Origin of the sequence: Hydrogenophaga sp. H7 (assembly GCF_002025745.1) — a bacterium.
Classification (GTDB): Bacteria; Pseudomonadota; Gammaproteobacteria; order Burkholderiales; family Burkholderiaceae_C; genus Hydrogenophaga; species Hydrogenophaga pseudoflava.
Genome location: NZ_MCIC01000018.1, coordinates 278,063 through 384,218, shown reverse-complemented (window position 1 = coordinate 384,218; position 106,156 = coordinate 278,063). Strand labels below are relative to the sequence as shown.

The window sequence follows — 106,156 nt, the reverse complement described above, 5'->3', positions numbered from 1 at the left end:
GAGAAGAAGAACAAGCCCGAGCTGGCCGCCAAGCTGGGCAAGCTCTGCGACATCTTCGTGCACGACGCCTTCGGCACCGCGCACCGCGCCGAAGGCACGACCTACGGCATCGCCGAGACGGCACCCATCGCCTGCGCCGGCCCGCTGCTGGCGGCCGAGATGGATGCGATTTCCAAAGCGCTGGCCAACCCGAAGCGCCCGCTGGTCGCCATCGTCGCCGGCTCCAAGGTCTCGACCAAGCTGACCATCCTGCAGGCCCTGGCCAAGAACGTCGACGGCCTGATCGTCGGCGGCGGCATCGCCAACACCTTCATGCTGGCCGCGGGTCTGAAGATCGGCAAGAGCCTGGCCGAGCCCGATCTGCTGGGCGAAGCCACGGCGGTGATCGAAGCCATGAAGGCGCGCGGTGCCGAGGTGCCGATCCCCGAGGACGTGGTCTGCGCCAAGGCCTTCGCCGCGGATGCACCCGCGACGGTCAAAGCCGCCACCGAGGTGGCCGACGACGACCTGATCCTGGACATCGGCCCCAAGACCGCGGCCAGGCTGGCCGAGAAGCTCAAGGCCGCCGGCACCATCGTCTGGAACGGCCCGGTGGGCGTGTTCGAGTTCGCCGCCTTCGAGAACGGCACGAAAGAAATCGCCAAGGCGATCGCCGAATCGAGTGCCTTCAGCATCGCCGGCGGTGGCGACACGCTGGCCGCCATTGCCAAGTACGGCATCGAGAAGGACGTGGGCTACATCTCCACCGGCGGCGGCGCCTTCCTCGAAGTGCTGGAAGGCAAGACGCTGCCGGCGTTCGAGATCCTGGCAAAGCGCGCTGAACCCTGAGTTTTTCAATCCCACGGAGACAACCCCATGGCCCTCATTTCCCTTCGCCAGCTGCTCGACCACGCGGCTGAAAACAGCTACGGCCTGCCGGCCTTCAACGTCAACAACATGGAGCAGGTGCAGGCCATCATGCAGGCGGCCGACCAGGTGAACAGCCCGGTCATCCTGCAGGGCTCGGCCGGTGCGCGCTCCTACGCGGGCGAGCCTTTTCTGCGCCACCTGATCGCCGCCGCGATCGAGATGTACCCGCACATCCCCGTCTGCATGCACCAGGACCACGGCGCCACGCCGGGCGTGTGCTTCCGCTCCATCCAGTCGGGCTTCAGCTCGGTGATGATGGACGGCAGCCTGCTGGCCGATGGCAAGACGCCCGCGAGCTACGAGTACAACGTCAACACCACCAAGCAGGTGGTGGACCTGGCCCACGCCTGCGGCGTGTCGGTGGAGGGCGAGCTGGGTTGCCTGGGTTCGCTGGAAACCGGCAAGGCCGGCGAGGAAGACGGCCACGGCGCCGAGGGCGAACTGGACCACTCCATGCTGCTGACCGACCCCGACGAGGCGGCCGACTTCGTGAGCAAGACCCAGGTGGACGCGCTGGCCATTGCCATCGGCACCAGCCACGGCGCCTACAAGTTCACCAGCAAGCCCAGCGGCAAGGTGCTGCGCATCGACCGCGTGAAGGAAATCCACCAGCGCATTCCCAACGTGCACCTGGTGATGCACGGCTCGTCCAGCGTGCCGGAAGACTGGCTGGCCATCATCAACCAGTACGGCGGCGACATGGGCACCACCTACGGCGTGCCGGTGGAAGAGATCGTCGAAGGCATCAGGAACGGCGTGCGCAAGGTCAACATCGACACCGACCTGCGCATGGCCAGCACCGGCGCTATTCGGCGTCACCTGGCCGAAGACAAGAAGAACTTCGACCCGCGCAAGTTCTACAAGGAAGCCACCAAGGCCATGCAGGCGATCTGCGCGGCGCGCTACGAAGCCTTCGGTGCCGCCGGCATGGCCAGCAAGATCACGAAGGTGCACAGCCTCGAAGCCATGCAGAAGCGCTACGACAAGGGCGAGCTGGCGGCGAAGGTGGCCTGAGCGCTTCCAGAAAGGGCGCCATGGTGCGGGTCGAGCTGCCCGCGAGACAGGATTCGGCGCAGGGCCTGCGTTAGATTGCGGGGATGAACCGACCCCTGCACGCCGACCCCTCCGTCATCGATTCGCGCCAGGCCGCCTGGCGGCTGCTGGTGGCGCTGGGCCTGGTGGTGCTGGGCAACAGCAGCATGTACGTGGTGTCGGTGGTGCTGCCCACGGTGCAGACCGAGTTCGGCATCGACCGCGCCAGCGCCTCGCTGCCCTACACCTTCATGATGGTGTGTCTGGGCATTGGCGGCATCTGGACCGGCCGCATGGCCGACCGGCACGGCCTGATGAAGGTGCTCTGGGTGGGCGCGCTGGCGGTGGCGGGCGGCTTTCTCTGGGCTGCGCAGTCCGGCAGCATCTGGACCTTCGGTCTCGCGCACGGCCTGCTCGGCCTGCTGGGCGGTGCCTCCACCTTCGCGCCGCTGCTGGCCGACACCTCGCAGTGGTGGAACCGGCGCCGCGGCATCGCGGTGGCGATCTGCGCCAGCGGCAACTACATCGCCGGCGCGCTCTGGCCGCCGCTGGTGCAGCACGGCATCGAGACCATCGGCTGGCGCCCCACGTACACGATCATGGGTCTGGTCTGCGGCCTGGGCATGCTCGCGCTCTCGGGCCTGATGCGGCAGCGGCCACCGCTGGCGCTGCCGCAGCCCGTGGCCGCTGCGGGCGCCGCGCCAGCCGCCGACCGCAGCCGCCCCTTCGGCCTGAGCCCGTCCAGCGCGCAGTGGCTGCTGTGCGTGGCGGGCGTGGGCTGCTGTGTGGCGATGTCGATGCCGCAGGTGCACATCGTGGCCTACTGCACCGACCTCGGTTACGGCGCCGCGCGCGGCGCCGAGATGCTCTCGCTGATGCTGGCCAGCGGCATCGTCAGCCGCCTCGTCTCGGGCTTCATCTGCGACCGCATCGGCGGCATCCGCACCCTGCTGCTGGGCTCGGCGCTGCAGGGCGTGGCGCTGCTGCTGTTCCTGCCCTTCGACGGCATGGTGCCGCTGTACGTGGTGTCGGCCCTGTTCGGCCTGTTCCAGGGCGGCATCGTGCCGTCCTACGCGATCATCATCCGCGAGCACTTCGCGCTGCAGGAGGTGGGCGCGCGGGTTGGCGCGGTGATCATGGCCACCCTGATCGGCATGGCGCTGGGCGGCTGGCTCTCGGGCTGGATCTTCGACATGACCGGCAGCTACGACGCCGCCTTCATCAACGGCATCGCCTGGAACCTGCTGAACCTGGCCATCGCCGGCTGGCTGTACCGGCGGATGCGATCCGGCGCCGCTCAGCGCACCCAGGCCGGGAAGTAGCCCAGGGCGTCCTGCACGGTGCTGTCGTGAGCCGGAATCACGACCAGATCCGGGTCGGCCAGCATCAGCGCGCGGACCTTGTCCAGGCTGGCCTGGGTCCGCGGGGCGTCCCCGTCGACCAGCTTTCCCGCCACCCAGAACTTGGGTTCACCCTGCCGCAAGGCCGCCAGGGTCCAGGCCGCGTCCCCGATGAAGAAATACCGCCGGCCGGAATCGGTGGTGACGAAGAGGCCCAGCGAGCCCGGGGTGTGACCGGGCATCGGGACCAGCACCACGGAGCCGTCCTGGTAGAGGTCGAGGCTTTCGGGATAGCCCATGAACGGCACGGGCTGGAAGGCCAGATCCTCCCACCGGATGGTGTCCGCATCGACCTGTGAGGCCCAGGTGCCTCCGGGGCCGGTGCTCGGAGCGCGCAACCGGGGTCGCTCTGCCGCGGCAATCCCGATCCGCGCTTCCGGGAAGTCCTGCACGCCGCCGGCGTGGTCCCAGTGGCTGTGGCTCAGGATCACGCGCTGCAGCGGCGGCATGCCGGCCCTGTCCAGCTGCGTGCGCGCGCTCACCACCGGTTTGTCGTAGGTGAAGAAGGGCCGCCACCACAGCGGCATGCCCTGCTGGTACTGGGCATCGATCTGCTCGCCCAGGCCGGTGTCGAACAGCAGGTAGTCGTCGTGGTGCTTGACCAGGAACGCCGAGAAGTTGGAGTTCACCTGCCGGGTGATGTCCCCGCCCGGCACCAGCAGCGCCTGCGGCACGGCCACCTGCGAGGTCTTGATGATGGCGAAGCCGACCTTCGGCGGTGCGGCGGGGAAACGGTCTGGGCCTGCAGCGTGGCCGACATGACGACCGGCAGGAGGAGCGTGCACAAGTGCAGAAAGGATCGGAGCATTTTTCGTGGCCTGATGGATGGATCGGCCGAGCGTAAAGTCTGGTCCATGCTCCAATGTCAAGCGCCCGTTTCAAGGGTTTCAGCGCCTGCGCCACCATGAACATCAGCCAGTTCGCCCAGGCGGCCGGGGTGTCCACCGACACCGTCCGCTACTACGAGAAGCAAGGCCTCATCAACGCGCCACGGCGCCAGGCCAACCGCTACCGGAGCTACACCGACGCCGATGTCGCGGCGGTGCGGTTTGTGCGGGGCGCGCAGGCGCTGGGGTTCTCACTGGCAGAGATCCGGGCCATCCTGCCGCAGGTGGCCAAGGGTTCCTTCGGCCGCGCCGAGATCGAGCAACAGCTCCAGGCCAAGATGGCGCAGATCGACGCGCACATGGCGCAGCTCAGGACCTTGAAGAAGGAGCTGAAAGCCACCTTTGACGCGCTGCGGTGCGCGCCCACGCAGCCGGTGTCGACCGCGCAGGCCACGGCGCCCGACAGCGGCAGCGGAGCGGGCGCCGCGGTGGTGCGGCGCACCTTCTCCAGGCGCGCCACGCAGGGCTGAATTCAGCGGCGGAGCGTGGGGGCTTGGAATTCAGCGCCGGGCCGTCCCAAGCTGAATTCGCGCCCCCTCGGGGGGCAGCGACCCGCGCAGCGGCGGAGCGTGGGGGCTCGGAATCCAGCGCCGGGCCGCCCCAAGCTGAATTCGCGCCCCCTCGGGGGGCAGCGACCCGCGCAGCGGCGGAGCGTGGGGGTTCGTTTTATTTGCTGCTGACGTATTCCGCCACGGCCGCCATCTCCAGCTCCGTCATCTTCTCCACCACCGCGTGCATCACCGCGTTGTCGTTGGTGCGCTCGCGCTTGTTGAAGGACTTGAGCTGTGTGTGGATGTAGCCCGGGATCTGGCCCGCCAGGCGGGGCAGGTTGGCAGCGCCCTCGGCGTTGGTGCCGTGGCAGCTCACGCAGGCCGGCACGCCGCTGAACTTGTTGCCGTTGTGGAAGATGTAGCGGCCCATGGCGGCGAGCTGCGGGTCTTTGGCTTCTTCGCGCGGGAGCACGAACTTCTCGTAGTACTTGCCCAACGCCACCATCTCGTCCGGTGTGAGCTTGCTGACCATCTCCACCATGGCCGTGCTCTTGCGCGCGCCGCTCTTGAAAGCGGTGAGCTGCTTGGTGATGTATTCGGCGTGCTGCCCGGCCAGGCGCGGAAACACCTCGCTGGTCGACTCGCCCTGCGCGCCATGGCACAGGAAGCAGGAGCCGCCCGCGATCTTCTTGGCCCGCGCCTCGTCGGCCTGGGCCCAGGCGGTGGTGCCGGCCAGCGCCAAGAGGGCGAGCAGGGTGAGTCGGTGGGCCTTCATTGCATAACCTCTGACTGATATTTGTTTGCGAAAAAAAGCGCCCCGATGAGACACCGGGGCGCTGCGGGAGTCCGTCAGGCCAGGGTGTCGGCCCAGATGTTGCGCGCCCACGCGTGCGCGTAGCGGCCTTCGAGTTCGCTCGCGGCGGACGACACGCCGCCCGAGCCCGGCACGGCCAGCATGGTCTTCTTCTCGGCGTCGTAGCGGTGCACGCTGGCCACGTGCACCACGTCCTCGTCGGTCACGAAGCTGTAGCAGGTGTTGGCGTAGATCGGCAGCTGCGGCGGCTCCTTGCCCTGCAGCAGCGAGACCACGGCCGCGGCGCAGGTCTTGCCATGCTGGTTGGCCATATGGCCCGACTTGGGCATGCCCGGGGCGATCTGGATCGCGTCGCCCAGCACATGGATGTTCTTCTTCGCCTTCGACTCGAAGGTCAGGAAGTCCACCTCGCACCAGCGGTTGTTGGCGGTGGCCAGACCGGTGCGCACGGCGATGTCACCGGCGCGCATGTTGGGCACCACGTTGGCCACCGCGGCCTTGAAGTCGTCGTTGAACTCGAACTTCAGGGTGTTGGTGGAGGCGTCGACCTCGACCACCTTGTGCTTGGGGCGGTACTCGATGATGCCCTTGTAGTGCTCGTCCCAGGCCTTCATGAACAGGCCCTTCTTGGACTGGATGTCGTCGTTGGCGTCGAAGATCACGACCTTGCTCTTGGGCTTGGCCTTCTTGAAGTAGTTGGCCACCATGCAGGCGCGCTCGTAGGGGCCGGGCGGGCAGCGGTACGGGGCGAGCGGGATCGACAGCGCGTACACGCCGCCGTCGGGCATGGCCTCGAGCTGCTTGCGCAGCGCCACCGTCTGCGGGCCGGCCTTCCAGGCGTGCAGCACCTTGTCCTGCGCGCCGGGCTTGGTCATGCCGGCCACCGTGTCCCACATGAAGTCGATGCCGGGCGAGAGGATCAGGCGGTCGTAGGGCAGCTCGCCGCCGGCCGCCAGCTTGACCACGCGCTTCTCGGCGTCGATGCTGGTGACCATGTCGCGAACGATCTTCACGCCGTGGCGCTTGGTGAGGTTGTCATAGGGGGTGGTGACATCGGCGATGGTCTTGCTGCCCTGGATCACCAGGTTGGAGATGGGGCAGGAGACGAAGGCCGCGTTGGGCTCCACCAGGGTCACGTCGATGCCGTGGTCGGAGAACATGCGCACGTACTTGGCGGCGGTGGCGCCGCCGTAGCCGCCACCGACCACCACCACCTTGGGGCCGTAGCCGCCACCCGAGGCGCAGCCCGCGAGACCGCCGACACCCGCGAGGACCGAACCGGCGCCCAGGGTCTGAACAAATTGACGACGTTGCATGGTGGGCTCCTTATTTCTTCTGGGCGGCAAAGTAGGCGGCGAGGTCCTTGAGCTGTTCGTCGGAATAGCCCTTGGACAGCTGGTGCATGATGGTCGCGGGCTTGCGGCCGCTCTTGAAGTCCATCAGCTTCTGGTAGAGCTCGTCCTTGTCCTTGCCGGCCAGCGGCTCGTTGCCCTGCAGCGCACGGCCCTCGGTGCCATGGCAGTTGGCGCAGGCCGCAGCCCAGACGCGCACCTGGTTCACCTGGGCTTGCGCCCCCACGGCGGCGGCACACAGGGCGCCGGCCGTCAGCCACTTCATCGTCTTGACCATCGTTGTCTCCACTGGGGTTGGAAAGAGGTTCAAAAACTGTAGCAGAGCCCCCGGGTTTGCAGGCCAAGCATCAGTGATTTCGCATATTTAGATGATTGATGCTAGCACTCGCGAAAATCCAGCCTGAACGGTGAAAACCCTAGAGAAATCAAGGCGGATTTGACGGAGTTTGTCAGCCCATCGTCAGTCCGGTGGCGATGGGTGGGGTGGACCAGGGCCACGCGGGCCGCCTTCTGTCAGCGATCCGAAGGAATCCGGGTTTACACTAATCTGTATATAGGCAATCAATCATATAGTTGATTGATTGAAATCAAATTCTTCCGGAGACAGACCAGGTGGACAGCATGCAGTCGGTGTTCGAGTCGGTGGCGCGCTACTTCAGCGTGCTCGGCGAGCCCACGCGCCTGCGCATCCTCCATGCCCTGTGCCAGGAAGAGAAGTGTGTCAACGGACTGATCCGCGAAACCGGGCTGGCCCAGGCCAACGCCTCGCGCCACCTGGGCCTGATGTACCAGGCCGGCCTGCTGTCGCGCCGCCGCGAGGGCACGCAGGTGTTCTACCGCGTGGCCGACCCGCTCTACATCGAACTCTGCCGCACGGTCTCGACGCAGATGCTGGCCCGCGCCGACGCCGAGTTGTCCCTGCCCGGACAGGGCGCCGTTGCGGCGCCCCGCCCATTCCCCGCCAACGAAAAGGAACCCACCAGTGTCTAAAGACCTGAACGACGTGATCGGGCGCGTGCTGCCTGCGCCCGAGAATTTCCTGAGTGCCGAGAAGCTGGAACAGGCGCGCAAGGCCCGCCGCCGCTTCATGGGCAATGCCCTGGCCATGGGCGCCGGCGTCGCGGCCTCGGTCGGTGCGGCCAGCCGCGCGATGGCGGCCGGTGCGGAGGGCGAGGACGCCATCCTCAAGCTGCCCGAGCACAGCACGGGCCTGGGCCAGCCGGTGGCCATGGACCCGGGCTACGGCCAGCCCAGCAAGTGGGAAACCAACCTGCGCCGCCGCCAGAGCCCGGGCCTGACCCGCGTCGACCAGGCCTCGGTGAGCTTCACGCCGCTGCAGGGCCTGTTCGGCATCATCACGCCCAGCGGCCTGCACTTCGAGCGCCACCACCAGGGCTGGTGGGACATCGACCCGTCCAAGCACCGCCTGATGGTCAACGGCCTGGTCAAGCGTCAGCGCGTGTTCACCATGGACGACCTGATGCGCCTGCCCAGCGTCTCGCGCATCCACTTCATCGAATGTGGCGCCAACACGGCGACCGAATGGGGCAACGTGGCGGTGCCCACCGTGCAGTACACGCACGGCATGGTCAGCTGCTCGGAGTTCACCGGCGTGCTGCTGTCGACACTGCTGGAGATGTGCGGCATCGACAAGAAGAAGGCGAAATACGTGCTGGCCGAAGGCGCCGACGGTTCGTCCATGACGCGCACCATCGACATCGAGCGCGCCATGGACGACTGCATCGTGGCCTGGGGCATGAACGGCGAGATGCTGCGGCCCGAGAACGGCTACCCGCTGCGCCTGGTGGTGCCGGGCATCCAGGGCGTGAGCTGGGTGAAGTATCTGCGCCGCATCGAGGTGGGCGACCAGAAGTGGGCGACCAAGGACGAGGCGGTGCACTACATCGACCACATGCCCGATGGCACGCACCGCCAGTACACCGGCATCCAGGAGTGCAAGTCGGTCATCACCACGCCCTCGGCCGGCCAGACGCTGCTGGACAAGGGCTACTACAACGTCACCGGCCTGGCCTGGTCGGGCCGCGGAACGATCAAGCGAGTGGATGTGAGCGTGGACGGCGGCCGCAACTGGCGCACCGCGCGCATCGAAGGCCCGGTGCTGCCCAAGGCGCTGACGCGCTTCAACATCGACTGGGTGTGGGATGGCAAGCCCGCCATCCTGCAGGCCCGCGCCATCGACAGCACGGGCTATGTGCAGCCCAAGATCAACCAGCTGCGCGCGGTGCGCGGCACACGGTCGGTCTACCACCAGAACGCGATCCAGAGCTGGCTGGTCGGTGAAAACGGCGAAGTCTCCAACGTGCAGGTGTACTAAATGAAACCCACCCCCGTCGCTTATTCACTTCGTGTAAACGCATCCCCCCTCAAGGGGGCAAAGCCTGTCGCTCGGCAAAGCCGGTTCGACGGCTTTCTTGGCCTGTCTCGCGGCGTCGCTGCGCTCGCCTTGGGTCTGGCTTCGGCCTTTGCGTTTGCGCAGGACAAGCCCTGGGCGACCATGGGTCGCGACGCCACGCCGGCCGAGGTCAAGGCCTGGGACATCGACGTGCGCCCCGACTTCAAGGGCCTGCCGGCCGGTGCCGGCAGCGTGTCCCTGGGCGAGACCGTATGGGAGTCGCGCTGCGCCTCCTGCCACGGTGCCTTCGGCGAATCCAACGAGGTGTTCACGCCCATCATCGGTGGCACCACCAAGAAGGACATCGAGACCGGGCGTGTGGCCGCGCTGGTGGAGGGTGCCAAGAGCACCGCACCGCAGAAGACCACCATCATGAAGGTGGCCACGCTCTCCACGCTGTGGGACTACATCAACCGGGCGATGCCCTGGAACAACCCCAAGACGCTCAAGCCCGACGAGGTCTACGGCGTCACGGCCTACCTGCTGAGCCTGGCCGAAGTGGTGCCGCCCGACTTCACATTGAGCGACAAGAACATCGCCGAGGTGCAGCAGCGCATGCCCAACCGCAACGGCATGGTGTTCCACGAGCCACTGTGGAAGGTCAATGGCAAGGGCGACGTGAAGAACGTGGCCTGCATGAAGGACTGCGCGGTGGACCCCAAGGTGCATTCCTTCCTGCCCGACTTCGCGCGCGACGCGCACGGCAACATCCAGCAGCAGAACCGCGTGATCGGTCCGGTGCGTGGCGCCGACACCACCCAGCCCGCGCCCAAGGGGCTGATCGGTGCTGCCGCGGCCGCCACCGTGGCACCCGCCGCGCCGGCGGCCGGCAAGGGCACGAACGTCAGCAGCCTGCTGGCGGCCAACGCCTGCACCGCCTGCCACGGCGTGAAGAACAAGATCGTCGGCCCCGGCTTCAACGAGATCGCCGCCAAGCACAAGGGCCGGGCCGATGCCGAGGCCTACCTGGTGGGCAAGATCAAGTCCGGTGGTTCGGGGGTGTGGGGCGCGGTGCCCATGCCGCCCCAGCCCCAGATCAAGGACGACGACGCCAAGGCCATCGCGCAGTGGATCGCCGCCGGTGCGAAGTGAGTCAATGACAAGCCAGATTGAATATTCGGATTTACTCGTAAACCCCATTCTTCCCATCACAAGGAGCCACTACCCTATGACCATGCACCTTTCCCGAATCGTCGTGTCGGCGGCCGCGCTGCTGTCGTGTGCCGGCGCCTTTGCGGTCGACGCCGCCGCCGCCAAGGCCCTGGCCACCAAGAGCGCCTGCCTGGCCTGCCACGCGGTCGACAAGAAGCTGGTTGGCCCTGCCTACAAGGAAGTGGCCGCCAAGCACAAGGGCCAGGCCGACGCCGTGGCCGTGGTGGCCGCGCGCATCAAGTCCGGCGGTTCGGGTCTGTACGGCGCGGTGCCCATGCCGCCCCAGCCCGCCCTGAAGGACGACGAGCTGAAACTGCTTGCCGAGTGGGTGCTGGCCGGCGCTCCCGACAAATAATCTCCCATCCCTCTTTTCACCAGGAGTTCAAGATGAACCAATCCCGTCGCACCGCCCTCAAGTCCACCGGCGCGTTCGCCACGCTGGTCTCGCTGGGCATCGTCACCCAGAGCCAGGCCCAGGCCGCCGTCGACCAGGCCAGCTTCCAGGTCAAGACGCTGGAAGACGCACTCAAGGCCATCGGTGGCACGCCCGCCACCAGCGACCAGGTGTCGGTGGTGTCGCCCGACATCGCCGAGAACGGCGCCGTGGTGCCCGTGGGCGCCACCAGCAAGCTGCCCAACACCACCGAGATGTACCTGATCGTCGAGAAGAACCCGACCCCGCTGTCGTGCGGCTTCATGATCCCGGCCGGCACCGCCGCCGACGTGCAGACCCGCCTGAAGATGGGCCAGAGCACCAACGTGATCGCCGTGGTCAAGGCCGACGGCAAGCTCTTCTCGGCCACCAAGGAAACCAAGGTGACCCTGGGTGGCTGCGGCGGCTGACCGGCCCCGAACCTCCCGAACCTTCCCCCATTTCATTGAATTGACAGGAGTCCATCATGGCTGATCCGATGCGCATCCGTGCCGCCCTCGCCGGCGACGAAACCACCGTTCGCGTGCTGATGTCCCACCCCATGGAACCCGGTACCCGCAAAGACGCGGCCGGCGCCCTCATTCCCGCCCACTTCATCAAGGACCTGGAAGCCACCCACAACGGCAAGACCGTGCTCAAGGCCATGTTCAGCGGCTCGGTGTCGCAGAACCCCTTCCTGTCCTTCAAGTTCAAGGGCGCGGCCAAGGGCGACAAGGTCGTGGTGAAGTGGGTCGACAACAAGGGCGATTCGCGCACCGACGAAGCGGCGATCGCCTGACACCCCCGCCGCGCTTCGCGCGACCCCCTCCAGGGGGCGTCACCTGCGGCCCGGCGGAGCCGGTTCCGCGGTGACCGCTTGCAGCACGCCGCTGCCACTGCCTTCCACAACAACAGGAGATGACCCATGAAATTCGACGCTCGCCACGCTGCCCTTCTGATGGGTGGCGTTTTCGCGCTGGGTGCGGTGCATGCCCAGGGCAACGCCGCGCTGGACGGCATCAACAAATACCGCGAGATGCTGCAGGACGGCAACCCGGCCGAACTTTTCGAGATGAAGGGTGAGGAACTGTGGAAGCAGAAGCGCGGGCCGAAGAACGCCTCGCTGGAGCAATGCGACCTGGGCAAGGGCCCCGGTGTGCTCAAGGGCGCCTTCACCGAGCTGCCGCGCTACTTCAAGGACACCGGCAAGGTCATGGACCTGGAGACGCGTCTGATCCACTGCATGGTCACGCTGCAGGGTCTCAGCGAGGCCGAGCTGTACAAGGCCGCGCCTTCGATCGGAAAAGGCGAGGGCGCCAACCTGGTGGCCATCACCACCTATGTGGCGACCCAGTCCAAGGGCGAGCGGTTCAATCTGTCGCAAACGCATGCCCAGGAAAAGACCATGTACGAGGTGGGCAAGCGCCTGTTCTTCCAGCGCGGCGGCCCGCACGACTTTGCCTGCTCGTCCTGCCACGGCGTCGACGGTGGCCGCATCCGCCTGCAGGAGCTGCCCAACCTGACCAAGAACCCGGGCGACGGTGTGGGGGTGGCCGCCTGGCCGGCCTACCGCGTGTCGAACTCGCAGATGTGGACCATGCAGAAGCGCCTGAACGACTGCTACCGCCAGCAGCGCTTCCCCGAGCCCAAGTTCGGCAGCGACGCCACCATCGCGCTGCAGGTGTACATGGGTGTGAACGCCAAGGGCGCCGAGTCCATCGTGCCGGCCATCAAGCGCTGATCCGCAGGAGACGACCCATGAAAAAGACCTTTGCCATCGCCCTGTTCCCCCTGACCGTCCTGGCGCTGGGCGCCTGTTCCACCGGCGGTGCCGGTGCCGACTACGACCAGGTGCACGCCAGTGTCGTGAAAGCCTCGTTCCAGCCCAACGGCATCGCCACGCTGGACTACCTCAAGCAGGACGAAGCCAACCGCCTGTGCAGCGCCGCCGACGTGGCTGGCAAGCCGCTGGACGAGAAGACCGCCAAGGCCATTGAGGCCGACGCGCTCAAGACCATCAAGATGCCCAGCGACGGCAAGTTCATCGGAGACTGGAAGGAGGGCGAGAAGATCGCCCAGAGCGGCCGCGGCCTGACCTGGACCGACAAGGCCACCGACGTCAACGGCGGCAACTGCTACAACTGCCACCAGATGGACAAGAAGGAAATCTCCTTCGGCAACCTCGGCCCCAGCCTCTACAACTACGGCAAGCTGCGGGGCGTGAGCGATCCGGATGCGCCGGCCTCCAAGGCCATCGTGGAATACACCTGGGGCAAGCTGTGGAACTCGCGCGCCTACAACGCGTGTTCGCAGATGCCGCGCGCCGGCCACAAGGGCATCCTGAGCGAGAAGAACCTCAAGGACGTGATGGCCCTGCTGCTGGACCCCAAGTCGCCGGTCAACCAGTGACCGGCCGGGCCCGCGCCGGTGCAAGCCGGCGCGGGCCCTCCGGCCAAAAAAATTTGACTCAAATATCAGTGTGCAATTGAGAAGGAATGTTTATGAGCTTCAGCCGTCGTGAATTCATGCAGGTGCTGGCCGTCGCCAGTGCGGGCGGCATGGCCCTGAACCACAAGGACGTGCTGGCCGCCAAGCCTGGCGCGGGACAGGCGCTGTACGACCTGCCGAAGTTCGGCAACGTCAGCTTCCTGCACTTCACCGACTGCCATGCGCAGCTCATGCCCATCCACTTCCGCGAGCCCAACGTGAACCTGGGCGTGGCCGACGCCGTGGGCCGGCCGCCGCACATCGTGGGCGAGGCGCTGCTCAAGCACTTCAAGATCCGCCCCGGCACCGCCGAGGCGCACGCCTTCACCTACCTCAACTTCGAGAAGGCCGCGAAGACCTACGGCAAGGTCGGCGGTTTCGCGCACCTGGCCACCCTGGTCAAGATGCTCAAGGCCAGCCGTCCGCACGCCATGCTGCTCGATGGCGGCGACACCTGGCAGGGCAGTGCCACCGCGCTGTGGACCAATGGCCAGGACATGGTCGACGCCTGCAAGCTGCTGGGCGTGAACGCCATGTGCCCGCACTGGGAGTTCACCCTGGGCGAGCAGCGCGTCAAGGAGATCATCGAGAAGGACTTCGCCGGCCAGCTGGACTTCCTGGCGCAGAACGTCAAGACCAACGACTTCGGCGACCCGGTGTTCAAGCCCTACGTCATCAAGGAAATGAACGGCGTGCCCGTCGCCGTGATCGGCCAGGCGTTCCCCTACACCCCGATCGCCAACCCGCGCTACATGGTGCCCAACTGGGAGTTCGGCATCCAGGACGAGAACATGCAGAAGATGGTCGACGAGGTGCGCGCCAAGGGGGCGCAGGCCGTGGTCGTCATCTCGCACAACGGCATGGACGTGGACATCAAGATGGCCTCGCGCGTGACCGGCATCGACGCCATCCTGGGCGGCCACACGCACGACGGCATGCCCGCACCGCTGGTGGTCAAGAACGCCAAGGGCCAGACCCTGGTGACCAACGCCGGCTCCAACAGCAAGTTCCTCGGTGTGCTCGATTTCGACGTGCGCGGCGGCAAGGTGCAGGACTTCCGCTACAAGCTGCTGCCCGTGTTCGCCAACCTGCTGCCGGCCGACAAAGAGATGCAGGCCTACATCGACAAGGTGCGCGCGCCCTACAAGGCCAAGCTCGACGAGACGCTGGCGGTGTCCGAAGGTCTGCTCTACCGCCGTGGCAACTTCAACGGCTCATGGGACCAGCTCATCGTGGACGCGCTGATGGAAGTCAAGGGCGCCGACATGGCGTTTTCGCCGGGCTTCCGCTGGGGCACCACCATCCTGCCGGGCCAGAGCATCACACGCGAACTGATGATGGACCAGGTGGCCATCACCTACCCGACCAGCACGCTGACCGAGATGAGCGGCGAGACCATCAAGACGGTGCTGGAAGACGTCTGCGACAACCTGTTCAACCCCGACCCGTACTACCAGCAGGGCGGCGACATGGTGCGCGTGGGCGGTCTGGCCTACACCTGCGACCCGAACGCCGGGGCGGGCAAACGCATCAGCAACATGGTGCTGAACGGCAAGCCCATCGAGGCCAGCAAGACCTACAAGGTCGCCGGCTGGGCGCCGGTGGCCGAAGGGGCCAAGGGCGAGCCGATCTGGGACGTGATGGAGGCCTACTTCAAGAACCACAAGACCATCGCACCGCGCAAGATCAACACGCCCAAGCTGGTGGGCATGCAGGGCAACCCGGGCATGGTGGTCTGAGGTTCAGTCGCGTGATTCCAGCGCGCGGTTCAGGCGCAGCGCGCCCAGGGTGCAGGCCGCGCCCGAGAGCAGGTACAGGCTGACGAAGGCCAGCCCGAAGTGGGCCGACAGGCCCAGCGCCACCAGCGGCGCAAAGGCGGCGCCGAACAGCCAGGCCAGGTCGGACGTGAGCGCCGCACCGGTGTAGCGGAAGCGCGGCGCGAAGTTGGCCGTGACCGTGCCCGAGGCCTGGCCGTAGGACAGGCCCAGCAGCACGAAGCCTATCAGGATGAACAGGTCCTGGCCCACTTCGCCCCCGTTGAGCAGCATCGGCGCGAAGCCGCTGAACACGCCGATCAGCACCGCCAGGCTGCCCAGGGTCGTGCGGCGGCCGTAGCGGTCGGCCAGCCAGCCCGAGGCGACGATGGCGCCCGCGCACAGAAACGCGCCCACGATCTGCACCACCAGGAAACCAGTCACCGGCTGACCGGCGTAGATGTGGATCCACGACAGCGGGAACACCGTGACGATGTGGAAGAGGGCGTAGCTGGCCAGCGCGGCGAAGGCGCCGATGAACACGTTGTGGCCCTGCGAGCCCAGCAGTTCACGGGTGGACACGGGCTCGAACTCCTGCCGGTTCAGCAGGCCTTCCTCCTCATGCGCGCTCACCAGCTGCAGGCGGGCGAACAGCGCGACCACGTTGATGGCGAAGGCCACGAAGAAGGGGTAGCGCCAGCCCCAGCTGAGGAAGTCCTCCTGCGACAGGCTGCTGGTGAGGTAGGCGAACAGGCCGGCGGCCAGCACGAAGCCCAGCGGCGCACCGAGCTGGCCGAGCATGGCGTACCAGCCGCGCCGGCCGGCGGGTGCGTTCAGCGCCAGCAGCGAGGGCAGGCCGTCCCATGAGCCGCCCAGCGCCAGGCCCTGGCCCAGACGCAGCACGGTCAGCAGCACGATGGCGGCGGCGCCCAGGCTGGCGTGGCCCGGCAGGAAGGCCATGCCGGCGGTGCAGGTGCCCAGCACGAAGAGGGCGAGGGTGAGCTTGGTGGCGCGGCCCCAGCGGCGCTGCACCGCCATCGACAGCACCGTGCCGATGGGGCGGGTGACGAAGGCCAGCGCGAAGATGCCGAAGGCGAACAGGGTGCCGTCCAGCCGGCTCAGGTGCGGGAAGAACACCGCCGGGAACACCAGCACCGAGGCGATGCCGAAGACAAAAAAGTCGAAGTATTCCGAGGTCCGTCCGATCACCACGCCGACGGCGATGTCGCCCGGGCTGGTGTGTTCGTGGGTCGGGGCGGCGGCGGGCTGGCGGGGCGCGGCGCCGGGCTTTTCAAGGGTGTGGCTGGGCATGTGGGGACTCCGGAGGGCCGGTTTTGAGCGACCCCTATATCGTGACTCGAAGTCCGGCGCATTGACATAGGACAAAACGTCCAATCGAAAACGCTGCGGAAAGCCGATACATTCCCGCCGGTTCCGCAACTGGGGTTTTCCCGGTTCGGCTGGTCGAGAACTTGTCCTGCTCCACATGCGCCCTACCACACCGCTCCGCCTCGCCGCCTTGCCCCTGCTCGCCAGCCTGCTGACGGGCTGCAGCAAGCTGGTCGTGCTCAACCCCGCCGGCGACGTGGCGGCCCAGCAGGGCGACCTGGTCGTGATCGCCACCGTGCTGATGCTGCTGATCATCGTGCCGGTGATCGCGCTCACCCTGTGGTTCGCCTGGCGCTACCGCCAGGGCAGCCGGCACGCCGAGACCGACTACGCGCCCGACTGGCACCACTCGACCAAGCTGGAGCTGGTGATCTGGGCCGCGCCGCTGGTGATCATCATCGCGCTGGGGGCCATCACCTGGATCACCACCCACAAGCTCGACCCCTACCGCCCGCTGGACCGCATCTCCGAGCAGAAGGCCCTGCCCGAGAACGTGAAGCCGCTGGAGGTGCAGGTGGTGTCGCTGGACTGGAAGTGGCTGTTCGTGCTGCCCGAGCAGGGCATCGCCACCGTCAACGAGCTGGCCGCGCCGGTGGACCGCCCGATCCGCTTCACGCTGACCTCCAGCACCACCATGAACGCGTTCTACGTGCCCGACCTGGCCGGCATGATCTACACCATGCCCGGCATGCAGACCGAGCTGAACGCGGTGATCAACCAGCCCGGCGTGTTCCGCGGCATGTCCTCGCACTACAGCGGCGCCGGCTTCTCGGGCATGAACTTCCGCTTCCACGGCCTGAGCGAACAGGACTTCGAGCAGTGGGTGGCCAGGGCCAAGGCCGAGGGCCAGCCGCTGACCCGCCAGGCCTACCTGGCGCTCGCCAAGCCCAGCGAGCGCCACCCGGTGGAGCGCTTCTCGTCGGTCGAGGACGGCCTGTTCGACCGCGTGGTGGGCCTCTGCGTGGAAGAGGGCAAGACCTGCATGCACCAGGTGATGGCGCTCGACGCCTCGCGCAACCGCGCCCACCGCAGCGCCCGCGCCCTCGAAGCCGCCGCCGCGCAGGAGATCTGCTCCGCCGACGACACGCTGCCCACGTTCACCGCCCGCCCCTGAGCACCCACCGACCCGTTCACCCAAGACACCGCCATGTCCGCTGATCCTTCTTCCGTTACCAACCACTGGCTGCTGGGGCGCCTGACCTGGGACTCGATCCCGATGGCGCACGAGCCCATCCTGCTGTGGACCTTCGTGGCCGTGGTGCTCGGCGGCCTGGGCGTGCTCGTCCTGCTGACGAAATTCCGCCTGTGGGGCCCACTGTGGCGCGACTGGTTCTGCAGCATCGACCACAAGAAGATCGGCATCATGTACATGATCCTGGGCCTGGTGATGCTGCTGCGCGGCTTCGCCGACGCGATCATGATGCGCCTGCACCAGGCCATGGCCTTCGGCGACAACCTGGGCTACCTGCCGCCGCACCACTACGACCAGATCTTCACCGCCCACGGCGTGATCATGATCTTCTTCGTGGCCATGCCGCTGGTCACCGGGCTGATGAACTACCTGGTGCCGCTGCAGATCGGCGCGCGCGACGTCGCCTTCCCGTTCCTCAACAACTTCAGCTTCTGGATGACCACCGCCGGCGCGGTGCTGGTGATGGTCTCGCTGTTCCTGGGCGAGTTCTCCACCTCGGGCTGGCTGGCGCTGTCCAACCTCGGCGCGCAGAACCCCGGCGTGGGGCTGGACTACTACATCTGGTCGCTGCAGATCGCCGGGGTGGGCACCACGCTCTCGGGCATCAACCTGCTGGTGACCATCGTGAAGATGCGCGCACCGGGCATGGGCCTGATGCGCATGCCGGTCTTCACCTGGACCGCGCTGTGCACCAACGCGCTGATCGTCGCGTCCTTCCCCATCCTCACCGCCGCGCTGGTGCTGATGAGCCTGGACCGCTACGTCGGCACCAACTTCTTCACCAACGAGCTGGGTGGCAACCCCATGCTCTACGTGAACCTGATCTGGATCTGGGGCCACCCCGAGGTCTACATCCTGATCCTGCCGGTGTTCGGCGTCTTCTCCGAGGTGGTCGCCACCTTCAGCGGCAAGCGCCTGTTCGGCTACACGTCGATGGTCTACGCCACGGTCTGCATCACCATCCTGTCCTACCTGGTGTGGCTGCACCACTTCTTCACCATGGGCTCGGGCGCCAGCGTGAACTCGTTCTTCGGGATCACCACCATGATCATCTCGATCCCCACGGGCGCGAAGATCTTCAACTGGCTGTTCACCATGTACCGCGGCCGCATCCGCTTCGAGGTGCCGATGCTGTGGACCGTGGGCTTCATGGTGACCTTCGTCGTCGGCGGCATGACCGGCGTGCTGCTGGCCGTGCCCTCGGCCGACTTCGTGCTGCACAACTCGCTGTTCCTGATCGCGCACTTCCACAACGTGATCATCGGCGGCGTGGTGTTCGGCCTGTTCGCCGGCATGGTGTACTGGTTCCCCAAGGCCTTCGGCTTCCGGCTCGACGACTTCTGGGGCCGCGTGTCCTTCTGGTTCTGGCTGGCCGGCTACTGGTTCGCCTTCACGCCGCTGTACGTGCTGGGCCTGATGGGCGTGACGCGCCGCGTCAGCCACTTCGAGGACCCGTCGCTGCAGATCTGGTTCCAGATCGCCCTGTTCGGCGCCGTGCTGGTGGCCATCGGCATCGCCAGCTTCCTGGTCTGCATCGCCGTCAGCTTCTTCCGGCGCGAGCAGCTGCGCGACCACACCGGCGACCCGTGGAATGGCCGCACGCTGGAGTGGGCCACCTCGTCGCCCCCGCCCCAGTACAACTTCGCCTTCACCCCGGTGGTGCACGACATCGACGCCTGGGCCGACATGAAGAAGCACGGCTACCAGCGCCCGCTGTCCGGCTTCAAGGCCATCCACATGCCGCTGAACACCGGTGCCGGTGTGGTGCTGTCGGCGCTCTCGCTGGTCTGGGGTTTCTCGCTGATCTGGCACATGTGGCCGCTGGCCATCGCCTCGTTCGCGGCCATCGTGCTCGCGGCCATCGTGCACACCTTCAACTACCAGCGCGACTACCACATCCCCGCGTCCGAAGTGACCGCCACCGAACACGCACGCACCCAACTGCTGGCCCGCCATGTCTGACATCGCCCTCACCCCCGGCGCCACGCGCGCCTACCACCTCGACCGCGAGCCGCACCCCGAGAACGGCACCGCGCTGGGCTTCTGGCTCTACCTGATGAGCGACTGCCTCATCTTCGCGGCGCTGTTCGCGACCTACGGCGTGCTCGGCCGCAGCTATGCGGGCGGCCCCGGTGGCGCCGAGCTGTTCGACCTCAAGCTGGTGGCGATCAACACCGCCTTCCTGCTGCTCTCGTCCATCACCTTCGGTTTTGCCATGCTGCAGAAGCAGCAGGGCAAGAAGGGGGGCACGCTGGGCTGGCTGGCCGTCACCGGCGTGTTCGGCCTGTGCTTCCTGGGTGTGGAGCTCTACGAGTTCGCGCACCTTATCCACGTGGGCGCCACGCCGCAGAGCAGCGCCGCCATGTCGGCCTTCTTCACGCTGGTCGGTACCCACGGCCTGCACGTCACCTTCGGCTCGATCTGGCTGGTGGTGCTGATGATCCAGATCGCCCAGCGCGGCCTGACGCGCGAGAACAAGCGCCGCCTGATGTGCCTCTCGATGTTCTGGCACTTCCTGGACGTGGTCTGGATCGGCGTCTTCACCTTTGTCTACCTGATGGGAGTGCTGTGATGAGCGCACACGACACCGCAATCCGCCACGACGGTCATCACGGTGACGACCACCACGACCATGACGAAGATGGCGCCCCGCACAGCAGCTTCTCGGGCTACATGGTGGGCTTCGTGCTCTCCATCGTCCTCACCGCCATCCCGTTCTGGCTGGTCATGGCCGGCGTCATCACCCACCGGCCCACGGCCGTGCTGGTGCTCGGGGCCTTCGCCGTTGCGCAGATTCTGGTGCACATGGTGTGTTTCCTGCACATGAACGGCAAGGTCGAAGGCGGCTGGACCCTGCTGTCCACCATCTTCACCGTGGTCTTCGTGGCGATCGCCATCGCTGGCACGCTCTGGGTCATGTTCCACATGAACGAGAACATGATGCCGGCGCACGGTGGCCACGCGGTCCACCCGCCCGCCGCGCCGCACAGCACCCCATGACGCCGCGACGCGCCCTGCTGTGGGGAGCGGGCGCGCTGCTGTGCGGGCTGTTCCTGGCGCTGGGCGCCTGGCAGGTCCAGCGCCTGGCCTGGAAGAACGATCTCGTGGCCCGCGTGGCGGCACGCGCACACGCCGAGCCGGCGGCCGCACCCGGCGCCGACACCTGGCCGGCGCTGCAGGCCGACCCTACCGCCGAGGAGTACCGGCGCGTGCGCCTCAGCGGCGAGTTCCTGCATGACGCCGAACAGCTGGTGCAGGCCGTCACCGAGCGCGGCGCAGGCTTCTGGGTGATGGCGCCGCTGCGCACGGCCGACGGCTCCCTGGTCTGGGTCAACCGCGGCTTCGTGCCCTCGGCTTCCCGGTGGCAGGCCACGTGCGAGGCCGCCCGCTGCACCGGCCCGGCGACCGTCACCGGCCTGCTCCGGCGCTCCGAACCCGGCGGCGGCTTCCTGCGCCGCAACGACCCGGCCGCCGGGCGCTGGTTCTCGCGCGACGTGCAGGCGCTGTCTGCGGCCGCGGGGTTGCCGCCCGCCGCGGTGGCGCCGTTCTTTGTCGACGCCGGTGCCGACACGCCCTGCGCCACGCCCGACGGGCCCGTGGGTGGGCTCACCGTGCTGCGCTTTTCCAACAACCACCTGGTCTACGCGCTGACCTGGTTCGCGCTCGCCGCGATGACCGCAGCCGCCACGGTCTTTGTGGCGCGGGACGGTGCGCGGCGGCGGCTTCCCGGACAATCCGGAGCCTCCTCCTGATGTGTCTGGTCGGCACCGCAAGCCCCATGGTGAATGTCGCTTCCCCGTCGCACGCCGCCGTCGGTCCGGACCAGGCGGCGGGCCTGAAGAACCTGCAGCAGCTGATCCAGCTGCGCTGGATGGCGCTGTTCGGCCAGATCGCGACGGTGGCGGTGGTGGCCCACGGCATGGACATCCCGATCCCCGAGCACATCATGTACGCGGTGCTGGCGGGTCTCGGTGCGTTCAACCTGCTCTCGCTGCTGCGCTGCCGCACCGCGCTGCCCGTGACCGCCACCGAGCTGCTGCTCACCCTGCTGGTGGATGTGGGGGCGCTCACCGCCTTGCTCTACCTCAGCGGCGGCACCACCAATCCCTTCGTGTTCCTGTTCCTGCTGCAGGTCATCCTGGGCGCGGTGCTGCTGCCGGTCTGGGCCACCTGGATCATGGTGGCCGTGACCACGCTGTGCTTCGCGGGGCTGGCCCTGTGGGCGCGGCCGTTGCCCCTGCCGCTGGACCACGACCAGGGTCTGGCCAGTCCGTACACCCAGGGCATGCTGATCTGCTTCGTGCTCAACGCCGTGCTGCTGGTGGTCTTCATCTCGCGCATCGTGGACAACCTGCGCGAGCGCGACACCCGCCTGGCCCTGCTGCGCCAGCGCGCGGCCGAGGAGGAGCACGTGGTGCGCATGGGCCTGCTGGCCTCGGGCGCGGCGCACGAGCTGGGCACGCCGCTGTCCACCCTGGCGGTGATCCTGGGCGACTGGCAGCACCTGCCGCACTTCAGCTCCGAGCCCGAGCTGGCCGACGACGTGGCCGAGATGCAGGCCCAGGTGGCGCGCTGCAAGGCCATCGTCAGCGGCATCCTGCTCTCGGCCGGCGAGGCGCGTGGCGAATCCTCCAGCGAGACCACGGTCTGCGCCTTCCTCGACAGCGTGGTCAACGCCTGGTGCGAGCGGCGCAACTGCAGCGGCTTCCACTACCACAACGCCTTCGGCGACGACCTGCCCATGGTGGCCGACTCGGCCATCCAGCAGATGATCGGCAACGTGCTGGACAACGCGGCCGATGCCTCGCCGCAGGCGGTGTGGTTCGAGGCCCGCCGCGAGGACGACGCACTGGTGCTCACCGTCTGGGACCAGGGCCCAGGCTTTGCGCCCCAGCTGCTGCCGCAGATCGGCAAGCCCTACCAGAGCACCAAAGGCCATCCCGGCGGTGGGCTGGGCCTGTTTCTGGTATTCAACGTGGCACGCACGCTGGGCGGCAACGTGGTGGTGGGCAACCTGCCCGAGGGCGGGGCGCAGGTCCGCATCACGCTGCCGCTGGCCGCCATCACCCTGGCCGAGGACGCGCCCCATGGCATCTGACGACACCGTTTCCCCGCAGCGCCTGCTCATCGTCGAGGACGACGCGGCCTTCGCGCGCACGCTCGCGCGCTCCTTCGAGCGCCGCGGCTACGAGGTGCGCGTGGCCGCCAGCCTCGACCAGCTCAGCACGGTGCTGGCCGGCGGCTACGCGCCGACGCGTGCGGTGGTGGATCTCAAGCTTCAGGGCGAGGCCTCGGGTCTGGCCTGCGTGCGCGCGCTGGTGGCGCACGACGACCGCATGCTCATCGTGGTGCTGACCGGCTTCGCCAGCATTGCCACCGCGGTGGAGGCCATCAAGCTCGGTGCCTGCCACTACCTGGCCAAGCCCTCCAACACCGACGACATCGAGGCTGCGTTCGGCCGCTCAGAAGGCACGACCGAGGTCGCGCTGACCAGCCGGCCCAGCTCGATCAAGACCCTGGAGTGGGAGCGCATCCACCAGGTGCTCGCCGAAACCGGCTTCAACATTTCCGAGACCGCGCGCCGCCTGGGCATGCACCGCCGCACGCTGGCGCGCAAGCTCGACAAGCAGCAGGTGAAGTGAGGGGCGGGCGCCGCCCTTCAGCGCTTCGCTTCCGCCAATCGCCGGATCTCCTCGGGCGTGCCGTTCCAGACCTCGAAGAAGCCCTCGCTCTGCTTGACCTGCATCCAGGTCGACCACTTGGTGCGCGCCAGCGACGGGTCGGTGACGGCCAGGTCCTTCTGCTCCACGCCCAGGGCCAGCGTGCCGCCGCGCTGGTAGCCCGGTTGCGCCTGGGCCTGCTTGACCATCGCCTGCACCTGCTTCAGCTCGGCCTGGGTGGCCGGCGGCAGGCTGTAGACCAGCCAGCGGCGGCCCGGGCCGGGCGCGTCCAGGCCCAGTGTGGCGCTGGTGGCGCTGGTCATGGCCAGCGGCAGCTTGCGGTCCACCGGCGCAAACGCACCCTCGACCCTGGGCTTGAGCTGAATGTGCAGCAGCGGCACCGCACCCGGCGGCGGCACCACGCGCGCGTCCACCTGCAACGCAACCATGAACTGCGCCGGGTCGGCCTCCAGCAACTGACCGGACAGCTGGGCCAGCCGGGGCAGGGAGGTGAGGGGAATGCCGCCGCAGGCCGCCAGCGCGGCGGCGGAGGCGAGCAGCAGGCTGCGGCGCAGCAGGAGGGAAGTGGGGTGTGACATGGGCTTGACTTTCATTGTTGATCGGTAAAAAATTATCATAAAACAATAAAAAGTAGTCAAACTCTTCTGAACGAAAGCGACCCATGAACACGGCTGAATTCCATCCCGTTTCCCTGTCCGCGCAGCGCGTGCGCCGCATCAGCCGCTGGATGGTGGCGGCCTGCTGGGCGCTGCTGGTCACCCTGCCATTGGCCCTGATGGTCTACTGGGCCACGGCCAGCGAGGCCCAGCTGGCAGGTCACGCCAACCTGCCAGTGCAGGCCATTGCCGCGCCGCTGGCGCTGTGGCAGCGCATCGCGGGGGCCGCGGTCATGGCGCTGCCGCTGGGCCTGCTGCTGGCGGGGGTGTGGCAGGCGCGGCGCTGCTTCGGCATGTTTGCGCAGGGCCAGGTGTTCACGCTGCAGGCCACCGCGCTGCTCGGCCGCTTTGCGGGCTGGGTGGCCTGGGCGGCGCTGGCGTCCATGCTGGCAGGCAGCGCCACCTCGGTGCTGCTGACCCTGAACAACCCGCCCGGCCAGCGCCACCTCTCGGTGGGCATCGGCTCGGACCTGGTGTTCACGCTGTTCTTCGCCGGCCTGGTGTGGCTGATGGCCGCGGTGATCGCCCAGGGGCAGACGCTGGCCGAAGAGAACGAGGGTTTCGTCTGATGCCCATCACAGTGCAGCTGGACGTGATGCTGGCGAGGCGCAAGGTCAAGTCGCGCGACCTGGCCGAATTCGTCGGCATCACCGAGGCCAACATGTCCCTGCTCAAGCAGGGCAAGGTCAAGGGCGTGCGCTTCGAGACGCTGGAGAAGATCTGCGAGTACCTGCAGTGCCAGCCGGGCGATCTGCTGGTGTACGCACCCGACGGCGACCCGCCGCCGGGCTGAGGGCCGTCAGAAGCGCAGGCCCAGGCTCAACGAGTAGCCGTTGACGCTGGCACCGCCGCTGTCGAGGTAGTTCATGTAGTCCACGCTCAGAGACAGGTTGCTGGTGGGCATCAGGCGCAGGCCGCCGCCGTAGGACAGCTTCTTGTCTTCGCCCGAACCCAGGCCCTGGAAGCTGAGCTTGGTGCGCGCCATGCCGACGCGGCCGAACAGTTCGACCGGGCCGAGGCCGATCTTGGGCGCCACGTACAGGCCGTAGAGCTGGTCGATCTTGCCGCTGTAGCGGGTGCCGGTGTTGCTGTTGGTGTAGGCGCTGCTGCCGGAGTTGACGGCGCCGATGGCTTCAAGCGCCAGGCCGTCGGTGAGCTGCAGGCCCACCAAGCCCCGGATCATGGCCGGGTTGGAACTGGCGCGCAGGCCGATGACGGGCACCGACAGCTTCATGGACAGGGCGGAATAGCCCAGCTCGCCGTACACGCTCTGGGCCATGGCCGCAGGGGTGGTGGCTGCCGCCAGCAGGGCAACCAGTGCCAAAGGTTTGAGTGTCATGTCCGCTCCGCTGATAAATGAATGTTTGTGAATTTCATTCTAGGAGCTTGGTTCCGTTTGTCGAGGGTGCGGATTCCATAATCCGTGCCTAATGCACACACTCGAACAACTGCGGCGCGGCGACCTGGCCGGCGCCACCCGCCTGGACCTCTCCTGCGGCCTGGACGAACTGCCCGCCGAGGTGCTCGGTCTGGCCGAATCGCTGGAGGTGCTCAACCTCAGCGGCAACCGCCTGACCACACTGCCCGCGTGGTTGCCGCGGCTGCAGCGACTCAAGGTCATCTTCGCCTCGGACAACCCCTTCACCACATTGCCCGAGGTGCTGGGCGACTGCCCGGCGCTGGAGATGGTGGGCTTCAAGGCCTGCCGCATCGCCCGGGTGCCCGCCGCCGCGCTGCCGCCGGCCCTGCGCTGGCTGATCCTCACCGACAACGCCATCGACACCCTGCCCGACGCGGTGGGCGAGCGGCCGCGGATGCAGAAGCTCATGCTCGCCGGCAACCGGCTGCAGGCCCTGCCCGAGGGGCTGGCCGGCGCGCAGCGGCTGGAACTGCTGCGCATCTCGGCCAACCGCTTCCAGCGGCTGCCCGACTGGCTGCTCCGCCTGCCGCGCCTGTCGTGGCTGGCACTGGCCGGCAACCCGCTGGGCTGGGCGGTGCCGCCGCTGCAGCTGCCGGTGGTGGACTGGGGCGACATCCGGCCAGGCGAGGCCCTGGGCGAGGGCGCGTCGGGCCGGGCCGTGCGCGCCACCGTCACCGGGTGGCCCGGTGAACTGGCGCTCAAGCTGTTCAAGGGCGCAGTCACCAGCGACGGCCTGCCCGAACACGAAATGGCCGCCGGCGGCACCGCCGGGGCACACCCAGCGCTGTGCACGCCCGTGGCCCGGTTGCAGGGCCATCCCGACGGCGTGCAGGGCATGCTGCTGCCGCTGATCCCGCCCGGGCATGTGCTGCTGGCGGGGCCGCCCAGCCTGGCCAGCTGCACGCGCGACGTCTACCCCGACGGCTGGCGCCTGGCCCCCGGGCCGGCGCTGCGCCTGCTGCGCGGCATCGCCGATGCGGTGACCCACCTGCACGGGCACGGCGTGGTGCACGGCGACCTCTACGCCCACAACATCCTGTGGCACCCGGCCACCGGCGACGCGCTGCTCAGCGACTTCGGCGCCGCGGCCCTGCTGCCGGCCGACCAGCCCGTGCTGGCCCGTGCGCTGCAGGCGCTGGAAGTGCGCGCCTTCGGTTGCCTGCTGGAGGAACTGGGGGATCGCCTGGATGTCACACCGGACGATCCGGTGCGTGCCATGATGACCGGCCTGGCCGCGTCCTGCCTGGACACCGACCCCGGCGCCCGACCCTCGATGGCCGAGGTGTCCCGCCAACTTTTCAAGGAGGTTTCATGCTCGTGCTGATCCTGGGTTTGCTGTTGTTTCTCGGCGTGCATTCGGTCGCCATCGTGTCGCCCGCCGGGCGCGACCGCCTGGTGGCGCAGATGGGCGAGGGCGCCTGGAAGGGCCTGTATTCGCTGGTCTCGGCCGTGGGCCTGGGCCTGATCGTCTGGGGCTACGGCCTGGCGCGCGAGAACCCGGTGCTGGTCTACAGCCTGCCGGGCGGCATGCGCCACCTGGCGGCGCTGGTGCTGCTGCCGGTGTTCGTGCTGCTGCTGGCGGCCTACCTGCCCGGGCGCATCCAGCGCGCCACCAAGCACCCCATGCTGCTGGCCGTCAAGCTCTGGGCGCTGGGCCATCTGCTGGCGCAATCGGTCACCGGCGGCAGCCTGGCCGATGTGCTGCTGTTTGGCGGCTTCCTGCTCTGGGCCGCGGCCGATCGCGTCTCGCTCAAGCGCCGGGCCCAGGCCGGCACGCTGCGCACCGTGCCCGCGCTGCCCGTCAGCGGCGCCAACGACCTGATCGCGGTGGTCGGCGGCTTGGCGCTCTATGGTTTGACGGTGATGTGGGCGCACGCCGCCCTGTTTGGCGTTCGCCCGTTCGGAGGATGACGAGATGACCCCCCTGCGCCGCTTCGCGTCTTCCCCCCTGGAAGGGGGGACAGCACCTGTGGCCCGGCTGAGCCGGTTCCACGGTGCTTGCTGGATGGGAACCTTGCTGTTCGCTTCGGTTCCTGTGTTTGCCGCCTCGCCCTCGGTCGAGGTGGTGGCCAACGGCCTGCAGAACCCCTGGGGCCTGGCCTTCATCGGCGACGGCCGCATGCTGGTCACCGAGCGCCCGGGCCGCATGCGCATCGTCGAGCCCGACGGCCACATCGGCGCGCCGCTGGCCGGTGTGCCCAAGGTCGACGCGGGCGGCCAGGGCGGCCTGCTGGATGTGGTGGCTGACAGCCAGTTCGAGCGCAACCGCACGGTCTACTTCTGCTTCTCCGAACCCGGTGCCGGCGGCAACTCCACCGCGCTGGCATCGGCCCGGCTGTCGGACGACGCCACGAGGCTGGAAGACGTGAAGGTGGTCTTCAGCCAGAAACCGAAGTTCGCCAGCCGGGTGCACTTCGGCTGCCGCATCGCCGAGGCCAAGGACCACACCCTGTTCCTCACGCTGGGCGACCGCTTCCAGCGCATGGACGACGCGCAGACCCTGGACAACCACCACGGCAAGGTGGTGCGCCTGCGCAAGGACGGCAGCGCGCCGCCCGACAACCCCTTCACCACCAAGCCGGGTGCTTTGCCCGAGATCTGGAGCTATGGCCACCGCAACCTGCAGGGCGCGGCCATCGGGCCGGACGGCCGGCTGTGGACCAGCGAACACGGCCCGCAGGGTGGCGACGAGATCAACCGCCCCGAGGCCGGGAAGAACTACGGCTGGCCGGTGATCACCTACGGCGAGAACTACGGCGGCGGCGCCATCGGCGATGGCCTCAGCAGCAAGGACGGCATGGAACAGCCGCTGCACTACTGGGTGCCCTCGATCGCGCCGTCCGGCATGGCTTGGGTCACCAGCGAGCGCTACGGCAAGGACTGGAAGGGCAGCATGCTGGTGGGCTCGCTCAAGTTTCGTCACCTGGTGCGGCTGAAGTTCAACGGCACCAAGCTGGTGAAGGAAGAGAAGCTGCTGCCCGACCTCAACCAGCGGGTGCGCGACGTGCGCCAGGGGCCGGACGGCCTCATCTACCTGCTCACCGACCACGTCCGGGGCCAGTTGCTGCGCCTGCAGCCCAAGTGAGGGCGCTCGACGGGGCGCTCCACCGGTGCCGGTGCTCAGCGCCCTACGCGTACCCCACCCAGCCCCGGAAGCTCAGCCCCGCGTAGAACAGCGCGACCCGCTGGAACCCGGCCTCCCGCAGGCGCGCCTCGTCCTCTTCCGGCGAGAGGATCGCCAGTTGCGATTGCATCGCCTGCTGGGAGGTCCCTGCGCTGGCGGCCGGCGTTCCAGCGAAGGCCAGGTGCCGCGACAGCCAGAGGGAGCGCTCGGGCTCGGCGGACGGGATGCTGATGTGCACCACGACAAAGGGGGCTCCGGCCCTGAGGCGCTGGCGGACCGCGCGCAGCGTCGCCAGCTTCTGCGCATGCGGGATGAAGTGGAAGACGAGCAGCGATGTCGCGCCGTCGAACGGCCCCGGCGGGGCCGCATCGATGCGGCCCTCGTGGAGGGCCACCCGGCCCTGGTGCGGCCGGACGGTCTGCTCGGCGAGCGCCAGCATGTCCCTCGATGGGTCGACGCCGTCGAAGCGCCAGGTGGACTGTTCGCGGGCCAGCGCGTCGATTTCCATGCCGCCGCCGGCGCCGAGCACGAGGATGCGCGCGTCGGAAGGCGCCTGCTCGGCGAGCAGCAGCCCCACCATGCGGTGCAGGCTGGCAAAGCCCGGTACCTGCTTTGGTGGCCCGTCCAGGTAAGGGTGGCTTGCTGTTGATGTTGCGGTGGTGGTCATGCGGTGGTGGTCTTCTTCATGAATCATCAAAAGACACTTGATCGTACATGATCAAATATCAGTTGATGTTTCATGATGGGAAAAGCGGATGAACAAGGACACACGCCTGTCCGACGTGCTGCATGTGCTGCTGCACCTGGGGCACGCAAAGGAGCCCATCACATCCGAGGTGCTGGCTCGGAGCATGGGGACCAACCCCGCCGTGTTCCGGCGGACCATGGCGGGTCTGCGCGCGGCGGGCCACGTCAGCGCCGAGAAGGGCCACGGCGGGGGGTGGCTGCTGGCCAGACCCCTGCACGAGATCTCCCTGCTCGACGTCTACGTCGCCCTGGGCCGGCCCACCCTGTTTGCCTTCGGCAACCGGGAGCGTGACCCGGCCTGCCAAGTGCAGGCGCGCGTCAACGCGGTGCTGGCGGACAGCATGGCGCAGGCCGAAGCGCTGTTTGTTCAGCGCTTTGCGGAGGTCTCTCTGGCCGAGCTCGCACCGAAGGCACTGTCGAAGGCCGCCAAGCCCTGCTGACCGGCGGGTGGCCTCATGCGGAGGGTCGCGCCACGCTCTCCAGATAGGCGCGGCACATCACCACGAGCTGGCGGCGCAGCTTGCGCGCTTCGGTGGGCCGCAGGTTGCGCTCGAAGGCGTTTCGCACCGCGCCGAACACGACGGTGACCAGCGTCAGGTTCACGTTCCTGAGGTCGGTGAACGTTGCATCGCTCGCGCTGGCGAGCATCGCCGAGGTGGCCGCGTTCGCCCGACTGGCGAAGGCATCGATCATCGCCTGGTTGTCCAGCTCGGCGACGGAGCGGTAGAGCGCACGGGTCACGTCCGCACGCTCCATCTTCGCGCGCCAGTAGGTGTCGATCCGCGCCTCCTTGTGCGGGAAGTACTGGTACATCGTGCCGACAGACACACCCGCCCGCTCGGCCACCTTGGTGGTGGTCAGGCGGTGCATGCCGTCCGCCACCAGAAGCTGAATGGTGGCCTCAAAAATCGCGTCCAGCGTGAACGCCGACCGGGCCTGGCGCGGCGTCCTTCTTGGGTTCAGCGAGCGTGCAGCGTTGGAAGCCAATGGTGCCAGAGACGACGACCGCGGTCGCGCCGCCGCCGCGCTGAGCATCCGCAACGAGCACGGCAGGCGGGACATCCTGGTGAACAACGCCGGCATCTTCGACCCGACCGATGGCCCGCCGGGCAAGGCCTCGATGAGCGCCGTGCGCCGGGTGTTCGAGACCAACTTCTTCGGTGCCCTGGCGGTGACGCAGGCGATGCTGCCGCTGTTCTTCGTCAAGACCGATCTGACCGGCTACGGCACCATGACCCCGGCCGAAGGCGCGAAGCTGCCGGTGCAGCACGCCCTGGCGGGTGAAGACAACGGGGTGTTCGTCGAGCCGGGGGGGCAGCACACCCTGGTAGTGCCCGACCCGGCCGGAGCACCGTTCAGCGTGCCGGATCGGTTCCGGGTCGGTGGCTCAGAGGTCTTTGGCCAGACGCAGGCCGTTGAACTGCCAGCGCGCCTCGGTCGGGAAGAAGTTGCGGTAGCTGGCGCGGATGTGCTCGCGCGGTGTGGCGCACGACCCGCCGCGCAGCACCATCTGGTTGATCATGAACTTGCCGTTGTATTCGCCCACCGCGCCGGCCCAGGGGCGGTAGCCGGGGTAGGGCAGGTAGGCGCTGGCGGTCCATTCCCACACGTCGCCGCCCATCTGCTGCAGACCCGGTTCGTTGTCCGCGCTGCGCGCGATCGGCACCGGGTGCAGGGCACCGCTGTCCTGGAAGTTGCCGCCGTCGGCCCAGCGCCCACCCATGCGGCGGGCGGCGTGTTCCCACTCGGCTTCGGTGGGCAGCCGGACCGGTGCGCCCTGCTGCGCTGCGCTCCAGCGCGCGTAGGCGTCGGCCTCGAACCAGCTGATGTGGACCACGGGCGCGTGCTGGTCGATGGGCACGCGGCCGTGCAGGGTGAAGGCGGTCCAGCCACCTCGCTGCTCGGAGTCGATGCCTGCGTCCTCGTTCTTGTGCCAGTAGAGCGGTGCGTTGATGCGCTGGGCGCGCAGCCAGTCCCAGCCGGCGGCCATCCACCAGCGCGGGTCGCTGTAGCCGCTGTCGTCCATGAAGGCCTGCCACTCGCCCTGCGTCACCAGCCGGTTTGCCAGCGCAAACGGACGCAGCAGCACGGCGTGGCGCGGGCTTTCGTTGTCGAAGGCGAAGCCCTCGCCGCCGTGGCCGATCTCGCCGACGCCGCCCTCGAACGCGCACCAGCGCAGGGGCTGCGGCGCCACCGAGGCCGGTGGCCGTGGCGGGTGGTAGACCGGGTCGGTCGGGTTGCACGAGAGCAGGTGCTTGATGTCGGTGAGCAGCAGCTCCTGGTGCTGCTGTTCGTGCTGCAGGCCCAGCTCGACCAGCGTGGCCAGCTCGGGCGCCAGGCCTAGCGCGAACAGCTTGTCGATGCGAGCGTCGACCTGCGCGCGGTAGGCGCGCACCTCGGCCATGCCCGGCCGCGTGATGAGGCCACGCTGGGGCCGCGGGTGCTGGTCGCCCACGCCCTGGTAGTAGCTGTTGAACAGCACGCGGTAGGCCGGGTCGAAGGGCTGGAAGCCGGGCTCGGCGCGTTCGAGGATGAAGGTCTCGAAGAACCAGGTGGTGTGCGCCAGATGCCACTTGGTGGGGCTGGCGTCGGGCATTGACTGCACCTGGCAGTCGGCCTCGGACAGCGGCGCGGCCAGCGCCAGGGACTGGTCGCGCACGGCACGGAAGCGGCGCTGCAGCGCCGACAGCGGGGTGGGGGCCGACGGTGCGTGTGCGCTCATGAGATCACCGCGTCATCCAGCGTCGCGCGCCCAGGCTGGCGGCGTCGACGATGGCCACCAGCAGCAGCATCGCGCCCAGCACGGTGGCGGTCTTGGGCATGTGGAACAGGCCCATGTGAAAGGCCAGCAGCTGGCCCAGGCCGCCCGCGCCGACCACGCCCAGCACGGCCGCGGCGCGGATGTTGTTCTCCCAGCGGTAGAGCGTGTAGCTCATCAGCTGGGGCAGCACCTGCGGCAGCGTGGCGTAGAGGAACACGCGGCCGTGGCCCACGCCCTGGGCACGCAGCGCCTCGGCCGGGCCGGGCGGCGCGTTCTCCACCGCCTCGGCGAACAGGCGGCCGAGCACGCCCGTCGTGTGCAGCGCCAGCGCCAGCGTGCCGGCCAGCGGGCCGAGGCCGGCCGAGATCAGCAGCAGCGCGGCCCAGACCAGCTCGGGCACGCTGCGCAGCGCGTTGAGCAGCAGGCGTGTGGGGGCGCGGGCCCGCGCCGCGTCGCCCGTGTGCAGCCGCGCGGCCGGCAGGGCCAGCGCGAGCCCGGCGATGGCGGCCAGCAGCGTGCCCACGGCCGACATGGCCAGCGTTTCCCAGGCGGCGACGGCGACCTTGTGCAGGAAGGCCGGCGAGGTGTCGGGTGGAAAGAACTCGCCCACGAAGCGGCCCATGCTGGTCACCGCCTCGGCCGAGAAGAACTGCGCCCACTGCAGGTCCAGCGACCAGAAGCTGGCGACCACCAGCACCAGCAGGCCGACCGTGAACCAACAGGCCTTGCAGCGCGCGTCGAACAGCGGCGGCGGCAGGCGGTAGACCTCGTTGGCGGCGCGGGGCTGCTTCATCCGAGCACCTTTCTGAGCCACGCACTGACCCGGTCGGCGAGGGCGACCAGGGTCATGAACACCAGCAGCATGGTCGCGACCTCGCCGCCGTTGAACATCTTCATCGAGTTGTCCATCTGCTGGCCCAGGCCGCCCGCGCCCACAAAGCCCAGGATGACCGAGGAGCGGATCGCGCACTCCCAGCGGTAGACGGTGTAGCTCGTCAGCTCGGCCGCGCTGGTGGGCAGCAGGCCGTAGAAGAAGGCCTGCAGGCGGCCCGCGCCGTTGCGCAGCAGGGCCTCGGTGGCGTGGGTCTCGCCGCTTTCCAGGATTTCGCCGTAGACCTTGCCCAGCATGCCGCCGTAGGTGAGCGCAATCGCCAGCACGCCGGCCGTGGGGCCGAGCCCGACCACGCGCACGAACACCAGCGCCCAAACCAGTTCCGGGATGCTGCGCAGCACGATCAGCAGCCAGCGCGCGAACTGGCGCAGCCAGAACGGCCCGTGCGCCATGCGGCCTGACAGCGCGGACACCGAGAGCACCCGTGTCGACAGCAGCGCCAGCGGCACCGCGATCAGCAGTGCCAGCGCCACGCCCGCGGTGGCCATGGCCACGGTGCGCCAGGTCTCCTTCAGCACCATGGTGAGGAACTCGGCCGAGTGCGCGGGCGGGAAGAAGCTGGCGATGAACTGGCCACTGACCCGCAGGCTCTGTTCTTCGAACATCACCCAGGGCCGGAACTCGGTGGCCACCAGCAGCGGCCACAGCAGCACCAGGCCGGTGCCGGTCCAGAACAGCCGTGGCAGCCAGGCCGGGTCACGGGCGGGCGCGGTGCGCGCGGGCAGGGCGGCGGTGGTCATGGCATCACCGGCAGTGCATGACCACGGGTTGCGGCGCCACAGACGCCACGTCTTCCAGCGAAGGCGCCGGGCCGGTCAGCTCGTGCTCGTGCTGCGCGTACAGCGCGGCCAGGCGCTCGCGGCCCACCTGCGCGGCCGGCAGGTCGAAGGCGATGGCGCCGTCGCGCAGGCCGACGATGCGCGGGAAATGCGCCAGCGCGACGTCCACCTGGTGCAGCGTGGCGACCAGGGTCGCGCCGCGCTCGCGCGCGGCCGTCAGTAGCGTGTCGATGGCCTGGCTGGCGCGGGTCGGGTCCAGGGCGGACAGCGGCTCGTCGATCAGCCAGAGCGAAGCGGGCGAGAGCAGCGCACGCGCCAAGCCCACGCGCTGGCGCTCGCCGCCCGAGAGTCGGTCGACGCGCTCGAACAGCTTGTCCGCCAGGTCGAAGCGGTCCAGTGCCTCGAACGCGGCGGGAATGTCCGCCGGGTAGAACAGCGAACGCAGGCTCTGCCAGGTGCCCATGGCTGGCAGGCGGCCGGCCAGCACGGCGGTGACCACGCGCTGGCGCGGCGGCAGCGGTGGCACCTGCGGCGCCAGGAACAGGCGCCCGCGCAGGCGCTGCAGCTCGGCGCGCGGCAGCTGCCAGGGCGACTGGCCGTCCAGCTGCAGCCCGCCGGCGCCGGGCGGCAGCGCGCAGGCCAGCAGCTGCAGCAGCGTGGTCTTGCCAGCGCCGCTGGGTCCGATCACCGCCACGTGCTCGCCGGCCGCCACCTGCAGTTCCAGCCCGCGCAAGGCGGGCGGGGTGCCGGGGCGGGCGGCCGGGTGCCGCGCCGTGGCGGCGTGCAGGGCGACTTTCAAGCGTTCACCCCTGCGCGGTCACAGCAGATCGGCGCTGCGCGCGGCGGCCTCGATGCCCTTGTAGTTCTCGGCCTTGGTCGGCACGAACTTGGTGGCGCGCTGCAGTTCCAGAATCTCTTTGCCCTCGGGCGTGGCCTTGCTCAGCGACAGGAAGGCGTCGGCCAGCTTCTGGCGCAGCGCGGCCGGCATGTCGGCGTGCACCGTCCAGTTGTAGTCGTAGTAGGGCGGGGTGGTGAAGAAGACTTTGACCTTCTCGGTGTCGACCTTCTTGTCGGCCACGAACTTGTCCCACACCGAGATGTTCAGCGCACCGGCCTGCACCTTGCCCGAGGCCACGGCGGCAATCGTCGCGTCGTGCGCGCCGCTGAAGGCCACGCGCCTGAAATCCTTCTCGGGGTTCAGGCCGGCCTGCAGCAGGAAGCTGCGCGGCATCAGGTGGCCGCTGGTGGAGCTTTGCGAACCGAAGGACACGTCCTTGCCCTTGAGGTCGGCCAGGGCCTTGATGGCGGGGTCGCTGGTGATGAAGACCGACTTGAATTTCTCGTCTTCCTCGCGCTGCACCAGCGGGATCACCTTGCCGCCGGAGCGCACGCTGGCCTGCACGAAGGTGAAGCCGCCGAACCAGGCCAGGTCGACCTTCTTGTTCACCAGCGCCTCCACGGACGCGGCGTAGTCGGTCACGGGCGTGAACTCGACCTTCATGCCGAGCTTGGCTTCGAGGTACTTCATCAGCGGCGCGGCCTTGCGCGCCAGCTCGGTGGGCGACTCGTCGGGGATCGCGGTGACGCGGAACACGGTCTGCTGCGCGTGGGCCAGCGGGGCGAGGGCGGTGGTGGCGAGCACGGCGCAGGTCAAGAGTGCGCGGCGGGTGCGGGAGGTGTTGCGGTTCATGGGGTATCCGGTGAAGGGGGATAGGGGGAGGTATTAGAACCCGGCGCCAGAGGGTTTGCACCGCTGCGGGGGCGGTTTATAAAGCGGGCCATGCCCGAGTTCGTGCAGATCCACAAGAACAACGACGCGGCCCTGCGCGCCGAGCTGGTCGCGGGCCTGCTGGCCGAGCCGCCGCGCGCGGCGCCCAAGTTTTTCTATGACGCGCTGGGTTCGCGCCTGTTCGACGCCATCACCGAACTGGCCGAGTACTACCCCACCCGGACCGAGGCGGCCATCTTCGCGGCCCACGGCGCCGCCATGGCGCAGCGGGTGCCCCCGCACGCGGTGCTGGTCGACCTGGGGGCGGGCAATTGCGCCAAGGCCGCGCGCCTGTTTCCGGTGCTTCGGCCGGGGGGCTACGTGGCGGTGGACATTTCGGTGGACTACCTGCGGGACGCCATGGGCGAGCTGCAGCAGCGGCATCGTCATGTGCCCATGCTGGGCCTGGGCATGGATTTCTCGGCGCGCCTGGCGCTGCCGCCGGCCGCGGCCGACTGGCTGGAGCGGCACGACCTGGCGGCGGCGCCGCGCTGCGTGTTCTACCCCGGCTCCAGCATCGGCAACTTCGACCCCGGCGAATCGCTGGCCCTGCTGCGCCAGGCGCACGCGCTGTGCGCGGCCGGTGGTGCGGGCGGCGGCATCCTGATCGGTGTGGACCGGGTGAAGGACAAGGCGGTGCTGGAACCCGCCTACGACGATGCGCTGGGCGTCACGGCGGCGTTCAACCGCAACCTGCTGCTGAACGTCAACGCCTTGCTGGGCAGCGACTTTGCGCCCGCGCGCTGGCGCCACGTGGCCTTCTACGACGAGGCCGCCTCGCGCATCGAGATGCACCTGGCTTCGGACGGCGCACAGACCGTGCGCTGGCCCGGCGGCGAGCGCCGCTTTGCCGACGGCGAGCGCCTGCACACCGAAGACTCCCACAAGTGGACGCCCGAGGCCTTCGAGGCCCTGCTGCGCGAGGCCGGCTTCGGCCCCGCCACGCACTGGACCGACGGGCGCGGCTGGTTCAGCGTGTTCTGGGCACCCGCTTGAAAGCTCGGACGGCCGTTGGATGCGGGTGGGTTCAGCGCCCGAGCGTGGGTGAGGCCCATTGCTCCTGCTGACGTTTGTCGCTTGCGGCCTCGGCCTCGATGGAATCCTGCGGCAACTGTTTGAGACATTCCTCGTAGGCGGCAGGGTCCAGCTTCACCGCCACCGCCTGCTCGGCCACCACCTGAGGTGTTCGGCCGTCCCACACGAAGCGGTTGCCATGCTGTGGCGGGTCGGGTTCGCAGTCGTTCTTGTAGAGCGGCGGGGTTTCGGCGGTCCAGGGGGCGAAGACGATGGTCTTCTCGAATACCAGGGGCAGGCCGGTGGGCGTGGGCGGCAGCGGTGGCATCTGCCGCACGGCCGCGCGGGCGCGCTGCTCCACCGAGGGTGAGGTGGACCAGATTGTGTCCAGCCGCGCCAGCTGGCCATCGGGCGCGATCTCGATGCGAAAGCGCACTGCGCCCTGGTCGGGGCCCTCGTGCGCGGTGCCCATCAGGCTGCGCAGGTGCTGGCCCCAGTGGTGCCGGTAGCGCTTGGCGTTCTTGAGGGTGTAGGTGGCGGCCTGGGCCCATTCCTGGGCGGTTGGCGCTGGTGGGGCGTCCATGAAAGCCCTGCCTGGCTGCGAGGTGGGGACCGGCGCCGGGCGGGCGGGGGGCGTCGGACCTGCCGGTGGTTTGGCGGGCGGCGCAACCGGAGGGGCTGGTGCGGTACGGGGCGGTTCGGCGGGTGGGACCACCACCGCGGTGATGACCACGGGCTGGTCAGGCACCGCCGGCGGCCGCGTCTTGAAGGCGGGCAGCAGCACGCCGAGCGCGATCAGGTGCAGCGTCAACGATCCGGCCACTGCCCAGCGCAGGCCCATGGGCCTGCGGGTGATCTCGGGCGGCGGATGCGTTGGCAATGAATGGCTTTCCGTGGATACAATCTAACGAACTTTGGATTGTATATATGAATGAACGTGATCTGAAGTCCGAGTTGTACGAGCAGATGGCCCGCATCGGGCAGGCCCTGGCCAGCCCCAAGCGGCTGGAGTTGCTGGAGATGCTGGCGCAGGGCGAGAAGCCAGTGGAGGGGCTCGCGCGGCAACTGGGCATCGACATGCGGTTGACGAGCGCCCACCTCAAGGTCCTGCGCGAGGCCCGGCTGGTGGAAGGCCGGCGCGACGGGAAGTTCATGGTGTACCGGCTCACCGGGGCAGACGTGGCGGTGCTGGGCGTACAGCTGCGTGCGGTGGCCGAAGCCCATCTGCTGGAGTTCCAGAGTGCGTTCGCCCGCTTGGTGGCCTCGCCCGCCCAACTGGCCCCGACCGACCGCAAGACCCTGATGACCCAGGCACGGCGCGGTGAGGTGGTGGTGATCGACGTGCGGCCGGCCAGCGAATACGCCAGCGCCCACCTGCCTCATGCGCGCAGCGTTCCGCTGGACGAGTTGCGCCAGCGCCTGGCCGCATTGCCCCGGGACCGGGAGATCGTGGCGTACTGCCGCGGGCCGTTCTGTCTGATGTCGGACGAGGCGGTCAAGATCCTCCAGGCCGAGGGTTTTCAGGCTCGAAAGATCCTGGACGGGGTCAGCGAATGGCGGGCGGCCGGTCTGGCCGTGGCGGCCTGAAACAGGAGGTGATCATGGCGCTGGAAACCTGGGTGATGGCTCACGAGCCGCTGCTTCGCGTGGGGTTCTTCGTCGGTGTGTTCATGCTGGTGGCGTTGTGGGAACTGGTGTCCCCCCGGCGCGCGCTCAGCTTGACGCGCCGGCAGCGCTGGAGCGCCAACCTCGGCATGGTCCTGCTCAACACGGTGCTGGTGCGGGTGCTGTTTCCCACCGCGGCGGTCGGCATGGCAGCCCTGGGCGCCGAGAGAGGCTGGGGGTTGTTGAACAACTTTGCCGTGCCGTTCTGGCTGGCGGTGCCGCTGGCCGTGGTGGCGATGGATTTCGTCATCTGGCTCCAGCACGTGATGGTGCATGCCGTGCCCGCGCTGTGGCGCCTGCACCGGGTGCACCACGCCGACCTGGACTACGACCTCACCACCGGCACGCGCTTCCACCCCCTGGAGATCGTGCTGTCCATGGGCATCAAGTTCGCCAGCATCGCACTGCTGGGTGCGCCGGTGCTGGCCGTGGTGGTTTTCGAGGTGCTGCTGAGCGCCTGCGCCATGTTCAACCACGGCAACATCCGCCTGCCCGAGCGGGTGGACCGCGTGCTGCGCTGGTTCATGGTGACGCCCGACATGCACCGGGTGCACCACTCGGTGGAAGACGACGAGACCAACAGCAACTTCGGCTTCAATCTGGCCTGGTGGGACCGGCTGTTTGGCACCTACCGCGAGCGGCCGCGTGCGGGGCAGCAGGGCATGCGCATCGGCATACGCGACCACCGTGACCCGCACGAAGTGGCGCGCCTGCCAGGCATGCTGGCCTTGCCATTCCGGAGCGCGGTGGATGGCTACACCATCAACCGCCGACGCTGGAGCGACGCGCCCGACCCGGCCCCTTGAAACACCGCGCTAAAGCGCCGCGCTGCGGAACCCGGCCACGATGTCGTTGCGTTCGGGCGTGAAGTAGTTGCGGTACTGGGGGTGGCGCATGCGCGGCACGGTGAAGGCACTGGCGCCTTTGAGCACCGGCCGGCCGTCGAACCAGGGCTGCGAGTAGTCCACGTAGGGGTGGGGCGTGAAACCGGGGAAAGGCGCGAAAGGGCTGGCGGTCCATTCCCAGACCTCGCCCCATCGGAAGCCGGGCTGCTGCGACGCCAGCTCCCACTCGGCCTCGGTCGGCAGCCGCCGCCCGGCCCAGGCACACCAGGCCTGCGCTTCGAAGGCGCTGAGATGGCGGGCCGGGGCGGACAGGTCCAGCGCCTCCCATTGGCCAAAGCGCTGCTGTTCCCAGCCCTGTGGTGTCTCGCGCAGGTGGCGCGGTGCCTGCCGTTCGCCCAAAAGGCGCCAGATCCAGCCCGGCGCGCTCCAGAAGCGGCGCTGCGCGTACGAGCCGTTTTCGACAAAGGGCAGGAACTGCGCCCAGCTCACCGGCTGCGCGTCGATTTCGAAAGCGCCGACGGGCACCGGGTGTGCGCCGAGCTCGTTGTCGAAGGCGAAGCCCGGGCCGCTGCGGCCCAGCGTCCAGGTGGTGGCATCGACGCCCAGCGAACGGGTGCGGTGCGCAGCGCGACCGGCCTGCGGCAGCCGGACCCCGGGATCGAAGCCCAGCGTCTGCGCCATGTGCATCGCGGCCTCGGCGTGCATGTCTTCGTGGAACAGCGCGAGCCGGAAGAAATAGAGACCGTCGTCGTCTTCGGGCGCTTCGTCCAGCAGTGCCAGCGTGTCGGCCAGGCTGGCCAGGAGGTCGGCGCGCACGGTCTCGGCATCGGGCAGCGGCAGGTGCCAGCGGCGGTCGTGCGGCACCTCGCTGGAGTTGTAGAGCGCGTCCGCGTCGACGCCCCGGGTGGCCTGGCGTGCGGGTGAGCGTGGTGCCTTCGGGTCGGCCGCCACGCCCAGGTGGCGCTGGGGGTAGCGCGCCAGCCACCAGTCCGCGAACCAGCCGATGTGGCCCAGCTCCCAGAGGGGCGGGTTGAGCTCGGGCGTGCAGGGCACGCGCAGCCCGGGGCCGAGCGCAGCGAGGTAGGCGTCGAACAGCGCCAGGCTGCGTTTGCGCGCGTCCTGCAGTGCCTGCGCCAGCACAGCCTTGCCGCCACAGCGCAGGGATTCTGCTTCGGACACAATCGCTGAGCTCTGTGGTTCCGTCATGAAAAAACCCTCCCTGTGTCTCGTGACGCCTGCGCTGGCCGATGCCAACAACGGCAACTGGCAGACCGCGCACCGCTGGGCGCGTTTGCTTGCGGGCCATTATGAGGTTCGCGTGGTGAAAGCGTGGCCCGATGACCGCATGGCCGACAACGGTACCGACCTGCTGCTGGCGCTGCACGCGCGGCGCTCGGCCGACAGCGTGGCCGCTTGGGCCCAGGCCCATCCCGACCGGCCGCTGGTGCTCGCGCTCACCGGCACCGACCTCTACCGCGACATCCGGACCGACGCCAGCGCGCAGCGCTCGCTGGTGCTGGCGCACCGCCTCATCGTGCTGCAGGAGCGGGCACCGCTGGCCCTGCCCGAGGCCCACCGCGGCAAGTGCCATGTGGTGTTCCAGTCGAGCACGCGCCGCCAGACCCTGGTCAAGACGCGCCAGCATCTGCGCGTGGTGGTGGTGGGACACCTGCGCGAGGAAAAATCGCCGCAGACCGTGTTCGAGGCCGCGCGGCTGCTGGCGCCCGACGAAGGCATCCTGATCGACCACATCGGCGACGCACTCGACCCTGCACTGGGTGATCTGGCGCGCGCCACGGCCACGGCCTGCCCGCACTACCGCTGGCTCGGCGGCCTGCCGCACGAGGCCACGCGCCGCCGCATCCAGCGCGCCCACCTGCTGGTGCACCCCAGCCGCATGGAAGGTGGCGCCCACGTGATCATGGAAGCCGCGCTCAGCGGCACGCCGGTGCTGGCCTCGCAGATGGATGGCAACCTGGGCATGCTGGGGCCGGACTACGGCGGCTACTTTCCGGTGGGCGATGCGGCGGCGCTGGTGGCGCGGCTGCGCGAATGCCGCAAGGACATCGCGGGGGCCGGCGATGCCCTGGCCGCCCTGCAAGCACAATGCTCGGCCAGAGCGCCGCTGTTCGAGCCGGCCGCCGAACGGGCCGCCCTGCTGCGGGCACTGGCCGGGCCGCGCTGAAACCGGCCGGCCTGGCCCGCTGGATCGATTTGTCCCAACCCACGGAGACCCCGAATGAACGCCCCGTCCACGCCCGCCCACACCCAGCCCCGCCTGACCAGCCTCTCGCACGGCGGCGGCTGCGGCTGCAAGATCGCGCCCGGCGTGCTCAGTGAAATCCTCAAGGGCACCAGCGCCATGCCCATTCCGAAAGAGCTGCTGGTGGGCATCGAGACCGCGGACGACGCCGCCGTCTACCAGCTCAACGACGAGCAGGCGCTGATCGCCACCACCGATTTCTTCATGCCCATCGTCGACGACCCGTTCGACTTCGGCCGCATCGCCGCCACCAACGCCATCAGCGACGTCTACGCTATGGGCGGCACGCCCATCATGGCGCTGGCCCTGGTGGGCATGCCGATCAGCGTGCTCTCCACCGAGACCATCGGCAAGATCCTCGAAGGCGGGCGCGCCGTCTGCGCTGCGGCGGGCATTCCCATCGCGGGCGGCCACACCATCGACTCGGTCGAACCGATCTACGGCCTGGTCGCACTCGGCCTGGTGCACCCCAAACGCGTCAAGCGCAACGCCGACGCCCGGGTGGGTGATCGCCTGGTGCTGGGCAAGCCGCTGGGTGTGGGCGTGCTCTCGGCTGCGCTGAAGAAGGACGCGCTCAGCGCCGACGGTTACGCGCAGATGATCGCCAACACGACGAAGCTCAACACGCCGGGCCCCGACCTGGCCGCCATCGACGGTGTGCACGCACTGACCGACGTGACTGGCTTCGGCCTGGCCGGCCACGCGCTGGAAATGGCGCGCGGCTCGGACACCACGGTGACGCTCGACATGGCCCGCGTGCCGCTGATCGGCGGTGTGCGCGACCTGGCGGCGCAGGGCATGGTGACCGGGGCCAGCGGCCGCAACTGGGCCGCCTACGGCAGCGAGGTGCGGCTGGCCGAGTCGCTGCAGCCGGTCGACCAGGCCCTGCTGACCGACCCGCAGACCAGCGGCGGCCTGCTGGTGGCCTGTTCGCCCGACGCGGTGGACGAGGTGCTGGCGGTGTTCCACCGGCACGGCTTCGGCGCCTCGGCGGAAGTGGGCGAGATCGTGGCCGCGCAGTCCGACGGCGTGCGCCTGCGCGTGCGCTGACCCGTTCGGCGAGCTTTCCAACCCAGCGGTGTACCTGATGAAACCTCCACGCATTCTCGTTTTCGACATCTTCGGCACCGTGGTCGACTGGCACGGCTCCATCGTGCGCGAGCTGGGCCAGCGCTTTCCGCAGGTCGACGCCGACGCCTTCGCGCTCGCCTGGCGCGCGGGCTACCAGCCGGCGATGGAGGCGGTGCGCTCGGGCGGGCGTGGCTTCGTCAAGCTCGATGTGCTGCACCGCGAAATCCTCGACGGCCTGCTGCCGCGCTTCGGTCTGGCGCACCTGGGCGAGGCCGAACGCGCCGACCTCAACCGCGTCTGGCACCGGCTCGCCGCCTGGCCCGACAGCGTGGCCGGGCTCACGCGCCTGAAGTCGCGCTTCACCATCTGCAGCCTGTCCAACGGCAACCTGGGCCTGCTCACCGACATGGCCAAGGCGGCCGGCCTGCCCTGGGACTGCGTGCTCAGCGCCGAGGTGTTCCGCGCCTACAAGCCCGACCCGCGCGTCTACCTCGGCGCGGCCGACGTGTTCGACGCCGCACCCGGCGAGGTGATGATGGTCGCTGCCCACCACGAGGACCTGGCCGCGGCGCGCGACTGCGGCCTGATGACCGCCTACATCGAGCGCCCGCTGGAGTTCGGCGCGGCGCACATCAAGGACGTGTCACCGGTCGCGGCCAACACCCTGCACGCGAGAGACCTGCTGCACCTGGCCGACCAGATGGGTTGCTGACCGGCGCCGGGTCCGTTCAGGACGGCGACACGGACGCCTTGATCTGCCGGATGGTTGACACGTCGCCCAGGAACACCTGGAGCACGTCCTTCTCTTCGGGCGTCAGGTCCTTGCTCTCCAGCAGCTTCAAGCGCCGGACGACCAGCTCCAGCGCCTCGGCCAGGTGACCGATCTGGCGGCCGTAGCTGCCCACCCGGGCCAGCGCCGCCTGCTCGACCGCCGGGTTGGACGAGGCGCCGAGGTTCACGTTGAACAGGTGGAACTGCCAGTTGGGCAGGATGGGCTGGGTCAGGCTGGTCGGTGCCAGCTGCCAGGTGAGGGGCACGGTGACTTGCTGCGGCATGGTGGGCTCCCGGTGTGGGCCGCCGGACGGCGGTGCAGGGACCATACAAGAGCCGTGCCAGTGCGCGTGTGACGCATCCTCTTGACGGGGGTCAAAGCGGACGCTGGGCAGGCGCCTAGAGTGGAAATTCCCACCCCACCGGAGACATCTCCATGAACAGCCCGCACACCACCCTCAAGGCCCTGGTTGCACTGCTTCTGCTGGCCTGCGCCAGCATCGCCGCCGCCCAGCCGAAGCTCACCAACGGCGTCCTCACCGACGAGAAAGGCATGAGTCTCTACGTCTGGGACAACGAACTGACCGCACCGGGAAAGATCCTGTGCACCGGGCCCTGCACCATCACCTGGCCACCGATGCTGGCCAAGGAAGGCGCCAAGGCCTTCGACGACTTCACCCTGATGACCCGCGACGACGGCACCCTGCAGTGGGCCTACAAGGGCCGGCCGCTGTACCACTCGGCCAACGACAAGCAGCCGGGTGACCACAGGGGCGACGGCTTCCGCGGCATCTGGCACCTGGTCAAGCCCTGAGGGCGATCACCCGCCGACCGGCGTGCACAGCTCCACCAGAATGCCGTCCGGGCAACGCACATAGGACACCACCTGCCCCCAGGGCTTCTGCGACGGCGGCGCCATCTCGCGCGCGCCGGCCGCCACGGCCCGGGCGTGCGCGTCCGGCACATCGTCCGTGACCAGCGCGATCTCGAAGCCCAGCGGCTGGGCCGAGGTGTCGGCGTGCACGTGGCCACCGGCGAAGTTCATGTCGCCCAGCTCGTGCGCGGCGAAGGCCAGCGTGGTCTCGCCGGTGTCGAGCTCGCCATAGGTGCCGCTCTCGTGCAGGAAGCGGCGTTTCAGGCCGAAGGCCTGCTCGAAGAAGGCCAAGGAGGCCGCGACGTCGGGGACGTAGGTGATGGTGTAGCCGAGTTTCATCTCGTGTCCTTCGCGTGATCAGGCCGCCATGGCCCACCCGATGGTGGCACACCCCGCCACCACCGCCCACGGCGGCCATTTCCATTTCATCAGTGCCAGCAGCGCCACTGCCGCCAGCAGCGCGTCGCCCACCCCGCGGATGCCGCTGGTGATCACCGGGTTCCACAGCGCGGCCAGCAGCAGGCCGACCACGGCGGCGTTGATGCCCATGAGCGCGGCGCGCACGCGGGGCTGGGCGCGCAGGCGTTCCCAGAATGGCAGCGCACCCACCACCAGCAGGAAGGCCGGCGCGAAGATGGCCGCCAGCGCCAGCAGTCCGCCGGCCCAGCCGGAGGGGTCGCTCTGCATGCTGGCACCCAGGAAGGCCGCGAAGGTGAACAGCGGGCCGGGCACGGCCTGCGCCGCGCCGTAGCCGGCGAGGAAGGCGTCGTTGTTCACCCATCCGGTGGGCACCACACTGGCCTGCAGCAGCGGCAGCACCACATGGCCGCCGCCGAACACCAGCGCACCCGCGCGGTAAAAGGCGTCGACCACGGCCAGGGCCTGCGAGGGCAGGGCTGCGGCCAGCAGCGGCAGGCCCACCAGCAGCGCGGCGAACAGCAGCAGCCACAGCGCGCCCGCCCGCCGGCCGACGGGCACGGGCAAGGGCTCGTGGGCGGTGTCGGATGGCGGACGCATCGCCGCGAGGCCGATGACAGCCGCGACGCCGATGACCAGCAGCTGCAAGGCCGTGCCGGGCCAGGCGATGAGGACCGCGGCGGCACCCAGCATGAGCGCGCGGCGCGGTGTGTCCGGGCAGAGGCTGCGCGCCATGCCCCAGACGGCCTGCGCCACCACGGCGACCGCCACCACCTTCAGGCCGTGCAGCAGGCCCGCGCCCGCGCCGCTTTGCAGCGCGTCGCCCGCCTGTGCCACGCCCAGCGCCAGCCCGATCAGGGCCAGGGCCGAGGGCAGGGTGAAGCCGGCCCAGGCGGCGAAGGCGCCTGCGTAGCCGGCGCGCGAGAGGCCCAGCGCCAGGCCCACCTGGCTGCTGGCCGGGCCGGGCAGGAACTGGCAGAGCGCGACCAGGTCGGCGTAGGCGGCCTCGCTGAGCCAGCGGCGGCGTTCGACGAACTCGTGGCGGAAGTAGCCCAGGTGCGCCACCGGGCCGCCGAAGCTGGTGAGCCCGAGCCGCAGGAAGATCAGGAAGACCTGCCAGGCACTGCGGTCGGGTGTGGTGTTCATGTCGTGGGCAGGGTGTATCGGGCCATGAAGGCGCGGTCGATGTGGTCTTTCCAGCGCCACACCCAGCCGCCCTCGGCGTGCAGCGGCCCCCAGCTGGCGATGGCGTGACCGGCGCCGCAGGAGATCAGGTTCAGAGTGTTCGCGGGCGGGTGGTGCGGCTTGAGCGGCTGGCCTTCGTGGGCCGCGAGCAGGTTGTCCGCCAGCGGCGGGCCGGCGCGCACCGCGTAGACACCGTTCCTGGGGTGCGGCCGGTCGGTGCGGGCGCACACGTCGCCCGTGGCGAACACCTCGGGGTGGCTGGTGCTCTGCTGGAACTCATTGACCAGCACATGCCCCGATTCGCTGAGCGCCAAACCGCTGCCCTGCAGCCAGGGCGGCGCGTGGGCGCCGATGGCGAGGATGGGCACGTCGCAGGCCAGCTCGGAGCCGCTGCCCAGCTTCACCACGCCCGGCGCCAGGCCGACGCAGGTGTCGCGCAGCACGGTGATGTTCAGCCGCCTGAGCCGGCGCAGCACGCGCGCCTGCAGGCCGGCGGGGTAGCTGGCAGCCGGCTCCACGCCGCCGGTGATGAGGGTGAAGCGGGCGCCCGCCGCACCGTGCGTGCGCAGGCACTGCTCGGCCGCGAACAGCAGTTCCAGCCCGGCCGCGCCCGCGCCGATCACCGCGACCGACAGCGCGCGTTCCTGCGCCTGTTCCACCACCTGGGGCCAGAGCGAGGCGAAGACCTCGATCGGTCGCACGATCAGCGCGTTGTCCGCCGCGCCGGGCATGTCTTCTTCGAGCCGCTGGCGGTCGATCACCGGGCCGGTGTCGATGGACAGCAGGTGGTAGGGCAGGTCGGGCGGCAGGATCTCGTCCTGCGAGCGGCTCTTGCCGGCCGGGCTCAGGCGCGCCCGTCGGCCGGCCGCGTCGATGCCGCTGCAGCGCGCACGCACCCACTTGGCCCCCGCGGCGCGGATCAGCGGCTCCAGCGGAATCTGGCAGTCGGTCTCGCTGTAGTGGCCCGCCACCAGGCCCGGCACCATGCCGCTGTAGGTCTGGTACGGGTAGGGCGTGACGACCGTGATGTCCAGATCGGCCGGCCGCTGCTGCGCCAGGCGCGACAGGACATGGACATGGGCGTGTCCGCCGCCGAGCAGCAGCAGCTTCTTGATTCCGTGGTGCATGGGCCCCGATGTTACGGGGTGTGACATCAGGGGCCGGTGGTGGTGGTCCAGCGCAGGTCGGCCACCCAGCCGCTGCTGCGGCTGGCGGTGTTGTCGCTGTCGGCGCCGATCAGCACGGTGGCGACCCTGGGCAGCTCGCCGCGCGGCGTCTGCGCGCCCTGCGGCAGTTCGTCGCCGAACAGGGTGACGAAGTCCTGCGCGAGATCGCGGTTCTCCGCGACCCACTGGCCCGCCGCGGTCTCGCTGCCGCGCAGGCTGATGTAGCGCACGCGCCGTGAATAGGGGTTGGCGCCCTGCAGGCCGGCGGCACGGCCGCTGTCCCACACATAGCAGACCGTGGCGGCGGGCAGGGCCTCGCCGCTGACGCTGCGCGCGATGCGCAGCACAGTGCGCTCGACGAAGGGCACGCGTTCCAGCGGGTGATCGAACATGGCGCAGACCTTCAGCGCCGCGTCGTCGCCGGCCTTGGTGGTCAGGTCGGGTGCGGCCTGGCCGCCCGAGAGGGGCTGGTCCAGCCGCCAGCGCCACTGCAGGCGCGCGGGCGGCGCGTCCTGCAGGTCGTGTACCAGGCTGCCGTAGGACGACGCGGTCACCACCTTCACCGCGGGCTGGCCATCGACCTGGCCGGCCTCGATGACGGTGGGCGGGATCGGCGCCTTCTGCTGGGGAAAACCGACATAGCGCCAGCCGGGGTGCAGCGCGCCGTCGGGCTGGGTCAGGGGTGGCAGGGTCTGTGCGTGTGCCCCCGCCAGCGCGCCGGCCAGTGCGGTGAGGAGGGGGGCGGTGGTCCAGGTGTTCATGTCCGCTTCCAGTCGTGGTACTTCTTCACCCAGGCCAGCAGCTTCTCCGGCTGGTGCGCGCGTTTCCACTCGCCGGCCGCGTACTTGTTGGCCTCGGCCAGCGTGGGGTAGGTGTGGATGGTGCCCAGGATCTTGTTCAGGCCCAGGCCGTGTTTCATGGCCAGCACGTACTCGGCCAGGAGGTCGCCCGCATGCTCGCCGACGATGGTCACGCCCAGGATGCGGTCCTTGCCCGGCACGGTCAGCACCTTGACGAAACCGTGCGCCTCGCTGTCCGCAATCGCGCGGTCCAGGTCGTCGATGCCGTACTTGGTGACTTCGTAAGGGATCTTCTTTTCTTTCGCTTCCTGCTCGTTCAGGCCCACGCGCGCCACCTCGGGGGCTATGAAGGTGGCCCAGGGGATGACGCTGTAGTCGGCCCTGAATTTTTTGAGGTCACCGAACAGCGCGTTCACCGCGGCGTACCAGGCCTGGTGCGCGGCCGTGTGGGTGAACTGGAACGGCCCGGCCACGTCGCCCGCGGCGTAGATGTTGGGGTAGATGGTCTGCAGGTACTCGTTGGTCTCGACCGTGCGGTTCGTCGGAATGCCCAGGTCTTCGAGGCCGTAGCCGGTGAGCCGCGCCACGCGGCCGACGGCACACAGCAGCTGATCGAAGGCGATGCGCTGCTCCGCGCCCCTGTGTTCCACCACCAGCGTTTTCTCGCCGTCCACCAGCTCGCAGCGCAGCGCCTTGTGGCCGGTGAGCACGGCCACACCGTCGGCCTCCAGCGAGGCCTTGGCGAGCGAGGACACTTCCTCGTCCTCGCGGACCATGAGGCGCTGCGCCATCTCCACCTGCGTCACCTGCGCGCCCAGGCGCGCGAAGCTCTGCGCCAGCTCGCAGCCGATCGGGCCGCCACCCAGCACCACCAGGCGCTTGGGGACTTCTTCGAGCTTCGCGAATGCGTCCCACAGCGTGTCGCTGGTGACATAACCAACCTCGTCCAGCCCCGGCAGCGGCGGCACGAAGGGCCGGGCCCCGGCGGCGATGACGATGCTGCGGGCGGTCAGTCGCTGCGTCCCGCCGCTGTTGAGGGCGATCTCCACGGTCCACGGATTCACCAGCTTCGCGTAGCCCTGCAGCACCTCCACACCCAGGCCGGTGTAACGCTCCACGCTGTCGTGGGGCTCGATGGCGGCGATCACGTCGTGGATGCGCTGCATCACGGCCTTGAAGCTGAAGGCGGGCGTGGCGTCGGACAGGCCGTAGTGCGAGGCGTGCCGCATCTGGTGCGCCAGCTTGGCACTCCTGATCAGCGCCTTACTCGGCACGCAGCCGTAGTTCAGGCAGTCGCCGCCCATCTTGTGCGCCTCGATCAGCGTGACCTTGGCCTTGACCGCGGCGGCGATGTAGGCCGAGACCAGACCACCCGCGCCCGCGCCGATGACGATCAGGTTGCGGTCGAAGGTCCTGGGCCGCACGCCGGCCCACTTCGCGTAGACCTTGCGTTTCTGCACCGCCTCGACGATCTTGCGCGCGATCAGCGGGAACAGGCCCAGCAGTACGAAGCTGCCCAGCAGGCCGGGACTCACGATGCCCTGCAGCGATGTGAGCTGTCCCAGTTGCGTGCCCGCGTTCACATAAACGGCAGTGCCGGCCAGCATGCCGATCTGGCTGACCCAGTAGAAGGTCCAGGCCTTCATCTTGGTCAGACCCATCAGCAGGTTGATGACGAAGAAGGGCACGACCGGGATCAGCCGCAGGGTGAACAGGTAGAAGGCGCCGTCCTTCTGTATGCCCTTGTCCACCTCGGCCAGACGCTGGCCGAAGCGGCCCTGCACGCTGTCGCGCAGCAGGAAGCGCGCGGTCAGGAAGGCCAGCGTGGCGCCGATGCTGGAGGCGAACGACACCAGTAGAAGACCCCAGCCCAGACCGAAGATGGCGCCGCCCGCCAGCGTGACGATGGTGGCGCCGGGCAGCGAGAGCGCGGTGACGGCCACATAGAGCAGGAAGTAGCCCGCAGCCAGCGCCAGCGGTTGCTGCGCGCGCAGCTCGGCGAAGCGCGCCTGGCTCTGCTGGAGGAATTCCAGGCTGAAGAAGCGGCCGAGGTCGAATGCGAAGAAGGCCACGATGCCGAGCACCACGGCCATCAGAAGCAGGAGTTTGCGCAGGTTCATGGGGTCTCCTCAGGCGCCGTCGCGCAGCCGTTGCCAGCCCCAGCCGATGCGCAGCGCGGTGGTGATGACGCACAGCGCGGCGAAGCCGTAGGCGATGGGGCCAAACCACTGCGGCCACAGGCACATGGCGGCGAAGGCGGCGATGGTCTCGGTGGCTTCGGTGAGGCCGCCGAGGAAGTAGAAGCTCTTGCCCGGTAGCGCGGTATCGGCCAGGCGGCGCTTCTCGGCCAGCGCAGCGAAGGCCAGGAAGCTGCTGCCGGTGCCGATGAAGCTGGCCAGCAGCACGGCGGCGGGCAGGGCGTTGGCCGCGGGGTCGGCGAACGCAAAGCCCAGCGGGACCGCGGCGTAGAACAGGAAGTCCAGCGTGATGTCCAGGAAGCCGCCGCGGTCGGTGGGGGTCGAGGCGCGCGCCACCGCGCCGTCCAGACCGTCGAGCAGGCGCGAGAGCAACAGCAGCACCAGCCCGGCCACGAACTGCCGCAGGCCGATGGCCAGCGCCGCCGCCATGCCGGTGACGAAGCCGGCCAGCGTGACCGCGTCGGCGCCCACACCCAGCCGAACCAGGGCGGCGCCGGCACGGCCGAAGGCCGGTCGCAGGGCCTGCTGGATCGCCCTATCCAGCATGGTGGTGGCGCAGGGGGTGGGTGGACGGTGTCGACAAGCAGGGTCTCCGGGGCGGCGGGGTTGCGCGGCATGCACCGCTGCGCGAGCTTACCTGCTGGTCTGCGGTGTCAGCCAGCCGTTCACCCGGGGCTTGAGCCAGGCGCAGTCCATCGACCAGCGGCCCACGCCATACAACGCGAGCGCGGCCAGCAGCACGCCCCAGGTGATGTGCTGCTGCAGCGCAGCCGGCGCGATCTCGCTGAGGCTGAGCACCGCCACCACGTTGACCACGCTCAGGCCCAGCGCGGCAAAGCGCCCGGCCAGCCCGAGCAGCAGCATCATCGGCAGCACCAGCTCGCCCGCGGTGCCCATGACCGCCGCGACACCGGGCGAGAGCAGCGGCACGCGGTATTCCTCGGTGAACAGCAGCAGGGTGGTGTCCCAGTCGCGCAGCTTGGTCAGGCCGGACAGGAAAAACACCTGGGCGAGGTAGGCCCGTGCCGCCAGCGCGGCCAGCGGCTGGGCGCCGTCGAGGGCGGTGGTCAACGCATTCCAGAGGCGCAGGCCGCGCTGCAGCAGGGTCGTGTTCATGGGGTCATCTCCAGGTGGGGGCGGGGTCGGTCAGGCGCTGCACGCCGATGACCAGCCCGTCGGTGACGGCGGCGGTGAGCCAGGCCGAAAAGTCGAAGGACGGCGGTTCGGTGTCGGCGGCGCAGGCCGCATCCAGCGCGCCGGGCAGGTCGGCGCCGGCCTGCAGTGCCTGCACCAGCGCGGCGGCCGAAAGGTCGATGGCGGCGATGCGCGGGCGCAGCCCCTGGCGCCACACCAGGGCCAGTTCGCCAATCCCGTCGCGCAGCCGCTGCGCCGCCTCGGCCAGGCAGGGGTCGCCAAACAGGTGCGCGGTGACCAGGCTGGCGACCGGAAAGCGGCTGCCGATCACCGTGGCGCCGGGGCTGAGACTGAGCGTGAGGCCGTGTGGGTCTTCGCTGGCCAGCCGCGCGAAGCTGGGCAGATCGGGCTCGGCGTCGGCGGCGCTGGCGGCGCGGTGCAGTGCCCACTCGGCGCGCGCCACGTCGCCCAGGTACGGCGCATCGGACAGCGCGTCGCTCGCCTGCAGGAAGCCAGACAGGGCGGCGCCCCACTGCGCGAGGTCGCCCCCGCGGGGCGGGTGCGTGTGCCAGAGGTCGCGCGCGAGCAGGTCGAAGTTCTGCTCGCCGAACATCGCGGCGATCACCGGGTAGGCGGCGCGCAGCGCGCGTTCGGCCATCGCATGGCCGTTGCTGCGGTAGGCCGCCAGGCCTCGTGCGGACTGGGGATGCCACACATCGAGCTGAGTGTTCAGGCGCGCGTCGGCCGCATGCCTGCCATCGCCCGGTCGCGCGAACAGGGCGTCCAGCAGAAGCTGCTGTTGCTGCGCCAGCGTCAGGGTGTCCAGGGTGTTCATGCGGCGACCGCCTGTGTGTCGGTGGCCGGGGCCAGCACCTGCGCCGCGGCTTCGCGGGCGCGGTCGGCTTCGTCCAGCAGCACGGACAGGTCCGGGATGTCCGTGTCCCACTCGATCAGCGTCGGCACGGCGCCGAAGCGGCCGACGGCGTGGCGGTACAGCGCCCAGACCCGCTCGCCGACGCGGCTGCCGTGGTCGTCGATCACGATGTCGCCGCAGTGCCGGTGGCCGGCAAGGTGGATCTCCGCCACGTGGTCCGGCGCGATGGCGTCCAGCCAGCGCCGGCACGCGCCCAGCGGGTCGCCGTGTTCGCCACGCAACTGGCCATTGAGGGCGTTGACAAAAATGTTGTTCACGTCGACCAGCAGGCCGCAGCCGCTGCGCCGCGCGAGCGCGTTGAGGAATTCGGGTTCGTCCATATCGGCCTCGCGCCACTGCACATAGGCCGAGAGGTTTTCCACCGCGATGGGGCGGCGCAGGCGGTCCTGCACGCGCTGGACGTTGGCGCACATGGCGTCCAGCGCCGCGCGGCTCATCGGCACGGGCAGCAGGTCGGCCGCGTGCACCACCGCACCGCGCGCGAAGCTGGCGTGGTCGCTGACCCGCACCGGGTCGATGGCCTGCACGAGCCGCGCCAACTGGTCCAGGTGCGCGGTGTCGATGCCCTGCGCCGACCCGAGCGACAGGCCGACGCCGTGCAGGCTCACCGGGCAGTGCGCGCGCCCTTCGCGCAGCACGGCCAGGGCCGCGCTGCCGGGGGCGAAGAAGTTCTCCGAATGGACTTCGATGAAGCCGAGAGCAGGCCGCTGTTCCAGCAGCGCTGCGTAATGGGGGTGCCGCCAACCGATGCCGACCTCGGGCGCTGCGGCATGAGGCCGATGAGCGTGTGCGGTCATGGTGGCGGGCTTTCTTGTGCGAGGGTTGGCCGCGGATCAGGACTTCTTCATGCCCATCTTGGCGTCGTCCATCGACATGCCGCCCATGGTCTTGCAGGTGCCCGCAGCGACGTACTTCCATTCGCCCTTGTCGTTGTCGACCTTGGACTGGCCTGCGCAGGAGTGCGAGCCGGAGAGGTTGGCGCAGTCGTTCTGCCCGGCCTTGGCGATGCCGAAGCATTTTTCCTTGGCGGCGTCCTGGGCCATGGCGGGGCTGGTGAGCATGGCAAGGCTCATCAGCGAAGCGGCGGCGGTGGTGATCATCTGGCGCTGGTTCATCGGTTTTCTCCTGAATGAGGTGGGGGTTGAGAGTCAACCGGTGCGTGTCGCGGGGCGATGTTCACCGGTTGGGCGTCAGTCAGCCGATGAGGATCGGTTCTTACACGCCGCACAAAAAATATTCCTCGGTCCTCCGCTGGCCGGGTCTTTACACTCGCAGCGAATCGCCGAATGCCCATGACCCAGAACCCGCCCGACTTCACGACCCAGGTGGCCGAGTGCCGGGCCTACCTGCTGCGCTTCGCGCGCCTGCAGCTGCGCAACGACGCCTGGGCCGAAGACGCCGTCTCCGAGACCGTGCTGGCCGCGCTGGCCCGGCCGCAAGCCTTCGAGGGCCGTTCCCAGATGCGCACCTGGCTGGTCGGCATCCTCAAGCACAAGATCATCGACATCCTGCGCCAGCGTCAGCGCGAGGTGACGCTGGACAGCGGCTCTGACGACGACAGCACCGATCCGCTGGAGCACATGGCCTTCAAGGCCGATGGCCATCACGCCCAGATGCCCGTCGACTGGGGCGATCCCGAGCAGTCGCTGGGCAGCCGCCAGTTCATGGCCGTGCTCAACGCCTGCACCGAAAAACTGCCGCCGGTGCAGGGGCGCCTGTTCCTGATGCGGGAGTGGCTGGAGCTCTCCAGCGACGAGATCTGTAAGGAACTGGGGCTGACGCCGACCAATCTCTATGTCCAGCTCCACCGGGCCCGCCTGCGCTTGCGGGAGTGCCTGGAACTGAACTGGTTTGGACGAACACACACGACATGAAGGCCGCTTACCCGTTTCGCCGCACCTGCAAGGAGGCCACCGCACTGATGGTGGCCCGTGAAGACCGCCAGCTGCCGTGGGCAGACCGCGTCGGGCTGCGCCTGCATCTGATGGTGTGCAAGGCCTGCCCCACGTTCGAACGCCAGATGCTGACGATGCGCCACGCGATGAAGCAGTGGCGCGGCTACACAGAAGAAGAGTAGCGACCTGCGCAGCGGCGGAGCGCGGGAGTCACATCCCTCAGTTCAACAGCGCCTGCGCAAACTCGCGTGCGTTGAAGGTTTCCAGGTCTTCGAGCTTTTCACCGACGCCGATGAAGTAGATCGGCACCGGCCGCTCGCGCGCGATGGCGCAGACCACGCCGCCCTTGGCCGTGCCGTCGAGTTTGGTGATGACCAGGCCGGTGAGTTGCAGTGCCTCGTCGAAGGCCTTGACCTGCGTCAGCGCGTTCTGGCCGGTGTTGCCGTCGATGACGAGCAGCACCTCGTGCGGCGCCGTGCCGTCGGCCTTCTGCACCACGCGCTTGATCTTCCGGAGCTCTTCCATCAGGTGCAGCTGCGTCGGCAGGCGGCCGGCCGTGTCCACCAGCACCACGTCGCGGCCGCGCGCCTTGCCGGCGCTCACGGCGTCGAAGCTCACGGCGGCCGGGTCGCCGCCTTCCTGCGTCACGATCTCCACCGTGTTGCGGTCGGCCCAGACGGCCAGCTGCTCGCGGGCCGCGGCGCGGAAGGTGTCGGCAGCGGCCAGCAGCACGCTGGCGCCTTCGTTCGCCAGATGGCGCGTGAGCTTGCCGATGGAGGTGGTCTTGCCGGCGCCGTTGACGCCCGCGACCATGATCACAGTCGGCTTGTGCTCGCCGATCACCAGCGGCTTCTGCAGCGGCGCCAGCAGGTCGGCGATGGCGTCGGCCAGCAGGCCCTTGACGGCCGCCGGATCGGTGGTCTTGCTCTCCTTGACGCGCTTCTTCAGGTCGGCCAGCAGGTGCTCGGTGGCCTTGACGCCGGTGTCGGCCATCAGCAGCGCCGCCTCCAGCTCTTCATAGAGCGCGTCGTCGATCTGCGTGCCGGTGAAGACGGTGGCGATGCTGGAGCCGGTCTTGCGCAGGCCGGCCTTGAGCTTGTCGAGCCAGCCCTTGCGCTCGGGCGGCGCTGCGGGAGCAGCCGGCGGGCTGACGACGGCCGGCAGCGTGGCCGGCGCAGCGACCGGTGCCGACGGGGCGGGCGCGGCGGCGGGGACCGGTTCAGGGACCGGTGGGGGCGCAGGCGGTTTTTTTCTGAAGAACGAGAACATGTTTCAATCTTTGGAATCCACAGGATTCTATGAAACGAGCTTTCTCCTCCCTGATGCGGGGACTGGTGGTGCTGGCCATGCTCTGGTCCGCCGCTGCGTCCGCCACCGAAACCGCCCGGACCTACACCCTCTCCAACGGCATGACCTTGCTCGTGCAGCCCGACCGGAGGGCGCCCACCGTGGTGCACATGCTCTGGGTGCGCGTGGGGTCGATGGACGAGGTCGACGGCACCTCGGGCGTGGCCCATGTGCTGGAGCACATGATGTTCAAGGGCACGCCCAGCCTGGCGCCGGGCGAGTTCTCCCGCCGCGTCGCAGCGCTGGGCGGGCGCGAGAACGCGTTCACCAGCCGCGACGCCACCGCCTACCACCAGCAGGTGCCGGCGCGGCACCTGGAAGCGGTGATGAGGCTGGAAGCCGACCGCTTCGAGAACAACCGCTGGAGCGACGATGAGTTCCGGCGCGAGATCGAGGTGGTCAAGGAAGAACGGCGCCAGCGCACCGAGGAATCGCCGCGCGCCCGCATGTTCGAGGCCTTCGGTGCGATGGCGCTGCAGGCGCACCCCTACCGCCGGCCGGTGGTGGGCTGGATGAGCGATCTGGAGTCAATGACACCGCAGGACGTGCGGGACTTCCACCGCCGCTGGTATGTGCCGGGCAACGCGGCGGTGGTGGTGGCGGGCGATGTGGAGCCTGACGCGGTGCATGCGCTGGCGGAGTCCATCTACGGCCGCATTCCGGCTCGCGCGCTGCCCGAACGCAAGCCGCGCGAGGAACCGCCGCAGAACGGTCAACGGCGCATGGAATACCGCGCCGCGACCGAGCAGGCGATGCTGGCCATGGCCTGGCCCATGCCGCGCCTGAAAGACCCCGGCGCCCGCGATGACGAGTCTCGGGATGCGCTGGCGCTGATCGTGCTGTCCGCGCTGCTCGACGGTTACAGCGGCGCCCGGCTCGACCGCGCGCTGGTGCAGGGCACCGCGGGCACCCGGCTTGCCGACAGCGCCGGGGCCGGCTACGGTGCGCTGGGGCGCGGGCCCGCGCAGTTCACACTGACCGCGGTGCCGGCGGCCGGGGTGGCCGTGGCCGAGGTCGAGAAGGCGCTGCGTGCCGAGTTGGACCGGATCGCGCGCGAGGGCGTGAGCGAGGCCGAATTGCAGCGGGTCAAGACCCAGTGGGCGGCGGGCGAAATCTACAAGCTCGACTCGGTCTACAACCAGGCGCAGGAGCTGGGCACCTGGTGGGTCAACGGTCTCGGCCCCGGCAGCGCGGCGCGACTGATGGACGCCCTGCGCGGCGTCACGGCCGAACAGGTCCGTTCGGTGGCGCAGCGCCTGTTCCCGGAGGAGCGGCTGAGCGTGGCCGTGCTGGTGCCCGATCCGTCGCAACGCAGCGCACCGGCCCGGACCGGTCCCCGGCCCGCGCTGGGCCGCCACTGACACCTGGGTGATCCAACGATGAAGAACGTCTTCCGTCTTGTCCTGCTGTGTCTGTTCTGTGCGCCGGCCTGGGCCGTGATTCCGATCCAGCACTGGACCCATGCCAGCGGTGCCCGGGTCTATCTGGTGGCGAGCCCGTCGATCCCGATGCTGGACGTGCAGATCGACTTCGACGGCGGTTCGCGCCGCGATCCCGCCGACCGCGCGGGGCTGGCCACCGCCACCGCCTCGATGGTGTCGGCCGGCGTGGCCGCACAGGGCGCGCAGCCGGCGCTGGATGAGAACGCGCTCAGCGAGGCCTGGGTCGACCTGGGCGCACAGCTGGGCGTGAGCGCGGGGCTGGAACGTTTCAGCGTGTCCCTGCGCACCCTCACCGAACCCGAACTGCTGGAACGCGCCCTGGCGCTTGCGGCCCGCCAGCTGGCCGCACCCGCGTGGCCGGAGGCCGTCTGGCAGCGCGACCGTCAGCGCTGGCTGGGCGCCCTCAAGGAGGCCGAGACGCGACCGGGGACCCACGCCGGGCGTGCGTTTGCCCAGGCGGTGTACGGCGACCACCCTTATGGCCGCGAGGCCACCGCGACCACGCTGGAGTCCATTTCCGTCGACGACATGCGCAGCTTCTACCGACGCCATGCGGCCGCCTGCCGGACCCAGATCGTCATGGTGGGGGCGGTCGACCGCGCCATGGCCGGTCGCATCGCCGACCGCCTCGTGGCGGCCCTGGCCCCGAACGGTTGCGAGACCCTGCCCGCAGTGGCCGAGGTCGCGCCCCTGGCGGGCGCCGTCGAGCGGCGCATTCCCTTCGACGCCGCACAGGCCCAGGTGCTGATCGGCCAGCCGGGCCACCGGCGCAACGACCCGGACTTTTTCCCGCTGTTCATCGGCAACTACATCCTGGGCGGTGGCGGCTTCGTCTCGCGCCTGACCACCGAGGTGCGCGAAAAGCGCGGTCTGAGCTACAGCGCCTACAGCTACTTCGCGCCTGGCCTGCACGCCGGCGCCTTCCAGCTCGGCCTGAGCACGCGACCGGACCAGGCGGATCAGGCGATCCAGGTGGCGCGCGAGGTCGTGCGCCGCTTCGTCGCCGACGGCCCCGCCGAGGCGGAACTGCAGGCCGCCAAGGACTACCTGGTCAACGGTTTCGCCCTGCGGTTTGACAGCAACCGAAAGCTGCTGGACAACGTGGCCAACATCGCCTGGAACGGCCTGCCGCTGGACTACCTGGAGAGCTGGACCCGCCGCGTCGAGGCGGTGACGGCGGCCGACATCCGGCGGGCGTTTGCGCGCGTGCTGCAGCCTGAGCGCATGGTGACGGTAGTCGTCGGCGCCAAGCCCTGACTGGTTAAGCTCGGCGCATGAACAAAGCACCGCCACGCCCCGCAGCCCAGGCCGCGCATGAGGTCCGCATCATTGGCGGCCTGTGGAAACGAAGCAAGCTGCCGGTGGCCGACCGGCCCGGCCTGCGGCCCACGCCTTCGCGCGTGCGCGAGACGCTCTTCAACTGGCTGGGCCAGGACCTGAGCGGATGGCGCTGCCTGGATGCGTTCGCAGGCACGGGTGCACTCGGGCTGGAGGCCGGTTCGCGCGGCGCAGCCGAGGTGACGCTGGTGGAGCAGGATCCGGCGCTGTGCAAGTCCCTGCAGGCCACCGTGCAGCGGCTCAAGGCGGGGTCGGTGCGCGTGGAGCGTGGCGATGGCGTGGCCTCGCTGCGCCAGCGGGCCGGGCAGGGGCTGGACCTGGTGTTCCTCGACCCGCCGTTCGGCGATGGCGGCAACGAGGTCCTGTTCGGCACGGCGCTGCGCCTGGCCCGCCTGGTGGTGGCCGACAACGGCCTGATCTACCTCGAGGCGCCGCGCACCTGGGGTGACGACGAGCTGGCGCAGATCGGCCTGCAGACGCACCGCCACGGCCGGGCCGGGCAGGTGCATTTCCACCTCCTGCGCCCCTTGCCGCCTCAGTGACAAGCGGTGGGGGCAGGGACCGCGGGTGACCCTTGGCCGATAATCCCGCCATGTCCGATTCCGCCTCTCCCTCTCGCCGCATCGCGGTCTACAGCGGCACCTTCGACCCGCTCACGCTCGGTCATGAGGACGTGGTGCGCCGCGCCGCCGGCCTGTTCGACGAACTGATCCTGGCCGTGGCCATCGCTCACCACAAGAAGACGCGCTTCTCGCTGCACGAGCGCATGGAGATGGCGGCGGAGGCAATGGCCGGCCTGCCGGTGCGAGTGCTGCCGTTCGACGGGCTCATCATGGACTTCTGTCGGGAGCAGGGCGCCTGCGCCGTGGTGCGCGGCATCCGCAACATGACCGACTTTGACTACGAAGCCCAGATGGCGGCCATGAACCGCAAGCTGCTGCTCACCGTGGAAACCGTGTTCCTGTTGCCGCAGGCCGAACTGCAGTGCATCTCCAGCACCCTGGTGCGCGAAATATCGACGCTGGGGGGCGATGTGTCGCAGATGGTCAGTCCGGGTGTGGCTGCCCGCCTCAGACCGCAACCTCTTCAGGCGTGAGGACAGCATCATGGCCCTGATGATCACCGCCGAGTGCATCAACTGCGACGTCTGCGAGCCCGAATGCCCCAACCAGGCGATCTCGATGGGCGAGGACTTCTACCAGATCGACCCCAACCGCTGCACCGAATGCGTGGGGCATTTCGACGAGCCGCAGTGCGTGCAGGTGTGCCCGGTCGAGTGCATCCCGGTCGACCCCGCCCACACCGAGAACCACGAGACGCTGTGGCAGAAGTACCAGCGCCTGCAGGCGGCCGGTCAGTCGCTGGCGTCGCCCGGCCCGGCGGTGTTGCCGCCTTCCGCTGGCTGAGCCGGGGTTGCCGCCGGCACTGGCTTCGGTGGTTTGGGGCGTGGAGGCTTGCTGGTGTGGATCAGGGCCGTGGCCTTGTCCATATTCCCCGCGATCAGCTGCGGCAGTGCCTTGAGTGAACGGTCCAGCGCCTGCACGATGGCGATGCGGTCGTCCAGCGATGGCTTCTTGAGAACCCAGTTCGCGACCTCGTTCCGGTTGCCAGGGTGGCCGATACCGATTCGCAGCCGCCAGTAGTCGGCACTGCCCAGCTGGGCGTGGATGTCGCGCAGGCCGTTGTGGCCGGCGTGGCCACCGCCCTTTTTGAGCTTGGCCTCGCCCGGCGGCAGGTCCAGTTCGTCGTGCACCACCAGCACCTCTTCAGGCGCGATCTTGAAGAAGCGCGCGAGCGAAGCCACCGACTTGCCCGACAGGTTCATGTAGGTCTGCGGCTCCACCAGCCAGACGCTCTGGCCGGCCACGTTGGCCCGAGCCACGAGTCCGAAATGGCCGCGCTCCATCTGCAGCGACGTCTTTAGCAGGCGCGCCGCCTCGTCCACGAACCAGAAGCCTGCGTTGTGGCGGGTGTCGGCGTATTCGGGGCCTGGATTGCCCAGGCCGGCGATGAGTCGGATCATGGCGTTGGATTATCAGGGGCACCAAAGACAAAGGCCCGCATGGAGCGGGCCTTTGAGAGGGGGACCAAGAATTACTTCTTGCCCTTGCCCTTCTTCTTGTCGTCGGCGGCAGCGACCACGGGAGCGGCCACCACTTCTTCCACCGGCTCAACGACTGTGGCGATGGTGATGTCCTTGCGGCCGTGGGTCACGATCTTCACGCCAGCGGGCAACTTCAGGTCGCCAGTGTGGATGGTGGCACCCTTTTCGGCGGAGCTGAGGTCGACCTCGATGAATTCCGGCAGTTGCATGGCCAGGCATTCGATCTCGATCTCGGTCACGATGTGGTTGACCAGGCACTTGTCGGTCTTGACAGCCGGCGAGTTCTCTTCGCCCACGAAGTGGATCGGCACCTTCTTGTGCAGGCGGGTCTTTTCGTCCACGCGCTGGAAGTCCACGTGCAGGACTTGCGGCTTGTAGGGGTGGTACTGCACATCGCGCAGCAGAACCTTCTGGACCTTGCCGGCCAGCTCCATGTCCAGGATGGAGGCGTGGAAGGCTTCCTTCTTCAGGGCGTGCCACAGCGCGTTGTGATCGACTTCGATCGTCACGGGCGCGGTGTCACCACCGAAAACGATACCGGGCGCGCGACCGGTGATGCGCAGACGGCGGCTCGCACCCGTACCCTGCTTGGCGCGCTCAAAAGCGACGAATTGCATGACTGACTCCAGTGGAGGGGTTCCGCGACCAGAACGCCTCAGGTTGAAAAAGGCCGCACCACATGGCACGACCTGGCTTTTGTTGCCTCAGAACAGGTTGTCCTGATCGGCGAACAAACTCATGACCGACTCGCCCGAGGCAATGCGCGCGATGGTCTCGGCCATCAGAGGCGCCACGGAGAGCTGGCGGATCTTGGCGCAGGCCTGGGCGGCCTGCGACAGGGGGATGGTGTTGGTCACGACAACCTCGTCCAGGGCCGAGCCCTTGGCGATGCGGTCGATGGCCGGTCCCGAGAAGATGGCGTGCGTGCAGTAGGCGTAGACGTGCTTGGCGCCCCGCTCCTTGAGCACTTCGGCGGCTTTGACCAGCGTGCCGGCGGTGTCGATCATGTCGTCCATGATCACGCAGTTGCGGCCCTCGATGTCGCCGATCACGTGCATCACTTCCGACACGTTGGCCTTGGGGCGGCGCTTGTCGATGATGGCCATGTCGCAGCCCAGCTGCTTGGCCAGCGCACGGGCACGCACCACGCCACCGACGTCGGGCGAAACCACCAGCAGGTCTTCGTAGTTCTTTTGGCGCAGGTCGCCCAGCAGAACCGGGGAGGCATAGATGTTGTCGACCGGAATGTCGAAGAAGCCCTGGATCTGGTCGGCGTGCAGGTCCATGGTCAGAACCCGGTTCACACCGACGGTCTGCAGCATATTGGCCACGACCTTGGCCGAGATCGGCACACGGCTGGAGCGCGGGCGGCGGTCCTGGCGGGCATACCCGAAGTAGGGGATCACGGCCGAGATGCGTGCGGCGGAGGCCCGTTTGAGCGCGTCGACCATGATGATGAGTTCCATCAGGTTCTCATTCGTCGGCGCGCAGGTCGACTGGATCACGAACACGTCGCGAGCCCGCACGTTCTGGGTGATCTCGACCGTGACCTCTCCGTCCGAGAAACGACCTACATTGGCCGCACCCAGTTGGGTGTTGAGGTGCTGGGCAATCTCGGCCGCGAGGACCGGGTTGGCATTGCCGGTGAAGATCATGAAATCAGGGGGCTGAACTTGCATGGTGTTCCCGGCTGTTTCAACGACCAGTGCGCTGGCCGACAGCGGCGCGGCCGCTGGGTGTGTGGTTCAAAAAAATGGGTGGCAGGGGAGGAAGGACTCGAACCCTCGCATGCCGGAATCAAAATCCGGTGCCTTTACCAACTTGGCGACTCCCCTACTCAGGACATTCGTGAGGCTTGCGCTTCACGAACACCCGAAAAATGTCGCTGGTCACACATCCGTTGACCGGGCTGACCGACCCGATTTTACCCGGGACACCAGTCCAGCAATGGATGTGCATCCATGTTGCTGCATTCACGGACCGTCCAGTCGGCTGGAGCGCCAGAAAGGTCCGTTGCCTGCGGCAATTGCGCAAACACCGCGGTACCAGAACCGGTCATCCGTCCGTGGAGACCACGGGCCGACAGCCATTCCAGGCATCGCACCACGTCGGGACACAGTGTCTGTGCCACCGGCTGCAGGTCGTTGTGTCCGAAATCCAGAATTTTCTGAAGATCGCAGGCGATGCGGGCATCGCTATTCAACCGTTCTGCATTGGTGTTTGCAGCAAAGCCTTGGAGTATAGCAGTTTTTGTGTCGCGTTGAAGTTCTGGCGAACTGAAAATTGCGGGCGTCGACGCGCCGGTGGGTGGCTTGACCACCACGAAGCGGGCGGACGGCAGCGACACCGGGGTGAGCTGTTCACCCACGCCCTCGACCCAGGCGTTGTGGCCGCCGAGGAAGAACGGAACGTCGGCGCCCAGCTTCAGGCCGATTCTGGAGAGTTCCCTCCGTGTCAGTCCGAGCCCCCAGAGCCTGTTGAGCGCGAGCAGGCAGGTCGCTGCATCCGAGGAACCGCCTCCCATACCCGCTTCGGCAGGAATGCGCTTGTCTAGACGGATGTGGACGCCCAATGTACACCCCGTCGCTTCCTGGAGCGCCCGGGCAGCACGGACGCACAGGTCCTCAGGCGGCAGGCCGGGGAGGGTGTCTTCCCTGCTGATCCGGCCGTCCGGGCGCAGCTCAAAGTCCAGAAGGTCCACCCAGTCGATCAGCATGAACACCGACTGAAGGAGGTGATAACCATCGGCGCGGCGGCCCGTGACGTGCAGGAACAGGTTCAGCTTGGCCGGGGCGGGCACACCCTCCAGGCGTTGAAGCGGTTCGGTTTTTGGGGTCATGGCTGGAAAACCAGGCGCAGTTCGGCCGTGGGCAGGGGTTGAAGCCGGCGCGCAACCACGCGTCCTTCGCTGTGGCGGCTGAGATCTGCATTCCAGCCACTGGCATCGGCGGTCTGACCTTGCAGCCAGCCGAAGAGCGCGGCCACGGGCAAGGGGGTGCCTCCGAGGTCCGCCGTAAGTTCGTCCAGAGAGGGGCGGCGGGTGAGTTGTACGCCCTGTCGCAGCTCGGCGCCCTGCGGCGACCAGTGCACCGATGCCAGCACCGTTCCCAGCGGAGAGGTCAGCTGCAGTTCGCCCGCAGCAGGGGCTCCACGAAGTTCGAATCCGGCGGAATACGACTGCGGCGGCTCGCTGTGAACAGTCAACGCCAGGCGACCGCTCCAGAACGAGGTGTCCTTCGACGCTTTCGGTCGGGAGGTTGCACAACCCGCAAGCGTCATCGCCACCACACCCAGAAGGGCGAGGCGTCCACGATCCGCCCTGGTCATGGCTTGACGCGCAGACGCTGAAGGGTGTTTTGCAGCGTCTCGTTGTCGCTGGCCAGTAGCAGCCCCTCGCGCCAGATCTTCATGGCCTTGTCCCTATCGCCGCTGACCCACAGCACCTCGCCCAGGTGGGCAGCGATTTCCGCATCGGGGCGTTTGTCAAAGGCGGCCTGCAGGATCTGCAGGGCTCGGGCGATGTTGCCGTCGCGGAACTCCACCCAGCCCAGGCTGTCCTGGATGTAGGCGTCGTCGGGCGCCATGGACACGGCTTTTTCGATCAGCTGCCTTGCTTCGGTCAGGCGAAGGCCACGATCGGCCAAAGAGTAGCCCAGTGCGTTGTAGGCATGGTGGTGGTCAGGCTTGAGTTCGATCACCTGGCGGAACAGGCGCTCCATGTCGTCGATGCGGTTGAGCTTCTCCGCCATCATGGCCTGGTCGTAGATCAGGTCGCTGTCCTTCGGAAACCGGATGACCGCCTCGCCGTAGAGCTCGTAGGCCTGCTCCCATTGCTTGAAATCCCGCAACAGCTGCGCCTCGGCCACAAATTTCAGACGCGCATCCTCGGGGCGCCGCTCGGGGTGGTTGCGCAACAGTGCCCGGGCACGGTCCATCTGCCCCTGGTGGGCCAGCAGCGAGGCGCGGCGCATCTGTGCTGCCATGATGTCGTCGGCGTTCTCGATCCGGTCCAGCCAGGCGTTTGCCGCCTGAAAGTCTTTCTGCTGTTCGGCGATCTGGGCCATCAGCAGATAGGCCTGCGTCAGGCCGCGCGCGGCCCGCTCGTCACCAGACTGGCGTGCCAGGCCCATGTAGGTCTGCAGGGACTGCGTGGCGGCGGGCAGGCGTTTGTCTTGCACCTGCAGCGCTGCCAGCAGCAGCCAGGGTTCCATGGCCTCGGGCTGGATGCGGGTCAGGTTTTCCAGCAGGTTGCGCGCTTCTGCGTGGCGCTGAAGATCGAACAGGATTCGGGCATAGCCAAGTGCCACGGGGGCGGGACTGCCCGCCACCGGTGGGCTGGCTTTCAGCTGGCCACGAACCACGGCTTCCGCTGCAGTCTGCCCGCGTTCCATGAGGTCCAGGGCGAGCAGGGCGGGAAATGGCGAGGACTGGTCGGCGGCGTGCCCGTTCTGGGCGGATGTAAGCGCCTGGGTGGGCTGGTTGTTGCCCAGCTCCATGGCGCCGATCGTGGTCCATGCCGCTGCGGCATGCGGTCCCTGTTTGATCGCTGGAGCGAGGGCTTCGCGCACCACCTGAAGGGCGGCAGCCTTGTCCGCCACCCGTCCGTAGATGCGGGGGATTCCGTTGATGGCGTCGTTGCGGGATGCGGCAGGGGCCTGGTCGAGCAGGCGGCGCAGAACCGGACCGGTTTCGCCCACGCGGTTGAGCGCCAGCAGAATCTCGAGTTCGAAGCGGTCGGCCTCGGGTGAAACCGGGATGGCCTGCGACCATGCGCGCGCTGCTGCCAGCGCCGCGTCGCCCGAACGGGCCTGCAGGGCAATTTCCACGGCTCGGCGGAACAGGTCGGGGTCGTTCTGCTTGCGGGCAGCGTCCAGGATCAGCGAGTAACCGGTGCCGGGCTCACCGGAGGACACATTGAGCTCTCCGAGCAGCAGCTGATAGAACAAAGGAGCAGAAAGCGCGGAGTTGGCCGCCGGAGGCTCTGCAGGTGGACTGTCCTGGGCCAGCGCCAAGGTCGGCAGACCCGCCAGGAGGCCGAGACACAGCACTGCTTGTTGTACTGTCCGGATGCTCCGACGTTGCGGGCTGTGGTGGCTGCGGTCGGGCGGAGTATTCATCGAGCTCATGATAATGGAAGGGTCCAGGTCGGCAGGTCTGGGATTCCGGTGCCCGGTCGGGCGTTCCCTTCACCGTCAGAAATCACCAAGCCATGCCTGAACTGCCCGAAGTCGAGGTCACCCGCCGCAGCTTTGCTGACCGCATCGCTGGCGCGGAGATCCGGGCTGCGCTGATGGGCAAACCCCTGCGTTGGCCTTTGGGGGTCGATCCCACGATGCTGACCGGCCGCCATGTCCTGGCGGTCGGGCGTCGCGGGAAGTACCTGCTGATTCACCTGGATCAGGGGGTGCTGCTCGTTCATCTGGGCATGTCCGGTAGCCTTCAGTTCGCCAGCGAGCTGCCCGAGCGGGGTGTTCACGATCATTTCGAGCTTCACACCTCCCGGGGCGTGCTGCGTCTGCACGATCCCCGGCGGTTTGGTGCCGTGGTGCTGGTCGACTCGATGGAGGATCCGCGGGCCCGCAAGCTGCTGGACGGGCTGGGGGTCGAGCCTCTGGAGCCCGGGTTCGAGCCGGTCGGGTTTCACATGGCCTTGCAACAGCGGCGTGCCAGTATCAAGCAGGTGCTTCTGGCCGGTGATGTGGTGGTCGGCGTGGGCAACATCTACGCTTCCGAGGCCTTGTTCATGGCCGGCATTCGTCCGACGGTCCGCGCCGACCGCCTGAGCCGCCCGCGCGCGACCCGCCTGCATGGGGCGATCGTCCATGTGCTCCAGCGCGCGCTGGCGCTGGGGGGCAGCACGCTGCGCGATTTTTCCAGCGCAGATGGCCAGAGCGGCTACTTTCAGATGGACGCCATGGTCTACGGTCGGGAGGGGCAGCCCTGCAGGGCGTGTGGCACCCCGATACGGCAGCTGCGCCAGGGACAACGCTCGACCTATTTCTGTCCCCGTTGCCAGAAGCCGTGAGCGAGACGGGCGCGATGCTATATTGAATGGATTCACTCCCCCACCGGCCCATGAGCTTCAACCAGGAATTCGACGACCACGGCGTCTGGCGCAGGCAGTTTGCGTTGCGCCTCAAGCTCATGTCCGAATGGCTGCAGGACCACGAGTTGCTGGAGGCAGGGGTTCGCGAGCGGTTGGACCAGCTGCACGCGCAGGTCCGCAACGACAAGATCATGGTTGCGTTCGTGGCCGAGTTCTCGCGGGGCAAGTCCGAACTGATCAACGCGGTGTTTTTCGCGGGCTACGGACGCCGGATCATGCCGGCCAGTGCGGGCCGCACCACCATGTGCCCCACCGAGCTGGGCTACGACTCGGAAGTCCCGCCCTGCCTGCGCCTGTTGCCCATCGAGACCCGTTTGCAGTCCAAATCACTGCTGGAATGGCGCAACGCGCCGGACAAGTGGGAGCGGGTTGATCTGGACGTCAACGATCCCCAGCAGCTGGCCCGCGCCATCCAGAAGGTGGCCGAGGTGCGCCGGGTGACCCGTTCGGAAGCGACCGCGCTGGGTTTCTGGAACGATGAGTTGCCGGACGACAACCCTGTGATGGGCTCCGACGGGATGATCGAGGTGCCCAAGTGGCGGCATGCGCTGATCAACATGGCCCACCCGCTGCTCAAGCAGGGGCTGGTGATTCTGGACACACCGGGGCTGAACGCGATCGGAGCCGAGCCGGAGTTGACGGTGAGCCTGCTGCCCCAGGCGCACGCCGTGGTGTTCATCCTAGGGGCGGACACCGGCGTGACCAAATCGGACCTCGCCATCTGGCGCCAGCACATCGCCGGGCTCCCCGAAGGCCAGGCCAGCCGGCTGGTGGTGCTCAACAAGATCGACACGATGTGGGACGCGCTGAGCACCCCCGAGCAGGTGCAGCTGCAGATCGCCGCACAGCGCACCGAATCGGCCGATGTGCTGGGTCTGTCGCCGCTGCAGGTGATCGCGGTGTCCGCACAGAAGGGGTTGCTGGCCAAGGTCAGCCGGGACGAACGCCTGCTGCAGGCGAGCAACCTGATGGAACTGGAAACCGCGCTGGGCGTCGACCTGCTGGGCCAGCGCCGCCGGATTCTGGGCGCGGCGGTGGCCAGCGCGATGCAGGCTCTGCGCCAGGAGACCGGGCGTCTGGTGCACACCCGTGCCCGTGACCTGGTCGAGCAGGTCCAGGAACTCGAAGGCCTGCGCGGCAAGAACGCCGGGGTGATCAAGCAGATGCGGCTGCGCATCGAACAGGAGCAGGCCGAGTTCGATGCCAGTGGGGCCAAGATCCAGGCCGTGCGCTCGGTGCATCTGCGGCTGCTCAAGCACCTGTTCTCGCTGCTTGGACACTCCCATCTCAAGTCGCGGGTGACGGAACTGGCGCGGGCACTGAAGCAGCCCGGCATCAAGCTGGGCGTGCGCCGTGCCTACGGGCACACCTTCGAACTCCTGAGGGCCGACCTTCTGAAGGCAGATCAGCTTGCGTCTGAAATCCAGTCGATGCTCGAAGGCAGTTTCAAGGGGCTCAACGCCGAGTACGGCTTCTCCCTGCAGCCGCCCACGCCGCCGCAGCTTCAGCAGTACCTGAAAGACCTGGAGCTCATTGAAAAGAGCCACCTGCAGTACCTCAGTCTGGGCAACGCCCTGCGGCTCGCCCAGCCCGAGTTCGGCGAGCGCCTGGCGCGGGCGCTGATGAGCCGGTTGCGGGTGGTCTACGACACGGCGGTCAACGCCGTGGAACTGTGGAACAAGTCGGCCGCGGCCCAGCTGGATGCCCAACTGCGCGAGCGCCGCCGCAACTTCAGTCGACGCATTGAGGCGGTGTCGCGCATCCAGCAGGCCGCCAGCGGGCTGGACGAGCGGATTCGCGAGTTGCAGTCCCAGCAGGCCGATCTCAACCTGGTCGACGCCAAGCTGGTGGAGCTGACAGGCCAGTTGCTGGAATCTCCCGAGGCAGCCCAGGCCGAAGTCGTCGAGGCATGAAGGTTTCAGGCCCGGTGAGCGCCGGTTTTGCGCCGGCCCTGGTGCAATGGCAGCGACGCGACGGGCGGCATGGCCTGCCCTGGCAGGGCACCCGCGATCCCTACCGCGTGTGGTTGTCCGAAATCATGCTGCAGCAGACCCAGGTGAGCACCGTCCTGGGCTACTACCCGCGCTTCCTCGACCGGTTTCCCGATGTGCATGCCCTCGCCGCGGCATCCGAGGACGAGGTGATGTCCATGTGGAGCGGGCTGGGGTACTACAGTCGCGCCCGCAACCTGCACCGCTGTGCCTGCACCGTGGTGTCCGAGCACGGAGGGAGCTTCCCTGCCACGTCGTCGGTGCTGGCCACCCTGCCTGGCATCGGGGATTCCACCGCCGCGGCGATTGCGGCTTTCTGTCACGGTGAACGGGTGTCCATTGCCGATGGCAACGTGCGTCGGGTGCTCAGCCGCCTGCTGGCCTTCGAGGGGGATCTCTCACAGGCCCGAGCCCAACGGGAGCTGTGGCAACTGGCCCAGTCGCTGTTGCCCGAGCGCCCTTCGGCGGACGACATGGTGGCCTATACCCAGGGCCTCATGGATCTGGGGGCCGGTGTGTGCACGCTCCGGCAGCCCGCCTGCGAACGCTGCCCTGTGGCTGCGCTCTGCGAGGCGCGCCGATCAGGCACCACCGACCGGTTCCCGGTGAAGACGAAGCGGGTCGCACGTCGACACGAGAGCTGGTGGCTGCTGGTATTGCGCAAGACCGAGGCGGGGCAGTTGTCCATCTGGCTGGAGCGGCGGCCGCCGCGCGGCATCTGGGCAGGCCTGCACTGTGTGCCGGTGGCTGGAGACGACGCCCAGGCGCTGGCGGTGGCGGGTGAGCACGCGGGAGCGGCCCGGCACCTGCCTGCGCTGGCCCATGCGCTCACCCACCGCGAGCTGCGGCTGCATCCGGTGCTGGTCGATCTTGTTCCGGGCGCGGCGGAGCCGGTGATCCCGAACGGTCGCTGGGTGCCGATGGAGCAACTGAGCGACGTTGGTCTGCCCGCGCCGGTTCGAAGCCTGCTGCTGCAGCTTCCCGACTGAGGCTCGGTCAGGGGCTGGCTGAAGCGGAGCGCGCCGGTGGCGTGGGCCAGCCATCGATTTCGCGGTGGCGCAGCCGCGTGGACCAGGCGCTGGAAAAGGCCTTGGCCAGGCGTTCCACGAGGTACACCGACCGGTGCTGTCCACCCGTGCACCCGATGGCCACGGTGACGTAGCTCCGGTGATCGTCGAGCATGTGCGGCAGCCAGTGGCGCAGGAAGGTGTCGATCTGCTCTTGCATCGCCGTCACTTCGGCATGGCGCGCCAGGAAGGCCGCCACGGGCTCGTCTCGTCCGGTAAGCGGGCGCAGGTCGGGTTCGTAGTGCGGGTTGGGCAGCATGCGCACGTCGAACACGAAATCGGCGTCCATCGGAATGCCGCGCTTGAAGGCGAACGACTCGAACACCAGGGTGAGCGGGGCCTGCTGGGCGCCGATCAGCTCCTTGATGTGGCTGCGCAGTTGTGCCGGCCGGATCAGGCTGGTGTCGAGCACCTGGGCGCGGTCGCGCAGCTCCGACAGCAGCTCGCGCTCATATTCGATGGCGTCCGTGAGCGCCCGGTGCTCGTCGTTGGACGGCTTGAGCGACAGCGGGTGGCGGCGGCGCGTTTCGGAGAAGCGCCGCACCAGCGTGTCGGTGGTAGCGTCCAGGAACACCGTGGTGAGGTGGACATCCTGCCCGGGCTGGTGCCGGATCTCGGCCAGGCGCGCGGGCAGCCCGGGCAGCGAGGCCGCGCTGCGCACGTCCATCGCAATCGCCACCTTGCTGGCACGGTGGCTCTGCTCCAGGGCGATGAACGAGGCCAGCAACTCGGGCGGCAGGTTGTCGACGCAGTAGTAGCCGAGGTCTTCCAGCGCGGTCAGGGCGATCGATTTGCCCGAGCCGGACATGCCGGTGATCAGCACCAGCTCAATCGGCTTGAGGGGTTGGGCGGGGTCCGGCGTGTTCATGCGGTCAGCAGTTCTCGGGCGTGTGCCAGCGACACTTCCGAGCGGTCGTTGCCTCCGAGCATGCGCGCCAGTTCGCTCACACGTTGTTCGTGCGTGATCGGGGTGACGGTGCTGTGCGTGACCGAACCGCTCTGGCGCTTGCTCACCAGCAGGTGGTGGTCCCCGCAGGCAGCGACCTGGGGCAGGTGGGTGACGGCCAGCACCTGGCGGTCGCGGCCCAGCTGGCGCAGCAGTTGCCCCACGGTGTGCGCCACGGCACCACCGATGCCCGAGTCGACCTCGTCGAAGATCAGGGTCGGTGCCTGCCCCAGCCGGCTGGTGACCACCGAGATCGCCAGGGCAATGCGCGAGAGCTCACCGCCCGAGGCCACCTTGCCGACCGGGCGCGGGCTCACGCCGGCATGACCCGCCACCAGGAACTCGACCTGTTCCCAGCCGTGCGCCTGCGGTTCTTCCAGCTTCTGCAGGCCCACCTCGAAACGGCCTCCCTGCATGCCCAGGGTCTGCATGGCCTCGGTGACCGCCCGGGACAGCTTGGGCGCCGCCTGCTGGCGCAGCTTGCCCAGGCGCTTGATTTCAACCTCGAAAGCGCCCCAGGCCTTGCGCTCCGCCGCGCGCAGGGCGTCCAGATCCATGGCCTGGTCGACGCTTTCGAGCTCCTGCTTCCAGCCCGCGAGCAACTCGGCCAGCTCTTCGGGCGGCCGGCGGTAGCGGCGGGCCAGCGACATCCATTGCGACAGGCGCTGATCCAGTGCCTCCAGCCCCGATGGGTCCAGATCGGTGTGGCGTGCGTAGTGGTGCAGGCTGTGCACCGTGTCCTGCACCTGGGCCAGGGCCGCCTGCAGCGCCTCGATGGCGTCGTTGAAGGCCGGTTCCAGGTGGGCCTGCGCCTGCAGCGCGGACAGCGCCCGGTGGATCAGCGACGCGGCGCTGCTGTCCTCATCGTCCAGTGCCGCAGCGGCTTCGCGTGCTGCGTCCATCAGGCCCTGCGCATTGGCCAGGCGGCTGTGCTGCGCGTTGATGTCTTCCCATTCGCCGGGTTGGGGCTGCAGCTTGTCGAGTTCACCGATCTGCCAGGCCAGTCGCTCGCTTTCCTGCTGCAGTGTGTTCTGGCGCTCGGCCGCACTCTCCAGCGCCTTGCGGGCCTGGCGCCAGTCGGACCATAGCGACGCCGCCGCCGTAGCGTCGACGCCGGCGTAAGCGTCCAGCAGGCCGCGCACGGCTTCTGCGCGCGTCAGGCTCTGCCAGGCGTGCTGACCGTGGATGTCGACAAGGTGATCGGCCAGGGCCTTGAGCTGGGCCATCGTGGCCGCGCTGCCGTTGATCCAGCCGCGGCTGCGCCCTTCGGTGTCGACGGTGCGGCGCAGCAGCAGGCTGTCGTCGGCAGCGGCAAAGCCCTGCTCATCCAGCCAGGGCCGCAGAGAAGCAGGCAGGTCGAATTCGGCGGCGATCTCGCAGCGCGTGGCGCCTTCGCGCACCACGCCGCTGTCGGCGCGCGCACCGAGTGCCAGCTGCAAAGCGTCGATGAGGATCGACTTGCCGGCACCGGTTTCGCCGGTGAGCACGTTGAAGCCCTGGTCCAGATCGAGGTCCAGCGAGGGCACGATGACGAAGTCACGCAAGACGATGCGTCGGAGGCTCATGGCTTCGGAACAAACGAAAGGAAGGCGGCTATTTTGACCGCTCTCAGGCGCCCTCGTTCCAGTGCAGCTTCTTGCGCAGGGTGTCGAAGTAGCTCCAGCCCAACGGATGCAGCAGCCGCAGCGTGTGTTCCGAGCGGCGCACGACGATGCGGTCACCGTGGAGCAGGCTGGTGAGTGACTGCATGTCGAAGTTGGCGCTGGCGTCCTTGCCCGAGACGATCTCGACCGCCACTTCGCAGTGCGAGGGCAGCACGATGGGCCGGTTGGACAGCGTGTGCGGTGCAATCGGCACCATGATCCAGCCGCCCACAGACGGGTGCAGCAGCGGGCCACCGGCCGACAGCGCGTAAGCGGTGGATCCGGTGGAGGTGGCGATGATCAGACCGTCGGCGCGCTGGTTGGCCACGAAATGACCGTCCACCTCCACCCGCAGTTCGATCATGCTGGCCACGCCGGCCCGGTTGACGACCACATCGTTCAGTGCCGTCGCCTCGAACACGCAGCGGCCGTCGCGCCAGACGCTGGCCGCCAGCAGCGACCTGGGGTCTTCCTCGAACTCGCCGCGCAGGATGGCCCGCAGGTTGTCCTGGTAGGCGCCCAGTGGAATGTCTGTGATGAAACCCAGGCGCCCCTGGTTGATGCCCACCAGGGGCACGCCATAGCGGGCCAGTTGCCGACCAATGCCCAGCATGGTGCCGTCGCCGCCGAGCACCAGCGCCAGGTCGATGGACCGGCCCATGGCAGGGACGTCCAGCGCCGGGTATTGCAGCAGGCCGGTGTTGAGCGCGGTGTCCCGCTCCAGCGAGACGTCGCATCCTTCGTCATGCAGGAACTCGGCCAGTGTCTCGACCACCTTGCCAGAGCCGGGTGCCTGGTACTTGCCGACGATGGCCACATGGGCGAATCGCAGGTGGCGCTTCGGCGCAGAGGCCTCGTGGCGGCGGGTGTCTGGCTGGGTCATGTGCAAATTACAACATAGGGGGAAAGGGCAGTCGGCCCCCCGGAAACCCTTGTCCTCATTCCCTGTTTTCGGGTGGCACCGTCCGTAAAATGGGGCCATGCTGGACGACCGATCCAAACTTCTGCTCAAGACCTTGGTCGAGCGCTACATCGCCGACGGCCAACCTGTCGGTTCCCGTACGCTGGCCAAGGCGGCCGGCATGGAGCTCTCCCCGGCGACCATCCGCAACGTGATGAGCGACCTGGAGGAACTGGGGCTCATCGCCAGCCCCCACACCTCGGCCGGGCGCATCCCCACCGCCAGAGGCTACCGGCTGTTCGTGGACACCATGCTCACCGTGCGGCGCGAGGACATTTCGGGTGCAGAGAACATCGGCGCCACCGGCATCGAGGCGGGCGCTCAGCCGCAGCGCGTCATCAGCCACGCCGCCCAGATGCTTTCCAGCCTGTCGCAGTACGTGGGTGTGGTGATGGCGCCGCGGCGCGCTTCGGTGTTCCGGCACATCGAATTCCTGAGCCTGTCGGAGCGCCGCGTGCTGGTGATCCTTGTGTCGCCGGACGGGGATGTGCAGAACCGCATCATCCACACACAGGCGAACTTCACCCAGTCGCAGTTGCTGGAGGCGGCCAACTTCCTCAATGCCCACTACGCCGGCCTGACGATGGAAGAAGTGCGGGCGCGGCTGCGCAACGAGGTCGAGGCCTTGCGGGGGGAGATCGCGGCGCTGATGCAGGCCGCTGTGGACATCGGGGCCGACGCAAGCGCCGAGCGTGAGGAGGTGGTGGTCTCGGGCGAGCGCAACCTGCTGTCGGTGAGCGAGTTTTCCAGCGACATGGGGCATCTTCGCCAGCTGTTCGACCTGTTCGAGCAGAAGACCCAGCTGATCCGCCTGCTCGACGTGTCTTCACAGGCCGATGGTGTGCGCATCTACATCGGTGGCGAAAGCCATGTCGTGCCATTTGAAGACCTGTCGGTCGTCACGGCGCCCTACGAGGTGGATGGTCAGGTGGTGGGCACGCTGGGCGTCATCGGCCCGCAGCGCATGCCGTACGACCGCATGATCCAGATCGTCGACGTGACCGCCAAGCTGGTGAGCAACGCCCTGAGCCACAAATGAGCAGGGCGTTACTGCGCCCTACAATGCGGGCCTCGTCGGGCCGTTAGCTCAGTTGGTCAGAGCAGAGGACTCATAATCCTTTGGTCGTTGGTTCAAGCCCAACACGGCCTACCAAAAAAACCGTGCTACAATGCATGTCTTCGCGGCTGTAGCTCAGCTGGATAGAGTACTTGGCTACGAACCAAGGGGTCGTGGGTTCGATTCCTGCCAGCCGCACCAAATGAAAAGCCCGCAGCCACAAGCTGCGGGCTTTTTTCTTTTTCGCTCCGAAGCGTTCTCCCCGGGCCGTTCCTTCATGAGCAAAGCATTCACCCGCGAAACCGACTCCGACGCAGACGACGAACTGCCCGAACCGGTGGTGCTGCCGACCGGGGTGAACTACATCACCCGAGCGGGTTACGACCGGCTGCGGACCGAGTTGATGGCGCTGATCGACGACGAGCGGCCCCGCATCGTCGAGATCGTTCACTGGGCCGCCAGCAACGGAGACCGGTCCGAGAACGGCGACTATCTGTATGGCAAGAAGCGCCTGCGCGAAATCGACCGGCGCATCCGCTTTCTCACGCGCCGGCTTGAAGTCGCCGAGGTGGTGGACTGCTCGCAGCACCATGGCGGCGACCAGGTGTTTTTCGGTGCCACCGTGACCTATGCGGACGATGAGGGCAGGGAGACCACGGTGACCATTCTCGGCGTGGACGAGGCAGACAGCTCCCGCGGCGAGATCAGCTGGGTGTCTCCCGTGGCCCGCGCTCTGCTGAAGGCGCGAGTGGGTGATCTGGTTCGGCTGGTGGTGCCCGGAGGAAGCCAGGAGCTGGAAATCCTTTCGGTCAGCTATCCCGCGCCCGGGGGCTGATGCGGCCGTTCAATTGGCGCGGAGTCGCTGCGCCTTGATCACCGAGGTGGTCCGCTTGAGGCTGCGCAGCACTTCGGCAAGGTGTACCCGGTCGCGCACGGCCACGGAGAAGCGGATGTCGGTGGCCGTCTGTGCGGGCTCGTCGCCCATGTCCACGTGGGTGATGTCCGCCTCGGCCGAGGCGATGGCGGAGGCCACGCGAGCCAGAACCCCCTTGCCGTTGGTCACGGTGACCACCACGGTGGTATCGAACGGGCGCGTGGGCTCATCGGCCCATTCGACCTGGAGGAACCGCTCACCGTCGCGCGCCAGCAGGCGCTTGCCGGTGGGACAGTCTTCGGTGTGCACCGTCAGTCCCTCGCCGCGGCCAAGGTAGCCCACGATGCGGTCGCCCGGGATCGGCTGGCAGCAGCGCGCGAACTGGACCGACAGGCCTTCGCTGCCATCCAGACTGACGACCCCCTGGGAAACCGAGCCGTCCTCACCGGCGGCGTAGCGCTCGGTGCTGATGAGCACCGCGTCGGGTTTGAGCCCGGTTTCGGCCAGCAGCACGGCGAGCTTCTTGCCCACCATGCTGGCGATGCGCTTGCCCATGCCGATGTCCGACAGCAGTTCCTCGCGCGACTTGGTGCCGGTGAAACGCAGCAGCTTGTCCCAGGTGGCCTTGTGCTCGCCACTGGCATCGGGGAGTTGGGCGATGCCTTCGGAGCGCAGTGCCTGCGCCAGCATGCGCTCACCGAGCAGATGTGTCTTTTCCTGTGCGAGCGTCTTGAGGTGGTGCCGGATCTTGGAGCGCGCGCGACCGGTCTTGACGAAGGACAGCCAGGCCGGGTTGGGCTCGGCGGACTCGCTGGTGAGAATCTCCACCACGTCGCCGTTGGCGAGTTCTGTGCGCAGCGGGCGTTGTTCGCCGTTGATGCGGGCGCCCACGGCGCGGTTGCCCACGCCGCTGTGGATGGCGTAGGCGAAGTCCATCACCGTGGCACCGCGCGGCAGCGCGAGGATCTTGCTCTGCGGCGTGAACACATAGACCGCGTCGGGGAACAGGTCGATCTTGATGTGGTCCCAGAACTCGCTGGCATCGTGCGTTTCCTGCTGGATGTCCAGCAGGGACTGCAGCCACTGTGTGCCCAGGCGCTGGGTGGTGTCGCTGTTGGGTTCGTTGGCCTTGTAGAGCCAGTGGGCTGCGACGCCGGACTCGGCCACCACGTCCATCGCGTGGGTGCGCAGCTGGAACTCGATGTTGGTGCCGAAGGGTCCGATCAGGGTCGTGTGCAGCGACTGGTAGCCATTGACCTTGGGTATGGCCACATAGTCGCGGAACTTGCCGGGCACCGGCTTGTAGAGCTGGTGCAGCAGGCCCATGCCGGTGTAGCAGTCGGTCAGCTCGGGCACCACGATGCGGAAGCCGTAGATGTCGGTCACCTGCGAGAACGACAGGTGCTTGCTGTCCATCTTCCGGTAGACGGAATAGAGCGTCTTTTCCCGACCGACGATGCGCACCTGCATGCCGTGGCGGGCAAACGCGCCTTCCACCTCTTTCTGCACGCGGGCGATGAGGTCCTTGCGGCGGTTGCGGGATTTGTTCAGCGCTTTGGACAGCACCTCGTAGCGCCAGGGGTGCAGGAAGCGGAACGAGAGGTCCTGCAGCTCGCGGTAGGTGAAGTTCAGACCCAGGCGGTGCGCGATCGGGGCGTAGATCTCCAGTGTCTCGCTGCTGATGCGCTGCCACTTGTTGCGCGGCATGTCGCCCATGGTGCGCATGTTGTGGGTGCGGTCGGCCAGCTTGATCAGGATCACCCGCACGTCCTTGGCCATCGCCAGCAGCATCTTGCGGAAGGACTCTGCCTGGTTCTGTTCGCGGGTGTCGAAGGCCAGCTTCTCCAGTTTGGTCAGGCCATCGACCAGGTCCGCGACCGGCGCGCCGAAGCGCTCAACGAGTTCGACCTTGCTCACACCGCAGTCTTCCATCGCGTCGTGCATCAGGGCCGCCATCAGCGCCTGGGCGTCCAGTTTCCATTCGGCGCACTGGGCCGCCACCGCAATCGGGTGGGTGATGTAGGGATCGCCGTTCTTGCGCAGCTGGCCCAGGTGGGCCTCATCGGCGAAACGGTAGGCACGCCGGATGGCCTCGATGTCGGCCGCACCCAGGTAGTCCAGCCGACCCAGCAGCGCGGCAAAGCTCGCCGCCGCCGCGCTGGCGGCGGGATGGGCCTGTGGTGCAGGCGGGGCGAGGCTGCCGGGGTCGGTGATCATCCCCTTACTGTAGCGCGAGACGTTCACCACCACTGCTGGTGCGGAAGATCAGCGCGCGGGAGGAACGAGGATGGTCGGACGGGCTTCCGGGAGCTTGTCCGGGTAGTCGCGGCTGTAGTGCAGACCGCGGCTTTCCCGGCGCAGCATGGCCGACATCACGATCAGGTCGGCCACCTGGACCAGGTTGCGCAACTCCAGCAGGTCGCGCGTGACGTGGAACTGGGCGTAGAACTCCTGGATTTCGCCCTGCAGCAGGGCAATCCGGTGGGCCGCGCGCTCCAGCCGCTTGTTGGTGCGCACGATGCCCACATAGTCCCACATGAAGCGGCGCAGCTCGTCCCAGTTGTGCGAGATCACCACCTGTTCGTCGGCGTCCGTGACGCGGCTGGCGTCCCACAGGGGAATCTCGGGCCGGGACGTTGTGGTGGCGGTGTGGATGGCCTTGACCGCGGCCTGGGCGAACACCATGCACTCGACCAGCGAGTTGCTGGCCAGGCGGTTGGCGCCGTGCAGGCCGGTGCAGGTGGTCTCGCCCACCGCGTACAGGCCTTCGATGTCGGTGCGGCCGGCCAGATCGGTCACCACGCCGCCGCAGGTGTAGTGCGCGGCTGGCACGACCGGGATCGGCTCCTTCGTGATGTCGATGCCCAGCTCGGCGCAGCGCGCCAGGATGTTGGGGAAATGCTCCTTCAGGAACTCCGGGCTCTTGTGCGAGATGTCCAGGTGCACGCAGTCCAGGCCGTGCTTCTTCATCTCGTAGTCGATGGCCCGGGCCACGATGTCGCGCGGCGCCAGTTCAGCGCGCGGGTCGTGGTCGGGCATGAAGCGGTGGCCGCCCAGGTGGGGCGGCAGCTTGAGCTGGCCGCCCTCGCCGCGCACGGCCTCGGTGATGAGGAAGTTCTTGACGTGCGGGTGGTACAGGCAGGTCGGGTGGAACTGGATGAACTCCATGTTTCCGACCCGGCAGCCCGCGCGCCAGCCGGCTGCGATGCCGTCGCCGGTCGCGGTGTCCGGGTTGGTGGTGTAGAGGTAGACCTTGCCCGCGCCACCGGTGGCCAGGATGGTGTGTGGCGCACTGAAGGTCTCGACCTCGTCGCGGTCCACGTCCAGCACATAGGCGCCGTGGCAGCGCTGGGTGGCGGTGCCGTGCTGCTGTCCGGGCAGCTTGGCATCGGTGATCAGGTCCACCAGCATGTGGTTCTCGAAGAACGTGATGCCGGGGGTCTTGCGCGCCAGGCTGCTCAATGTGGCCTGCACGGCGGCGCCGGTGGCGTCGGTGGCGTGCACGATGCGGCGGTGGGTGTGGCCGCCCTCGCGGGTCAGGTGCAGTTCGCCGTTTTCGGTGGAGAAGGGCACGCCCAGTTCCTGCAACCAGGCGATGGCCGCCGGAGCGTTCTCCACCGTGAACTGGGTGGCTTCCAGGTCGCACAGGCCGGCGCCGGCCACCAGGGTGTCGTCGACATGCGAGGCGTAGCTGTCGCCTTCGGCCAGAACGGCGGCGATGCCGCCCTGGGCCCAGTTGCTGGAACCGTCCGAGATGCCGCGTTTGGTCACGACCGCCACGCGGTGGGTGGGGGCCAGCTTGAGGGCGGCGGTCAGGCCGGCGAGTCCGCTGCCGATGATGAGGACGTCGAAATGGTGGGTGGTCATGATGCAGGGGTGTACGCCAGACGGACGTAGATCGGCGCGAAGGCCTCGGCCTGGGTCAGCTCGATCAGGGTTTCCTTGGCCAGTTCGAGCATGGCGATGAAGGTGACAACCATGACCTGCGGGCCGCGGGTGGTGTCGAACAGCTCGCCGAACTCGACGAACTTGCGGCCCTGCAGGTGGCGCAGCACGATGCTCATGTGCTCGCGCACCGACAGTTCCTCGCGGCTGATCTTGTGGTGCTGGACCAGTTTGGCGCGTTTCATGATGTCGCGCCAAGCCGACTGCAGATCCAGGGCACTGACATCGGGGAAGCGGGGTTGCAGCGCCTGCTCGACGTAGACCTGGGCGCGCAGGAAATCGCGGCCGTACTGCGGTACTTCGGCCAGGCGCTGGGCGGCCAGCTTCATCTGTTCGTATTCGAGCAGCCGGCGCACCAGCTCGGCGCGCGGGTCTTCGGCCTCTTCGCCCTCGGCCGTCTTCTTGGGCGGCAGCAGCATGCGCGACTTGATCTCGATCAGCATGGCCGCCATCAGCAGGTACTCGGCCGCCAGTTCGAGGTTGCTGGCGCGGATCTCGTCGACGTAGCTCAGGTACTGGCGGGTCACCGCCGCCATCGGGATGTCGAGGATGTTGAAGTTCTGCTTGCGGATCAGGTAGAGCAGCAGGTCCAGCGGGCCCTCGAAGGCCTCTAGGAAGACCTGCAACGCGTCTGGTGGGATGTACAGGTCGCGCGGCAGGTCGAACAGCGGCTCACCGTACAGGCGCGCCAGCGCCACCTGGTCGACCACGTCGGGCAGCACGGCATCCAGGCCCTCCGGGGGCGCATCGAGTGCGCCGGCCTCGTTGCTCATCGCAGTCTCGGGACGGCAGGGCTCAGTGCGGGTCGGGCTGGGTCTGGTAGACGTAGGGCTGCTGCGGCACGCGCGCGGCCTGCGCCTGGGCCAGCAGGTCGCGGTCGACCTGTTTGTCCCACAGGAGCGAACGCCCTTCGAGCTGCCCCTGCTCGATCTCGGGCCGGCTGGACTTGAGCTGGTCGATGAACTGGGTGGTGTCGGAGGTGTAGTGGGGGCGGCCGAAAATGCTCATGGCAAGAAGGCGCAGGGCGCCGGTCAGCGGAAAACCTGCCATTTTACTGGTCGGCCCGGCTCATCCGGCGTGCCGGTCGGCCGCCTCGCCGCGCAGCCGGGCGCCGAAGCCGGAGCGTTCGATCAGCGACTGCGGCTGCGGGTTCAGTTCGGTCAGCGCCAGGGTGCCCCCGCGTTTCAGGATGGCCTTGTGCAGCTGTTCCAGCGCATCCAGCCCGGTGGTGTCCAGCGAGATCAGCCGGCTGGCATCCAGTGTCACCGCCAGGCCCGCCGGCGCCCGCTCGACCGCCGCCACGATGGGGTCGATCTTGGCGACGGCGCCGAAGAACAGCGAGCCGTAGAGCCTGAAGTGGAGCTGCCCGGGATGCTGCTGGGGCACCGGGTCGGCGCGGAAGATGTCGCTCTGGCGCCGCACGAACAGCAGGCAGGCCAGCACCAGGCCCAGTTCCACCGCCACGGTGAGGTCGAACACGATGGTCACCAGGAAGGTGGAGACCATCATGAGGCGGTAGTGGTTGGTGAACTGCTTGAGGCGACCGAACTCGCGCCACTCGCCCATGTTCCAGGCCACGAACAGCAGCACGCCGGCCAGCACCGCCAGCGGGATGTGCTGCGCCAGCGGCGCGGCAATCAAGACCACGGCGGCCAGCGTGCCGGCGTGGACCATGCCCGCGACAGGCGACACAGCCCCCGCGCGGATGTTCGTCACCGTACGCGCGATGGTGCCGGTGGCTGGCATGCCGCCGAAGAACGGGACGGCGAAGTTCGCGACGCCCTGCGCCATGAGCTCCTGGTTCGGGTCGTGCTTGGGGGTGTCGCTGAGCTGGTCGGCCACGCGCGCGCAGAGCAGCGACTCGATCGCGCCCAGCAGCGCGATGGTGAGCGTGGGCGTCACCAGGAGCTTCACGGTCTGCCAGCTGAAGTCGGGCAGTTCGAACGCGGGCACGCCCTGCGGGATGCCGCCGAAGCGGGAGCCGATGGTCTCGACCGGCATCTGCAGCAGCCATGCCAGCAGCGTCAGCGTCACCAGCGCCACCACCGGTGCCGGCAGCCGCGATGTGGCCTTGAGTGCGCTGATGGTGTCGACCTGTTCCAGCTGACGTCTGAACTGCGAGTCCACCGCCCAGAGTCGCGGCCAGATGAACAGGCCCACCACGCACAGCGCACCCAGCAGGCAGGCGTAGGGGTTGAAGCTGCCCAGGTGCTGGGCGATGGTGGCGATCTGGCTGAAGAAGTCGCCCGGCATCTTGGCGATGTCCAGCCCGAGCCAGTCGCGCACCTGCGACAGCGCGATCAGCACCGCGATGCCGTTGGTGAAGCCGATCACCACGCTGACCGGCACGTAACGCACCAGGGTGCCCAGGCGGAAGAGGCCCAGCAGGAACAGCAGCACGCCGGCGCTGGCGGTGGCGATCAGCAGGTTGGCCACGCCGTAGCGCTCGACGATGCCGTAGACGATGACGATGAAGGCGCCGGCCGGGCCGCCGATCTGCACCGAGGTGCCGCCCAGGGCGGAAATGAGGAAGCCGGCGACGATGGCCGTCCACAGTCCCGCCTCCGGCTTGAGTCCGCTGGCGATGGCAAAGGCCATGGCCAGTGGCAGCGCCACGATGCCCACCGTGGCGCCAGCTCCCATGTCGCGCACCAGCTTCTCGCTGTTGTAGCCACGGATGTCCTGGAACAGGCGGGGCCGGAACGGCGCCAGCGGGGGCAGGTTGTTCAGCATCGCCAGATGTTACCGTTTGCACACCCCGTGCCGCGGCGCGGAGGCCGATGATCTCAGGGTTTACACTGAGTCTTTGCCTTCCCGGTGCGACCCATGACTTCACAGATGTTCAACCGCTTGGGATGCCTCCTGCTGGGGGCTGTGTTGCTGACGGCCTGCGACCAGCGCGCCATCAGCGAACTCGAAGAGGGTGTCTCGACCGAGGCGGATGTGCGCGAGAAGTTCGGGCCGCCCGAAGCCGTGTGGGACGGGTCGGATGGCGCCCAGATCTACGAGTACAACCGCCAGCCCGAGGGCTACCAGAACTACCAGATCACCATCGGCTCGGACGGCAAGATGGCGGCCCTGCGGCAGGTGCTCAACCCGAGGACCTTCGCCGAGATCAAGCCCGGCATGGCCATGGAAGATGTGCGCAAGTTGCTGGGCAAACCGATGAAGGTGACCGAGTACACCCTCAAAAAGGAGGTCCACTACGACTGGCGGTGGCGCGATGGCCCGAACGAAAGCGACAGCCAGGTGTTCACGGTCATCTTCAGCCCGGACCTGCGGGTGATCTCGACCGGGTCGGCGCGCGACCCGGCGCTGGACCGGGCCCGCTGAGACGGTCCCGGCGGTTCAGCTGGCGCGCAGGCGCTGCCAATCTTCCAGCAGCGGGCGCAGCACCAGCAGCAGCAGCGCGAGTGCCAGCGGCAGGGTGCTCACATAGCCCAGGTGCTTGAAGCCCAGGGCGCCAGCGATGCCGCCGACCAGGAAGCTGAGGACCAGCTGGGCGTGCACCCGCAGGCGTTCGCGGTCGGCGCGCACCGGCTGCATCTCCGGGTGCCGGTTCACGTACAGCAGCTTGCCCAGTTCGATGCCCAGGTCGGTGACGAGGCCGGTCACGTGCGTGGTGCGGATGCGGGCCTGCGAGATCTTGGTGATGACCGCGTTCTGCAAGCCCATGATGAAACACAGCAGCACCACGGTGACGGGCAGGAACACCGTCTGCCACAGGCTCATGGCGGCACCGAACAGGCCGAACACCAGCAGCAGGGCCGCCTCCAGCAGCAGCGGCAGCCCGTAGGCGCTGCGCAGCCGCAGGCGCATGCCCCAGTTGACGATCCAGGCCGTACTCATGGCGCCGAACAGGAAGGCCAGCACCGACGCAATGCCCGCGCCCACCAGCACGAACTGCCCGAGCACCAGGTTGTCGGCCAGTGCCGAGAGCATGCCGGTCATGTGCGAGGTGTACTGACCCACGGCCAGGAATCCACCCGCGTTGGCGGCGCCGGCCACGAAGGCCAGCACCGTGCCGAGCTTCAGGTCGGCCTGCGGCGTGCGCTGCAGGGCGGTGAAGCCGCGGATGGGGGCGAACACGGGCGGTGGCCGTTCAGTGGATGCGCATGCCCGGCTGCGCGCCCGGCCAGGGCTGCAGCACGTGGATGCCCGGCTGCGCCTTCTCGTCGGCGTGGCTGGCGGCCAGCACCATGCCCTCGCTGACGCCGAATTTCATCTTGCGCGGCGCCAGGTTGGCCACCATCACCGTCAGCTTGCCTTCCAGGTCCTCGGGCTTGTACATGCTGGCGATGCCGCTGAAGACGTTGCGGGTCTTTCCCTCGCCCACGTCCAGCGTCAGGCGCAGCAGCTTGGTCGAGCCTTCGACCGCCTCGCACTTGACGATCTGCGCGATGCGCAAGTCGACCTTGGCGAAGTCGTCGATGGAGATGGTGGGCGCGATCTCCTCACCGCCCGGCACGGTCTTGGGTTCTTCGGGCGCCGGCGGCGGCTCGAACAGGGCGTCGAGCTGCTTGACGTCCACGCGCTGCATGAGGTGCTGATAGGGCTGGATGGCCGCGACATTCGCAGCGTTGCGCCAGTCCTTCAGGTCGGCACCGGTGAGCGCCTGCACCTTGCCGGCGAGTTCGGGCAGCACGGGCGCGAGGTAGCGGGCCAGGGCGGTGAAGGCATTGACCAGCACCGAGCAGACCTGCTGCAGGCGCGCGTCGTTGGCGGCGTCCTTGGCCAGGTCCCAGGGCTTGTGCTGGTCCACGTAGGCGTTGACGCGGTCGGCCAGCGCCATGATCTCGCGCATGGCCTTGCCGTACTCGCGCTCGTTGTAGTGCGCGGCGACGCCGCCCGCCGCGGCCCGGATGTCGGCCAGCAGGGCTGCGCCCTGTTCGTCGAAGCTCTGCGTCAGCTGGCCGCCGAAGCGCTTGGTGATGAAACCGGCCGAGCGCGAGACGATGTTGACGAATTTGCCGACCAGGTCGCTGTTGACGCGCAGCATGAAGTCTTCGGCGTTGAAGTCCACGTCCTCGTTCTTGCCCGACAGCTTGGCCGCCAGGTAGTAGCGCAGCCACTCGGGGTTCATGCCCAGTTCCAGGTACTTCAGCGGCGACAGGCCGGTGCCCCGGCTCTTGCTCATCTTCTCGCCGTTGTTGATGGTCAGGAAGCCGTGCACGAAGACCGCGTTGGGCACCTTGCGGCCGCTGAACTTGAGCATCGCGGGCCAGAACAGGGTGTGGAAGGTGATGATGTCCTTGCCGATGAAGTGGTACTGCTCGGTGGACGGGTCGGACATGAAGGCCTCGTAGTCGCGACCTGTCTTGCCGAAGTAGTTCTTGAGCGAAGCCAGGTAGCCGATGGGCGCGTCCAGCCACACATAGAAATACTTGCCCGGGGCATCCGGGATCTCGATGCCGAAGTAGGGCGCATCGCGGCTGATGTCCCAGTCGCCCATCTTGGGCTTGCCGTCCTCGCCGGGCGCGATCCACTCGGTGATCTTGTTGAGCACCTCGGGCTGCACGGCGCCGCTGGTGGTCCAGCCCTTGAGGAAGTCCAGGCAGCGCGGGTCGGACAGCCTGAAGAAGAAGTGGTCCGAGTGCTTGAGCACCGGCGTCGCGCCCGACAGGGCGGAGTAGGGGTTCTTCAGTTCGGTGGGGGCGTAGACCGCACCGCAGACCTCGCAGTTGTCGCCGTACTGGTCTTTCGCACCGCACTTGGGACATTCGCCCTTGATGAAGCGGTCGGGCAGGAACATGTTCTTCTCGGGGTCGAAGAACTGCTCGATGGTGCGGGTCTCGATCAGGTCGTTGGCCTTGAGGGCGCGGTACACGTCCTGCGCCAGTTCGTGGTTCTCAGGGCCATCGGTGCTGTGCCAGTTGTCGAAACCGATATGAAAGCCGTTGAGGTACTGCGGCCGTCCGGCGGCGATGTCGGCCACGAACTGCTGCGGCGTCTTGCCGGCCTTCTCGGCCGCGATCATGATCGGCGCGCCGTGCGCGTCGTCGGCGCAGACGAAGTGCACCTCGTGGCCCTGCATGCGCTGGAACCGCACCCAGATGTCGGCCTGGATGTATTCCATGATGTGGCCGATGTGGAAGTGGCCGTTGGCGTAGGGCAGGGCGGTGGTGACGAACAGGCGGCGCTGGCTCATGTCGGAAGGCTTTCATTCGGGGGAACCCGCAATTTTAGGCGGGGCATGCCGGGGCCGTTAGACTTCGGTGCGATTCTTCATAACCTCACCCCAGTACCCGGAGAGCCCGTTTCATGGCCGTCGACACCCAAGCGCTCCTTGCCGCCCTGCAGGCGGTGACTGATCCCAACACCGGCAAGGACTTCGTGTCCACCAAGGCCCTGAAGAACCTGCAGGCCGACGCCGGCGATGTGTCCTTCGACGTGGAGCTCGGTTACCCGGCCAAGAGCCAGATTCCGGCGCTGCGCCGCGGGCTGATCGAGGCCGCCAAGAGCGTGCCGGGCGTGGAAAACGTGTCGGTGAACCTCACAGTCAAGATCATCCCGCACGCGGTGCAGCGCGGCGTGCAGCTGCTGCCCAACGTGAAGAACATCATCGCCGTTGCCTCGGGCAAAGGTGGTGTGGGCAAGAGCACAACCACCGTCAACCTGGCGCTGGCGCTGGCCGCCGAGGGCGCCAAGGTCGGCATCCTGGACGCCGACATCTACGGCCCCAGCCAGCCCATGATGATGGGCATCGAAGGCCGTCCCGAGAGCACCGACGGCCAGACCATGGAGCCGCTGGAAAACTACGGCGTGCAGGTCATCTCCATCGGTTTCCTGGTGGACAAGGACGAGGCCATGATCTGGCGCGGCCCCATGGCCACGCAGGCGCTGGAGCAGCTGCTGCGCCAGACCAACTGGAAAGACCTGGACTACCTGATCGTCGACATGCCGCCGGGCACCGGCGACATCCAGCTCACGCTGTCGCAGCGCGTGCCGATGACCGGCGCGGTGATCGTGACCACGCCGCAGGACATTGCCCTGCTGGACGCGCGCAAGGGCATCAAGATGTTCGAGAAGGTGGGCGTGCCCATCCTGGGCATCGTCGAGAACATGGCGGTCTACTGCTGCCCCAACTGCGGCCACACCGAACACATCTTCGGCGCCGAAGGCGGCAAGAAGATGGCGGCCGAATACGGCATGGACTTCCTGGGCGAGCTGCCGCTGAACATGAGCATCCGCGTGCAGGCCGACAGCGGCCGGCCCACGGTGGTGGCCGATCCCGAGGGCGAGATCGCCGGCATCTACAAGACGGTGGCGCGCCAGGTGGCGATCAAGATTGCGGCCAAGGCCAAGGACTTCTCCAGCAAGTTCCCGACCATCAAGATCTCCAAGGACACCTGAGTCCGACAGGCGCCGGGCTCAGTACCGCAGCTGCCCCTGGCCATCGATGATGGCCAGTTCCACATAGTCCGAACCATTGTGGGACTTGGGCGAGTACTTGGCGGTGAAGCGGCCGAACGCAATTTCGCCGGCGCTTTCAAGGGTGCGGGTGAACGACGCGGTGCTCAGGTCCCGGCCGGTGCGCCGCAGGCCTTCCACCAGCAGCCGCGCGTGCACGAAGCCCTCGAACTGTGAGGCCGATGGTGCGGCATCGGGGCTCTTGTCCTTGAGCAGCTTCAGGTACTCCGCCACCACCGGAATGGTGGCGTTGCGCAGCGACGGCATGATCTGCGCCAGGATGATGCCGCGGGCCTTGTCCTTGAGCTCCCGGTTGATCACGTCCAGGCTGGCGACCGAATAGCCATAGAAGGTGGGGCGCGCCGCCGTGGTGCCGACCGCCTTGACGTACTGGGGGAAGGTCAGGCCGGCGGTACCCACGATCACCGCCTGCGGGTTGACCTGCGCGGTGGCCGCGGCAGCGGCGGCAAAGTCCGGTGCGGCCGGGTCGACCTTGATCTCGGCTGCCAGCGGCAGGTTCAGTGCAGCGGACGCCTTCTTGACCTCGCCCAGCAGCGTCTTGCCCAGGCCGTCGTCCTGGTAGAAGAAGGCCACGCGGGTCACGCCGATCTGCTTGAGCTGGGAAAAGATGCGCTCGGTTTCGTTGGCGTAGCTCGCGCGCACATGGAACAGGTGGGGGTTGACGCCCTCGCGCATCGACGACGCACCGGTCACCGGCCCGAACAGGATGGTGCCGGACTCCTTGAGCAGGGGCAGCACGGCGGCGGTCTGCGCGGTGCCGGAGCTGTTGAACAGCATGAACACCTTCTGTTCCCCGATCAGCTTGCGTGTGTTCTCCACCGCCCGCTTTGGATCGAAACCGTCGTCCAGGGTGGTGAAGCTGATCTTGCGGCCGTGCACGCCGCCCGCGGCGTTGACTGCGTCGAACATCAGGCGGGCGCCCTCGCCGTATTGCAGGGTCTGCGGCCCCAGCGGGCCGGAGAGCACCTGCGAGGCGCCCAGCCGTATTTCGGTCGGTGTGACACCCTCGTCTCCTGCGTGCGCCGCCACCGCCGCCATCATCCACGCACACATCCCCAGCCATTTTCGAACCATCTCGACCCCTGTGTCTGTCTCCGGAAACGAACGAGTTTCGTTATGAATTGAAACCAGATCAAGCGCGTGGCGCCCGGGTTTACCCGGGGCAGGTGTCTCTGGCCGGATGGGCGGTGTCTGTCAGCGAATCAGCGGTGAACAAACAGGCGCTGGTTCTCCAGTTCGCGCAGCTTGAAGCGCTGGATCTTGCCGGTGGCGGTCTTGGGCAGCTCGCTCACGAACTCGATGAAACGCGGGTACTTGTAGGGCGCGAGCTTCTCCTTCACGAAGGCCTGCAGTTCGGCCTCGGTGGCGTGGTGGCCGGGCTTGAGCACCACGAACGCCTTGGTCTTGGTCAGGCCCTCGTCGTCGTTCTTGCCGATCACGGCGGCTTCCAGCACGGCGTTGTGCTGCACCAGCGTGGCCTCGACCTCGAACGGGCTGACGTAGATGCCACTGACCTTGAGCATGTCGTCGTTGCGGCCGGCGTAGGTGTAGTAGCCGTCCGGATCGCGCACGTACTTGTCGCCGCTCTTGGTCCAGGGCCCCTGGAAGGTGTCGCGCGATTTGGCGCGGTTGTTCCAGTACATCAGCGCGGCGCTGGGCCCCTGTATATAGAGGTCGCCGATCTGGTTGTGGCTGGTGATGACGCTGCCGTCTTCGTCGCGCAGCTGCACCTCGTAGCCGGGCACGGCCTTGCCGGTGGTGCCGTAGCGCACGTCGCCAGGGCGGTTGGAGAGGAAGATGTGCAGCATCTCGGTGCTGCCGATGCCGTCGATGATTTCGCAGCCGAAGTGCGCGGTCCAGCGCTCGCCGATGTCGCGCGGCAGGGCCTCTCCGGCTGAAGAGCACAGGCGCAGCGAGACCGCGCTTCTGGGCGGCAGGTCGGGCGCGGCCAGCATGCCGCCGTAGCCGGTGGGGGCGCCGCAGAACACCGTGGGCCGGTGCTCGGTCATGCGCCTGAAGCAGGCCTGCGGCGTCGGACGCTCGGCCATCAGCACCACGCTGGCGCCGACCGACAGCGGGAACGACAGCGCGTTGCCCAGGCCGTAGGCGAAGAACAGCTTGGCGGCCGAGAACACCACATCGCTCTCCTGCAGGCGCAGCACCCCCTTGCCGTAGAGCTCGGCGGTCCAGTAGAGGTTGGCCTGGGTATGTACCGTGCCCTTGGGGGCGCCGGTGGAGCCGCTGGAGTAGAGCCAGAACGCGGGTTCGTCGCCGTGCGTGTCGGCGCCTTCACCGGGGGCGGCGGACGCGACCAGCGCCGCCCAATCGTGGGCACCCTCGGGCAGCGGCTCCTTGCTGCGCGAGACGATCAGCTGTTTCAGCTCGTGTTTGCCATCGGACATCGCGGTCTGCAGCGTCGGCAGCAGGGCCGCGGACACCAGGGCCGCCTGGGCGCGGCTGTCGGCCAGCATGTAGGCGTAGTCCTTGGCTGTGAGCAGGGTGTTCACGCAGACCGGCACCACGCCCGCGTGCAGCGCACCCAGAAAGCTCACCACCCAGTCGCTGCAGTCGTGCATCAGCAGCAGCACGCGGTCCTCGCGGCGCAGCCCCAGGGCGGTCAGCGCGGCCGAGCAGCGCTGCACCTGGTCGGCCAGCTGGCCGTAGCTCAGCTGGCCGGCGTCGTCGATCAGCGCGGTCTTGGCCGCGCGGCCGGCGTTGGTCTCGATCAGGTGGCGGGCGAAGTTGAAGCGGTCCGGTGGCGGCGCGGTGTCTTTCTGGCTCATGGCTTGTCTCCTGTCGTGCGTCTCTGGCGGACTTCAGTATTTGAGGGTGGTCGCTGTGGCGGCCAGGGCGTCGAGCGCTGCGCTGCTGGCCTGCACGGCCGTGCGGCGGTGGTAGAAGCCCAGCGCGCGCAGGCCGCCGAGTTCCTCGCCACCGCCCGCGCGGCCTGGGCCGCCGTGCAGGCTCATGGGCATCACGTTGCCGTGGCCGGTCTGGCTGGCGGCGACGTCGGGGCTGATGGCGTGCACGCGGCCGTGGCTGTCGGCCAGTTCGGCGGCGGCGCGGGCGATGAAGGCCGGGTCCTCGCTGTAGATGGAGGCGACCAGCGAGCCCTCGCCGCGGCGCACCAGATCCCAGGCCTCGTCTTCGTCCTCGTAGGCCATCAGGGTGGCGACCGGGCCGAACACCTCGACCTCGTGCAGCACCTTGGCCTGGCCCGGGTCGCGGTGGCCCAGCAGGGTGGGCGCGACGCAGGCCGAGGCCTCGGGGTCGGTATCGACCAGGGGCACTTCGCTGCCATCGAACAGCACCAGGGCCTCGTGGCAGAGCGCCTCGATGCCGTGCAGCACGCTGCGCTTCTGTTCCTGGCTCACCAGCGCGCCCATGCGCACCGTCTCGTTGCGCGGGTTGCCGACGGTGACCTTGGCCAGCTTGGCGGAAATGGCTTCGGCCGCGTCGTCGAAGAGTTCAAGCGGCACGAAGATGCGGCGGATCGCGGTGCACTTCTGGCCGCTCTTGACCGTCATCTCGCGCACCACCTCGCTCACCATCAGCTTGAAGGCCTCGCTGTCCACCGTCGCCGACGGGTCGAGCAGGGCGCTGTTGAGGCTGTCGGCCTCGATGTTGCAGCGCACCGAGCGCTGGGCCACCGCCGGGTGGCTGCGGATGATGCGCGCCGTCTCGGCCGAGCCGGTGAAGCTGATCACGTCGAAGGGCTGGAGCTGGTCCATCAGGTGGGCCGACGAGCCACAGATCACCGACAGCGCGCCTTCGGGCAGCACGCCGGCCTTGACCACGTCTTCCACCATGCGCTGGGTCAGCCAGGCGGTGGCGGTGGCGGGCTTGACGATCACCGGCACGCCCGAGAGCAGGGCGGGCGCGGCCTTTTCCCACAGGCCCCAGCTCGGGAAGTTGAAGGCGTTGATGAACAGCGCCACGCCGCGCGTGGGGTTGAGCACGTGCTGGGTCTGGAACACCGGGTCCTTGCCCATGCGGATGCGCTCGCCGTCGAGCAGGCACTTGGCGTCGCCCAGGGCCTCGCCCTGCTTGGCGTAGTAGCCCAGGGTGAAGATGCCGCCGTCGATGTCGACCGCCGAGTCCTTGGTGGTGGTGCCGGAGTTGCGGGTGGCGATGTCGTAGTAGGCGTCGCGGTTCGCCTGCAGCACCTTGACCACCTCGCCCAGCATCGCGGCGCGCTGGCCGTAGCTCAGGGCGCGCAGCGCGGCGCCGCCGTGCTCGCGGGCGAAGACAAAACCTTCGTGCAGGTTCAGGCCGGTGTTGTCGACGCGCACCAGGGACTCGCCGGTCACCGCGTCCCGCAGGGTGGTGCCGTGGCCGTGGCCGGTCTGCCAGCGGCCGGCAAAGTAGTTCGGAAGCAGGGGGGTGTCGGGTGTGGTCATGGTCGGAAGCTGCAGCGCTTTGCGTTTTTGCCGTGGTCGTGGCGGGGGTTTGACGGTATAACTGCACTATCTTGCGTCCGGTGCAGTATGCAGTAAAGTGCATGTTTGTGGGGGCGCCGCTGGCTGGGGTTTACCCGCAGCCGCCCCCGCCAACAGACGAAAGGCGCCCGCGCCATGAGCAGCACCGAGACCCTTGCCCCACCCGCCGCCGCGCCCTCCGACGAGGAAGAGCGCCACCCCTTTCTGGTGGCGCTGGGCGAGCGGGTGCGCAACCTGCGCTCGCGCAAGGGCATGACGCGCAAGGCGGTGGCGATTGCGGCCGATGTGTCCGAGCGGCACCTGGCCAACCTGGAATACGGCACGGGCAACGCCTCCATCCTGGTGCTGCTGCAGGTGGCGCAGGCGCTGCACTGCTCGCTGGCTGAATTGATTGGCGACGTGAGCACCTCCTCACCGGAATGGCTGCTGATCCGCGAGCTGCTGCAGGGCCGCAACGAGGCCGATTTGCGCCGCGCGCGGCTGCAGCTGGTGGAGCTGCTGGGCGCCAGCGGCGGGGTCGACACGCAGGGGCGGCTGGCGCGCGTGGCGCTGATCGGCCTGCGCGGCGCCGGCAAGTCCACGCTGGGCCAGCGCCTGGCCGACGACCTGGGTTTTCCGTTCATCGAACTGAGCCGCGAGATCGAGCAGTTCGCCGGCTGCAGCATCAGCGAGATCCACAACCTCTACGGCGCCAACGCCTACCGCCGCTACGAACGCCGTGCGCTCGAAGAAGCGATCCAGATCTACCCCGAGGTGGTGATCGCCACGCCCGGTGGTCTGGTGGCCGACTCGGCCAACTTCAACCTGCTGCTGCAGCACTGCACCACGGTCTGGCTGCAGGCGGACCCGTCCGACCACATGGGCCGGGTGGCGGCGCAGGGCGACATGCGACCCATGGCCGCCAGCCGCGAGGCCATGGAAGACCTCAAGCGCATCCTGGAAGGGCGTGCCGCGTTCTATTCCAAGGCCGACCTGGCCTTCAACACCAGCGCCCAGCCGCTGGAAGAAAGCTTTGCGAAGCTGCGGCGCGAGGTGCGCCAGCTGCTCAAGCTGCCAGCCTGACCCGGGCATTCGGGTAAATACGGGGATACATGCATTAAATTGCATTTGACTGCGCCAAGATACATGCACTATTATTCACATCCATCGGATTTCCAGTGCATCCCGACCGGCCACCGCCCAGAACCCAGGAGACCACCATGACCGCCACCGCCAGCGCCCCCCGCGTCGACTACCAGACCGACCCGTCCCGTTACCAGCACATCCGCCTGTCGTTCGACGGCGCCATCGCCACGCTGTCGCTGGCCATCAACGAAGACGCCGGTCTGCGCCCCGGCTACAAGCTCAAGCTCAACAGCTACGACCTGGGCGTGGATATCGAGCTGCACGACGCGCTGCAGCGCATCCGCTTCGAGCACCCTGAAGTGAAGTCGGTGGTGGTCACCAGCCTGAAGGACCGCGTGTTCTGCTCCGGCGCCAACATCTTCATGCTCGGCCTCTCCAGCCACGGCTGGAAGGTCAACTTCTGCAAGTTCACCAACGAAACCCGCAACGGCATCGAAGACAGCAGCCAGCACAGCGGGCTGAAGTTCGTCGCCGCGCTCAACGGCGCCTGCGCCGGCGGCGGCTACGAGCTGGCCCTGGCCTGCGACGAGATCGTGCTGGTGGACGACCGCAGCAGCTCGGTCAGCCTGCCCGAGGTGCCGCTGCTGGGCGTGCTGCCCGGCACCGGCGGCCTGACCCGCGTGACCGACAAGCGCCATGTGCGCCACGACCTCGCCGACATCTTCTGCACCAGCGTCGAAGGTGTGCGCGGCCAGAAGGCGGTGGACTGGCGCCTGGTCGACGCCATCGCCAAGCCCGCCGTGTTCCAGCAGGCCGTGCGCGAGCGCGCCGAAAAACTGGCCGCCAGCAGCCACCGCGGTGCGGCCGGCGCCAAGCCCGTCGCGCTGACCCCGCTGAACCGGACCATCGACGCCGACCGCCTGGCCTACACGAACGTGACGGTCGAGATCGACCGCAGCAAGCGCACCGCCACCTTCACCGTCAAGGCACCGCAGGGCGCGCAGCCGACCGACATCGCCGGCATCGAGGCCCTGGGCGCGAACTGGTATGCGCTGCAGATGGTGCGCGAGCTGGACGACGCCATCCTGCACATGCGCACCAACGAGCTGGACATCGGCACCTGGCTGCTCAAGACAGAAGGCGACAGCGCCGCGGTGCTGGCCAATGACGCGCTGATGCTGGCGAACAAGGACCACTGGTTCGTCAACGAAACCATCGGTCACCTGCGCCGGACCTTCGCCCGCCTGGACGTGTCCTCGCGCAGCCTGTTCGCCCTGCTGGAGCCGGGCTCGTGCTTCGCCGGCACGCTGGCCGAGCTGGCCTTCTGCGCCGACCGCGCCTACATGCTGGTGCTGCCCGACGAGCCGCAGCGGCAGCCGGTGCTGACCCTGGGCGAGATGAACTTCGGCTACCTGCCGATGGTCAACGACCAGAGCCGCCTGCAGCGCCGCTTCTATGAAGAGGCCGGCCCGATGGAAGCCGCGCGCGGCGCCATCGGTCAGGCACTCGACGGTGACGCCGCCCTGAAGCTGGGCCTGGTGACCGCCGCGCCCGACGACATTGACTGGGCCGACGAGATCCGCCTCGCGCTGGAAGAGCGCGCCGCCATGTCGCCCGACGCACTGACCGGCCTGGAAGCCAACCTGCGTTTCGCCCAGAAGGAAAACATGGCCACCCGCATCTTCGGCCGCCTCACCGCCTGGCAGAACTGGATCTTCCAGCGCCCCAACGCCGTCGGCGAAAAGGGTGCGCTCAAGGTCTACGGCAAGGGCGACAAGGCCCAGTTCGATTTCAACAGAGTTTGACGCCCCCCGCGCCGCGCTGCGCGCGTCACCCCCCAGGGGGCGGCGCGAGTGGCCCGGCAAAGCCGGTACCACCGCACCCCTCGATTTGAAGCATCTTCACTCCACCACCACTTCAGGAGACCAGCATGTCCGGTATCAACTACAGCGAGAAGATCCCCAACAACGTCAACCTCAGCGAAGACCGCACGCTGCAGCGCGCGCTGGAACACTGGCAGCCCAACTACCTGCAGTGGTGGCAGGACATGGGCCCGGACGGTTCGCAGAACTTCGACGTCTACCTGCGCACGGCCGTCAGCGTGGACCCGCAGGGCTGGGCCCAGTTCGGCCATGTGAAGATGCCCGACTACCGCTGGGGCATCTTCCTCAACCCCGCCGAGCAGGACCGCAAGATTCACTTCGGTGACCACATGGGCGAAGCGGCCTGGCAGGACGTGCCCGGCGAACACCGCGCCAACCTGCGCCGCATCATCGTCACCCAGGGCGACACCGAGCCGGCTTCGGTCGAGCAGCAGCGCCACCTGGGCCTGACCGCCCCCAGCCAGTACGACCTGCGCAACCTGTTCCAGGTCAACGTGGAAGAAGGCCGCCACCTGTGGGCCATGGTCTACCTGCTGCACAAGTACTTCGGCAAGGACGGCCGCGAAGAAGCCGAAGCCCTGCTGGAGCGCAACAGCGGCAACGCCGACAACCCGCGCATCCTGCAGGCCTTCAACGAGAAGACGCCCGACTGGCTGAGCTTCTTCATGTTCACCTACTTCACCGACCGCGACGGCAAGTTCCAGCTGTGCGCGCTGGCCGAGTCGAGCTTCGACCCGCTGGCCCGCACCACCAAGTTCATGCTGACCGAGGAAGCGCACCACATGTTCGTGGGCGAGTCCGGCGTGGGCCGCGTCATCAGCCGCACCTGCGCGGCCATGAACGAGCTCAAGACGGACGACGTGGGCAAGCTGCGCGCCGCCGGCGTGATCGACCTGCCGACCATCCAGCGCTACATCAACTTCCACTTCTCGGTCACCATCGACCTGTTCGGCGCCGACCAGTCGTCCAACGCCGCCACCTTCTACAGCTCCGGCCTCAAGGGCCGCTACGAAGAAGGCAAGCGCACCGACGACCACGTGCTCAAGGGCAACACCTACAAGATCCTGTCGGTGGAAGAGGGCAAGCTGGTCGAGAAGGAGGTGCCGATGCTCAACGCGCTCAACGAGGTGCTGCGCGACGACTACATCAAGGACTCGGTGGGCGGCGTCGAGCGCTGGAACCGCATCATCGAAAAGGCCGGCATCGACTTCCGCCTGAAGGTGCCGCACAAGGCCTTCCACCGCAACATCGGCAGCCTGGCCGGCGTCAAGGTCAGCCCGGACGGCCGCGTGGTGACCGACCACGAATGGAACCAGCGCGTGGAAGAGTGGCTGCCCTCGGACACCGACCGCGCCTACGTCGGTTCGCTGATGGGCCGCGTGGTTGAGCCGGGCAAGTTCGCCAACTGGATCGCGCCGCCGGTCATGGGCATCAACCGCCAGCCGGTGGACTTTGAATACGTGAGATTCAACTGACCCTTGCCAGGCCCTCCGGGCTTTCACGCACGCGAGCCCGCGAGCGTGGGCCCGGGTGGCTGGCGCAGTGAGGTAAGAGGAGGAGCCGGCCGCAGGCCGGCGGGGGACACGAACGGAGTCAGCCACCCGGGTTCACGCGGTGCCACCACGAAGTCAACACCAGCAACACAATAGAGCACCACAAGAGCACAGCAACGGAGACCCAAGATGAACGCCCCCCTGGAAGCCGCCGTCATCAAGCAGCACCTGATCGACCCCGAGATCTGCATCCGCTGCAACACCTGCGAATCGATCTGCCCGGTCGGTGCCATCACCCACGACTCGCGCAACTACGTCGTCGACGTCAGCAAGTGCAACTGGTGCAACGACTGCATCTCGCCGTGCCCCACCGGCTCCATCGACAACTACCGCCGCGTGGTGCGCGCCAGGGCCTACTCCATCGAGGAGCAGCTCGGCTGGGACGTGCTGCCCGCCGAGATCCCGGCCGCGGACCTCGCCGCGGCGGCGGCCGATGCCGGTGAAACTGCGCCCGCCGCGGTGGCCGAACTCGAGCCGGCCCCCGCGGCCGACCCGAGCGGCCAGACCGCCTTCAACTCCGCCCAGTACGGCGCCACCATCCCGCCCTGGAGCGCGGCCCACGCCTACACCAACCTCTATGGCCCCAAGGCCGCGCAGAGGACCGTCACCGCCACGGTGACAGGTAACCTGCGCGTGACCGCCGTCGGCAAGGACTACGACACCCACCACATCGTGCTGGACTTCGGCGCCATGCCCTTCCCCGTGCTCGAAGGCCAGAGCATTGGCATCGTGCCGCCCGGGGTGGACGCCAGCGGCAAGCCGCACCACGCGCGCCAGTACAGCATCGCCAGCCCTCGCAACGGCGAGCGGCCCGGCCACAACAACCTGTCGCTGACCATCAAGCGCGTGCTGGAAGACCACTCGGGCCAGCCGGTGCGCGGGGTGGCCAGCAACTACATGTGCGACCTCCAGGTGGGCGACCAGGTGCAGGTGATCGGGCCCTTCGGCACCAGCTTCCTGATGCCCAACCACCCCAGGTCCAGCATCGTCATGATCTGCACCGGTACCGGCTCCGCCCCCATGCGCGCCATGACGGAATGGCGCCGCCGGCTGCGCGCCAGCGGCAAGTTCGAGGGCGGCAAGCTGATGCTGTTCTTCGGTGCCCGCACGCAGGAAGAGCTGCCGTACTTCGGGCCGCTGCAGAGCCTGCCCAAGGACTTCATCGACAGCAACTTCGCGTTCAGCCGCACGCCGGGCCAGCCCAAGCGCTATGTGCAGGACGCGATGCGCGAGCGCGCCGCCGACCTGGCGCAGCTGCTGCAGGACCCGAACGCCTGCTTCTACGTGTGCGGCCTCAAGGCCATGGAGGAGGGCGTGGTGCTGGCGCTGCGCGACATCGCCACCGGCGCTGGCCTGAACTGGGACGAGGTCGGCGCCGCGCTCAAGCGCGAAGGCCGCCTGCACCTGGAAACCTACTGAGCCTCGGTGGCCGCTTCGGCGGTCACGACCTGGCTCAGCGCCCGCGCCATCACCGGGCGGGTTTCGACCAGGCGCAGCCAGCGCTTGGCCATCAGCTTCTCGCAGCTGCGGCGCGTCATGGTGTGGGTGCGACCGCCCAGGCTGTTGAACATGAACAGGCTGGCCTTCTGGCTGCTCCAGACCAGATGCGCCCGCAGCCACTCGCCGCCAGAGTACAGGTCCACCCAGGTGCCGGTCGTCATGCGCGCGAGCAGCATCGCCGGTTCGACCGCGTCCGTGTTCACATCCGCATCGGTTGTGACTGCGATCTCCGCGAACGCCTCCACCACCTCCGCCGCTTCCGAGGCCTCGCTGCTGGTGAGCGGCATGGTTTCACTGAACCCGGCGCTGGCGAGTTCGCGCGCGCCGATCCAGGGCTGTTCGCGCGGGGTGGGTTTCTGCTGCTCGGGCGAGGCGGGTGCCAGCAGGGTGGCCAGCGCCTGCTGCTCCGACTCGCTGACCTCGGGTGTGAGCGCCGTGGCATGGCCGTCCACCCGGGCGCGGGCGCGCCGCAGCCGCAGCACGGGCTCATGCAGCTTGAGCAGGGCGTCGAAGAAGGTCCGGGTTTCGTCGGGTGACTGGCCCAGGCTCTCCAGCCCCTGGCGCAGGGTCATCAGCATGCCGGGCACGATCTGGAACAGCTGGCTGGGCTGGCGCAGGGTCACCTGGCTGCGTGTGCTCCACAGCAGGTGGCCGATGACCTTGCGGTAGCCAAACGGGTCCGGCCCCTTGCCGGGGTGCTGCAGCTCGGCCGAGGCGATCACCAGCGACCACGAGCCGTACAGGAAGTCGAGCACGATGGCGGGTGCGTCGTAGAGGTCGGGCCGGTGGCTGATTTCCCAGGCGATCTGGTCCGCCAGCTCCTGGCGCCGCTCGGCGAAGTTCAGTGCCTGCAGCTGCCGCTGGCGGCGCTGCTCCTGCGCCTCGTCGTCGCCCGCCCACTGCGCCTTGAGCTCGTCCAGGGCGGAGGCGAAAGGGCCGGCCTCCACCGACCCGCTGTCGTTGAGCGAACGGACCTGGGCGCGCACCGGTTCGAAAAAGGCTTCGAAGCCGGGTGAGAACTCGTCGTTGTAGCGGAAGCTGCGCTGGGCCACCGCCTCGATCCACAGGCGCGCGGGGTGGTCGCCGCGGCTGAAGTAGCGCGGCTCGGCCATGGCCAGGCGCAGCAGCGCTGGCTCCAGCGCCACCACCGCCTCGCGCACCGGCGCCAGCAGCAGCGGATCGCCCGAGACCTGGTTGACCAGCTTGCGCACCACGTCCAGACCAACCGCCTGCGACACCTTGTCGGCCTGGTGCTTGAGCTCCAGCAGGACGCGGGTGCGTTCGTGCGGCGCGGCGTAGTCGCCCCACTGGTCCGCATCCAGCGGCGAGGCCACGTCGACCGGTCGCGCCGGGCGTTCCACCGCGGGCAGGTCGCGGTAGCGTGTGCGCTCCTGCTCCAGTTCTTCGGGCGCGGGCTGGGGCAGCCGGGCCAGCAGGTCGACGTGGTGCAGTTCCTGGCGCACCTGCTCGAAATACGCGTTGTCCAGCGGGTGATCGAACACCGCCTGTTCGCCGGCCATGAAGGCCTGCAGTACCTCGTGCTGCAGCGGCGTCTGGGTGCGCGCCAGGTCCTTCATGCGCAGCGACATCGGCGGTGCGGGGGTGTCCAGTCCCTCCCGGGAAGGGGCCAGCCCGGCCCGCTCGGAGGGCGAGCCTTCCTCCAGCCAGCCCCGCGTGGACAGGTGCGTCGCGCTCTGGGGCGAACCGTCGGCCACCAGGCGGATGCGGTAACCCGCCTCCTGCACCCGCGCCTGCTGCAGCATCAGGGCCACCTGTCCGTAGAGCTGGCTCAACTCCTTCGCCAGCGGGGCGACGATCTTCTGCATCCACAGGCTGCGCAACTGCGGGTCGGACTCGCGCTCGGCCATCAGGTCGCGCAGTGTGCGCACGAACACCGAGGGCCGCAGCGGGTTTTTCTCGGCGTGCACGGTGTCCAGGCCGATGAGCGAGCTCATGCGGGCGTCCACCATCGACAGCGACTGTTCGACCACCGGCAGCAGCGCCTGCAGCATGCGGGCCGCCTCCAGCGACTCGTTGACCGAGTCGTCGTCCACCAGCGCCAGCAGGGACGAGTCGGACATGCGCCCCATCGACGAGGTGGGCCCGTCGTGGTCACCACGCTGGAAGGCCTGCTGCAGGCGCAGCGGGAACTGGGCGGTCAATGGGTTGCGCTGGCGTTCCAGGCTGAACCAGGCGCGGGCCAGCAGGGACCGCTGCGCCACCTCGCGGCTCTGGTTTTCCGCGTCCTGAAGCGCCGCCACCGTCGCGTTCAGGCTGCGGCCCAGCAAGGCTGGGGCTTCCCTGAGCACCCGGTCAAAGCATTGATCGAGCAACGACGGGGCTGAAGACATGGCAAGGCGGGGGAATGTGGGGTGTTGTTGTGCGAAAACTCACGCAGATTACACCGAGGCACGCCCTCCGTACAGGACGAACTGGTCATTCACCCCGCAGATACAGCCGTCCATCGCCTTGGCGTACAGTCCGTTGTCCTATGAATGCCGATGCACAAGTTTCTCCGACGCCATCCGGTCGTCCCTCTCTGCCGGTCGATGTGGTGATGCGGCGCGAGCCCGTCACGGGGCCGATGGCTCGGTGGCAGCGCTGGCGCTGGGTGCTGGCCGACGTGATGGCGGCCGGGGCCCCTGGCGAGGTGCCCGTGGGCGCCCCCGAGGCTGTGGCCGGCGCACCGCGCGAGGTCCAGCCGCTGCCGGGTGCGGTGGTGGTGGAGGGCGCACGGTACTGGCTGTTCAACGGCCTGCGCGCCACGCTGTACCGGGACGACGCAGAAGGCTATTTTCTGAACCTCAACAGCCCGTCGCCGTGCTTCTGGGTGTTCTGGCGCACCGACGATGCGCAGCTGATCGATGGCGAGCCCATGGCCGTGCCGCAGATCGCCACGCTCAGCTACCACGACGCTGGTCGCTGGCTTGATGCCCAGGAAAAGGTGGACCAGGTGCCCGCCTCGCCCGAGGTGGTCGAATGGCTGCAGGCCTTTGTGGCCGAGCACCACCATATCGAACCCAAGCGCCGCAAGCGGCCCGACAGCTTCAAACCACTGACCGACCGGTTCGGCCAGCCGGCCCGCGTGAGCACCGGCAAGGTGGGCCCGCGCCACAGCGGAGGAGAATCCAGATGATGCTTCGCATCGGCATCAGTGCACGCTTGCTGCACGAGCCCCCGCCAGGGCTGGGTCTGCCGCAGAAACGCCTGCAGTTCCTTGAAAGCTCCATGGCGCACTGGGTGATGGCCCATGGCGCGATCGCGCTCATGGTGCCATTCGTCGACGAAAACAGCCCCCACCTGGTCAACCGCGTGCCCGCAAGCGAGGTGGTGGACCTGCTCGACGGCCTGGTGCTGCAGGGCGGCATTGATGTCTGCCCCGAAACCTATGGTGGCACGCTGCTGCGGCCCGAATGGGCGGGCGATCCGGTGCGCGACCGCTACGAACTGGCCCTGCTGCGCGGCTTCATCGAGGCGCGCAAGCCGGTGCTCGGCATCTGCCGCGGAGCCCAGCTGATCAACGTGTACTACGGTGGCACGCTGCTGCAGGACATCCCTTCGCAGCGCCGCAGCCCGGTGCTGCACCAGGACCTGGCCCACTACGACCGGCTGCATCACGAGGTCCGTTTTGAACCGGGCCTGCTGCTCGACCGGCTGTACGGCTCCTCGGTGCACAGCGTCACCAGCATCCACCATCAGTGCGTGGACCGTCTGGGCGAAGGGCTGATCGTCGAGGCCCGTTGCCCGCAGGACGATGTGATCGAGGCCATCCGCGCCACCGGGCCGGGCTTCGTGCTCGGCCTGCAATGGCACCCCGAGTTCCACCTGCTGCCCGCCGAGGCCCGCCAGGGCCTGATCGACAGCGGTCCGCTGATGGAAGCCTTTCTGCAGGCCACACGCGAACGGGCGGACCGCCACCGCAAACCCGCATGAGTGCCGCTGGCGACGACGGATTCTTCTCGCGCTGGTCGCGCCGCAAGGCGCAGGCCCGCGCGGGCGAGCCACTGCCAGAAGCGGCCGCGCCCGTGGCTCTTCCCGCGCAGTCCGCTGCTGCGGCCCCCGCAGCAGCGTCTCCTGTGCCTCCCGAAAATGTGGCCGCTGCGCCCGCGCCAGAGGCCGCGGAAACCCCACCGCCGCCCACGCTGGAAGACACGCGCCACCTCACGCCGGCCTCCGATTTCCGCCGCTTTGTGGCCAGGGACGTACCGCCCGAAGTGCGCAATGCCGCCGTCAAGAAGCTGTTCGCCGACCCGCACTTCAACGTGATGGACGGTCTGGACATCTACATCGACGACTACTCCAAACCCAGTCCGCTGTTGGCCGCCGACATGGCCCGGATGGTCAGCGCCCAGTTTTTGAAACTGGTGGACGACCCCGAAGACAACGACACAAAGAAGCCCGTGAACTTGGCCTCCGAAGCCATTGCCACGGACGCCAGAGCAGAGCCTCCACCGGCCACAGAAGACACCCGCGCACCAGACGCGGCCGCACCCGAAGAGACCCCCCACGATGACCACGCTGATCTGCAACTGCAACCAGACCATGCCCCTGGACCCCAAGGCCCTGGGCCGGGCGCTGGATGAAGACCTGAGCCTGCACACCACGCTGTGCCGGCGCGACGCCCCCGCCTTCCAGAAGGCCTGCCGCAGCCGCGACGACCTGGTGGTGGCCTGCACGCAGGAAAGCCGGCTGTTCGGTGAACTGTCGGCCCAGACCGAAGGCGCGGTGGACCTGGACGTTCGGCCGATCCGCTTCGTCAACATCCGCGAAACCGGCGGCTGGGGCCGCGAGGCCCCGCAGGCCACGCCCAAGATGGCGGCCCTGCTGGCGGCGGCCCGTCTGCCCGAGCCTGAACCGGTGCCCACCGTCACCTACAACAGCGAAGGCCGCCTGCTGATCATCGGCCCGCTGGAGCGCGCCGAAGCCCTGGCTGCGCTGGTCAGCGACGCGCTGGACGTGACCCTGCTGCCCACGGGCGGCAGCGGCCAGCAGACGCGCCTGTACCCGGTGCTCCCCGGCCAGCTGCACCGCCTGCAGGGCTGGCTCGGTGCGTTCGCCGTGACGGTGAGCGCCAGCAACCCGATCGACCTGGACCTCTGCACCCGCTGCAACGCCTGCGTGGCCGCCTGCCCCGAAGGTGCCATCGGCCTCGACTACCAGGTGGACCTGTCGCTCTGCAAGGCGCACCGTGCCTGCGTCAAGGCCTGCGAGGCCGTGGGGGCGATCAACTTCCAGCGCGAAGCGCAGGAACGCGAAGAGACCTTCGACCTCGTGCTCGACCTGCGCGACGCCCCCGGCTTCACCCAGCACGCGCTGCCGCAAGGCTATGTGCACCTGCCGGCCACGGCCGATGCCCTGGCCCAGGTGCGCGCCGTTACCCAGCTGCGCGACCTGGTGGGTGAGTTCGAGAAGCCCAGGTTCTTCACCTACAAGCAGAAGATCTGCGCCCACGGCCGCAACCAGAGCGTGGGCTGCAGCGCCTGCGTGGACGTGTGCTCGGCCTCGGCGATTTCCAGCGACCTCAAGCGCAACCAGATCGTCGTCAACCCCCACCTCTGCGTCGGCTGCGGCACCTGCACCACCGTCTGCCCCACCGGTGCGATCAGCTACGCCTACCCGCGCGCCACCGAGCAGGGCGTCAAGCTGCGCACCCTGCTGGCCACCTACGCCAAGGCCGGCGGCCAGGACGCCGCCCTGTTGCTGCACAGCCAGGAAGCGGGCGCAGCGCTGGTCAACGACCTGGGCCGTCTGGCGCAGCTCGACAAGACGGTGCGCGGCGTGCCCGCCCGCGTGATCCCGCTGCCGCTGTGGCACACGTCCTCCACCGGCATCGACCTCTGGCTCACCGCGTTCGCCTACGGCGCCCGCCAGGTCTGGGTGCTGATGACCGGCGAAGAAGCGCCGCAGTACCACGAGGCCCTGCGCGAGCAGATGGCGGTGGCCGAATCCATCGTGCAGGCGCTGGGCTACAGCGGCCGCCACTTCAAGCTCATCGAGGTGCGCGACGCGCGCGACCTGCCGCTGCTCGACGCCGAGCTGGGCGAAGCGCCCGCGCAAGGCGTCACCAAGGCGGCCAGCTTCGCGGTGCAGCCCGAAAAACGCGCCACGCTCGACCTCGCGCTGGACCACCTGCTGCAGGACAGCGCGAACCGCACCAGCCGCACGAAGGATGCGGCCATCGCGCTGCCCGCCGCATCGCCTTTTGGCAGCCTGAACGTGGACCGCGACGCCTGCACGCTCTGCCTGAGCTGCGTCAGCGCCTGCCCGGCCAGTGCACTGCAGGACAACGCCGAACGCCCGCAGCTGCGCTTCATCGAGAAGAACTGCGTGCAGTGCGGCCTGTGCGCCACCACCTGTCCCGAAAACGCCATCACCCTGCAGCCGCGCCTGCTGCTCTCCGATGAACGCCGTCAGCCGCGAGTGCTGAATGAAGCACAGCCTTACCAGTGCGTGCGCTGCGGCAAGCCCTTCGGCACGCTCAAGGGCATCGAGGTCATGCTGGCCAAACTCAGCGGCCACGCCATGTTCCAGGGCGAGGCGCTGGAGCGGCTGAAAATGTGCGGCGACTGCCGTGTGGTGGACATCTACTCCAACCCGGGCGAGACCCGCATCTCCGATCTGTGAACGATATGAACGAACCGATCCCCGTGTCCTCCGCCCTCGACGAAGAAACCGCCCGCGCCGAGGTGTATGGCCTGCTGGCCGCGCTGTACTACGCGCCGCCCGGCCCCGAACTGCTGGCCCAGCTGCGCGTGGCCGTGACCGAAGCGCCCGCGGCCGGCGGCTTCCTCGAAGAACCGTGGCGCCAGTTCGTCGGCACCGTGCGCGACCTCAGCGACGAGCAGGTGGCGAACGAGTACGACGCGCTGTTCGGTGGCGTCGGCAAGCCCGAGGTCTACCTGTTTGGCTCGTTCTACCTCAGCGGCTTCCTGAACGAAAAGCCGCTCGCCGCGCTGCGCAGCGACCTGGCCGCCCTGGGTCTGGCGCGCGACGAGGCCATGCCCGAAACCGAAGACCACTTCGCCTGTGTCTGCGAAGTCATGCGCTACCTCATCGCCGGTGACGACGTGGAAGTGGCCAACCTCACCCAGCAGCAGAAGTTCTTCAGCGCCCACGTGCAGCCCTGGGTGCCCGCCATGTGCGAGGCCATCAGCGCCCACCCCAAGGCCCGGTTCTACGCCGCGCTGGCCGGTTTCACGGCGGCCTTTGTCAGCGTGGAGTCGCAGGGTTTTGATCTGATGGTGTGAGCGTGACCACCCACTGAAAGCCCGCCTTGGAAATCACCCTGCTCTGGATTCTGTGTGCCGCCCTGATCGTGGCGGGCCTCGCCGGCACCGTGCTGCCGGTGTTGCCGGGCACGGTGCTGGTGTGGGCGGGCATCGTGCTGGGCGCCTGGATCGACGACTTCCAGCGCGTGGGCACGACCACCCTGGTGGTGGTGACGGTGTTGGCCGCGCTGGCCTGGGTGCTGGACTACGTGGCCGGGCTGCTCGGCGCCCGCAGGGCCGGCGCCAGCCGGCAGGCCCTGCTGGGCGCGGCCATCGGCACCGTGGCGGGCCTGTTCATGGGCGTGGTGGGTGTGCTGTTCATGCCCCTGGTGGGCGCGGCGCTGGGCGAGTACCTGGCGCAGAAAGACCAGACCCGCGCGGTCCGCGTGGGTGTGGCCACCTGGCTGGGCATCATGCTCGGTCTGCTGGCCAAGGTGGTGCTGGCTTTCATCATGGTGGGCCTGTTTGTCGCGGCGCTGCTGATCTGAGGCGCGCCGCCGGCGCATAGCCGGTGCTCAGGCGCCGACGGGTTCGCGGTCGGGCTGCAAGGTGGTGGCGAGCGTGCGCGCAAAGGTTTGCTCGCGAACCAGGAAGTCCCAGCGTTCGACGCGGCAGCGCTCCTGGGCCGGCGCCCAGCGCACGATGTTCACCGAGTTGGGCACCCCGGGCCGCAGGCGCGAGGACACGGCGGTGCCCGCCTGCACCACCCACAGCCGGCGCGCCTGCCCGTGCAGCGCCAGTGTGTAGGGCAGGTGGATGTGACCTCCCAGCAGCAGATCGGCCCCGGCCTCGGCCCAGACCCGCAGGGCCTCGTCGTGGCCGCGCAGCAGGTGGGGGCGGTCGCGCGGCTCGGTCACGGCCAGCGGCTGGTGCACCACCACCACGCGCAACTGGCCGGGGTCTGCAGAGCCCAGCAGTCTGGCCACGCGGTCGATCTGCGCAATGGACAGGTCGCCATTGCGGTGGCGCCAGGCCCGGGTGGTGTTCGCACCGATGACCAGCCATTCGGGCGCTGCGATCACCGGTTCGAGGTCGGCGCCGAAGGCCGCGGCATAGCGCGCGTAGGGCCGGGTCAGGCGCTCCCGCAGGTCCAGCAGCGGAATGTCGTGGTTGCCGGGGATGGCCAGCACCGGCGCGCCCAGCCGGTCGACGAAGGCCCTGGCCGCCTGGAATTGGGCCGGCCGGGCGCGCTGGGTGATGTCGCCCGAGAGCACCACCAGGTCTGGTTGCTGCTGCGCGGCCAGGTCCAGCAGCGCGGCCATCACGGGCGCCTGCTCGGTGCCGAAGTGGGTGTCTGAAATGTGCAGCAGCACGCTCATGAATCGGCCTGCAGCAGGTAGAGCGGCTGTTCGAGCACGCGGAAGTCGATCGGTGCGCGCATGCGCGTCACCTCACCGTCGAAGGCCACCATCACCTCCCGGCGGCCCGGCAGCAGCCGCGGCCGGGCCACCAGGTGGTGGAGCTCGAAGCTCTCGACACCAGCGGCTTCGCCCAGGCGGCCCATGGCGCCGTGCAGCAGCAGCCCGAGCATGGACAGGGTGCCGATGGGGCGCAGCATCAGCGCGGCCATGCTGCCGTGCCCGGGCGTGCCGGCGATGGTGTCTGCCGGGTGGGCGCCGAACTGATCCAGCTGCAGTCGGTTGTTGCCCACGAACAGGGTCAGGGTCTGCACATCGCGGACCTGGTCGCCCTGCTCGATGTGCAGGCGCAGCCGGCGCTGCGCACGCAGCAGCGTGGCGCAGGCCGCGACAAAGGCCACCCAGCGGCTGCGGCCGAAGCGCGCCTTGTAGGCCTCGCGGTCCTGCAGCAGCTCGGGGTAGATGCCCAGGCTGGCATTGACCAGGAACACCCGGTCGTTGATGGCGCCCATCTGCACCGGCTGCGGGCGGGCGTCCATCAGCAGCTGTGCCGCTGCGGCCGGGTCGGTGGGAATGCCATGGGTCCGGGCGAAGTAGTTGAAGGTGCCATAGGGGATCACCCCCATGGCGCAGCCGGCCGCGTGCGCCGCCTGGGCCACCGCATTGAGGCTGCCGTCGCCGCCCACGGCGACCACCGCCGAACGCTGTTGCACCGCGGCAGCCGCGGCCCGGGCCGCCACGCGCGGCAGCTCGGCCGGCTCACAGACCAGCAGTTCGCCCCGCCGACCGCGCGTCGCCAGGGCCGACTCGATCACGGCCCGTTTGGCGTCGACGTCCTGGGCGCCGGCCCCGGCATTGATGACGAACAGCAGCGGTGAATCGGGGTCGAAGGGGGGCACCGGCATGGTTGCGAGAGGGCGAAAGGACAGAGTGTGAGTCGGCACGGCTGCGCGGCGTTCAGTTTTTTTCGATCGACGCGTTCGGCCCAGGCTCCTTGCACCGCGCACCGCCAGCGGGCACAGTGCGGGTGTTTTTTCCTTCAGCGAGACCATGCGTCTCCTGGATCCCGCATGCCAGGCCAGCCATCCCCAACC

At 68.3% G+C, this 106,156-nt stretch carries 107 protein-coding genes, 3 tRNA genes and 1 pseudogene; 60 read left to right on the top strand and 51 right to left on the bottom strand.

The annotated features are described in order from the left end of the window. From BC358_RS19570 to BC358_RS19560, 3 genes are all read left to right on the top strand, one after another. Window positions 1-828: phosphoglycerate kinase (locus BC358_RS19570; RefSeq protein WP_079367107.1), on the top strand; the 828-nt coding region annotated here is incomplete at its 5' end. A 27-nt stretch (window positions 829-855) separates the two neighbouring features. Beyond that, window positions 856-1,923, top strand: coding sequence for a class II fructose-bisphosphate aldolase (gene fba, locus BC358_RS19565; RefSeq protein WP_079367106.1), 1,068 nt, complete (start codon window positions 856-858; stop codon window positions 1,921-1,923). A gap of 83 nt (window positions 1,924-2,006) precedes the next feature. Beyond that, the gene (locus BC358_RS19560) at window positions 2,007-3,263 is read left to right on the top strand and encodes an MFS transporter (protein ID WP_079367105.1); all 1,257 of its coding nucleotides are present in this window, start codon (window positions 2,007-2,009) and stop codon (window positions 3,261-3,263) included. Here the strand turns inward: BC358_RS19560 and BC358_RS19555 are convergent. Further along, entirely contained in the window at window positions 3,239-4,126 is an 888-nt protein-coding gene (locus tag BC358_RS19555; RefSeq protein ID WP_179130105.1) for an MBL fold metallo-hydrolase, read from the bottom strand. The genes BC358_RS19560 and BC358_RS19555 overlap by 25 nt on opposite strands. A gap of 77 nt (window positions 4,127-4,203) precedes the next feature. Here BC358_RS19555 and BC358_RS19550 point away from each other — a divergent pair, with 77 nt between their 5' ends. Further along, window positions 4,204-4,698, top strand: a complete 495-nt coding sequence (locus BC358_RS19550) for a heavy metal-responsive transcriptional regulator (RefSeq protein WP_079367103.1) — start codon at window positions 4,204-4,206, stop codon at window positions 4,696-4,698. 196 nt (window positions 4,699-4,894) lie between these two features. On the opposite strand, the gene BC358_RS19545 is transcribed toward BC358_RS19550, so the two are convergent. From BC358_RS19545 to BC358_RS19535, 3 genes are all read right to left on the bottom strand, one after another. Next, entirely contained in the window at window positions 4,895-5,494 is a 600-nt protein-coding gene (locus tag BC358_RS19545) for a cytochrome c (protein ID WP_079367102.1), read from the bottom strand. A 74-nt stretch (window positions 5,495-5,568) separates the two neighbouring features. Then, the gene (locus BC358_RS19540) at window positions 5,569-6,849 is read right to left on the bottom strand and encodes an NAD(P)/FAD-dependent oxidoreductase (RefSeq protein WP_079367101.1); all 1,281 of its coding nucleotides are present in this window, start codon (window positions 6,847-6,849) and stop codon (window positions 5,569-5,571) included. A 10-nt stretch (window positions 6,850-6,859) separates the two neighbouring features. Then, window positions 6,860-7,162, bottom strand: coding sequence for a c-type cytochrome (locus BC358_RS19535; protein ID WP_256861588.1), 303 nt, complete (start codon window positions 7,160-7,162; stop codon window positions 6,860-6,862). A 344-nt stretch (window positions 7,163-7,506) separates the two neighbouring features. Between BC358_RS19535 and BC358_RS19530 the strand changes: the two genes are divergently transcribed. The 9 genes from BC358_RS19530 to soxB all read left to right on the top strand — a co-directional run bounded on the left by BC358_RS19530 (window position 7,507) and on the right by soxB (window position 15,088). After that, window positions 7,507-7,875, top strand: a complete 369-nt coding sequence (locus tag BC358_RS19530) for a metalloregulator ArsR/SmtB family transcription factor (protein ID WP_079367128.1) — start codon at window positions 7,507-7,509, stop codon at window positions 7,873-7,875. After that, window positions 7,868-9,220, top strand: coding sequence for a sulfite dehydrogenase (gene soxC, locus BC358_RS19525; RefSeq protein WP_079367100.1), 1,353 nt, complete (start codon window positions 7,868-7,870; stop codon window positions 9,218-9,220). Before BC358_RS19530 ends, soxC begins: the two co-directional genes overlap by 8 nt. Window positions 9,221-9,349: 129 nt before the next feature. Beyond that, window positions 9,350-10,390, top strand: a complete 1,041-nt coding sequence (locus BC358_RS19520) for a c-type cytochrome (RefSeq protein WP_373270146.1) — start codon at window positions 9,350-9,352, stop codon at window positions 10,388-10,390. Window positions 10,391-10,472: 82 nt separating this feature from the next. Further along, window positions 10,473-10,805 (top strand): c-type cytochrome, encoded by a 333-nt coding sequence (locus tag BC358_RS19515; protein WP_066150846.1) that lies wholly within the window; start codon window positions 10,473-10,475, stop codon window positions 10,803-10,805. A gap of 32 nt (window positions 10,806-10,837) precedes the next feature. Then, a complete protein-coding gene (gene soxY / locus BC358_RS19510; protein ID WP_066149394.1) occupies window positions 10,838-11,293 on the top strand; it encodes a thiosulfate oxidation carrier protein SoxY in 456 nt (151 codons plus the stop codon). 56 nt (window positions 11,294-11,349) lie between these two features. Continuing rightward, window positions 11,350-11,661, top strand: a complete 312-nt coding sequence (gene soxZ, locus BC358_RS19505) for a thiosulfate oxidation carrier complex protein SoxZ (protein WP_079367098.1) — start codon at window positions 11,350-11,352, stop codon at window positions 11,659-11,661. A gap of 126 nt (window positions 11,662-11,787) precedes the next feature. After that, window positions 11,788-12,603: a sulfur oxidation c-type cytochrome SoxA gene (gene soxA / locus BC358_RS19500; RefSeq protein ID WP_079367097.1), complete on the top strand. Its 816-nt coding sequence runs from the start codon at window positions 11,788-11,790 to the stop codon at window positions 12,601-12,603. A 17-nt stretch (window positions 12,604-12,620) separates the two neighbouring features. Beyond that, on the top strand, window positions 12,621-13,271 hold the full coding sequence (gene soxX, locus BC358_RS19495) for a sulfur oxidation c-type cytochrome SoxX (RefSeq protein ID WP_066149399.1): 651 nt from the start codon (window positions 12,621-12,623) through the stop codon (window positions 13,269-13,271). Between the two features lie 92 nt (window positions 13,272-13,363). Continuing rightward, entirely contained in the window at window positions 13,364-15,088 is a 1,725-nt protein-coding gene (gene soxB, locus BC358_RS19490) for a thiosulfohydrolase SoxB (protein WP_079367096.1), read from the top strand. Between the two features lie 3 nt (window positions 15,089-15,091). Here the strand turns inward: soxB and BC358_RS19485 are convergent, their stop codons facing one another. After that, a complete protein-coding gene (locus BC358_RS19485; RefSeq protein WP_079367095.1) occupies window positions 15,092-16,414 on the bottom strand; it encodes an MFS transporter in 1,323 nt (440 codons plus the stop codon). A 175-nt stretch (window positions 16,415-16,589) separates the two neighbouring features. Here BC358_RS19485 and cyoA point away from each other — a divergent pair, with 175 nt between their 5' ends. The 7 genes from cyoA to BC358_RS19450 are packed head-to-tail and all read left to right on the top strand — an operon-like array spanning window position 16,590 to window position 23,326. Then, entirely contained in the window at window positions 16,590-17,606 is a 1,017-nt protein-coding gene (gene cyoA / locus BC358_RS19480) for a ubiquinol oxidase subunit II (protein WP_079367094.1), read from the top strand. 33 nt (window positions 17,607-17,639) lie between these two features. Further along, a complete protein-coding gene (cyoB, locus tag BC358_RS19475; RefSeq protein ID WP_079367093.1) occupies window positions 17,640-19,646 on the top strand; it encodes a cytochrome o ubiquinol oxidase subunit I in 2,007 nt (668 codons plus the stop codon). Continuing rightward, window positions 19,639-20,256, top strand: coding sequence for a cytochrome o ubiquinol oxidase subunit III (cyoC, locus tag BC358_RS19470; protein WP_079367092.1), 618 nt, complete (start codon window positions 19,639-19,641; stop codon window positions 20,254-20,256). The genes cyoB and cyoC overlap by 8 nt, the downstream gene beginning before the upstream one ends. Then, window positions 20,256-20,684: a cytochrome o ubiquinol oxidase subunit IV gene (cyoD, locus tag BC358_RS19465; RefSeq protein ID WP_079367091.1), complete on the top strand. Its 429-nt coding sequence runs from the start codon at window positions 20,256-20,258 to the stop codon at window positions 20,682-20,684. The genes cyoC and cyoD overlap by 1 nt, the downstream gene beginning before the upstream one ends. Further along, window positions 20,681-21,436 (top strand): SURF1 family protein, encoded by a 756-nt coding sequence (locus BC358_RS19460; RefSeq protein ID WP_079367090.1) that lies wholly within the window; start codon window positions 20,681-20,683, stop codon window positions 21,434-21,436. Before cyoD ends, BC358_RS19460 begins: the two co-directional genes overlap by 4 nt. 26 nt (window positions 21,437-21,462) lie before the next feature. Continuing rightward, complete coding sequence (locus tag BC358_RS19455) at window positions 21,463-22,782, top strand: ATP-binding protein (protein WP_373270147.1); 1,320 nt, start codon at window positions 21,463-21,465, stop codon at window positions 22,780-22,782. Then, window positions 22,772-23,326 carry a response regulator transcription factor gene (locus tag BC358_RS19450; RefSeq protein ID WP_079367088.1) on the top strand — a complete coding sequence of 185 codons (555 nt, stop codon included), beginning with the start codon at window positions 22,772-22,774 and terminating at the stop codon, window positions 23,324-23,326. The genes BC358_RS19455 and BC358_RS19450 overlap by 11 nt, the downstream gene beginning before the upstream one ends. Before the next feature lie 17 nt (window positions 23,327-23,343). On the opposite strand, the gene BC358_RS19445 is transcribed toward BC358_RS19450, so the two are convergent. Further along, complete coding sequence (locus tag BC358_RS19445) at window positions 23,344-23,943, bottom strand: hypothetical protein (RefSeq protein ID WP_079367087.1); 600 nt, start codon at window positions 23,941-23,943, stop codon at window positions 23,344-23,346. A gap of 83 nt (window positions 23,944-24,026) precedes the next feature. On the opposite strand from BC358_RS19445, the gene BC358_RS19440 reads away from it, so the two are divergent. Both BC358_RS19440 and BC358_RS19435 read left to right on the top strand, forming a co-directional pair. After that, the gene (locus BC358_RS19440) at window positions 24,027-24,590 is read left to right on the top strand and encodes a DUF2975 domain-containing protein (protein WP_079367086.1); all 564 of its coding nucleotides are present in this window, start codon (window positions 24,027-24,029) and stop codon (window positions 24,588-24,590) included. Further along, complete coding sequence (locus BC358_RS19435; RefSeq protein WP_066149435.1) at window positions 24,590-24,814, top strand: helix-turn-helix transcriptional regulator; 225 nt, start codon at window positions 24,590-24,592, stop codon at window positions 24,812-24,814. Before BC358_RS19440 ends, BC358_RS19435 begins: the two co-directional genes overlap by 1 nt. 6 nt (window positions 24,815-24,820) lie before the next feature. Here BC358_RS19435 and BC358_RS19430 read toward each other — a convergent pair whose 3' ends face one another. Continuing rightward, complete coding sequence (locus tag BC358_RS19430) at window positions 24,821-25,360, bottom strand: outer membrane beta-barrel protein (RefSeq protein WP_066149438.1); 540 nt, start codon at window positions 25,358-25,360, stop codon at window positions 24,821-24,823. Window positions 25,361-25,451: 91 nt separating this feature from the next. Between BC358_RS19430 and BC358_RS19425 the strand changes: the two genes are divergently transcribed. The 3 genes from BC358_RS19425 to BC358_RS19415 all read left to right on the top strand — a co-directional run bounded on the left by BC358_RS19425 (window position 25,452) and on the right by BC358_RS19415 (window position 28,526). After that, complete coding sequence (locus BC358_RS19425) at window positions 25,452-26,765, top strand: leucine-rich repeat-containing protein kinase family protein (RefSeq protein WP_079367085.1); 1,314 nt, start codon at window positions 25,452-25,454, stop codon at window positions 26,763-26,765. Next, window positions 26,753-27,352 (top strand): NnrU family protein, encoded by a 600-nt coding sequence (locus tag BC358_RS19420; protein WP_079367084.1) that lies wholly within the window; start codon window positions 26,753-26,755, stop codon window positions 27,350-27,352. Before BC358_RS19425 ends, BC358_RS19420 begins: the two co-directional genes overlap by 13 nt. A gap of 94 nt (window positions 27,353-27,446) precedes the next feature. Beyond that, window positions 27,447-28,526 carry a PQQ-dependent sugar dehydrogenase gene (locus BC358_RS19415; RefSeq protein WP_079367083.1) on the top strand — a complete coding sequence of 360 codons (1,080 nt, stop codon included), beginning with the start codon at window positions 27,447-27,449 and terminating at the stop codon, window positions 28,524-28,526. 43 nt (window positions 28,527-28,569) lie between these two features. Here BC358_RS19415 and BC358_RS19410 read toward each other — a convergent pair whose 3' ends face one another. Continuing rightward, on the bottom strand, window positions 28,570-29,259 hold the full coding sequence (locus BC358_RS19410; protein WP_255284120.1) for a class I SAM-dependent methyltransferase: 690 nt from the start codon (window positions 29,257-29,259) through the stop codon (window positions 28,570-28,572). A gap of 61 nt (window positions 29,260-29,320) precedes the next feature. Here BC358_RS19410 and BC358_RS19405 point away from each other — a divergent pair, with 61 nt between their 5' ends. Then, window positions 29,321-29,752 carry an Rrf2 family transcriptional regulator gene (locus tag BC358_RS19405; protein WP_066149455.1) on the top strand — a complete coding sequence of 144 codons (432 nt, stop codon included), beginning with the start codon at window positions 29,321-29,323 and terminating at the stop codon, window positions 29,750-29,752. A gap of 13 nt (window positions 29,753-29,765) precedes the next feature. Here the strand turns inward: BC358_RS19405 and BC358_RS19400 are convergent, their stop codons facing one another. Then, on the bottom strand, window positions 29,766-30,347 hold the full coding sequence (locus tag BC358_RS19400; RefSeq protein ID WP_143434375.1) for a TetR family transcriptional regulator: 582 nt from the start codon (window positions 30,345-30,347) through the stop codon (window positions 29,766-29,768). 31 nt (window positions 30,348-30,378) lie between these two features. Here BC358_RS19400 and BC358_RS22510 point away from each other — a divergent pair. After that, a pseudogene (locus tag BC358_RS22510) lies at window positions 30,379-30,450 on the top strand (hypothetical protein); the annotation flags it as partial. 249 nt (window positions 30,451-30,699) lie between these two features. Here BC358_RS22510 and egtB read toward each other — a convergent pair. The 5 genes from egtB to BC358_RS19370 are packed head-to-tail and all read right to left on the bottom strand — an operon-like array spanning window position 30,700 to window position 35,434. Continuing rightward, window positions 30,700-32,034: an ergothioneine biosynthesis protein EgtB gene (gene egtB, locus BC358_RS19390; RefSeq protein ID WP_079367081.1), complete on the bottom strand. Its 1,335-nt coding sequence runs from the start codon at window positions 32,032-32,034 to the stop codon at window positions 30,700-30,702. 4 nt (window positions 32,035-32,038) lie between these two features. Further along, complete coding sequence (gene phnE, locus BC358_RS19385) at window positions 32,039-32,866, bottom strand: phosphonate ABC transporter, permease protein PhnE (protein ID WP_079367080.1); 828 nt, start codon at window positions 32,864-32,866, stop codon at window positions 32,039-32,041. Then, entirely contained in the window at window positions 32,863-33,705 is an 843-nt protein-coding gene (locus tag BC358_RS19380) for an ABC transporter permease (RefSeq protein WP_079367079.1), read from the bottom strand. Before BC358_RS19380 ends, phnE begins: the two co-directional genes overlap by 4 nt. A 4-nt stretch (window positions 33,706-33,709) precedes the next feature. Beyond that, window positions 33,710-34,543: a phosphonate ABC transporter ATP-binding protein gene (locus BC358_RS19375; RefSeq protein WP_079367078.1), complete on the bottom strand. Its 834-nt coding sequence runs from the start codon at window positions 34,541-34,543 to the stop codon at window positions 33,710-33,712. A gap of 18 nt (window positions 34,544-34,561) precedes the next feature. Beyond that, the gene (locus tag BC358_RS19370; protein ID WP_079367077.1) at window positions 34,562-35,434 is read right to left on the bottom strand and encodes a putative selenate ABC transporter substrate-binding protein; all 873 of its coding nucleotides are present in this window, start codon (window positions 35,432-35,434) and stop codon (window positions 34,562-34,564) included. Window positions 35,435-35,524: 90 nt separating this feature from the next. Here BC358_RS19370 and egtD point away from each other — a divergent pair, with 90 nt between their 5' ends. Beyond that, a complete protein-coding gene (gene egtD / locus BC358_RS19365; protein ID WP_079367076.1) occupies window positions 35,525-36,508 on the top strand; it encodes an L-histidine N(alpha)-methyltransferase in 984 nt (327 codons plus the stop codon). A gap of 31 nt (window positions 36,509-36,539) precedes the next feature. On the opposite strand, the gene BC358_RS19360 is transcribed toward egtD, so the two are convergent. Continuing rightward, the gene (locus tag BC358_RS19360) at window positions 36,540-37,406 is read right to left on the bottom strand and encodes an energy transducer TonB (RefSeq protein WP_143434368.1); all 867 of its coding nucleotides are present in this window, start codon (window positions 37,404-37,406) and stop codon (window positions 36,540-36,542) included. Window positions 37,407-37,453: 47 nt separating this feature from the next. On the opposite strand from BC358_RS19360, the gene BC358_RS19355 reads away from it, so the two are divergent. Both BC358_RS19355 and BC358_RS19350 read left to right on the top strand, forming a co-directional pair. Then, on the top strand, window positions 37,454-38,113 hold the full coding sequence (locus BC358_RS19355) for a metalloregulator ArsR/SmtB family transcription factor (protein ID WP_079367074.1): 660 nt from the start codon (window positions 37,454-37,456) through the stop codon (window positions 38,111-38,113). A gap of 14 nt (window positions 38,114-38,127) precedes the next feature. Further along, window positions 38,128-38,997: a sterol desaturase family protein gene (locus BC358_RS19350; RefSeq protein WP_079367127.1), complete on the top strand. Its 870-nt coding sequence runs from the start codon at window positions 38,128-38,130 to the stop codon at window positions 38,995-38,997. A 9-nt stretch (window positions 38,998-39,006) separates the two neighbouring features. On the opposite strand, the gene senA is transcribed toward BC358_RS19350, so the two are convergent. Continuing rightward, window positions 39,007-40,242 (bottom strand): selenoneine synthase SenA, encoded by a 1,236-nt coding sequence (senA, locus tag BC358_RS19345; protein WP_079367073.1) that lies wholly within the window; start codon window positions 40,240-40,242, stop codon window positions 39,007-39,009. Between senA and senB the strand changes: the two genes are divergently transcribed. From senB to BC358_RS19330, 3 genes are read left to right on the top strand one after another with little or no spacing between them, the layout of a single operon-like run. Further along, a complete protein-coding gene (gene senB / locus BC358_RS19340; protein WP_079367072.1) occupies window positions 40,241-41,221 on the top strand; it encodes a selenoneine biosynthesis selenosugar synthase SenB in 981 nt (326 codons plus the stop codon). The genes senA and senB overlap by 2 nt on opposite strands. A 54-nt stretch (window positions 41,222-41,275) precedes the next feature. Continuing rightward, on the top strand, window positions 41,276-42,349 hold the full coding sequence (gene selD / locus BC358_RS19335) for a selenide, water dikinase SelD (protein WP_079367071.1): 1,074 nt from the start codon (window positions 41,276-41,278) through the stop codon (window positions 42,347-42,349). A gap of 37 nt (window positions 42,350-42,386) precedes the next feature. Next, entirely contained in the window at window positions 42,387-43,082 is a 696-nt protein-coding gene (locus tag BC358_RS19330) for a haloacid dehalogenase type II (protein WP_079367070.1), read from the top strand. 16 nt (window positions 43,083-43,098) lie between these two features. Here the strand turns inward: BC358_RS19330 and BC358_RS19325 are convergent, their stop codons facing one another. Further along, a complete protein-coding gene (locus BC358_RS19325; RefSeq protein WP_079367069.1) occupies window positions 43,099-43,425 on the bottom strand; it encodes a hypothetical protein in 327 nt (108 codons plus the stop codon). Window positions 43,426-43,577: 152 nt separating this feature from the next. Here BC358_RS19325 and BC358_RS19320 point away from each other — a divergent pair, with 152 nt between their 5' ends. Further along, window positions 43,578-43,955, top strand: a complete 378-nt coding sequence (locus BC358_RS19320; protein WP_079367068.1) for a hypothetical protein — start codon at window positions 43,578-43,580, stop codon at window positions 43,953-43,955. Between the two features lie 6 nt (window positions 43,956-43,961). Here BC358_RS19320 and BC358_RS19315 read toward each other — a convergent pair whose 3' ends face one another. The 10 genes from BC358_RS19315 to BC358_RS19270 all read right to left on the bottom strand — a co-directional run bounded on the left by BC358_RS19315 (window position 43,962) and on the right by BC358_RS19270 (window position 52,964). Next, window positions 43,962-44,354 carry a VOC family protein gene (locus BC358_RS19315; RefSeq protein ID WP_079367067.1) on the bottom strand — a complete coding sequence of 131 codons (393 nt, stop codon included), beginning with the start codon at window positions 44,352-44,354 and terminating at the stop codon, window positions 43,962-43,964. Between the two features lie 18 nt (window positions 44,355-44,372). Then, window positions 44,373-45,578 carry a chromate efflux transporter gene (gene chrA / locus BC358_RS19310; protein ID WP_079367066.1) on the bottom strand — a complete coding sequence of 402 codons (1,206 nt, stop codon included), beginning with the start codon at window positions 45,576-45,578 and terminating at the stop codon, window positions 44,373-44,375. After that, complete coding sequence (locus BC358_RS19305) at window positions 45,575-46,744, bottom strand: FAD-dependent oxidoreductase (RefSeq protein WP_179130104.1); 1,170 nt, start codon at window positions 46,742-46,744, stop codon at window positions 45,575-45,577. The genes chrA and BC358_RS19305 overlap by 4 nt, the downstream gene beginning before the upstream one ends. Window positions 46,745-46,770: 26 nt before the next feature. Continuing rightward, window positions 46,771-47,544 carry a DUF3047 domain-containing protein gene (locus BC358_RS19300; protein WP_079367064.1) on the bottom strand — a complete coding sequence of 258 codons (774 nt, stop codon included), beginning with the start codon at window positions 47,542-47,544 and terminating at the stop codon, window positions 46,771-46,773. Then, complete coding sequence (locus BC358_RS19295; RefSeq protein ID WP_218669504.1) at window positions 47,541-49,703, bottom strand: FAD-dependent oxidoreductase; 2,163 nt, start codon at window positions 49,701-49,703, stop codon at window positions 47,541-47,543. The genes BC358_RS19300 and BC358_RS19295 overlap by 4 nt, the downstream gene beginning before the upstream one ends. A 9-nt stretch (window positions 49,704-49,712) precedes the next feature. After that, window positions 49,713-50,327 (bottom strand): CDP-alcohol phosphatidyltransferase family protein, encoded by a 615-nt coding sequence (locus BC358_RS19290; RefSeq protein ID WP_079367063.1) that lies wholly within the window; start codon window positions 50,325-50,327, stop codon window positions 49,713-49,715. Window positions 50,328-50,414: 87 nt separating this feature from the next. Next, window positions 50,415-50,897: a DoxX family protein gene (locus tag BC358_RS19285; protein WP_079367062.1), complete on the bottom strand. Its 483-nt coding sequence runs from the start codon at window positions 50,895-50,897 to the stop codon at window positions 50,415-50,417. A 4-nt stretch (window positions 50,898-50,901) separates the two neighbouring features. Next, a complete protein-coding gene (locus BC358_RS19280; protein ID WP_079367061.1) occupies window positions 50,902-51,750 on the bottom strand; it encodes a DNA-binding domain-containing protein in 849 nt (282 codons plus the stop codon). After that, on the bottom strand, window positions 51,747-52,646 hold the full coding sequence (locus BC358_RS19275) for a DUF692 domain-containing protein (RefSeq protein WP_079367060.1): 900 nt from the start codon (window positions 52,644-52,646) through the stop codon (window positions 51,747-51,749). The genes BC358_RS19280 and BC358_RS19275 overlap by 4 nt, the downstream gene beginning before the upstream one ends. A gap of 36 nt (window positions 52,647-52,682) precedes the next feature. Then, a complete protein-coding gene (locus BC358_RS19270) occupies window positions 52,683-52,964 on the bottom strand; it encodes a DUF2282 domain-containing protein (RefSeq protein ID WP_066149521.1) in 282 nt (93 codons plus the stop codon). 171 nt (window positions 52,965-53,135) lie between these two features. On the opposite strand from BC358_RS19270, the gene BC358_RS19265 reads away from it, so the two are divergent. After that, entirely contained in the window at window positions 53,136-53,723 is a 588-nt protein-coding gene (locus BC358_RS19265) for a sigma-70 family RNA polymerase sigma factor (protein ID WP_079367059.1), read from the top strand. Next, window positions 53,720-53,926 carry a zf-HC2 domain-containing protein gene (locus BC358_RS19260; protein WP_066149526.1) on the top strand — a complete coding sequence of 69 codons (207 nt, stop codon included), beginning with the start codon at window positions 53,720-53,722 and terminating at the stop codon, window positions 53,924-53,926. The genes BC358_RS19265 and BC358_RS19260 overlap by 4 nt, the downstream gene beginning before the upstream one ends. Window positions 53,927-53,963: 37 nt before the next feature. On the opposite strand, the gene ftsY is transcribed toward BC358_RS19260, so the two are convergent. Then, window positions 53,964-55,013 carry a signal recognition particle-docking protein FtsY gene (gene ftsY, locus BC358_RS19255; protein ID WP_066149528.1) on the bottom strand — a complete coding sequence of 350 codons (1,050 nt, stop codon included), beginning with the start codon at window positions 55,011-55,013 and terminating at the stop codon, window positions 53,964-53,966. A gap of 29 nt (window positions 55,014-55,042) precedes the next feature. Between ftsY and BC358_RS19250 the strand changes: the two genes are divergently transcribed. The 5 genes from BC358_RS19250 to BC358_RS19230 are packed head-to-tail and all read left to right on the top strand — an operon-like array spanning window position 55,043 to window position 59,277. Continuing rightward, window positions 55,043-56,452 (top strand): pitrilysin family protein, encoded by a 1,410-nt coding sequence (locus BC358_RS19250; RefSeq protein WP_079367058.1) that lies wholly within the window; start codon window positions 55,043-55,045, stop codon window positions 56,450-56,452. An 18-nt stretch (window positions 56,453-56,470) separates the two neighbouring features. Then, the gene (locus BC358_RS19245) at window positions 56,471-57,790 is read left to right on the top strand and encodes a pitrilysin family protein (protein ID WP_079367057.1); all 1,320 of its coding nucleotides are present in this window, start codon (window positions 56,471-56,473) and stop codon (window positions 57,788-57,790) included. Window positions 57,791-57,807: 17 nt separating this feature from the next. Then, window positions 57,808-58,413 carry a 16S rRNA (guanine(966)-N(2))-methyltransferase RsmD gene (gene rsmD, locus BC358_RS19240; RefSeq protein WP_079367056.1) on the top strand — a complete coding sequence of 202 codons (606 nt, stop codon included), beginning with the start codon at window positions 57,808-57,810 and terminating at the stop codon, window positions 58,411-58,413. 50 nt (window positions 58,414-58,463) lie between these two features. Next, window positions 58,464-58,967, top strand: coding sequence for a pantetheine-phosphate adenylyltransferase (gene coaD, locus BC358_RS19235; RefSeq protein WP_079367055.1), 504 nt, complete (start codon window positions 58,464-58,466; stop codon window positions 58,965-58,967). A gap of 10 nt (window positions 58,968-58,977) precedes the next feature. Continuing rightward, window positions 58,978-59,277, top strand: coding sequence for a YfhL family 4Fe-4S dicluster ferredoxin (locus BC358_RS19230; RefSeq protein ID WP_066149543.1), 300 nt, complete (start codon window positions 58,978-58,980; stop codon window positions 59,275-59,277). On the opposite strand, the gene pth is transcribed toward BC358_RS19230, so the two are convergent. The 7 genes from pth to BC358_RS19195 form a co-directional block, all read right to left on the bottom strand. Then, a complete protein-coding gene (gene pth, locus BC358_RS19225) occupies window positions 59,226-59,894 on the bottom strand; it encodes an aminoacyl-tRNA hydrolase (RefSeq protein ID WP_066149546.1) in 669 nt (222 codons plus the stop codon). The two genes, BC358_RS19230 and pth, sit on opposite strands and share 52 nt — an antisense overlap. A gap of 71 nt (window positions 59,895-59,965) precedes the next feature. Further along, the gene (locus tag BC358_RS19220) at window positions 59,966-60,592 is read right to left on the bottom strand and encodes a 50S ribosomal protein L25/general stress protein Ctc (protein WP_066149549.1); all 627 of its coding nucleotides are present in this window, start codon (window positions 60,590-60,592) and stop codon (window positions 59,966-59,968) included. Between the two features lie 87 nt (window positions 60,593-60,679). Next, window positions 60,680-61,654 (bottom strand): ribose-phosphate pyrophosphokinase, encoded by a 975-nt coding sequence (locus tag BC358_RS19215; protein ID WP_066149552.1) that lies wholly within the window; start codon window positions 61,652-61,654, stop codon window positions 60,680-60,682. 79 nt (window positions 61,655-61,733) lie between these two features. Then, a tRNA-Gln gene (locus tag BC358_RS19210) sits at window positions 61,734-61,810 on the bottom strand. Window positions 61,811-61,899: 89 nt separating this feature from the next. Beyond that, window positions 61,900-62,814 (bottom strand): 4-(cytidine 5'-diphospho)-2-C-methyl-D-erythritol kinase, encoded by a 915-nt coding sequence (gene ispE, locus BC358_RS19205; RefSeq protein ID WP_079367054.1) that lies wholly within the window; start codon window positions 62,812-62,814, stop codon window positions 61,900-61,902. Next, window positions 62,811-63,302, bottom strand: a complete 492-nt coding sequence (locus tag BC358_RS19200) for a lipoprotein insertase outer membrane protein LolB (RefSeq protein WP_079367053.1) — start codon at window positions 63,300-63,302, stop codon at window positions 62,811-62,813. The genes ispE and BC358_RS19200 overlap by 4 nt, the downstream gene beginning before the upstream one ends. Next, entirely contained in the window at window positions 63,299-64,888 is a 1,590-nt protein-coding gene (locus BC358_RS19195; protein ID WP_256861583.1) for a tetratricopeptide repeat protein, read from the bottom strand. The genes BC358_RS19200 and BC358_RS19195 overlap by 4 nt, the downstream gene beginning before the upstream one ends. 296 nt (window positions 64,889-65,184) lie before the next feature. Here BC358_RS19195 and mutM point away from each other — a divergent pair, with 296 nt between their 5' ends. From mutM to mutY, 3 genes are read left to right on the top strand one after another with little or no spacing between them, the layout of a single operon-like run. Further along, window positions 65,185-66,000 (top strand): bifunctional DNA-formamidopyrimidine glycosylase/DNA-(apurinic or apyrimidinic site) lyase, encoded by an 816-nt coding sequence (gene mutM / locus BC358_RS19190; RefSeq protein WP_079367051.1) that lies wholly within the window; start codon window positions 65,185-65,187, stop codon window positions 65,998-66,000. 50 nt (window positions 66,001-66,050) lie between these two features. Beyond that, the gene (locus BC358_RS19185; protein ID WP_079367050.1) at window positions 66,051-67,994 is read left to right on the top strand and encodes a dynamin family protein; all 1,944 of its coding nucleotides are present in this window, start codon (window positions 66,051-66,053) and stop codon (window positions 67,992-67,994) included. Then, window positions 67,991-69,061, top strand: coding sequence for an A/G-specific adenine glycosylase (gene mutY, locus BC358_RS19180; protein WP_079367049.1), 1,071 nt, complete (start codon window positions 67,991-67,993; stop codon window positions 69,059-69,061). The genes BC358_RS19185 and mutY overlap by 4 nt, the downstream gene beginning before the upstream one ends. A gap of 7 nt (window positions 69,062-69,068) precedes the next feature. On the opposite strand, the gene rapZ is transcribed toward mutY, so the two are convergent. Genes rapZ through BC358_RS19165 form a run of 3 tightly spaced genes read right to left on the bottom strand, consistent with a single transcriptional unit; the run spans window position 69,069 to window position 72,611 of the window. Continuing rightward, window positions 69,069-70,007, bottom strand: coding sequence for an RNase adapter RapZ (rapZ, locus tag BC358_RS19175; protein WP_079367048.1), 939 nt, complete (start codon window positions 70,005-70,007; stop codon window positions 69,069-69,071). Continuing rightward, window positions 70,004-71,650: a DNA repair protein RecN gene (recN, locus tag BC358_RS19170; RefSeq protein WP_079367047.1), complete on the bottom strand. Its 1,647-nt coding sequence runs from the start codon at window positions 71,648-71,650 to the stop codon at window positions 70,004-70,006. The genes rapZ and recN overlap by 4 nt, the downstream gene beginning before the upstream one ends. Window positions 71,651-71,693: 43 nt before the next feature. Continuing rightward, window positions 71,694-72,611, bottom strand: a complete 918-nt coding sequence (locus tag BC358_RS19165) for an NAD kinase (protein WP_066149577.1) — start codon at window positions 72,609-72,611, stop codon at window positions 71,694-71,696. 97 nt (window positions 72,612-72,708) lie between these two features. Here BC358_RS19165 and hrcA point away from each other — a divergent pair, with 97 nt between their 5' ends. The 4 genes from hrcA (at window position 72,709) to greB (ending at window position 74,581) form a co-directional block, all read left to right on the top strand. Then, complete coding sequence (hrcA, locus tag BC358_RS19160; protein WP_066149581.1) at window positions 72,709-73,728, top strand: heat-inducible transcriptional repressor HrcA; 1,020 nt, start codon at window positions 72,709-72,711, stop codon at window positions 73,726-73,728. A gap of 37 nt (window positions 73,729-73,765) precedes the next feature. Further along, window positions 73,766-73,842: transfer RNA gene (locus BC358_RS19155), tRNA-Ile, on the top strand. 28 nt (window positions 73,843-73,870) lie between these two features. Next, window positions 73,871-73,947 (top strand) — tRNA-Arg (locus BC358_RS19150). A gap of 1 nt (window position 73,948) precedes the next feature. Beyond that, window positions 73,949-74,581, top strand: a complete 633-nt coding sequence (greB, locus tag BC358_RS19145; protein ID WP_079367046.1) for a transcription elongation factor GreB — start codon at window positions 73,949-73,951, stop codon at window positions 74,579-74,581. Between the two features lie 9 nt (window positions 74,582-74,590). Here greB and BC358_RS19140 read toward each other — a convergent pair whose 3' ends face one another. The 5 genes from BC358_RS19140 to BC358_RS19120 are packed head-to-tail and all read right to left on the bottom strand — an operon-like array spanning window position 74,591 to window position 81,298. Then, window positions 74,591-76,837, bottom strand: a complete 2,247-nt coding sequence (locus BC358_RS19140; protein WP_079367045.1) for a bifunctional (p)ppGpp synthetase/guanosine-3',5'-bis(diphosphate) 3'-pyrophosphohydrolase — start codon at window positions 76,835-76,837, stop codon at window positions 74,591-74,593. Window positions 76,838-76,885: 48 nt separating this feature from the next. Then, window positions 76,886-78,487, bottom strand: coding sequence for an L-aspartate oxidase (gene nadB / locus BC358_RS19135; RefSeq protein ID WP_079367044.1), 1,602 nt, complete (start codon window positions 78,485-78,487; stop codon window positions 76,886-76,888). Further along, window positions 78,484-79,338 carry a ScpA family protein gene (locus BC358_RS19130; RefSeq protein ID WP_066149593.1) on the bottom strand — a complete coding sequence of 285 codons (855 nt, stop codon included), beginning with the start codon at window positions 79,336-79,338 and terminating at the stop codon, window positions 78,484-78,486. The genes nadB and BC358_RS19130 overlap by 4 nt, the downstream gene beginning before the upstream one ends. Before the next feature lie 22 nt (window positions 79,339-79,360). After that, the gene (locus BC358_RS19125) at window positions 79,361-79,573 is read right to left on the bottom strand and encodes a DUF3460 family protein (protein ID WP_066150860.1); all 213 of its coding nucleotides are present in this window, start codon (window positions 79,571-79,573) and stop codon (window positions 79,361-79,363) included. 60 nt (window positions 79,574-79,633) lie between these two features. Then, the gene (locus BC358_RS19120; RefSeq protein WP_066149596.1) at window positions 79,634-81,298 is read right to left on the bottom strand and encodes a SulP family inorganic anion transporter; all 1,665 of its coding nucleotides are present in this window, start codon (window positions 81,296-81,298) and stop codon (window positions 79,634-79,636) included. 93 nt (window positions 81,299-81,391) lie between these two features. Here BC358_RS19120 and bamE point away from each other — a divergent pair, with 93 nt between their 5' ends. After that, window positions 81,392-81,898 carry an outer membrane protein assembly factor BamE gene (gene bamE / locus BC358_RS19115; protein WP_079367043.1) on the top strand — a complete coding sequence of 169 codons (507 nt, stop codon included), beginning with the start codon at window positions 81,392-81,394 and terminating at the stop codon, window positions 81,896-81,898. A gap of 15 nt (window positions 81,899-81,913) precedes the next feature. Here the strand turns inward: bamE and BC358_RS19110 are convergent, their stop codons facing one another. Both BC358_RS19110 and metG read right to left on the bottom strand, forming a co-directional pair. Continuing rightward, the gene (locus BC358_RS19110; protein ID WP_079367042.1) at window positions 81,914-82,654 is read right to left on the bottom strand and encodes a YoaK family protein; all 741 of its coding nucleotides are present in this window, start codon (window positions 82,652-82,654) and stop codon (window positions 81,914-81,916) included. A 13-nt stretch (window positions 82,655-82,667) separates the two neighbouring features. After that, on the bottom strand, window positions 82,668-84,713 hold the full coding sequence (gene metG / locus BC358_RS19105; protein WP_079367041.1) for a methionine--tRNA ligase: 2,046 nt from the start codon (window positions 84,711-84,713) through the stop codon (window positions 82,668-82,670). 113 nt (window positions 84,714-84,826) lie between these two features. Between metG and apbC the strand changes: the two genes are divergently transcribed. Then, window positions 84,827-85,918, top strand: coding sequence for an iron-sulfur cluster carrier protein ApbC (apbC, locus tag BC358_RS19100; RefSeq protein WP_079367040.1), 1,092 nt, complete (start codon window positions 84,827-84,829; stop codon window positions 85,916-85,918). 18 nt (window positions 85,919-85,936) lie between these two features. On the opposite strand, the gene BC358_RS19095 is transcribed toward apbC, so the two are convergent. From BC358_RS19095 to BC358_RS19085, 3 genes are all read right to left on the bottom strand, one after another. Beyond that, window positions 85,937-87,049 carry an ABC transporter substrate-binding protein gene (locus tag BC358_RS19095; protein WP_243721694.1) on the bottom strand — a complete coding sequence of 371 codons (1,113 nt, stop codon included), beginning with the start codon at window positions 87,047-87,049 and terminating at the stop codon, window positions 85,937-85,939. 149 nt (window positions 87,050-87,198) lie between these two features. Beyond that, window positions 87,199-88,779 carry a benzoate-CoA ligase family protein gene (locus BC358_RS19090; protein ID WP_079367039.1) on the bottom strand — a complete coding sequence of 527 codons (1,581 nt, stop codon included), beginning with the start codon at window positions 88,777-88,779 and terminating at the stop codon, window positions 87,199-87,201. A gap of 33 nt (window positions 88,780-88,812) precedes the next feature. Beyond that, on the bottom strand, window positions 88,813-90,396 hold the full coding sequence (locus BC358_RS19085) for a 3,4-dehydroadipyl-CoA semialdehyde dehydrogenase (protein WP_079367038.1): 1,584 nt from the start codon (window positions 90,394-90,396) through the stop codon (window positions 88,813-88,815). 174 nt (window positions 90,397-90,570) lie between these two features. Here BC358_RS19085 and BC358_RS19080 point away from each other — a divergent pair, with 174 nt between their 5' ends. The 4 genes from BC358_RS19080 (at window position 90,571) to boxA (ending at window position 96,355) form a co-directional block, all read left to right on the top strand. After that, window positions 90,571-91,497 carry a helix-turn-helix transcriptional regulator gene (locus BC358_RS19080; RefSeq protein ID WP_066149623.1) on the top strand — a complete coding sequence of 309 codons (927 nt, stop codon included), beginning with the start codon at window positions 90,571-90,573 and terminating at the stop codon, window positions 91,495-91,497. Between the two features lie 137 nt (window positions 91,498-91,634). Beyond that, entirely contained in the window at window positions 91,635-93,305 is a 1,671-nt protein-coding gene (gene boxC / locus BC358_RS19075; protein ID WP_079367037.1) for a 2,3-epoxybenzoyl-CoA dihydrolase, read from the top strand. 125 nt (window positions 93,306-93,430) lie between these two features. Further along, the gene (gene boxB, locus BC358_RS19070; RefSeq protein ID WP_079367036.1) at window positions 93,431-94,858 is read left to right on the top strand and encodes a benzoyl-CoA 2,3-epoxidase subunit BoxB; all 1,428 of its coding nucleotides are present in this window, start codon (window positions 93,431-93,433) and stop codon (window positions 94,856-94,858) included. A gap of 207 nt (window positions 94,859-95,065) precedes the next feature. After that, window positions 95,066-96,355 (top strand): benzoyl-CoA 2,3-epoxidase subunit BoxA, encoded by a 1,290-nt coding sequence (gene boxA / locus BC358_RS19065; protein WP_079367035.1) that lies wholly within the window; start codon window positions 95,066-95,068, stop codon window positions 96,353-96,355. Here boxA and BC358_RS19060 read toward each other — a convergent pair. Further along, window positions 96,349-98,787, bottom strand: coding sequence for a DUF1631 family protein (locus BC358_RS19060; protein ID WP_079367034.1), 2,439 nt, complete (start codon window positions 98,785-98,787; stop codon window positions 96,349-96,351). The genes boxA and BC358_RS19060 overlap by 7 nt on opposite strands. Window positions 98,788-98,927: 140 nt before the next feature. Between BC358_RS19060 and BC358_RS19055 the strand changes: the two genes are divergently transcribed. The 6 genes from BC358_RS19055 to BC358_RS19030 are packed head-to-tail and all read left to right on the top strand — an operon-like array spanning window position 98,928 to window position 104,192. Beyond that, on the top strand, window positions 98,928-99,572 hold the full coding sequence (locus tag BC358_RS19055; protein WP_079367033.1) for a DUF3305 domain-containing protein: 645 nt from the start codon (window positions 98,928-98,930) through the stop codon (window positions 99,570-99,572). Continuing rightward, window positions 99,569-100,369, top strand: a complete 801-nt coding sequence (locus BC358_RS19050; protein WP_066149644.1) for a gamma-glutamyl-gamma-aminobutyrate hydrolase family protein — start codon at window positions 99,569-99,571, stop codon at window positions 100,367-100,369. The genes BC358_RS19055 and BC358_RS19050 overlap by 4 nt, the downstream gene beginning before the upstream one ends. Further along, window positions 100,366-101,019: a DUF3306 domain-containing protein gene (locus tag BC358_RS19045; RefSeq protein ID WP_079367032.1), complete on the top strand. Its 654-nt coding sequence runs from the start codon at window positions 100,366-100,368 to the stop codon at window positions 101,017-101,019. The genes BC358_RS19050 and BC358_RS19045 overlap by 4 nt, the downstream gene beginning before the upstream one ends. Continuing rightward, window positions 100,946-103,060 carry a 4Fe-4S binding protein gene (locus tag BC358_RS19040; RefSeq protein ID WP_179130103.1) on the top strand — a complete coding sequence of 705 codons (2,115 nt, stop codon included), beginning with the start codon at window positions 100,946-100,948 and terminating at the stop codon, window positions 103,058-103,060. The genes BC358_RS19045 and BC358_RS19040 overlap by 74 nt, the downstream gene beginning before the upstream one ends. A gap of 5 nt (window positions 103,061-103,065) precedes the next feature. Continuing rightward, window positions 103,066-103,683 (top strand): molecular chaperone, encoded by a 618-nt coding sequence (locus BC358_RS19035; protein WP_066149649.1) that lies wholly within the window; start codon window positions 103,066-103,068, stop codon window positions 103,681-103,683. Between the two features lie 26 nt (window positions 103,684-103,709). Further along, window positions 103,710-104,192 carry a DUF456 domain-containing protein gene (locus tag BC358_RS19030; protein WP_079367031.1) on the top strand — a complete coding sequence of 161 codons (483 nt, stop codon included), beginning with the start codon at window positions 103,710-103,712 and terminating at the stop codon, window positions 104,190-104,192. A 27-nt stretch (window positions 104,193-104,219) separates the two neighbouring features. Here BC358_RS19030 and BC358_RS19025 read toward each other — a convergent pair whose 3' ends face one another. Beyond that, window positions 104,220-105,023, bottom strand: a complete 804-nt coding sequence (locus tag BC358_RS19025) for a metallophosphoesterase (RefSeq protein WP_079367030.1) — start codon at window positions 105,021-105,023, stop codon at window positions 104,220-104,222. Further along, on the bottom strand, window positions 105,020-105,967 hold the full coding sequence (locus BC358_RS19020; RefSeq protein ID WP_079367029.1) for a diacylglycerol kinase family protein: 948 nt from the start codon (window positions 105,965-105,967) through the stop codon (window positions 105,020-105,022). Before BC358_RS19020 ends, BC358_RS19025 begins: the two co-directional genes overlap by 4 nt. Window positions 105,968-106,156: the final 189 nt, after the last annotated feature.

Coding starts and splice junctions, on each gene's coding strand:
- BC358_RS19095 (WP_243721694.1), bottom strand. CDS start 87,049: ATGTGTGCGTGGATGATGGCGGCGGTGGCGGCGCACGCAGGAGACGAG.
- BC358_RS19350 (WP_079367127.1), top strand. CDS start 38,128: ATGGCGCTGGAAACCTGGGTGATGGCTCACGAGCCGCTGCTTCGCGTG.
- BC358_RS19330 (WP_079367070.1), top strand. CDS start 42,387: ATGAAACCTCCACGCATTCTCGTTTTCGACATCTTCGGCACCGTGGTC.
- BC358_RS19085 (WP_079367038.1), bottom strand. CDS start 90,396: ATGACCACACCCGACACCCCCCTGCTTCCGAACTACTTTGCCGGCCGC.
- BC358_RS19215 (WP_066149552.1), bottom strand. CDS start 61,654: ATGCAAGTTCAGCCCCCTGATTTCATGATCTTCACCGGCAATGCCAAC.
- BC358_RS19440 (WP_079367086.1), top strand. CDS start 24,027: ATGAACACGGCTGAATTCCATCCCGTTTCCCTGTCCGCGCAGCGCGTG.
- BC358_RS19535 (WP_256861588.1), bottom strand. CDS start 7,162: ATGGTCAAGACGATGAAGTGGCTGACGGCCGGCGCCCTGTGTGCCGCC.
- BC358_RS19370 (WP_079367077.1), bottom strand. CDS start 35,434: ATGAACCGCAACACCTCCCGCACCCGCCGCGCACTCTTGACCTGCGCC.
- BC358_RS19140 (WP_079367045.1), bottom strand. CDS start 76,837: ATGATCACCGACCCCGGCAGCCTCGCCCCGCCTGCACCACAGGCCCAT.
- phnE (WP_079367080.1), bottom strand. CDS start 32,866: ATGAAGCAGCCCCGCGCCGCCAACGAGGTCTACCGCCTGCCGCCGCCG.
- mutY (WP_079367049.1), top strand. CDS start 67,991: ATGAAGGTTTCAGGCCCGGTGAGCGCCGGTTTTGCGCCGGCCCTGGTG.
- cyoB (WP_079367093.1), top strand. CDS start 17,640: ATGTCCGCTGATCCTTCTTCCGTTACCAACCACTGGCTGCTGGGGCGC.
- BC358_RS19530 (WP_079367128.1), top strand. CDS start 7,507: ATGCAGTCGGTGTTCGAGTCGGTGGCGCGCTACTTCAGCGTGCTCGGC.
- recN (WP_079367047.1), bottom strand. CDS start 71,650: ATGAGCCTCCGACGCATCGTCTTGCGTGACTTCGTCATCGTGCCCTCG.
- BC358_RS19455 (WP_373270147.1), top strand. CDS start 21,463: ATGGTGAATGTCGCTTCCCCGTCGCACGCCGCCGTCGGTCCGGACCAG.
- BC358_RS19200 (WP_079367053.1), bottom strand. CDS start 63,302: ATGACCAGGGCGGATCGTGGACGCCTCGCCCTTCTGGGTGTGGTGGCG.
- rsmD (WP_079367056.1), top strand. CDS start 57,808: ATGAACAAAGCACCGCCACGCCCCGCAGCCCAGGCCGCGCATGAGGTC.
- soxY (WP_066149394.1), top strand. CDS start 10,838: ATGAACCAATCCCGTCGCACCGCCCTCAAGTCCACCGGCGCGTTCGCC.
- BC358_RS19165 (WP_066149577.1), bottom strand. CDS start 72,611: ATGACCCAGCCAGACACCCGCCGCCACGAGGCCTCTGCGCCGAAGCGC.
- BC358_RS19540 (WP_079367101.1), bottom strand. CDS start 6,849: ATGCAACGTCGTCAATTTGTTCAGACCCTGGGCGCCGGTTCGGTCCTC.
- egtD (WP_079367076.1), top strand. CDS start 35,525: ATGCCCGAGTTCGTGCAGATCCACAAGAACAACGACGCGGCCCTGCGC.
- BC358_RS19380 (WP_079367079.1), bottom strand. CDS start 33,705: ATGACCACCGCCGCCCTGCCCGCGCGCACCGCGCCCGCCCGTGACCCG.
- ispE (WP_079367054.1), bottom strand. CDS start 62,814: ATGACCCCAAAAACCGAACCGCTTCAACGCCTGGAGGGTGTGCCCGCC.
- pth (WP_066149546.1), bottom strand. CDS start 59,894: ATGATCCGACTCATCGCCGGCCTGGGCAATCCAGGCCCCGAATACGCC.
- BC358_RS19405 (WP_066149455.1), top strand. CDS start 29,321: ATGAACAAGGACACACGCCTGTCCGACGTGCTGCATGTGCTGCTGCAC.
- chrA (WP_079367066.1), bottom strand. CDS start 45,578: ATGAACACCACACCCGACCGCAGTGCCTGGCAGGTCTTCCTGATCTTC.
- BC358_RS19125 (WP_066150860.1), bottom strand. CDS start 79,573: ATGAGCATTTTCGGCCGCCCCCACTACACCTCCGACACCACCCAGTTC.
- greB (WP_079367046.1), top strand. CDS start 73,949: ATGAAAAGCCCGCAGCCACAAGCTGCGGGCTTTTTTCTTTTTCGCTCC.
- selD (WP_079367071.1), top strand. CDS start 41,276: ATGAACGCCCCGTCCACGCCCGCCCACACCCAGCCCCGCCTGACCAGC.
- BC358_RS19560 (WP_079367105.1), top strand. CDS start 2,007: ATGAACCGACCCCTGCACGCCGACCCCTCCGTCATCGATTCGCGCCAG.
- BC358_RS19430 (WP_066149438.1), bottom strand. CDS start 25,360: ATGACACTCAAACCTTTGGCACTGGTTGCCCTGCTGGCGGCAGCCACC.
- BC358_RS19050 (WP_066149644.1), top strand. CDS start 99,569: ATGATGCTTCGCATCGGCATCAGTGCACGCTTGCTGCACGAGCCCCCG.
- mutM (WP_079367051.1), top strand. CDS start 65,185: ATGCCTGAACTGCCCGAAGTCGAGGTCACCCGCCGCAGCTTTGCTGAC.
- rapZ (WP_079367048.1), bottom strand. CDS start 70,007: ATGAACACGCCGGACCCCGCCCAACCCCTCAAGCCGATTGAGCTGGTG.
- boxA (WP_079367035.1), top strand. CDS start 95,066: ATGAACGCCCCCCTGGAAGCCGCCGTCATCAAGCAGCACCTGATCGAC.
- BC358_RS19090 (WP_079367039.1), bottom strand. CDS start 88,779: ATGAGCCAGAAAGACACCGCGCCGCCACCGGACCGCTTCAACTTCGCC.
- soxB (WP_079367096.1), top strand. CDS start 13,364: ATGAGCTTCAGCCGTCGTGAATTCATGCAGGTGCTGGCCGTCGCCAGT.
- metG (WP_079367041.1), bottom strand. CDS start 84,713: ATGAGCCAGCGCCGCCTGTTCGTCACCACCGCCCTGCCCTACGCCAAC.
- BC358_RS19355 (WP_079367074.1), top strand. CDS start 37,454: ATGAATGAACGTGATCTGAAGTCCGAGTTGTACGAGCAGATGGCCCGC.
- BC358_RS19485 (WP_079367095.1), bottom strand. CDS start 16,414: ATGCCCAGCCACACCCTTGAAAAGCCCGGCGCCGCGCCCCGCCAGCCC.
- BC358_RS19435 (WP_066149435.1), top strand. CDS start 24,590: ATGCCCATCACAGTGCAGCTGGACGTGATGCTGGCGAGGCGCAAGGTC.
- senA (WP_079367073.1), bottom strand. CDS start 40,242: ATGACGGAACCACAGAGCTCAGCGATTGTGTCCGAAGCAGAATCCCTG.
- BC358_RS19290 (WP_079367063.1), bottom strand. CDS start 50,327: ATGCTGGATAGGGCGATCCAGCAGGCCCTGCGACCGGCCTTCGGCCGT.
- BC358_RS19045 (WP_079367032.1), top strand. CDS start 100,366: ATGAGTGCCGCTGGCGACGACGGATTCTTCTCGCGCTGGTCGCGCCGC.
- BC358_RS19285 (WP_079367062.1), bottom strand. CDS start 50,897: ATGAACACGACCCTGCTGCAGCGCGGCCTGCGCCTCTGGAATGCGTTG.
- BC358_RS19270 (WP_066149521.1), bottom strand. CDS start 52,964: ATGAACCAGCGCCAGATGATCACCACCGCCGCCGCTTCGCTGATGAGC.
- BC358_RS19320 (WP_079367068.1), top strand. CDS start 43,578: ATGAACAGCCCGCACACCACCCTCAAGGCCCTGGTTGCACTGCTTCTG.
- BC358_RS19550 (WP_079367103.1), top strand. CDS start 4,204: ATGTCAAGCGCCCGTTTCAAGGGTTTCAGCGCCTGCGCCACCATGAAC.
- BC358_RS19035 (WP_066149649.1), top strand. CDS start 103,066: ATGAACGAACCGATCCCCGTGTCCTCCGCCCTCGACGAAGAAACCGCC.
- BC358_RS19545 (WP_079367102.1), bottom strand. CDS start 5,494: ATGAAGGCCCACCGACTCACCCTGCTCGCCCTCTTGGCGCTGGCCGGC.
- BC358_RS19425 (WP_079367085.1), top strand. CDS start 25,452: ATGCACACACTCGAACAACTGCGGCGCGGCGACCTGGCCGGCGCCACC.
- senB (WP_079367072.1), top strand. CDS start 40,241: ATGAAAAAACCCTCCCTGTGTCTCGTGACGCCTGCGCTGGCCGATGCC.
- BC358_RS19280 (WP_079367061.1), bottom strand. CDS start 51,750: ATGAACACCCTGGACACCCTGACGCTGGCGCAGCAACAGCAGCTTCTG.
- fba (WP_079367106.1), top strand. CDS start 856: ATGGCCCTCATTTCCCTTCGCCAGCTGCTCGACCACGCGGCTGAAAAC.
- BC358_RS19315 (WP_079367067.1), bottom strand. CDS start 44,354: ATGAAACTCGGCTACACCATCACCTACGTCCCCGACGTCGCGGCCTCC.
- BC358_RS19275 (WP_079367060.1), bottom strand. CDS start 52,646: ATGACCGCACACGCTCATCGGCCTCATGCCGCAGCGCCCGAGGTCGGC.
- BC358_RS19410 (WP_255284120.1), bottom strand. CDS start 29,259: ATGATTCATGAAGAAGACCACCACCGCATGACCACCACCGCAACATCA.
- hrcA (WP_066149581.1), top strand. CDS start 72,709: ATGCTGGACGACCGATCCAAACTTCTGCTCAAGACCTTGGTCGAGCGC.
- BC358_RS19080 (WP_066149623.1), top strand. CDS start 90,571: ATGAGCAGCACCGAGACCCTTGCCCCACCCGCCGCCGCGCCCTCCGAC.
- boxC (WP_079367037.1), top strand. CDS start 91,635: ATGACCGCCACCGCCAGCGCCCCCCGCGTCGACTACCAGACCGACCCG.
- BC358_RS19220 (WP_066149549.1), bottom strand. CDS start 60,592: ATGCAATTCGTCGCTTTTGAGCGCGCCAAGCAGGGTACGGGTGCGAGC.
- BC358_RS19020 (WP_079367029.1), bottom strand. CDS start 105,967: ATGCCGGTGCCCCCCTTCGACCCCGATTCACCGCTGCTGTTCGTCATC.
- BC358_RS19420 (WP_079367084.1), top strand. CDS start 26,753: ATGCTCGTGCTGATCCTGGGTTTGCTGTTGTTTCTCGGCGTGCATTCG.
- soxX (WP_066149399.1), top strand. CDS start 12,621: ATGAAAAAGACCTTTGCCATCGCCCTGTTCCCCCTGACCGTCCTGGCG.
- cyoC (WP_079367092.1), top strand. CDS start 19,639: ATGTCTGACATCGCCCTCACCCCCGGCGCCACGCGCGCCTACCACCTC.
- bamE (WP_079367043.1), top strand. CDS start 81,392: ATGACTTCACAGATGTTCAACCGCTTGGGATGCCTCCTGCTGGGGGCT.
- BC358_RS19025 (WP_079367030.1), bottom strand. CDS start 105,023: ATGAGCGTGCTGCTGCACATTTCAGACACCCACTTCGGCACCGAGCAG.
- soxZ (WP_079367098.1), top strand. CDS start 11,350: ATGGCTGATCCGATGCGCATCCGTGCCGCCCTCGCCGGCGACGAAACC.
- BC358_RS19265 (WP_079367059.1), top strand. CDS start 53,136: ATGCCCATGACCCAGAACCCGCCCGACTTCACGACCCAGGTGGCCGAG.
- BC358_RS19260 (WP_066149526.1), top strand. CDS start 53,720: ATGAAGGCCGCTTACCCGTTTCGCCGCACCTGCAAGGAGGCCACCGCA.
- soxA (WP_079367097.1), top strand. CDS start 11,788: ATGAAATTCGACGCTCGCCACGCTGCCCTTCTGATGGGTGGCGTTTTC.
- ftsY (WP_066149528.1), bottom strand. CDS start 55,013: ATGTTCTCGTTCTTCAGAAAAAAACCGCCTGCGCCCCCACCGGTCCCT.
- BC358_RS19295 (WP_218669504.1), bottom strand. CDS start 49,703: ATGAACCTGCGCAAACTCCTGCTTCTGATGGCCGTGGTGCTCGGCATC.
- BC358_RS19040 (WP_179130103.1), top strand. CDS start 100,946: ATGACCACGCTGATCTGCAACTGCAACCAGACCATGCCCCTGGACCCC.
- nadB (WP_079367044.1), bottom strand. CDS start 78,487: ATGACCACCCACCATTTCGACGTCCTCATCATCGGCAGCGGACTCGCC.
- BC358_RS19460 (WP_079367090.1), top strand. CDS start 20,681: ATGACGCCGCGACGCGCCCTGCTGTGGGGAGCGGGCGCGCTGCTGTGC.
- BC358_RS19060 (WP_079367034.1), bottom strand. CDS start 98,787: ATGTCTTCAGCCCCGTCGTTGCTCGATCAATGCTTTGACCGGGTGCTC.
- BC358_RS19130 (WP_066149593.1), bottom strand. CDS start 79,338: ATGAGCAACGAGGCCGGCGCACTCGATGCGCCCCCGGAGGGCCTGGAT.
- BC358_RS19185 (WP_079367050.1), top strand. CDS start 66,051: ATGAGCTTCAACCAGGAATTCGACGACCACGGCGTCTGGCGCAGGCAG.
- BC358_RS19515 (WP_066150846.1), top strand. CDS start 10,473: ATGCACCTTTCCCGAATCGTCGTGTCGGCGGCCGCGCTGCTGTCGTGT.
- BC358_RS19325 (WP_079367069.1), bottom strand. CDS start 43,425: ATGCCGCAGCAAGTCACCGTGCCCCTCACCTGGCAGCTGGCACCGACC.
- BC358_RS19120 (WP_066149596.1), bottom strand. CDS start 81,298: ATGCTGAACAACCTGCCCCCGCTGGCGCCGTTCCGGCCCCGCCTGTTC.
- BC358_RS19415 (WP_079367083.1), top strand. CDS start 27,447: ATGGGAACCTTGCTGTTCGCTTCGGTTCCTGTGTTTGCCGCCTCGCCC.
- BC358_RS19055 (WP_079367033.1), top strand. CDS start 98,928: ATGAATGCCGATGCACAAGTTTCTCCGACGCCATCCGGTCGTCCCTCT.
- BC358_RS19450 (WP_079367088.1), top strand. CDS start 22,772: ATGGCATCTGACGACACCGTTTCCCCGCAGCGCCTGCTCATCGTCGAG.
- BC358_RS19400 (WP_143434375.1), bottom strand. CDS start 30,347: ATGCTCAGCGCGGCGGCGGCGCGACCGCGGTCGTCGTCTCTGGCACCA.
- BC358_RS19445 (WP_079367087.1), bottom strand. CDS start 23,943: ATGTCACACCCCACTTCCCTCCTGCTGCGCCGCAGCCTGCTGCTCGCC.
- BC358_RS19230 (WP_066149543.1), top strand. CDS start 58,978: ATGGCCCTGATGATCACCGCCGAGTGCATCAACTGCGACGTCTGCGAG.
- cyoA (WP_079367094.1), top strand. CDS start 16,590: ATGCGCCCTACCACACCGCTCCGCCTCGCCGCCTTGCCCCTGCTCGCC.
- BC358_RS19305 (WP_179130104.1), bottom strand. CDS start 46,744: ATGCACCACGGAATCAAGAAGCTGCTGCTGCTCGGCGGCGGACACGCC.
- boxB (WP_079367036.1), top strand. CDS start 93,431: ATGTCCGGTATCAACTACAGCGAGAAGATCCCCAACAACGTCAACCTC.
- BC358_RS19300 (WP_079367064.1), bottom strand. CDS start 47,544: ATGAACACCTGGACCACCGCCCCCCTCCTCACCGCACTGGCCGGCGCG.
- BC358_RS19245 (WP_079367057.1), top strand. CDS start 56,471: ATGAAGAACGTCTTCCGTCTTGTCCTGCTGTGTCTGTTCTGTGCGCCG.
- cyoD (WP_079367091.1), top strand. CDS start 20,256: ATGAGCGCACACGACACCGCAATCCGCCACGACGGTCATCACGGTGAC.
- BC358_RS19250 (WP_079367058.1), top strand. CDS start 55,043: ATGAAACGAGCTTTCTCCTCCCTGATGCGGGGACTGGTGGTGCTGGCC.
- egtB (WP_079367081.1), bottom strand. CDS start 32,034: ATGAGCGCACACGCACCGTCGGCCCCCACCCCGCTGTCGGCGCTGCAG.
- apbC (WP_079367040.1), top strand. CDS start 84,827: ATGGCCGTCGACACCCAAGCGCTCCTTGCCGCCCTGCAGGCGGTGACT.
- coaD (WP_079367055.1), top strand. CDS start 58,464: ATGTCCGATTCCGCCTCTCCCTCTCGCCGCATCGCGGTCTACAGCGGC.